Source organism: Nocardia sp. NBC_01499, assembly GCF_045040275.1.
Lineage (GTDB): Bacteria > Actinomycetota > Actinomycetes > Mycobacteriales > Mycobacteriaceae > Nocardia.
This window is the reverse complement of record NZ_CP109426.1, coordinates 4,883,158-4,994,853: the sequence shown is the minus strand read 5'-3', so window position 1 is coordinate 4,994,853 and position 111,696 is coordinate 4,883,158. Positions and strand designations below refer to the sequence as shown.

Sequence of the window (111,696 nt, the reverse complement as noted above, 5' to 3'; positions counted from 1 at the left end):
GCGACGGCGATCGCGGTTTCCAGGACGTATTCGTCCGGTGTGACGTATCGGTGCAGCGCGGCGATGGCCGACTTCGCCTCGCGGTGCGGCGCCATCCGGCGCACGGCGCGGTCGACGTCGGCGCGGGTCGGGCCGGACTTGCCCCAGGTCGGAGCGGGCGGGTTCAGATCGGGGGCGGCCACGTCGATGCGCTGGGTCGCCAGGATCTGGCCGTTGATCCGGTCGACGATCTCGGTCGCCGCGGGCACGTCGTGTTCGGCGATGAGGACGGGCAGGGGAGTGCGGTCAGCGGGCACACCGGTCAGCACGGGCGTTGGGTATCTCAGGTATATCTCGATGACAACGGCGTCGTCGGCGCGGCGATTCAACCGGACCTTCAGTAAGTCCGAGATCGGTACGTCGAGCACCCGTTCGCCATCGGAGCCAGGTCGAAGGACGATCAATCGTCCGCGGCCGTGACGCACTATCGCTGTGGGTGTCCGTAGCTCAACTATGTCCATACCCCCTGCGCTCTGTTGGGTTTACGGTGCTCGCGGTGAACTACTACGTGGTTACGCAAGCTACCGCCTTCGGGCCCGTCGCTCGCACCGCGGTGTTGTGTCGTCGCTCACGATAGGCCGAACATGCCATGATTGTGACCACTTGGAGTAACCCGGACCGGGGTCTTCGGGAACCACCGAGGTCCCTTGGCCGTTTACCCCTTTAACTGCACCTGCAGCCGAACTGCGCGATGTATCGACTAGACCGTACGCGGTAACGTGGCATGTCCGCATCCGAACCCTCCCGGAGCCGGACGCGCCCGACGCATCGCTAGCAAGAACCCGGAGACACCGGAAAGGACTGGCCGGACCGGCCGACGCTCTATGAACCGCAAGACTGTGTTTCGCACCCTGGCCATAGTCTCGGGCATCTTGCTCGTGATCTATGCGTTCAGCTACTTCGGCAACGACACGCGCGGCTGGAAGAACGTCGATACGTCCGTCGCGTTGAGCCAGCTGAACGACAAAGCCAACGTCAAGAATGTTCAGATCGATGATCGTGAACAGCAACTGCGCATCGAGCTGAAGAACGGCAACGACGCGACCGGTGGTCAGAGCAAGATCATCGCGAAGTACCCCGGTGGCAGTGAGACTTCCAGCAAGGTCTTCCAGGCCGTGGAGAATTCCGGCGCCTCCTACAACACCGTGGTCAAACAGGACAGCTGGCTCACCCAGATCCTGCTGTTCGTGCTGCCGATGATCGTCCTGTTGGGCCTGTTCGTCTTCGTCATGGCCCGCATGCAGGGCGGTGGTCGCGGCGGCATGATGGGCTTCGGTAAGTCCAAGGCCAAACAGCTGTCCAAGGACATGCCCAAGACCACGTTCGGTGATGTGGCCGGTGCCGACGAGGCGGTCGAAGAGCTCTACGAGATCAAGGACTTCCTGCAGAACCCGGTCCGCTACCAGGCCCTCGGCGCGAAGATCCCGAAGGGCGTTCTGCTGTACGGCCCGCCGGGAACCGGTAAGACGCTGCTCGCGCGTGCGGTCGCCGGCGAGGCGGGCGTGCCGTTCTTCACGATCTCCGGTTCGGACTTCGTCGAGATGTTCGTCGGTGTCGGCGCGTCCCGCGTGCGTGACCTGTTCGAACAGGCCAAGCAGAACAGCCCGTGCATCATCTTCGTCGACGAGATCGACGCGGTCGGCCGCCAGCGCGGCGCTGGCCTCGGCGGCGGGCACGACGAGCGTGAGCAGACGTTGAACCAGCTGCTCGTCGAGATGGACGGCTTCGGCGATCGCACCGGCGTCATCCTGATCGCGGCGACCAACCGCCCCGACATCCTCGACCCCGCGCTGCTGCGCCCTGGCCGGTTCGACCGGCAGATCCCGGTCGGCAACCCTGACCTGGCCGGCCGCCGCGCCATCCTGCGGGTGCACTCGCAGGGCAAGCCGATCTCGCCCGACGCCGACCTCGACGGTCTGGCCAAGCGCACCGTCGGCATGTCCGGCGCCGACCTGGCCAACGTGATCAACGAGGCCGCGCTGCTCACCGCACGCGAGAACGGCGCCGTCATCACCGGCGACTCGCTCGAGGAGTCGGTGGACCGCGTCGTCGGTGGCCCGCGCCGCAAGAGCCGGATCATCAGCGAGCACGAGAAGAAGATCACCGCGTACCACGAGGGCGGCCACACCCTGGCCGCCTGGGCGATGCCGGATATCGAGCCCGTCTACAAGGTGACCATCCTGGCCCGCGGCCGCACCGGCGGCCACGCCATGACGGTGCCCGAGGACGACAAGGGCCTGATGACCCGCTCGGAGATGATCGCCCGCCTGGTGATGGCGATGGGCGGCCGCGCGGCCGAGGAACTGGTGTTCCACGAGCCGACCACCGGCGCGTCCTCCGATATCGACCAGGCCACCAAGATCGCTCGCGCGATGGTGACCGAATACGGCATGAGCTCGCGCCTCGGCGCGGTGCGCTACGGCCAGGAGGCCGGTGATCCGTTCCTCGGTCGCTCGATGGGCCAGGCCTCCGATTACTCGCACGAGGTCGCCGGTGCCATCGACGAGGAGGTGCGCAACCTGATCGAGGCCGCGCACACCGAGGCGTGGGCCATCCTCAACGAGTACCGCGACGTGCTCGACGTACTGGCGACGGCGCTGCTTGAGAAAGAGACTTTGCACCGCAAGGAACTCGAAACCCTGCTCGCCGCGGTGCAGAAGCGGCCGAGGATCACCGCGTTCAACGACTTCGGCGATCGCGTGCCCTCGAACAAGCCGCCGGTGAAGACCCCGGGCGAGCTGGCGCTCGAGCGCGGCGAGCCGTGGCCGCCGCCGGAGCAGATCCCGGCACCGCTGCCGGCCGGGGTGGCTCAGCCCGCCAACGGTTATCCGGAGGAGGGCGGCTACACCGCGTCGCCGCAATACGGTTACCCGGCACCGCCCGCGACCGGTTACCCGGTGCCGCAGGGACCAGCGCAGGGCAACTACCCGCAGCGCGGTGGCACGCACGGCTCGCGGCCGGACTACGGCGCTCCTGCCGGTTGGTCGGCCCCGGGCTGGCCGCCGCGCGACGAGCAGCAGCAGCCGGGTCAGCCGAGTGGCTGGACCGAGCCGCAGCAGCGCCAGGGCTACCAACCCCCGTGGGGTCCGCAACAGGGTGGCCCGCAGGACGGCGGCTACGAACGCGGCAACTACGGCGACCGCCCCGGCTACGACGAGCAGGGCCGCCCCAACCCGAACGGCGAGGGCGACAACAGCGAGTGGGATGGACCGAACAACGGTCGGCACTGAAGCAGGGCGGCGCTCGCGCGACCTTCCCGGTCGTGCGAGCCGCCGCCTCCGGGCCTATTGCTCGCGCCGCGAGCGGTGACGATTAGGCTCGACCATCGGGGTGCCGAGTAATTGCCGGGACCCGAGATTTTGGAGGTGTCCTCGATTGTCGGCCAACAATCACCTCGGCGGCCACACGCTCGCCGATTCGGACGGTGTTGACGAGAACGGTTCCGGCAACGGCGTGACCAGGCAGGAGCTCATCGCTCTCGAAACTGGTCAACCGTTCGACCAGGCTAGGGCCGAAGCCGCGGTTCGCGAGTTGCTGCTCGCTGTCGGCGAAAATCCCGACCGCCCCGGTTTACTCGATACGCCCGCCCGCGTCGCCCGCGCCTACCGGGAAATGTTCGCCGGGCTCTACGTCGAGCCGGACGCGGTGCTGAACACCACCTTCGACGAGGGGCACCAGGAACTGGTGGTGGTCCGCGATATCCCGATGTACTCCACCTGTGAACACCATCTGGTGTCGTTCCACGGTGTCGCGCACGTCGGCTACATCCCCGGCAAGCATGGCCGGGTCACCGGGCTGTCCAAGCTGGCCCGTGTCGTCGATCTGTACGCCAAGCGCCCGCAGGTGCAGGAGCGACTGACCAGCCAGATCGCCGACGCGGTGATGCGCAAGCTCGACCCGCGCGGCGCCATCGTCGTGATCGAGGCCGAGCACCTGTGCATGGCCATGCGCGGCATCCGCAAGCCGGGCGCGAGCACCACCACCTCGGCGGTGCGCGGCCTGCTCCAGTCAAGTCCGTCCTCGCGCTCCGAGGCTCTCGATCTCATTCTCCGGAAGTGAACGAGGACCAGATGATCGCAGGTGGGCGCAGCTTCGCGCGTGGCGGTCGCTCCTGTGTGGTGATGGGCGTCGTCAACGTCACCAGTGATTCGTTCTCCGACGGCGGCCGCTACCTCGATCCCGACCTCGCCATCGCGCACGGCGTCGAGTTGTACGCGGCAGGCGCCGACCTCATCGACATCGGCGGCGAGTCGACCAGGCCGGGCGCGGCGCGGATCGACCCGGAAACCGAGGCGCGGCGGGTCGTTCCGGTGATCAGCGGATTGGTCGCGGCAGGCGTGCCGACCAGCGTCGACACCATGCGGGCCAGCGTGGCCGAGGCCGCGCTCGCGGCGGGAGTCTCGGTGGTGAACGACGTGTCCGGCGGCCGCGCCGATCCGGACATGGTGAAAGTCGTTGCCGCCGCGGATGTCCCGTGGATCCTCATGCACTGGCGGGCGGGCGCGGACTACCGCCACACCGGCCCGGCCGACCACTATGACGACGTGGTCGCCGAGGTGCTCGCCGAGCTGACCGCCCAGGTTGACCTGGCCGTCGCCGCGGGCGTCGACCCCGCTCGGCTGATTCTCGATCCAGGCCTCGGCTTCGCCAAGAACGCCGAGCACAACTGGGCGTTGCTCGGCGCGCTGCCCGAACTGGTCGACAACGGACTGCCGATCCTGATCGGCGCCTCCCGCAAACGCTTCCTCGGCGCGTTACTCGCCGACGACTCGGGCCCGCGCCCGCCCGACGGCAGGGAGACCGCCACCGCGACCGTCTCGGCGCTGGCCGCCATGCACCGCGCCTGGGGCGTGCGCGTGCACGATGTGCGCGCCTCGCTGGACGCCATCACCGTTACCGACGCCTGGCAGGCCGCCGCCAGGTCCAACCAGCCGAGCTCGCAAGGAGCCCATCGATGAGTGCAATCCCGGCCAACGCCGAGCAGGTTGCGCCGCAGCAGGATTCGTCGATCCAGCGCGGCGCCGACCGGATCGAGCTACGCGGGCTGCGGGCGTTCGGTCATCACGGGGTGTTCGATCACGAACGCCGCGACGGCCAGGAATTCGTCGTCGACCTGACCGTGTGGGTCGACTTCGCCGCCGCCGCTGCCTCCGACGACCTGGTCGCCACCGTGCATTACGGCGAACTCGCCGAGAACGCCGTGCGGATCATCGAGGGCCAACCGCGCGACCTCATCGAGACCGTGGCCTCGGAGATCGCCGACGACGTGATGACCGATCCGCGCATCACCTCGGTCGAGGTGGTCGTGCACAAGCCGTCCGCGCCGATCCCGCACGCCTTCGCCGACGTCCGAGTGGTCACCTCGCGGCACCGCGGGGAGCCCGCGTGAGTAAGCGAGCCATCCGTGCGGCGGCCCGAGGAGCGCGGTCGTGAGCCGCGCCGTGCTGTCCATCGGTTCCAACATGGGCGACCGGCTCGCGCATCTGCGCAGCGTGGTCGCCGGTTTCGGTGATCGGGTCGTCGCCGTGTCACCGGTGTACTCGACCCCGCCGTGGGGCGGCGTCGAACAGGACGACTACCTCAATGCCATTGTCGTGGTCGAGGATCCGGAGCTTGGCGCGCTCGACTGGCTGCGCCACGGCCAGCGGCTCGAGCGGGCCGCCGATCGGGTCCGCGAAGTGCGCTGGGGCGCACGGACACTCGATGTCGACGTGATCTGGTGCGCCGAGCGCGTGCACGGCGAGCTGGTACCCGTCCGCAGCACGGACCCGGAACTGACCTTGCCGCATCCGCAGGCGCATCATCGCGCGTTCGTCCTGGTCCCGTGGCTGGACGTGGCACAGGACGCGATGCTCGAGGTCGACGGCAGCGTGCGGGCGGTCACGGACCTGCTCGACGAGCTGTCCGCCGCCGAACGCGCGGGTGTGCGGCGGACCGAGCTATCGCTGGCACCCGCCGCCGAAGGATCGGCCCCGTGCAGCTGAAACCGACGCGAATCCTGGACCTGGTGGCGAACGTGGTGATCGCCGCCATCGTCGCGTGGGTCGCGACGCGGATGGCCTACAACAGCTTTCCGCCGATCTCGACCTACGCGGGCGCGTCGCTGTATCCGGTCGCGGCCATCGAGGCGGTGCTCGGGTTCGTGATCCGGGCCAGGGTCAACGACAACGAGCTCGGCAACGGCAGGCATCAGTTGCATCCGATCACCGCGGCCCGCGCGGTCGCGCTGGCCAAGGCGTCGCTGCAGGTCGGTTCGATCGCCGCTGGTGTGTGGCTCGGGTTCCTCTGCTGGGTCTTCCCGCAGCGGGGCACCCTCGGCGCGGCCGCCGCGGACAGTCCAGGCGCGATCGTCGGGATGCTGGCGGGGGTGGCTTTGGTTGCTGCGGCCCTGTGGCTCGAGTATTGCTGCCGGGCTCCCGAGGACCCGACCGACGATCCGGCTACTACATAGCAAATATCGGACTCGGAATTGCCGCGCGGAGTTGTGGGCGTGACGAGTCGATCAAGCTACCCTGGCGAGCATGGTTTCACCCTCCCGTACCAGCACTTCCCGTCGACGGCGGGACGACGCGGGAAAACTGTTCATCGGCGTATTGATTCTGCTCGGGCTGGTTGCCAGCGTTTTCCTGGTCTTCAGCAACAGCTTGCAGTTCGTGCGGATCGGCTTGGTCGCCGCGCTCTGGGCGGCGGTCATCGGGGCGTTAGCTGCGACTAGGTATCGCAAGGAAGCGACGATCGACAAGGCCAAGGTTCGCGACCTGCAGACCGTTTACGAGTTGCAGCTAGAGCGCGAGGTCACCGCCCGGCGCGAATTCGAGCTCGGCATCGAGGCCAGAGTACGCGAGGAAGTCGGCGCCGACGCCACCGAATTGGCCGCGCTGCGCGCCGAGCTCACCGTGCTCCGGACCAGTCTGCAGCGGCTTTTCGACGGCGAGCTGCCGATGGATCGACCCGCGCTGCGCGCCGACGCGACCCGGATTCAAGAGCTGCCCAGCGCGGTCGGCGAACCGGCGAACAATAGCTCCGCGAATGCCGGACCCTGGTCCGTACCGTCGAATCAGCAAACGCGCAGCACAGTGACCCCGGTGTTCGTTCCCGAGCATCCCGAGCCGCCGCTGTTCGCCAGTCCCTTCGATGACCCGGTCACCGCCGAGACCGCCGCGGTCTCCCTCGAACACGACGAGGACGAGGCCGAAGCCGCCGAGACCGACGACAGTCGCGACGACGATGCGGAGCAGTCCGCGTCCGGTTGGGCCGACGCCTTCACCGAGGGACCGGTCATCCAGCCCGCGCCCGCACCGAAGTTCGCGCCCAAGCCGACGCCGAAGCCCGCCCCGTCATATCAGGCGGCCCGGCCGACGGCCTGGCCGACGACGGAGAGCCCGACGGTCGGCACCGCGAGTTCGCGCAGGCGCCGTCGCGCCGAGGCCGACCCGGACTCCGATATGCCCGAGCGTCGGCTTTCGGTCGCCGAGATCATGGCCAACCTGCAATCGGAGGAGAAGAGCCGCGACCGGCGGTGATTGGACACTGCGGTGTGAGCGACGGGCCCGGAGGCGGTAGCGGAGCGTGACCACGTAGGGACCCGTGAACGCCGCCAATTGGACACTGCGGTGTAAATCACTGCCCGGGGCAATGGCACTGGCAAACATCGGGCCGATATTCTCGATGACGTACGTCTGGTACCCGCACGGCGGGACTGGAACGAAATCGAGAGGACACTGTTGACCTCGAGCAGCGTGAATCCTGACGACGCGTCTTCGGGCTACCCCGCTTCGAGCGACCCGCAATCGGTCGTCGGCGACCTCGCGCCCGCACGCCTGACGGTAGGCATCGTCTCGGCGGGACGCGTCGGCTCCGCATTGGGCGTCGCACTCGAACGCGCCGGACACGTGGTGTTCGGCGTCGCCGCGATCTCCGAGGCCTCGGTGCGCCGCGCGCAGAACCGGCTGCCCGATTCCCAGATCCTGCCGGTCGAGGACGTCGCCGCGCGCAGCGAGCTGTTGCTGCTCGCCGTGCCCGATACCGAGCTCGCCGGTTTGGCACGCGGCCTGGCCAGCGCGAAGGTGGTCCGGCCAGGCACGATCGTCGCGCACACCTCCGGTGCCAACGGAGTCGGCGTGCTCGCCCCGCTCGCCGACATCGGTGCCATGCCGCTGGCCATTCACCCCGCGATGACCTTCACCGGCCACGACGAGGACATAATCCGCTTGGGCAACGCGTGTTTCGGCATCACCGCCGCCGACGAGATCGGCTATGCCATCGCGCAGGCGCTGGTGATCGAAATGGGCGGCGAGCCGGTCCGGGTGCAGGAGCACAACCGCGCGCTCTACCACGCCGCCCTCGCGCACGGCAGCAATCACCTGGTCACGGTGATCGTGGATGCCCTTGCCGCACTTCGTATCTCGCTGGAGGGGCCGGGATTGCTCGGCCAGCAGATCGTCGACGATCAGCCCAACGGGCTTGCCGAACGGCTGCTCGCGCCGCTCGCCTCCGCCGCGCTGGACAACGCGCTACGGCGCGGGCAGTCCGCGCTCACCGGCCCGGTGGCCCGCGGCGACGCGGACGCCGTCGCCGCGCACCTGACCGCACTGGAATCCGTCGACCCGCGCCTGGCCGAGGGCTATCGCGCGATGTCGCTGCGGACCGCCGAGCGGGCCGGCACCAACCCCGCCGTCATCGAGCTGCTGAAAGGGCGCTGATGTTCGATCCGAAATTGCGTGGCGCCTATAAGCCCGGTGAACTCACCGTGCACCACGACCCCGCCGTGATTACCCAGGTGTCCAACGCTTTGCGCAGCGTCGGCCGCACCGTCGCGCTGGTGCCGACGATGGGCGCGCTGCACGAGGGCCATCTGGAAATCGTGCGGCTGGCCAAGCGGAACAACCAGGTCGTCATCGTCTCGATCTTCGTGAATCCCTTGCAGTTCGGCGCGAACGAGGACCTGGACAGTTACCCGCGCACCCTGGACGCCGATGTCGCGCTGCTGCGCGAGGAGGGCGTCGGGCTGGTCTTCGCGCCGAGTGTCGCCGACATGTATCCGGACGGCCCGCGCACCACCGTGCACCCTGGCCCGATCGGTGCCGAGCTCGAAGGTGCAAGCAGGCCAACGCATTTCGCGGGCATGCTGACCGTGGTCGCCAAGCTGCTGCAGATCGCGCGGCCGACCGAGGCGTACTTCGGCGAGAAGGACTACCAGCAGCTCACGCTGATCAGGCAGCTGGTCCGGGACCTGAACTTCGATGTCGCCATCAAGCCGGTGGCCACCGTGCGCGAGCACGACGGCCTGGCCATGTCCTCGCGTAACCGGTATCTCGATGCGGCACAGCGCGAATCGGCGCTCGGCCTGTCCGCGGCGCTGGCCGCAGGTAAGCACGCGGGCGGCCTCGGCTCCGAAGCGGTGGTCGCCGCGGCCAACCAGGTGCTCGCCGCGGTGCCCGGCGTCGAGGTCGACTACCTCGAATTGCGTTCCACCACTCTCGGCCCCGCTCCCGAGACCGGCAATGCCCGGCTGCTCGTGGCCGCCAGGATTGGCCAGACCCGGCTGATCGACAACGCCGCCGTCACCCTCGGCGCGCCGATCGACGGCCACCCCGACGCCTCCGCCGAGCGGACCTCCCAGCCTGCCTAGGCGACGAACCAACGAAAGGGCGACGCGATGTTGCGCACCATGATGAAGTCGAAGATCCACCGCGCCACGGTGACCCACGCCGATCTGCACTATGTCGGCTCGGTGACGGTGGACCAGGATCTGCTCGATGCCGCCGATCTGCTCGAGGGCGAGCAGGTCTGCATCGTCGACATCGACAACGGCGCCCGCCTGGAGACCTATGTCATCGCGGGCGAACGCGGATCCGGCGTGATCGGCATCAACGGCGCCGCAGCCCATCTGGTCCACCCCGGCGATTTGGTCATCCTTATTGCCTATGGCCAGTTGAACGAGCAGGAAATCGCGGAATACGACCCGAAGGTCGTTTTCGTGGACGAGCGCAATCGCCCGGTCGAACTCGGCTCCGATCCGGCGCACGCGCCCGAAGGTTCCGGGCTGACCTCGCCGCGTTCCCTGTCGTTCGCCTGACCGCCGAGCCGGACATGCTGCTGACAATCGACGTCCGCAATACCAGTATCGTGCTCGGCCTTTTCTCGGGCAGCGGCGAGCATTCGAAACTGGTGCGGCACTGGCGGATCCATACCAATCCGCTGCTTACCGCCGACGAATTCGCCATGCAGGTGCGCGGCCTGATCGGCGCCGAACTCGATCAGGTGATCGGAGTTTCGGCGCTGTCGACGGTGCCGCCGGTGCTGCGTGAACTGCGCACCATGCTGACCCAGTATTGGGGCCACGTGCCGCACGTACTGGTCGAGCCCGGCGTGCGCACCGGCATTCCGCTGCTGGTGGATAACCCGAAAGAGGTTGGCGCGGACCGGATCGTGAACTGCCTCGCCGCCTATCAGCGTTATTCCTCGCCCGCCATCGTCGTGGATTTCGCGACCGCGATCTGTGTCGACCTGGTCTCGGCGAAAGGCGAGTTCCTCGGCGGGGTGATCGCGCCGGGGGTGGAGATTTCGATGGAAGCCGTGGTGGAACGGACCGCGCTGCGCCGGGCCGAGCTGACCAGGCCGCGTTCGGTGCTCGGTAAGAACAGTATGGAATGCATGCAGTCCGGCGCGGTTTTCGGTTTCGCCGGGATGGTGGACGGGCTGATCGATCGGATTCGCGACGAGTTCGAGGCATTTGCCGGTGATGATGTCGCGGTGGTCGCGACCGGCCCGAGCGCGGCGCTGATCGTGCCGGAATCGGAGACCATCGACGAGCACGACCCGTACCTCACGCTGACCGGCTTGCGCCTTGTATACGAGCGAAACCAGCGCCGCAAGGGCGCTGTCTGATTCTCGCGGTGTCGGATTTGTCGCACCGGGCGATGGTTGCCGATACCGCGCGGGATGCTGATACACTCACCACCGTGTATTTCCGCGTGCGCACCCAGGAGTGTTGTCGAGGCTGACCTGGCCTCGACCGATCGAGGCTGACCACCGCCCTCGACCGTTCGCAACCTCCTGGAGATTCGCTCATGCGTTCTTCCGTTCTCTCCCTTTCTTCCGCCCGGGACAGCTATTCGGCTACCCCGCCGCTGGAACGTGCCGTCGCCTCCGCATTGCCGACCCGCCTTCGTCCCGCCGATTTACTGCGGTTGACCGATGAAGGCGCCGAGGACGTTCTGGCCGGGCGCTACGACCACCTGCTTCCGTCCGATGGCATTTGGCCCTCCGACGAACGGTGGGCGGCGCGCCTGCTCACCGATGACGAAGTGGATGTCTGGCTGATCAGCTGGACGCCGGGCAAATCGACCGAACTGCACGACCACGCCGGCTCGCTCGGCGCATTGACCGTGCTCAGCGGCGCGCTCTCGGAATTCCGCTGGAATGGCACCGAGCTACGCCGCCGCATACTCGCCGCGGGCGATCAAGCGTCATTTCCGATCGGCTGGGTGCACGATGTGATGCGTGCCCCTGCGCAGTCCGTGGCAGGCAGCACCCCAGCGTCGTCGATCGACCAAGCACTGCTCGAACCAACGCTCAGCGTGCACGCCTATTCTCCGCCGCTCACCGCCATGTCCTATTACGAGGTCACCGGCCACGGCACCCTGCGGCGCACCCGAACCGTTCTCACCGACCAGCCCGAAGGTGATATGTAATGAGTCGATTGACCATCGATCAGATGCTCGACAACGCGCGGGCCCAGCTGAACCGGATCTATGCCTTCGAATTGCCGCAGGCGCTCGCCAGAGGCGCGATTCTGGTCGACATCAGGCCGCAGGCGCAGCGCGTGCGCGAAGGCGCGTTGCCCGGCGCCCTGGTGATCGAGCGGAATGTGCTGGAATGGCGGCTCGATCCGACCAGTTCGGCCCGCTTGGCACTGGCCACCGATCACGACGTGGAATGGATCGTCGCCTGCTCCGAGGGCTATACCTCCAGCCTTGCCGCGTTCGCGCTGCAGCAACTCGGGCTGCACAGGGCGACCGATCTGGTCGGCGGCTTCCACGCATTGAAGGCGGCGGGGCTACTACACATCGGAATCAGGGCACCGCACTTCGCGCGCGAGGTCGACTCGCTCGCCTCCCTGTAATTACCACATCGCTTCCATCTCGAAACATCCGGGCGCACAAGCGTTTTCGTGCGCCGATCGATGCATGTCCGCTATTTCGCGGCATAACGGACGTGGTAAATCCGGTGTACAACACGGGCCTGGGCCGAGACCGATTCGTTACTCCGTGAAGTAGGCCGGGCGGCCCGCAAAACGTTTTCCGGTGCCCGCTAGGGTTGTTGGATGTGAGCACCAGCAACACTCCCTCGTCCAGCGATCCCGCATCGGATTCGCGGCCTGCCGTGGCGACCGACGCCGACGACGCCCCCGAACAGATACGGATTCGCAAGGAGAAGCGGGAGCGGTTGCTCGCGGACGGCGGTGACGCGTATCCCGTGGTCGTGCCGCGCACGCATACCCTCGCCGAAATTCGCGCCGCATATCCGGATCTGGAGTCCGACACCAAGACGGGGCTGCAGGCCGGTGTCGCCGGACGCGTCATATTCATGCGTAATACCGGCAAGCTGTGTTTCGCGACGCTGCAGGAGGGTGACGGCACCAAGCTGCAGGCGATGATCAGCCTCAACGGTGTCGGCGCCGACGCGCTCGCGGCCTGGAAGACCGATGTCGACCTCGGTGACTTCGTTTTCGTGCACGGCGAGGTGATCTCGTCGCGAACCGGTGAATTGAGCGTCATGGCCGATTCCTGGTTCATGGCAGCCAAGTCGCTTCGTCCGTTGCCGGTGGCGCACAAGGAGATGAACGAGGAGTCGCGGGTCAGGCAGCGCTATGTCGATCTGATCGTGCGTCCTGAGGCCAGGGAAATGGCGCGAACGCGGATCGCGGTGGTGCGCGCGCTGCGCAATGCGCTGGAACGCCGCGGCTTCCTCGAGGTGGAGACGCCGATGCTGCAGACGCTGCACGGCGGCGCGGCGGCCCGGCCGTTCGTCACCCATTCCAATGCCCTCGATATCGATCTCTACCTGCGTATCGCGCCGGAACTGTTCCTGAAGCGCTGCGTGGTCGGCGGGCTGGAGCAGGTCTTCGAGATCAACCGGAACTTCCGCAACGAGGGTTCGGACTCCACCCATTCCCCTGAGTTCGCGATGCTGGAAACGTACGAGGCGTACGGCACCTACGACGACTCGGCCAGGATGACCCGGGAATTGATCCAGGAAGTCGCCCAGCAGGTGTTCGGAACCCAGGTGGTCACCCTCGCCGATGGCACCGAATACGACCTACGCGGCGAGTGGACGACCGTCGAGATGTACCCGTCTCTCTCAGACGCCCTCGGCGTCTCCGTGACACCGGAAACGTCGATCGCCGAATTACGCGAGCTCGCCGATCGGGTCGGTCTGGAAATTCCCGAAGGCAAGGGCTACGGGCACGGCAAACTCGTCGAGGAACTGTGGGAACACCAGTACGGCGACAAGCTGTACGCGCCGACTTTCGTGCGTGACTTCCCGGTGGAGACCTCACCGCTCACCAGGCAACATCGAACCAAGGCCGGGGTCACCGAGAAGTGGGACCTCTATGTCCGTGGCTTCGAGTTGGCAACTGGCTATTCGGAGTTGGTCGATCCGGTGATCCAGCGCGAGCGCTTCGTGGATCAGGCGCGACTTGCCGCGCAGGGTGACGACGAGGCGATGGCGTTGGACGAGGACTTCCTTGCCGCGATGGAGCACGGCATGCCGCCGACCACCGGTACAGGTATGGGAATCGATCGTCTGTTGATGGCGCTGACGGGTCTCGGAATCCGGGAAACAATACTGTTCCCAATTGTGCGACCGGTCACTCGATGACCAGCTGATTGCAAAATCTCCGCCCCGTCTTGGAAAATTTGGAATTCGAGGTATTCTTGCCTCGGGTAATCGGCCTAGTATGCGGGTCGCACGATTTCGAGAGGACGTTCATCTCATGGCAAAGAAGGTCACCGTTAGCCTGATCGACGATGTCGATGGTGAGTCCATCGCGGACGAGACCATCGAGTTTGCGATCGACGGTGTTTCGTACGAGATCGACCTGTCGTCGGCAAATGCCGCGAAGCTGCGCGACGGGCTGGAGGAGTGGGTTTCGAGCGCGCGTCGAGTCAGTGGCCGTCGTCGGGTCAAGGCCGCCGCGACCGCGACGGGTGCCCCGAAGAGCAGGGTCTCGATCGACCGGGAACAAAGTGCAGCAATTCGCGATTGGGCTCGTCGGAATGGACACAAGGTGTCCGCGCGGGGACGTATCTCCGCCGACATCACCGACGCGTACAACAAGGCCGCGAAGGGTTAGTTTCATATTTTTCAGCCGCCGTCCCAGCGAATCGTGCGACGCCGGGGCGGCGGTTTTCTCTTTGTCTGGCGCCTCATAGGCTGCTGGTATAACCGCGCGACGCGATGACACGCTGCATGAGGTGGCGCGCGGATCGATCTTGCTCGTGGTTCCAGGACGCGGCACCATGGAAACGTGCGACGGTCACTGGCGGTATGGAGAGGCGAGGTATCGGCGCAGTGACTGGATTCGTCGGATCATTTTTGCGGTTCCAGGATGACACGGGTCGCCAGCAGGAACTCATGCTCAGCGCCGACCGCGAGCGCGTGACGATCGGGCGCTCACCGCAGGCCGACCTCGCCCTGCCCTGGGACGCCGAGGTGTCGAGGCTGCACGCGGCGATCGAATATCTCGGTGCCCAGTGGACCATCGTCGACGACGGGCTTTCCCGCAACGGCACTTTCGTCAACGGCGACCGACTGGTCGGTCGCCGCAGGCTGATGGCGGGCGACGTCATCCGCGTCGGCACCTCACGGGTGTCCTTCCACGATTTCGGCGGCGTCGCCGACGACATCACCCGCGTCTCCAGCGGGACGGTCCCGCCAAGCTTTCGTCAGCTCACCGAAACTCAGCGTTCGGTGCTGATCGCGCTGTGCCGCCCGTACAAGAACGGCGCCGCCTTCGCCACGCCCGCGTCCAATCAGCAGATCGCCGAGGAATTGTTCCTCAGCGTCGACGCGATCAAGACGCACCTGCGCGCGCTGTTCGCCAAGTTCGGCGTCGAGGACCTGCCGCAGAACGCGAAGCGGGTCCGGCTCGCCTTCCTGGCGATCCAAAGCGGGCTCATCTCCGACCGTGACCTGTGATCCCCGTAGACGATCGCTTAGTCGGCCGAGCGTCTCGGCCATGGAGAGCTGTCTGGAAACCGGCTTGACTTAGCTCCATCAACCGGAGCGATGAGGGCTCCGGCGGGGTTTCCATTCAGGAGGAATTATGACCGCCGCACGTATCGCCGCCTTGGTCGCGGCCACCCTGGCCACCGGCCTGATCGCCGGTCTTTTCTACGGCTACGCGAACTCGGTGATGCCGGCGCTGAATCAGACCGACGACCGCACGATGATCGACGTGATGCAGAAGATCAACGTGGTCATCATCAACCCGGTGTTCATGATCGGTTTCATCGGCACCGTCGGCTTCTCGATTCTTGCGGCGGCGCTGCACCTCGGAAAGGACCAGCGCACCACGCTGATCTGGATCGGAGTGGGCCTTGCCATCAATATCATCGCGTTCGCGGTCACCTCCGGGCTGAATGTGCCGCTGAACGACCAGCTGGCCGCCGCGGGCGATCCGTCGCAGATCGGCGACCTCGCCGCGGTCCGCGCCGACTTCGAATCCACTTGGGTGCGTTGGAATATCGTCCGGGCCGTGCTGCACACGCTGGCCTTCCTTGTGCTGTGCGGCGCGCTGTTCGTCTCGGGTATCCAGCAGGGCAAGGCGACCGCGGCGGCGCCGGGTCCGCAGGTGGCGCATGGGCAATTCCCCGGTCAGTCGGGTGCCCCGGCCAACTGGCAGGGCTAGACACCAACCGCCACAACCAGTTTCGCGACTCGACCCCGCCTGGGCGCACCGCACGGTAGCTTTCTGGAACACGTTCCAGATTTTGGAGGCTACCGTGCGGCGTGTTCCAGGCTTTTCTTTTCTCGTCGTCCTCTTCGCCGCGCTGTGCACCATCGCCGCGAGTCCCGCGCAGGCCGAGCCGTACCCGGTCGACTACAACTTCTTCGGCGGCATCCCCAACGAGCTGCTGCATCCAGGCGGCTCGCTGCCCGGCACCAACGACTGGTCCTGTCGCCCGAGTGCCGCGCATCCGAATCCGGTGGTGCTCGCGCACGGCACCGGCGGTGGGGCACAAACGAATTGGGGGGTATACGCGCCGCTGCTGGCCAACGAGGGCTACTGCGTGTACTCGATGACCTACGGCGCCTACGACCTGCCGTGGCCGATCTCGGCCATCGGCGGCATGCTCCCGATGGAGCAGAGCGCCCCGCAGTTCGCCGCCTTCGTGGACCGGGTGCTCGCCGCGACCGGCGCGCGACGGGTCGACATCGTCGGTCACTCGCAGGGCAATTTCATCGGCAACTACTTCATCAAACGGCTCGGCGGCGCGGCCAAAGTGGACAAAGTGGACAAACTGGTCGCACTCGCGCCGCCATGGCTGGGTTCCGATGTCGCGGGCGCCGGCGAAATCGCGGCCTTCAGCCAGCGTCTCGGCGCGGGTCCCGCCTTCGACGCCATCACCGGATCGCTGTGCCAGGCCTGCCGCCAGGTGCTCGCCGGCTCGGATTTCGTGCGGGCACTGAACGCGGACGGCGTCTACGACCCCGCCGTCACCTACACCAATATCTCGACCAGGCTCGACGAGCTGGTCGTGCCCTACACCTCGGGTCAGGTACCCGGCCCGAACGTCACGAACATCGTGGTCCAGGATGGTTGTGCGCAGGACTTTTCCGAACACGCTGGCATCGCGGGCAGTCCGCGAGCCGCGGCGTACGTGCTCAACGCGCTAGACCCGGCCAACCCGCACGAGGTGCCATGCGGTTTCATCCCGCCGTTCACGGGGTAGCACCCGGGCGAACGGTCATTTCGGACCACGCTCTGTTCGCTGAGGGCAAAACCCGATTCGGAAACGAATCATGCAACGCTCACGTTATGAGTGAATGACCGTGCTGACGCTGGTCGCCAATAGGGTGGACTGGCGGCGGCAGTATCCCCCGCCAACTAGAGTGGAGGCGGGGGCCACGACCCCCGGGCTTCATGGCAGGCTGACGCCCACGGTTGTTACACAGCACACTGCGGCGTCTGTTGCCAGAATGTCGGAAGCAGGAGAGTGAGGGAGCGATGTTCGAGAGGTTCACCGACCGCGCGAGGCGTGTCGTTGTCCTGGCCCAGGAAGAGGCCCGGATGCTCAACCACAACTACATCGGCACCGAGCACATCCTGCTGGGGCTGATTCACGAGGGTGAGGGTGTCGCGGCCAAGTCGCTGGAATCGCTCGGCATTTCGCTGGAGGGCGTGCGCAGCCAGGTCGAGGAGATCATCGGGCAGGGCCAGCAGGCTCCGTCCGGTCACATCCCCTTTACCCCTAGGGCCAAAAAAGTCTTGGAGCTGAGCCTGCGCGAAGCGCTGCAGCTCGGCCACAACTACATCGGTACCGAGCACATCCTGCTCGGTCTCATCCGTGAGGGTGAGGGCGTCGCCGCGCAGGTGCTCGTCAAACTGGGCGCCGATCTCAACCGGGTGCGGCAGCAGGTCATCCAGCTGCTGTCCGGATACCAGGGCAAGGAGCCGGTCGAATCCGGTTCCCGCGGTGAGGCGGGCACGCCGTCCACCTCGCTGGTGCTCGACCAGTTCGGCCGGAACCTGACCCAGGCCGCGCTCGAGGGCAAGCTCGACCCCGTCATCGGCCGCTCGAAGGAAATCGAGCGCGTCATGCAGGTGCTGAGCCGGCGCACCAAGAACAACCCGGTGCTGATCGGTGAGCCAGGTGTCGGTAAGACCGCCGTCGTCGAGGGCCTCGCGCAGGCCATCGTCAATGGCGAGGTTCCCGAGACGCTCAAGGACAAGCAGCTCTACACCCTCGACCTTGGTTCCCTGGTCGCGGGCAGCCGCTACCGCGGTGACTTCGAAGAGCGCCTCAAGAAGGTGCTCAAGGAGATCAACACCCGCGGCGACATCATCCTGTTCATCGACGAGCTGCACACGCTCGTCGGCGCGGGTGCTGCCGAAGGCGCCATCGACGCGGCCTCGATCCTGAAGCCGAAGCTGGCCCGTGGCGAGCTGCAGACCATCGGCGCGACCACCCTCGACGAGTACCGCAAGTACATCGAGAAGGATGCCGCGCTGGAGCGCCGGTTCCAGCCGGTCCAGGTCGGCGAGCCGACGGTCGAGCACACCATCAACATTCTCAAGGGCCTTCGTGACCGCTACGAGGCACACCACCGGGTTTCCATCACCGATGGCGCGCTGGTGGCCGCGGCGACCCTGGCCGACCGCTACATCAACGACCGGTTCCTGCCGGACAAGGCGATCGACCTGATCGACGAGGCCGGTGCGCGCATGCGCATCCGTCGCATGACCGCCCCGCCGGACCTGCGCGAATTCGACGACAAGATCGCCGATGCGCGCCGGGAGAAGGAAAGCGCTATCGACGCGCAGGACTTCGAGAAGGCGGCGCGACTGCGCGACAAGGAAAAGCAGCTGGTCGCCAAGCGCGCCGAGCGGGAAAAGCAGTGGCGCTCCGGTGATCTCGACGTGGTTGCCGAGGTCGACGACGAGCAGATCGCGGAGGTGCTTGCCAACTGGACCGGCATCCCCGTCTTCAAGCTCACCGAGGAGGAGACCACCCGTCTGCTCCGCATGGAGGACGAGCTGCACAAGCGGATCATCGGCCAGGAGGATGCCGTCAAGGCCGTCTCCAAGGCGATCCGCCGCACTCGCGCCGGCCTGAAGGATCCGAAGCGTCCGTCCGGTTCGTTCATCTTCGCCGGTCCGTCCGGTGTCGGTAAGACCGAGCTTGCCAAGTCGCTGGCGAACTTCCTGTTCGGCGACGACGACGCGCTCATCCAGATCGACATGGGCGAGTTCCACGATCGCTTCACCGCATCGCGGCTGTTCGGTGCCCCTCCCGGGTACGTCGGCTACGAAGAGGGCGGCCAGCTCACCGAGAAGGTGCGCCGCAAGCCGTTCTCCGTGGTTTTGTTCGACGAGATCGAAAAGGCACACCAGGAGATCTACAACACCCTGTTGCAGGTCCTCGAGGACGGTCGTCTCACCGACGGCCAGGGACGCACGGTCGACTTCAAGAACACCGTGCTGATCTTCACCTCCAACCTGGGCACCTCGGACATCTCCAAGGCGGTTGGTCTCGGCTTCACCCAGTCCAACATCCAGGGCTCGAACTACGAGCGGATGAAGCTCAAGGTCAACGACGAGCTGAAGAAGCACTTCCGGCCCGAGTTCCTCAACCGCATCGACGATGTCATCGTCTTCCACCAGCTCACGACCGATCAGATCGTGCAGATGGTTGACCTGATGATCGGCCGCGTCGGCGTCCAGTTGAAGAACAAGGACATGTCGATGGAGCTGTCCGAGCAGGGCAAGGCGCTGCTCGCCAAGCGTGGCTTCGACCCCGTGCTCGGTGCCAGGCCGCTGCGCCGGACCATCCAGCGCGAGATCGAGGACCAGCTGTCGGAGAAGATCCTCTTCGGCGAGATCGGCCCCGGCCAGACCGTCTTCGTCGACGTCGAAGGCTGGGACGGCGAAGGCTCCGGCGAGGACGCCAAGTTCACCTTCACCGGCAAGGCGAAGCTGACCAAGGCGGACAAGGGCGAGGAGAAGCCCGAGGTCGTGCTGACCGGTGCCGCTGAAGGCGCCGCGGAAGCCTCCGGCGAGTAAAAGCACTACGAGAAAGGCCCGCTTCCCCTTGGGAGGCGGGCCTTTTCCGTTGTCAGCGCATGGGGAGTTCGCGGGGGAGCGTGCCCAACCCGAAGCGGAAGGCGGGCTTCAGGAGAACGGCTACCCATTGGGTGGGTAGCCAGCCGATATAGCGGGGGCGGACCGCCAACGTCCAGTTCAGGCGTGTGCGGCCACCGTCGAGCGATTCGATCGCATACTCCTCACACCACGAGCCGAAGAACGGCAGCGTGGCATCGGTGGCGGTGTAGACGATGCGGCTGCCCTTGTCCCAGTGCAGGATCCGCTCGTGCTGGGCGTAGACCAGCCAGCGGTCCAGATACATCTGGAAGTCGCGCACGGTGCCTGGTCCCGGCGTCTCGCCGTCCGGATATCGGCAGCCCCACACCGTGGGCAGCCAGGACCACATGCGCGGCCCGGAGATCACCGACCACACGTCCTCGGGCGTTGCGTTGTAGTCGTATCGGAGGCGGCTCACGAAAGGGGCGGTGGCGAAGAAGACCGGGTAGGTATCGCCATCGATCGGGGATGCCTTGAAGCGCATGCTGTTTCGTCCCTCTAGACCGTGGCGGCCGTGGCGTGCTCGGTGCCGAAACTGTTCGCCACCACCGCGGGCAGCCTGTCGTAGGTGTAGTCGTCGAGCGGATAGGTGACGCCCTCGCGCCGGCTCTGCAGCAGACTGCTCGGCCGGACGTACGGCGAATCACCGTGGGAATTCACGAAATAGGTGTTCGAACCGGCGCAGTGCACCGAGAAGTAGTACGCGAGGTTCCGGCCGCGCCGCATCTGCATGGCGTGATAACGCTGCTGTGCTTCCCCGCGGACCTCGGTTTTGGTCGCGCCGCGGATGCGGGCGGTATCGATGGCCCGGTTGATATTGCGCATGGCGTTTTCCAGGATGTAGTGGAAAGCGGTCCCGGTCCACGAGTACGGTCCGACCATCATCCAGCGGTTCGGCAGGCCCGCCACCGCCGTGCTGTGATACGCCTGCAGCCCTTCGGTATTGAAGAATGTGCCGAGGTCGAAGCCGTTCGCGCCGACCACCGTGCCCTCGCGGTAGCTCTCCGGATCGGAGAACACCTCGTACCCGGTCGCCAGCACGAGCGCGTCTATCGGGCGGTGCGTTCCGTCGACCGTCACTATCGCGTCCTCGGTGATCCGCGCGATGGAGTCGGTGACCAACTCGACGTTGCGGCGGTTGAAGATCGGCAGATAGTCACCGCCGAGAGTGCCACGCGTACAACCGGGGCCGTAGCCGGGCACCAGTTTGGCGCGCACCCGCGGATCACGCACCTTGTACCGCAGCCACCCCCGATACAGCGCACGCGCACCGCTGTCCACGGGCCAGGAACCGGCGCGGAACAGCCGATTCGGCGTGTACACCAGGCCGCGCAGGCCCACCTCGATGCCTGCCAGCGCCACACCGTGCAGCAGCGCGGAGAGCCCGGGAACCCGCAGCGCCTGCTGCATCCACCGGGCCATCGGGAAGTCCGGCTTCGGGAAGTACCACTGCGTAGTGCGCTGGTACACATCGAGATTCGCCACCTCAGCGGCGATGGCCGGTGCGATCTGCGCGGTGCTGGAGCCGACGCCGACGATCGCGACCCGCTTGCCGGTGAAGTCGTAGTCGTGATTCCACCGGGACGGAATCATCACCTCGCCGCGGAACTCGTCGAGACCCGGTATCGCGGGCCGATCCTTCGGCCGCAGATACGCGCCGACCGCGCTGATCACGAAGCGGGCGGTGAGCTGGCCGCCAGCCGAGATATGCAGCCGCCACAGGTGATTCGCCTCGTCCCACTCCTCCGTGACGATGTCGGTGTTGAACATCGTCTTTCCCGGCAGGCCCGCACGGTGTGCCAGCCCGACGTGGTAATCCTGAATCTCCTTGCCGTCGGCGAAGAATCGCTTCCAGTCGTGCTTACGCGCGAAGGAGAACTGATAGGCCAGCGTCGGCAGATCGGCCCCGACACCCGGATAGGTGTTGAACAGCCAGGTGCCGCCGAAGTCCGCGGCCCGGTCGACCAGCACGATATCGGTGATGCCGATCTCGGCGAGCTTGATGCCCGCGCAGATCCCGCCCGCCCCCGCGCCGATGATCGCCACCTCGAACTGTGGTTTTTCCTGGCCTGGCGCGAAAGGTTCCGGCATAACGGCTCCTGAAGTGTCTGAGACAGTACTTCATGATTGAAGCCGTTGCCGAGTAGATACGTCAAGGCATAGTGGTAATCGAGGTTTTTCTGTCTGGGCCCCGATGACGAAGCGTTCGGTACCGGGGCGCCGCCTATTGCTCGCCGATCGTCGCCGTGTAGCGCGCGAGCACCGGGGCGAAGGCGTCGGACAACTCACCGGGGATGAGCACCTCGTCGATTCCGTACTTCTCCCTTCGGGTTTCGAGCATGTCAGCGGCGGCGGCCGGGTCGGCATCGAGGACACCCGCCGCGCCGGCCGCCCGTAGCACGTCCGCGCTGAGGCCGAGGCGGGTGCTCGTCCAGTACGGCAGCCGGTCGCCGATCCCGATCAGCTGATGGCTGAACGGAATCGCCCGATCGGTGTGGTCGCGCACGATGCGGACCATATCGGCCAGCTCCGCCTCGGTGACCTGTGGACCGGCGGCGAGCAGGATGCGATCGGCGAATTCCGCTGCCGCGGCTAGCATTCGCGGCCCGCTGGCGGCAACGACGACCAGCGGCGCCGGGTCAACCTGTGCGCGGACCGCCGCGATGGTGTCGGCAAGCTGCGCGCGGCGTTCGGCCGCCGAACCCCATGGCATGCCGAGGCGTTCGGCCTCCGCCCTGGCGTCCGGTCGGCCGGAGCCGATGCCCAGCTCGAACCGACCGTCCGAAAGCAGTTGCAGCGCAGCGGTTTCCCGGATAGTCGCGGCCGCGGTGCGCAGCGGCACCGCGAGCACGTTGGGGCGCAGGCGGATCGTGCTGGTCACCGCCGCCGCCGCGGCCAGCGCCGGGAAGGGTGATGGGGTATTCAACGTGTCCGGCAGCAGGATCGTCCGGTAGCCCTGCCGCTCGGCATCCCTTGTGACGGTGGCCCATTCGGAGCCCGAGCCCGGGACGATGACAATGCCGAATGTCATGCTCATGGTGGTCTCCCGTCAGCTCTTGGCCTGGCGCTTCGGCTCGCGCAATACGGCGAGGCGGCTGCGGTACTGGTCCTCGGTGATCTCGCCGCGCGCGAACGCGGTACGCAGCGCGCCGACCCCGCTTTCGCGGCCGATGAACCGGCGCCGCGCGAAGAACGCCAGCGTGATGAAGGTGATCCAGAACAGCAGCGGGAAGATCCAGAAGAACGGCCATGGGTGCCAGCCGCCGTCATGGTGATCGGCGAGGAAGGTCATGACCTCGGGTTGTGTCGAAATGTTCATGCCAAAAGCCTGCGCCGCAGACCCACCCGGCGGCATCGGTCGCGCGGCGCTGCTCGCCGTACGCCGCGGCGCGTATGCCGGGGTACGTTGGATGGGGTTCGTAGAACCGATCCGGGGGTGCTGAATGACAAATCCAGATCTGACACTGATCGCCGTCCTGCTCGACCGTTCCGGGTCGATGCAGTCGATCAAATCCGACACCGAGGGCGGATTCGCCGCCTTCATCGACGAGCAGCGCACGGTGCCGAAGACGATCGAGGTGACCCTGGCGCGGTTCGACACCGAATACGAATGCGTCTACGCGAACCGTCCGCTCGCGCAGGTACCGCCGCTGGATCTGCAGCCGCGCGGGATGACCGCGCTGTACGACGCGGTGGGCAGGCTGGTCACCGACGTCGGCGCGGAACTCGCGAAACGGTCCGAACAGGACCGGCCTGGCACGGTCATTGTCGTCGTGCTCACCGACGGTCACGAGAATTCGAGCAAGGAGTGGTCGCACACCGCGGTGAAATCGCTGATCACCCAGCAGCAGGACGTCTACGACTGGAATTTCCTGTTCCTCGGCGCGAATATGGACGCGGTCGCGATCGGCGCCCAGATGGGGTTCGACCCGGGCAACTCGATCACCTATGCCGCTGCCCCGCAGGGAGTTTCGGGGGTGTTCCGGGCGGCGTCGGCCAGCTCGGCCCGGCTGCAGACCGCACCGCGCGAGGCGAAGCGCGGCGGGTTCACCGATGCGGAGCGCGAACAGTCGAATCCCGGTAGCGGGTAGTTACTGCCAGCCCGGGCGTACCACGCCCGATTCATAAGCCATGACGACCAATTGGGTGCGGTCGCGGGCACCGAGCTTCATCAGAATTCGGCTGACGTGCGTGCGGGCGGTGGCAGGGCTCATGAACAGTCGCTCGCCGATTTCGGCATTGGTGAGGCCCTCGGCGACCAGCACCATCACCTCGCGCTCGCGTTCGGTGAGTTCGGAAAGCGTTGCGGGCGGCGGTGTCTTGGCGTGCGCGGAGAATTCGGCGATCAGGCGGCGGGTGACGCCGGGGGAGAGCAGCGCGTCACCGGCCGCGACCACCCGGACGGCCCGCACCAGATCGGCCGGTTCGGTGTGCTTGACCAGGAAACCCGTTGCGCCCGAACGCATCGCCTCGAAGACGTATTCGTCGAGCTCGAAGGTGGTCAGCACGACCACCCGCACCTCGGCCAGCGCGGGATCCTCGGCGATCATCCTGGTGGCAGCGAGGCCATCGAGGATGGGCATCCTGATGTCCATCAGCACCACGTCCGGGACGAGGCTGCGGGTCATCCGCACCGCCTGTTCGCCGTTGTCCGCCTCGCCGACCACCTCGATGCCGTCCTGCGCTTCCAGCAGCGCGACGAAGCCGCCGCGCACCAGCGCCTGATCATCGGCGACCAAGACCCGAATGCTCACGATCGCGCCTCGATGACGCCCGGCCTCGTCGTGCGCTGCCGCTCGCTCACGACTGCTGCGCCTTCTCATCCGGCCTGATCGGCCGCACGTTGTCGGGGCGGACCGTGTCGTCGGACGGCGGCGGCACCGGCCTGCGCTCGCTCGGCGCCATCGGACGCAACGGCAGTCGCGCCGCGACCCTGAACCCGCCGCTCGGGCGCGGGCCAGCGGTGAGTGCGCCGCCGAGGGCATGGGTGCGTTCGCGCATGCCGATGATCCCGTTGCCGCCGCCGGTCCCCGACCGCTGCGCCGGTGCGGTCGGGCGGGCGTTGTCGACGGTGATATCGACCGATTGCGCCGCGTAGCGCACCGTCACCGACGCCTCCGCGCCCGGCGCGTGCCGCACCACATTGGTCAGCGACTCCTGGATGATCCGCGCGGCGGCCACGTCGATCACGCTCGGCAGCTGCTGCGGCTCACCGATGATCTTGGTACCCACCGACAATCCGGCCGCGCGGGCGCGCTGCAGCAGGGTGTCCAGCTCGGCGATGCTCGGCGCTGGCGTTCGCGGTGCGGCCGGGCGCGCCTCGGCCTCGGCGGATTCGGCACCGGCCCTGTCCGATTGCTCGTCGTCGGCCGAAACACGGTCGGTATCAACAGAATTGCGGCCGCTCCAGCCGCGTGGGCGGCGTCGGCTCGGCGCACTGCGCTCGACATCGGCGAATTCGGCTTCGTCGCCGTCGGATTCGCCCGCGACGGCGCCACCGGTGCGGATCGAATGCAGCAGTGTGTGCACCTCGGCGAGCGCGTCCCTGCTTGCCGTCTTGATCGCGTCCAGCGCGGTGGCGGCCTGCTCGGGCTTCTTGTCGAACAGTTCGAGTGCCACCGACGACTGCACGTTGATCAGCGAAAGGCTGTGCGCCAGTACGTCGTGCAGTTCGCGGGCGATGGCGAGCCGCTCGTCGCTGGCCCGCCGTTCCCGCTGCGCCTCCTCGTCGCGGCGCGCTGCCTCGGCCCGCTGCCTGCGCGCCACCAGCACCGCATTGCGCTGCCGAATGCCCTCCACCACGCACAACAGCACGACGAGCCACGCCATCAGCGCGAAGATCTGCCACCCATTGGCACCGCGCCCGAGCATCGCGGGCAGCGGCCAGACCAGCACGAGGTAGCCGACCGGCACGAGTGGGTAAGTCCACCAGCGTGATCCGGCGCTCGCGGCGGTCAGGAACGCGATGACCAGCGAGAGGAAGATCGGCCCGTATCCATAGCCGAGCGCCAGGTAGGCGATGCAGGCACCGAGCGCGACCAGCAACACCGGCACCGGCCTGGCCCGTCGCCAGATCAACGCGACCGGACCGGCAAGTAATAGCAGGTAACCGAGGACGTCGAGGGAATTCTCGCCCATCCTCATATTCGCGAATGTGCCCCCGACGATCTGGAGCGCGGCCACCACAAGCGCCACGCCCCAATCCCATCCAAGCGAGCCTCGACTCGTTATGCTCATCCGCCTCTCCGCGTATTCAGGCCAGACATAGGTGCCGAGCCAGTGGCGTCGGCGGCTGGCGGTTACGTGCCTGGCGAGTGAGCCTGTGCCCGGCGAGTTACCCATGTACTTGCGAAATCAGTTGTTGCGTTCACAGACAGTAGCGTCTTGGACGCGCTCGCGGCCGCTGTCGTGCCGCGCCTGTTCCGACCCTACGACTGCTCGAGGTATCGGTCGTCGTCCGCAGTACGTATGTCGACCATCGCCGCGCGACGGATGTGGGGGGCATGGGCGGGGGCGGATTCTCGGTGCATGACAGATTCGATCGTGGTCACCCGAGGGTTGACCAAACGCTATGGCACGCATGCCGTCGTCGACGGTGTGAGCATGAGTGTCGCGGCCGGTGAGATCTATGGGTTCCTCGGGCCGAATGGCGCGGGTAAGACGACAACGCTGCGGATGCTGGTCGGGCTGATCCGGCCAAGTGCTGGTTCCGCGATGGTGGCCGGGCACGCACCGGGTGATCCTGCGGTGGTTCGCCGGATCGGCGTCCTCATCGAGGGGCCTGGTTTCTATCCGTACCTGTCCGGCCGGGACAACCTGCGGGTTCTCGCGAAATACCGCGGTATCGGCAATTCCGAGGTCGAGCAGGCCTTGGACCGGGTGGGCCTGGCGAACCGCGCCGATGACAAGTTTCGCACCTACTCGCTCGGCATGAAGCAGCGTCTCGGCGTCGGCGCCGCCCTGCTCGGCGGGCCCGATCTGCTGATTCTGGACGAGCCGACGAACGGTCTCGACCCGAAGGGCATGGCCGAAATGCGGGAGCTGATCACCACTCTCGCCGCCGACGGGCACACGGTGCTGCTGTCGAGTCACATGCTCAGCGAGGTGCAGGAGATCTGCGATCGGGTGGGCGTGATCTCGCAGGGCAAGCTGCTCGCCGAGTCCACCGTCACCGAATTGCGCGGCGCCTCATCGCTTTTGCTGCGCGCCGAACCGTTGGAGGTGGCGTTCCCTGCCGTGCGCGGGGTGGTCGGTGAGCGTGCCGCGATGCTCACCTCGAGCGGTATCCGGATCGAGGCGGGTAACGGCACCGCACCCGCCGTGGCGCGGGCGGTGGTCGCGGCCGGTGCCGATCTGCTCGAACTGCGGATCGACGAGAAGTCCCTGGAAGAAGTGTTTTTCGAAATGACTCAGCTGGAAGTGGCGAAATGACCGTTCAAGACCTGTTGGCGAGCACGAAGGCGGAGGCGCTGCGGCTGCGGAAGTGGCCGGCGTTCTGGATCATCCTCGGCACCTGGATTCTGCTGAACCTCACCTTCGCGTACCTGTTCAACTATCTGGCCTACACCTCGGGCGAGTCGGGCCGGATGTCGAACGGTCTGCCGAAAGACGCGCTGCTGCACCAGATGCTGCCCGCCGCGGTGCCTGAGGTGTTCACCCAGGGCATGGCGATGTTCGGCGGCGCGCTGATGCTGGTGCTCGGCGCGCTGACCACCGGAAGCGGATATGGCTGGGGCACTTGGAAAACCGTGTTCACCCAGGGGCCGTCGCGGATCAGCGCGGTCGGTGGCGTGCTGGTGAGCCTGGTTGTCGTGGTGGTCGGGCTGGTGCTCACCGCCTTCGTCGTGGACACCGAGGTGGCGGCGCTGATCGGCGCGACCAAGTCGCAGCCGCTCGTGCTGCCGTCGCTGCAGCAGTCGGCGCTCGGAATCCTCACGGGCATCGCGATTTTGGGCATGTGGACGTTGGCGGGCGCACTGATCGGCACGATCGCGCGCGGTCCAGCGCTGGCCGTCGGCCTCGGCCTGGTGTGGGTGCTGGTGGTGGAGAACCTGCTGCGCGGTGTCGCGGGCATCTTCTCGCCGATCGCGTTCATCACCGATCACCTGCCAGGTACCGCGGCCGGTTCCATGGCGGGTGCGATGCGGACGGTCGGCGCCGGGACGCCCGGCGTGCTCGACATCCTTTCGCGCACCGAATCGCTGCTCATGCTCGGGATCTATATCGCGGTCTTCGTTGCCGGGACCATGTGGCTGATGCGCAGGCGCGACCTGGTGTGAGAAATCAGTCGAAAGCCGTTGGCGGACAACCGTCAACGGCTTTCAGCCGTGCGTAAGCACCGAGTGGGCGAGGTGTCGTAGCGCGTCGGCGATCTGTGCCGGGGTCAGGCCTCGGCTGCGTTGCTGTTGGTACACCTCGGCCGCCAGGGGGGCCAGCAACGGATCGATGAGTGCGTCCGGCTCGCGAATCTTGCCCGCCAGCAACAGGGCTCGCACATGGGCGTACCAGAACCCGTACGAGCCCGTCGCGAATCGTGCACCGCCGGTTTCCGCGCCGAGCACCAAATCCGCGTGAGCGTCCAGCAATTCGACCATCGCGGTGTAGAACGCGGCCAGCCGTTCCGCGGGCGGCGCACCAGGGCCGAGCGGTGGCAGGCCGCCGATCAGCTGCTCCTGCAGCGCTCGTTCGTGTTCGTCGAGCAGGGCGACGGCGATCGAATTCGTATCCGGGTAGCGGCGATACAGCGTGCCGCGGCCGACGCCCGCCGCCTTGGCGATGTCGTCCATCGTCACGGTGCGTGGATCGCGGGAGGCGAACAGCTCGGCGGCCGCGGCGAGCACCTTGGCCCGGTTGCGCGCCGCGTCCGCGCGCTCGGGCGGGGTGGCCGCTCGCCCGGTGAGCAGATCCGTCTGGCTGGTCATGTCGCTGACTGTACCCGTTTCCGGAATAAGTGGACGATGCGTCCAGTTGTCGGTATGGCCGGTTTCGGCACCAAGTGGACAAGGTGGTCGCGCTCGCGCTGATCATCGGCGGAATCGTGTTGGCCAGGGTCACCGATCCCGAATAGCGAATGGCGCCAATGTTGCTCGTACAGCGCTCTAGTCCGACCTCGAGACGTGGGGAGGTGGGCTGGCTAAGCTCGGTGCGCATCCACATCATCAGCGAAAGGACCGTGATGCCTACTCGTACCGCGCGTACTGCTTGGACCGGCACTCTGCAGGAGGGGTCGGGACAGGTCGAGCTGGCCAGTTCCGGGGTCGGCAAGTACGACGTGTCGTTCCCGAAGCGTTCCGCCGAGGACGCCGACGGCACCACCAGCCCGGAGGAGCTCATCGCGGCGGCGCACTCGTCCTGCTACGCGATGGCGCTGTCGGCGCAGATCGGCAATGCGGGCGGCACCCCGGAGAGCCTGGATGTCAGCGCCGACGTCACCCTCGGCCCCGACCCGGCCGGTGGCTTCCGGATCAGCGGCATCAAGCTGACCGTGCGCGGCAAGGTCTCCGGCATCGACGCGGAGGCCTTCGCCGCCGCGGCCGAGGCCGCCAAGGCGGGCTGCCCGGTCAGCAAGGCGCTTGCTGGCGTCGACCACATCGTCCTCGACGCAGCCCTGGCGTAACCAAGCACAAACAACTGCCCGGTTCGCGTACCCCTCGTGCGCGAACCGGGCAGTTGCGTTATCCGGCAAGTAATTTCGTGTCTGGCCTTAAAGGCTCGGAGCGGCGGGAGAGAAGTAGCGGCGGGCTGCCGGGTGGTACATCGCGGGAATCGCGATCAGCACCGCGACGATGTGGATCGTGCGGAACAGGGCCACCAGCGCGCCGTCGAGGGTGATGGTGGCGAACAGGTCGCCGAACTTGTCGGCGGACAGCAGCGCCGCGAGCGGTTCGATGATCAGGGAGAGCAGGCCGATCACGCCGATACCGAAGGTCAGCAGCAGGCGGGCCCAGCGGGCGCCGTGCGCCATTCGGACGGCGACCAAGAGCACGACCAGGTAGATCCCGAGCCGCACGGCGAGCCCGGTGGCCAGGCCCGGCACGTCGATGTGGTTGCCCGCCAACGTCACCGCGGTCTGTTCGATGGCCTCGGCCACTCCGGCAAGCAGGGCGACGACGAGGCCGCCGAACGCGACGCGCACGGCGCGCGGTGGTTGTGCGGGTGCGCCCGAACGCGGTGGTGCGGGCCAAACGGAAAGGGCAGTGCCGGTCATGACACCGACACTGCCCGTCGAATTCCGGATCTGGATCAGCCCGCGGTAGCGATCGACTCTCGTACCGGAGTACTACTGCGCGTGGCGAATTCGGTGAGCGCGGCGAAGCCGAGGGCAAGGCAGGCCCACAGCGTCGCGGTCTCGGCCAGCGAGGACGCCCGGAACTGCCACAGCAGCGCGGCCGGGAAGTCCGCCTTCACCTCGTTGATGCCGGGCAGCACGATGTAGCCGACCGCCGTCACGAGGACGAACGTCGCGAGACCGCCGATCAGCCGCACCGTGCTCAGCTGGTCGCGCAGCAGCTTGTAGACGTACCCGCTCGCGCCGACGGCCACCAGGCCGAGCAGCACGGCGGCCACCCAGAGCAGGGTGCGCTCGTTGATCGTCGCCGGATCACCGACCGCGGGCGGGTTCGCCGGGTACTTGAAGAACGGCACCGCGACGATCGCGGCCCAGCCGCCGAGCCCGATCCCCAGCGCGAGTTTCGGCCCGGAGAGCGTGCTGTGGCGGCGCGCGAAGTGGGCGACCGAGGCGAAGATCGCGCCGAGCGCGAGACCGGCAAGGCCGAGCGCGAGGAACTGTCCTGCCTTCTGGCCGGTGCGGCTGACCAGTGGTTCTTCCTCGTCGCCGTGCGAATGCCCTTCGGGCGCCGCCGATTCCGCGTCGTGCGAATGCGCCGCGGTGCCGGCTTCCTCGATGGCGATGGCGGCGTCGACCTTCGGCTCGCCGATGAAGTAGCCCACCGACGCGGCGAGCAGGCCCGCGATGAGCCCGGCGAGCAGGCCGCGCAGCAGCAGGGTCTTCAGCGAACCGATCAGGGGGACGGCAGTGGGTGAGTTCAATGGCACGGGAGCCCCAGCAGGTGGCGTCCGTCGTGCATCAGCTCGTGCAGGTACATCCCGCTGCGCGAGATGACGCCCTGATCGAAGCCGACCAGGTACAGCGTGAGCAGTGCCAGCAGCACGACACCGACCGTGACGAGCACAGTGGCCAGTGAGTCGGTTGCCCGGCTCGGCGAATGCGCGATTGCCATGCGAGTCCTCCTAGGGATACGCGAGGTCGGACCTTCGTCCTCCCCAGCGCTTTCAGCGTCCCGTCGAATGGGTGCGAGGGTGCCGGTGTCTGGCTATCCGGCACCCACGGACTCGGTGCATGGAACACAGTGGCGCGACCGCTCCGGAATTACACCGGATTACCGCATCACCCTCGCGTTTTGTCATGCGCACTGTGGCACCTGAGGGCACCCGACGTCAACACGACCAGCGGAGTCGTGCTCTGACGCCGGGCAGGTCAGCCCGTCAGGGTCAGTCGGCAGGCTTCGCGGCCACGTCGATGACGACCTCGAATTCCAACAGCGACGCACCCGTGGATACCGGCTTCTGCCGCTCGCCAGCGTGCGCCTCGCGCGCTGGCCCGTCCCGCCACGCCGCGAACGCCTCTTCCGAATCCCACTGGGTGACAACGAAGTACCGCTTGTCCCCGGCGATCGGCCGGAGCAACTGGAAGCCGAGGAACCCCGGCGAGCCCTCGACCGCGTGCGCGCGGTGGGCGAACCGCTTCTCCAACTCGGGGCCAGCGCCCTCGGGAACCTCGATCGCGTTGATCTTCACAACAGCCATGGGCTCGACAATACGACCCGCGAGCGTCCGTCCGGTATGGGCCATATCGGGGGTAGCGCGCACGGCGCGCGCGGGCCCGGCAGAATCAGCGGGGTGTTGCACGACGAAGGCGGAGCGGGCGTCCCGATCCTGCTGCTGCACGGACTGATGGGCAGTGCCAGGACCTGGCACGATCAACTGGACTGGCTGCGCGACTACGGCCACGTCTACACCTTCGACGCCGCCGGGCACGGCAGGCCGGCACCGGACGAGCTGACCACCGAGGCCTTCGTCGCCGATCTGGCCGCGGCGACCGCCGGCATCACCGAACCCATGGTGGTGATCGGGCATTCGATGGGCGCGCTGCACGGCTGGGTGTTCGCCGCGACGCACCCCGAGCGGGTGCACGCGCTGGTTGTCGAGGACATCGCCCCGGATTTCACCGGCCGGACGGCGGCGGACTGGGCGGCGATGATCGAGGCGTGGCCGCAGCCGTTTCCGAACGCTGATGCCGTGCTGAAGTTCTTCGGGCCGGTCGCCGGGCGGTATTTCCTGAACTCGTTCGAGCACGGCCCGGATGGTTACCGGCTGCACGGCTCGGTCGCGACGTTCCGCGATATCTCGCAGGAGTGGGGCAGCCGCGACTTCTGGCCGCAGTGGCACGCCATCCGCGTGCCCGCGCTGCTGCTAGAGGGCGAACACACCATCACCCCGCCCGGCCAGATGCGGCAGATGGCCGAGACCCACCCCGACGCCGAACACGTACTCGTCTCCGGCGCAGCCCATCTCGTGCACGACGACCAACCAGACCAGTACCGCACCGCCGTCGAACGCTTCCTCCGCCGCGTGCTGAGCCCCGAGGCGCACACCTCCTGACTTCCCGCACACAAGAGGTGGGTCAGCGCGCGTTGCCGCCTTCGCCGGCGAGCGCGAAGAGGCCGTCGACGGTCTGCTCGATCAGTCCGTCGACCAGTAGCGAGTCCAGGGCGCGGGCGCGTTGACCGGGGTCGCGCGGCCAGGCGAGGTCGAGGCGAACGCGCTCGACCGGGCCGGTCGAGTCGCGCAGGACATCGAGCAGCCTGCCGCGGGCTTGCCGATCGGTGCCCTCGTATTTCTGTGTGCGGCGGACGATTTCGGAGACGGGGCGACCCGCCGCGACCCACGCGCAGCTCGGCAACGGACAGCGCGAACAGTCCGGTGTGCGCGCGGTGCATACCGTCGCGCCCAGTTCCATCAGCGCGGCCGAGAACACCGCGGCGCGGTCGATCTGTCGCGGCAGCAGGGCTTCGGTCTCCGGCAGATCGCGCGAGGACGGATTGCCCGCCTCCGCGCGACCGTGCACGGCGCGGGCGACGACTCGGCGAACATTGGTGTCGACCACCGGAACCCGTTGCCCGTAGGCGAAACACGCGACCGCGCGCGCCGTGTACGCCCCGATGCCAGGCAGGCTCAGCAGCACGTCAACGTCGGTCGGCACCTCGTCACCGTGCTCGGCGGCGAGCACCCGCGCGCATTCGTGCAGCCGCAGCGCGCGGCGCGGGTAACCGAGCTTGCCCCACGCGCGCAGCACCTCGGCCTGCGAGGACGCCGCCATCGCCGACGGCACCGGCCAGCGCGCCACCCATTCCCGCCAGATCGGCTCGACCCGGACCACCGGCGTCTGCTGCAGCATGATCTCGCTCATCAGGATCTGCCACGCGGTGACATCGCCTCGGCGCCACGGCAGGTCACGCGCGGTCTCCTCGTACCAGTCGAGCAATACGTCGGCATCGATGCTGTTCGGAGCTTTCCTCACGGTTCCTGTCCTACTGCCGCGGGCCGGTATTTGCCGACCCGTAACCAAACGAACTGGCTGGTAACACAAGCCTTGTGCACAATGGTCGGTATGCCTGATTCAAATCCGGTCAGTGCCTGGAAATCTTTGCGCGAAGGCAACGACCGTTTCGTCACCGGTGCGCTGGAGCATCCTAGCCAGGGCGCCGTCGACCGAGCCAAACTTGTCAGCGGCCAGCACCCGTCCGCGATCCTCTTCGGCTGCGGTGACTCCAGGGTCGCCGCCGAGTTGATCTTCGACCAGGGGCTCGGCGACATGTTCGTGGTGCGCACCGCTGGCCACGTCGTCGACAGCTCGGTGCTCGGCTCGATCGAGTACGGCGTGCAGGTGCTCAACGTTCCGCTGATCGTGGTGCTCGGGCACGACAGCTGCGGCGCGGTGAAGGCCACCATCGACGCGCTCGACGGCGGCGAGGTGCCTGGCGGATTCATCCGCAGCGTGGTCGAGCGGGTCACGCCGTCCATTCTGATCGGTCGCAGGGAGGGCCTGTCCACCGTCGACGAGATGGAGGCAAGGCACGTGGTCGAGACGAGCAGGCTGCTCATGCAGCGGTCGATGATCATCTCCCAGCGCGTCGCGACCGGCGAATGCGCGATCGCCTGTGTCACATACAAGCTCGCCGACGGACGGGTGAAGCTGCAGCGTGTCGTCGGCAACATCGGCGAGCTCGCCTGAGTCGGAGTCGTCGGCGTTTGCCCAGCGTGCGGGCCAGAATTCCGTCGCCACGATCGCGTAATCCGGACCGACACGCCGTGCGCATGAGTCACTGCGCCCGACCGTGCCCTTACCGTTGAGGCGTGCTGGAACCGAATGGACCGCTGCCACCGGAGATCTATTGGCGTCGTCGCGCATTGGCGATCGGCGCACTGGTCGTCGCGTTGGCGCTGGTCATCTGGCTCGTACTGACGGTATCCCGCGGCGGTGACTCGCCGAGCGATTCGAAGCAGGCCGCGGCCGGTGCGTCGTCCTCGGCGACGACGAGCAAGCCCGCCGATGTCTCGACGACAAAGGCCGCTGGTTCGAGCGAATCCGGCGCGCCCGCAACATCGAGCGGCGCTCCGTCGGCGTCGAACGAGGCCGCCGCGGGAGCGCCGCAGTGCTCCGATCAGTCGCTGGCGATCAAGATCAGCGTGGATCAGCCGACCTATCGGGTCGGCGAGCAGCCGAACTTCCGGATCGTCATCACCAACATCTCCAGCGCGCTGTGCCAGCGGGATATGAATCTGGCGCAGATCCAGGCGTCGGTGTCGTCGCTGGACGGCCAGCGCCGATTCTGGACGAGCTCGGACTGTTCGCCCGTCGACGAGTCGAACGTGCGGAATCTGAAACCCGGTGAGCAGGCGCTGTTCACGGTGCGCTGGTCGGGCACGACCTCGCAGCAGGGCTGCGTCGGCGAGCGGGTGCCGGTGCCGGCGGGCGCCTATCAGGTCACCGCGCAATTCGGCTCGCTGCACAGCTCGCCGGAGCCGTTCAATCTGACCCCCGCCTGAGTAACGCCGGATTCGGTTGCGTCCGTTAGAAATCGGGCGCAACCTCCGTCGCCTCCTTCGGTGCGCGCCGCTTGCGGGTACCGGTGATGCGGATGGCCGAGCGCACGTCGGCGACCTCGTGGATCTTCATGCCGCCACGCTTGAGCGGCGTGAAACCCGGCGGCACCAGCGCGGTGGTGAAGCCGAGCCGTTCGGCCTCGGCCAGCCTGCGTTCCAGTCCGGTCACCTTGCGCACCTCACCGGCAAGGCCGACCTCGCCGAGGATCACCCAGCCCGCCGGAATCGCCACCTCCGAATTGGCGCTGGCGATGGCGAGCGTGATGGCAAGGTCGGCGGCGGGCTCCAGCAGGCGCATACCGCCGACCGTCGCGGCGTACACGTCGGACTTGCCGAGAAACACCTTTCCTCGGCTCTGCAGCACGGCGAGCACCATCGCGACCCGGTTGTAGTCGAGGCCGCTGACCGCGCGGCGCGGATTCGGAATCTCGGTCTCCACCGTCAGCCCCTGCACCTCGGCGACGAGCGGCCGTTTGCCGTCCATCGCGACGGTGACCGCGGTGCCGGGCACCGAATCGGTGCGGTGGTGCAGGAACAGCCCGGACGGGTCGTCGACGCAGGCGATGCCGTCCTCGTGCAGCTCGAAACAGCCGACCTCGTCGGCGCTGCCGAAGCGGTTCTTGATGCCGCGCACCATCCGCAGCGCCGAGTTCTTGTCGCCCTCGAACTGCAGCACCACGTCGACGAGGTGTTCCAGGGTGCGCGGGCCCGCGACATTGCCGTCCTTGGTGACGTGCCCGACCAGCAGCACCGCGATCCCGCTCGCCTTGGCCAGCGAGGTCAGCGCCGAGGTCACCGCGCGCACCTGGGTGACGCCGCCGATCACGCCGTCCACCTCGGGCGCGAGCATGGTCTGCACCGAGTCGACAACCAGCAGCGTCGGCTGCACCTGCTCGACATGCCCGAGCACGATCGAAAGATCGGATTCCGCGGCCAGATAGACCCGTTCGTGCACCGCGCCGGTGCGGTCGGCGCGCAGCCGCACCTGTCCCGCCGACTCCTCCGCGGTGACGTAGAGCGATTTCGCGTCGTGCTGCCGTGCCCAGCGGTGCGCGACCTCGAGCAGCAGCGTCGACTTGCCGACGCCAGGCTCACCGGAGAGCAGCACAACCGAGCCGGGGACAACGCCACCGCCGAGCACCCGGTCCAGTTCGCTGACCCCGGTCGGCTTCGCCCTGGTGATCTGGGAGTCGATGGTGGAGATCGGCGCGGCGGCGGTGCTCGGCAGCATCGCGCGCCGCGCCGGTGCGCCAGCACCCGTCGCCGCGAGGACTACCTCGTCGACGGTGCCCCACGCACCGCAGTCGGGGCACTTGCCCACCCACTTGGCGACCTCGTGCGTGCAGGCGGAGCACTTGAAGATCGACCTGGTCTTTGCCACACGCGCACCTTACGTACCGCGTCCGACAACATGGCCGACCTCGGCCGGATAAACGAACGGCTGCCGCACCAAGGGGGTGCGACAGCCTATTTCGTAAGGGGGCTAGATGGTCAGTGTCCGCCGGTGTGCTCGGCCTCGGCCGCGCCGGACTTGTCCGACTCGTGCCGCTCGGTGGTCGCGCCCGCGTCGACCGGCACCTGGACCTGCACGGTGCCGTTCTGCTTGAAGTTGAACGCGACGTTGTAGGTGAGGCCAGGGGTGATGTCCCTGGTCAGGCCGGTGATCTCGATCAGGATCGGATGCGCCTCCGGGTCTTCGGCGGCCGCGGACTCGGCGCCGCCGGTGGTCTCGGGCTTGGCCGAGGTCGGTGCCGCGGAGGTCGGCGTCGCGCCGTGCATGTCGCCCATGGACGTGGCGGGCTTGTCCGGCTTGGTCGCCGCGACGACGGTCCGCTGCGGGGCAAGCTCCACCGTCGACTTGCCGGTGGCCGGGGTGATCTTCACGGTGCCGAGGTCGGTGGTGAGGCTGGTCAGCTCGTCGGGCACGGACGGGCTGTTGTTGATGATCGACAGCGCGATGACCGCCTTGCCGCCCTTGGTGTTGTTGTAGTCGGTGCCCTGGGCGGGGAAGACGATGTGCACGTTGCGCAGCGCGACCTTGCCGATATCGGCGTGGTTGCCATTGATCGCGGCGACCTGGTCCGCGGTCTGCGAGATCTGGCCCGAGCTACAGCCGGTCAGCACGATCGCCGCACCTGCGGCGAGTGCGGCAACCGGCACCATGCGACGTCGCGCCTTTTTCAGGGCGGTCACAGCTTTCAGGGCAGTCACGGGTTGTCCCTCCATGTCGACCGGGTCACTCCGCAAGGGAGAGTAATAACTAGGCAGCGTAGTAGTTCCCGCTACGGACCGGGAGCCGGGGCTCGCGACTCGCGGGTCGTTGATAACAGATCGGTCGAGCATCGACGGATCGCGGACGCACTGCCAGCTCAGGTCGGGGGGCCGGGACGGGGGCAGTGCGGGGAGGTAACCCGTTCTGGCACAACATAATGCACACCAGGCGGGCGTTGTCAAGCCCCACCGCTGCCTCGTTGTGGCCCTGACCTGCACAGTTGATCGCGCCGTTACCGAGTCGCATGTTAAACTGTGAACATCGAAAGGGGCACGGGACACATGATTTTTAAGGTCGGAGACACCGTCGTTTACCCCCACCACGGAGCGGCGCTGATCGAAGCTATCGAGACTCGCACCATCAAGGGTGAGCAAAAAGAGTATCTGGTCCTGAAGGTCGCCCAAGGCGATCTGACTGTTCGGGTTCCCGCAGAGAATGCTGAATACGTCGGCGTACGTGATGTCGTCGGCCAGGAGGGTCTCGATCGAGTCTTCCAGGTCCTGCGCGCGCCACACACGGAGGAGCCGACCAACTGGTCCCGCCGTTACAAGGCCAACCTGGAGAAGCTCGCCTCCGGCGATGTGAACAAGGTGGCCGAGGTCGTCCGCGACCTGTGGCGTCGTGAGCAGGATCGCGGCCTGTCCGCCGGTGAAAAGCGAATGCTTGCCAAGGCCCGTCAGATTCTCGTCGGTGAGCTCGCGCTCGCCGAGGGTACCGATGACGGCAAGGCCGAGACGCTGCTGGACGAGGTCCTCGCCGCGGCTTCCTGACCGTGAACACACTCGACAACGGTGCTCGTCTCACCGACGGAACCGTCGTTGCTTTGGTGCCTGCCGCCGGTCGCGGCGTCCGCCTGGGTGAAGCCACGCCCAAGGCGTTCGTCCCGATCGGCGGCAGCCCTATGGTCCGGCTCGCCGTCGAAGGCCTGATCGCCTCCGGGGCGGTCGACCGGATCATTGTTATGGTTCCCGCCGAATTCGTCGAGAGCGCCGTTGCCCTGCTGCCGCCCTCGGATTCGGTACACGTGGTCGTCGGCGGCGCCGAACGCATCGACTCGGTGCGGGCAGGCATCGCCGCCGCACCCGAGGCCGCCTACTACCTCGTGCACGACGCCGCGCGCGCCCTTACCCCACCCGAGCTCATCGCCAGGGTCGCCGCCGAGTTGCGCGCCGGACGACTCGCCGTGGTCCCCGCGCTTCCGGTCGCCGACACCATCAAGTCCGTCGACGCCGCGGGCGCGGTCACCGGCACCCCGGACCGCGCGCGACTGCGCGCCATCCAGACCCCGCAGGGTTTCGCGGCCGAACTGCTGCGCTCGGCCTACCTGTCCGAGGGCGTGCAAGCCACCGACGACGCCGGACTGGTCGAGCTGCTCGGCAACCAGGTGCACACCATCCCTGGCGACCCGCTGGCCTTCAAGATCACCACCCCGCTCGACCTGCTGCTCGCCAACGCCGTGCTCGACGGCGCCGACCTGCGCCGGGCGGTGGCGCGGTGAATATGCGAGTCGGCATCGGCAGCGACGTGCACCCCATCGAGCCGGGCCGCCCGTGCTGGATGGCGGGACTGCTCTTCGACGGCGACGACGGCTGCGCAGGACACTCCGACGGCGATGTCGCCGCGCACGCACTCTGCGACGCACTGCTGTCCGCGGCCGGACTCGGCGACGTCGGCGCGGTCTTCGGCACCGGACGCCCGGAATGGGCCGGCGTCTCCGGCGCCGCCATGCTGAAGGAAGTGCGCAGGCTGCTCGATGAGGCAGGCTTCGACATCGTCAACGCGGCGGTCCAGGTGATCGGCAATCGACCCAAGATCGGACCGCGCCGCGACGAGGCCCAGCAGCTGCTCGGCGAACTGCTCGGCGCCCCGGTCTCGGTCTCCGGCACCACCACCGACGGCCTCGGCCTCACCGGCCGCGGCGAGGGCATCGCGGCCATGGCGACCGCCCTGCTACAAGCCTGTCGCTGACCCCGCTCCGGCGGACCTGAGCCGGGTCCGTGAACAGGCTTATCTACCAGCTAGGATCGACTGCCGTGACGCTGCGCCTCTTTGACACCGACACGCGGACCATGCGCGAGTTCGCGCCCCTGGTCCCCGGCCGTGCCTCGGTGTACCTGTGTGGCGCGACCGTGCAGGGCGCGCCACACATCGGCCACGTGCGCAGCGGCGTCGCCTTCGACGTGCTGCGCCGCTGGCTGCTCGCCCACGACTACGACGTGTGGTTCATCCGCAACGTCACCGACATCGAGGACAAGATCCTCAACAAGGCCGCCGAGGCGGGCCGGCCGTGGTGGGAGTGGGCGGCCACCTACGAGCGCGCCTTCGACAACGCCTACGAGACCCTCGGCGTGCTGCCGCCGTCCGTGGAACCACGGGCCACCGGCCACATCACGCAGATGGTCGACATGATGCAACGGCTGATCGAGCGCGGGCACGCCTACGCCTCCGCGGGCAACGTCTACTTCGACGTGGTCAGCTACCCCGACTACGGAAGCCTGTCCGGCCACCGGCTCGACGACGTGCACCAGGGCGAGAGCGCGGGTGAGGGCAAGCGCGACCCGCGCGACTTCACCCTGTGGAAGGCCGCTAAGCCCGGCGAGCCGACCTGGCCGTCGCCGTGGGGCCCCGGCCGCCCCGGCTGGCACCTGGAATGCTCCGCGATGGCCGAGTTCTACCTCGGCCCCGAGTTCGACATCCATTGCGGCGGTATGGATCTGGTGTTCCCGCACCACGAGAACGAGATCGCCCAGTCCAAGGCGGCCGGCGACGGCTTCGCTCAGTACTGGCTGCACAACGGCTGGGTGACCATGGGCGGGGAGAAGATGTCCAAGTCGCTCGGCAATGTGCTGTCCGTGCCGAACGTGCTCAACAACGTTCGCGCCGTTGAACTCCGGTTCTACCTCGGCAGCGCGCACTACCGTTCGATGCTGGAGTACTCGGACAAGGCACTCAACGACGCGGCCCAGTCCTACCAGCGCATCGAGGCCTTCGTGCACCGGACCGCGGACCGCGCGGGCGAGATCCCGGTCGGCAAGTGGACCGATGCGTTCGCCGCGGCCATCGATGACGACCTCGCCGTGCCGAAGGCGCTCGCCGAGATCCACCGCGTCGTACACGAAGGCAATAAGGCGCTCGAGGCCGGTGCGATCGACAGTGCGCGGGACCTGGCCGGACAGCTCCGAGCCATGCTCGGTATCCTCGGTGTCGACCCGCTGGATCCGCACTGGTTCACCCCACGCGACTCATCGGCGGCACTGGGCGCGCTCGACGTGCTGGTGCGCGCCGAGCTCGACCGCCGTCAACAGGCGCGAGCAGACAAGGATTGGGCGAGCGCCGATGCCGCCCGCGATCGATTGCAGGCAGCCGGAATCGAGGTCACCGACACGCAAAATGGTCCCGAATGGGCCCTTGGCGCTGCGCCGCAGACGGTGCCGGACGCGCTACAACCTGGAAAGGCCAAGTAATGGCAGGCAATTCGCAGCGTCGTGGTGCGATCCGCAAGGGCGGGACCAAGAAGGGCGCCGTCGTCGGCTCCGGCGGTAAGCGCAGGCGCGGACTGGAGGGTCGCGGCGCGACCCCGCCCGCCGAGGCACGCACCAAGCATCCCGCCGCCAAGCGGGCCGCCGCGGCGGCGAAGGCCGCGGCCAAGGGCGGCAGCGGCCCCCGCGGCAGCTCGGGCCGTGCGGCCGGGCGCAAGGACGACGACAGCCCGGAAATGGTGCTCGGCCGCAACCCGGTGGTCGAATGCCTGCGCGCTGGCGTGCCGGCCACCGCGCTGTACGTCGCGCTCGGTGCCGAGAACGACGAACGGCTCTCCGAAAGCGTGCAGATGGCCGCCGACGCGGGCATCTCCATTCTCGAGGTGCCGCGCGGCGACCTGGACCGGTTGAGCGCCAACGGTTTGCACCAGGGCGTCGCCCTGCAGGTGCCGCCGTACCGCTACGCCCACCCGGACGACCTGCTCGCCGAGGTCCGCGATTCGCCGGAACCCGCGCTGCTCGTCGCACTGGACAACATCACCGATCCGCGCAACCTCGGCGCCGTGATCCGCTCGGTCGCCGCCTTCGGTGGCCAGGGCGTGCTGATCCCGCAGCGGCGCAGCGCGAGCGTCAGCGCGGTCGCCTGGCGAACCAGCGCGGGTGCCGCCGCTCGGCTGCCCGTCGCCCGCGCCACCAATCTGACTCGCACGCTGAAGGATTGGGCTTCTCAGGGCATCCAGGTGGTCGGCCTCGACGCGGGCGGCGACACCACCCTCGACGACTTCGACGGCCGCGAACCCACCGTCATCGTGGTCGGCTCGGAAGGCAAGGGCCTGTCCCGGCTGGTCAGGGAGAACTGCGACTCGATCCTCGGCATCCCGATGGCGGGCCCGGTCGAATCCCTCAACGCCTCGGTCGCCGCCGGCGTGGTCCTCGCCGAAATCGCCCGCCAACGCCGCTCTTGAGCTAGCCCGCCGCTGGCGCGTATTCCGGCCGGACCGGGTGCCGCACGAAACCAGTCGTCACGAAACGTGATTCAACGAAACGTGATTCGGGTTGTGCTCCCGTAGAATTCGGGCGGTGGTGATACCCAACCAGCCCATCGGGAATCCGGTCGAGCACCCGAACGCGACGGCGGTGCTGTGGCTCGGTGCGGCGAGTGTGCTGTGCTGCGGTGTGCTCGGGCCGGTGGCGTGGGCGATGGGTAAGCGCGCGCTCGATCAGATCGAGGAATCCCACGGCGCCTACGGCGGGCGCGTTCAGGTGGTGGTCGGGTACGTCCTCGGCATCATCGGCACCATCTTGATGATCATCTTCGCGCTGCTGTACCTGATGATCCTGATCGGCGGCAACGCTTAATCGAGGCTCGGTCGCCGCTGGTCGTCCTTGTCGTCCCAGGCCGGCCATTCCGCGCTGACGCTGCCGGTCCAGTTGGGTTGCCTGCGTTCCTTGAACGCCGCCATCGCCTCGCCGCCGTCGATGCTCTTGCTGACGTGCTCGTTGAGGTCGGTCTCCAGCTGCCCGACCATGGTCGGGCTCATCCCGAGCCCCTCCCACAGCAGCCGCTTGGACATCGCCACCGGCAGCGGCGCGGAGCCGTTGGCGATATCGTGCGCGATGGCGAGCGCCATCGGCAGCACCTCGCCGCCGGGCATGCAGCCGTTGGCAAGGCCCATCGCCTTGGCCTCGTCGCCGTCGAAGGTGCGACCGGTCAGCATGATGTCGGCGGCATTGGCCATGCCGACCAGGCGCGGCAGCGTCCAGTGCGCGTAGCCGTCGGCCAGCACGCCGCGCCGAACCTGGTTGAGCCCGTAGACCGCGTCGCGCGCCATGTACCGCAGATCGCACTGCAGCGCGAGGGCGAGGCCGATGCCGACCGCGTGCCCGTTCACCGCGGCGATCACCGGCTTGCGCACCCGCCACGGCGCCGGTTCGATGGTTGCGCTGACATCGCCGACCCGGCTGGATAGATCCGCGCCTGCGCAGAACGCGGGCGGGGTGCCGGTGATCACGACGACCCTGATGTTGTCCTCGTCATCGCAGCGCTGCAACGCGGCGCTCAGTTCGGCGGCCATCGTCGGGGTGAAGGCGTTCTGCTGAGCGGGCCGATTGAGCGTGAGCACGGCGATGCCCGCGGCGACATCGACGTGCAGTTCCGAACTCATGCCAGCGATGTTAGTCCAGGAGCCGCCGCGGTGACTCCGGCCCGAAAAACCTCGCTCAACCACGCAGTACTTTGCGCCCGATCGCGTACTTGTGCACCTCGGTCGGTCCGTCGTAGAGGCGGAACGCGCGGATGTCGCGGAAGATCATCTCGACCACCGTCTCGTCGCTGATGCCGATGCCGCCGAGCACCTGCACGCACCGGTCGGCCACCTTGAACAGCTCCTCGGAGACATACGATTTCGCGATCGAGCTCTCGTGCCGCGCCTTCTCGCCCTGATCCATCAGCCAGCAGGCGTGCCAGATGGTCAGGCGGCACTGGTGCAGCGCGATCTCGTTGTCCGCCAACATGAACGACACGCCCTCGTGCTCGCCGATCGGCTTGCCGAACGCGGTGCGGGTGCGCGCGTGCTCGACCGCGATGCGCTGCGCGCGCTCGGCCGCACCCAGCCAGCGCATGCAGTGCGTGAGCCGGGCCGGGGCCAGGCGCAGCTGGGCGTAGCGCAGCGCCTGGCCCGTGTCGCCGAGCAGCGCGGACTGCGGCAGCGTGAGGTCGTCGAACCGGACAACACCGTGTCCGGCCACGTAGTTGCGGTCCATCGTGTTCATGGTGCGTTCGATGACGATGCCTGGCTGATCGCCGTCGGTGAGGAACAGTGTCGGACCGGCGGGCAGGTGCGGGTTGTCCGCGAGCCGCGCCATGATGATCCACGTCTTGGCGCCGTTGGCCCCGGTGATCAGCCACTTGCGGCCGTTGATGGTGAAGTTCTCGCCGTCGAAGGTGGCGGTGGTGGCCAGCTGGGCCGGATCCGAACCCGCGCCGTCCGGTTCGGTCATCGCGAAGACCGAGCGGTGCTGCCCGGCGACCATCGGCGCGAGGTGGCGCTCGACCTGTTCCTGGTTCGCCACCTTGGACAGCAGGAACATATTGCCCTCGTCGGGCGCCGCGCAGTTCATCGCGATCGGGCCGAGGGTCGACCAGCCCGCCGCCTCATAGATCACCGCCTGCTCGATATGGGACAGTCCGCGCCCGCCGAGCGACTCCGGCGCCTGCACGGTGAGCAGCTTCTCCGCCCGCGCGAGCTCGACCAGTTCCTGGCGAAGTTCGTCGGTCGGCCCGTGCGCGGTGAGCCGCGGATCCCGCTCGAACGGAACGACCTTGTCGATAACGAACTGACGTACTCGATCGCGTTCGGCGGCGAGCTCGGCGGGCATCGAGAAGTCGATCATCGGTGGTCACCAATCGTTCGGGGGTGCGTGCGTCGAGCATACGAAACCGAGGCCGAGCGACTGAAGGCACCCGCCCTCAGCGCTGTCGTCGGCCGTTCCGAACGTTATTCACAGGGTGGCGAAGGTACGTAGAGATCCGCGGCCATGTTTTCGATCGCCCGAATCGGTCGGCTCAGATGTCCGGAACGGAGTAGATCCGATTGTCGGGGTCCACCGACATCCTGATCTCTCGAAGGCGGTTCAGATTGCCCGCGAAGTACCGCTGGCCGGTGCCCGACGGCTCGGCGTAATTGAAGTAAGCGCCTGCCGAATGCCCGGCGACTCGCTCGTGCGCCCGGTCGATCCAATTCCGTGCCGAGACATAGTCGGTCAGTTTGTATTCCGCCCACTGCACGACCGCGGTGTGCCTGCGCCACGGGAAAGCGGTGGCGTCGCTCGAAACGTCCTGTACCGCGCCGTCGAGCGGGCTGACGTGCAGGTTGCCCGGCCTGCCGGACCGGGACCGCTCGACGATGGCGCCAACGATCGCGTCGGCGACTTCGGCCGAGATCTCTTCCAGGATGTCCGATCCTGCGGCGAAGGCGGTGCGCCCCGGGGTCATGCCGCCCTCGCCCGCGAGATCGATCACCCTGTCCAGGAGGCCGACCCGGCGATTGCTCGAGGTGAGCGGTTCGACGCCGAAACTCCGCACTAGCGCGGCCGCCGCTGACTTCCCCGCACCGTCCGCGCCGACCAACCATGTCCGGCAGGTCAGCGCGCCGCCGTCGGTGTTCAATTCGACCCTGCCCCAGGTGTCCCGGTCCGCCGTGCGTAACCACTGTGCCCAACCGGCCAGTACCCGCGCTGCCGATTCTCCCGGAAAGGTCATGCGCACAATATCTTTGGTGACCGCCGGAATCGTCGACATGGTCAGCGAGGTGACTATGCCGACTCGGGCCCCGCCACCGCGCAGCGCCCAGAACAACTCCGGCCGGTCGGTCGCCGATGTCTCGACGACACTGCCGTCGGCGAGCACGACCTGCGCTGAAACGATGCGGTCGCAGGTGAGTCCGTAGGCGCGCGACTCCACGCCGATGCCGCCGCCGAGCGTGAGCCCGGTCAGCCCGACACCCGGGCAGAGCGCGGCTGGCAGCGACTGATCGGAACGCGCCAGCGTTTCGTACACCGTCGACGTCAACGCTCCGGCACCGATTTTCGCCTGACCGGAGTCGTAGCGCACATCGTTGAGTTGCCGCAGATCCAGCACGACGATTCCGTCGGCGGCCGAGGCCCCGACATACGAATGCCCGCCATTGCGTGCGGTGACCCGCAGGCGGTGTTCCCTGGCGAACGTGACCGCCGCCTGCACGTCCTCGACGGAAGCCACCTGGATGACCGCCGCGGGGAGGGCGCTATCGAATCGGGTGTTCGGCAACAGCTTCGCCGAAAGGTACTCGCTTTCCCAGGGCAGCAGCACACGGCCGCGCAGTTGCCGACGCAGCGGTTCCCAATCGACACCCGCCAGCGGCGGCTGCGCGGCGGCATTGCCGGATAGCGTCAAGCCGGAGCCGACCAACGCGGCGGCTCCGGCACCCAGTGCACCCAGCAGGAACGTCGCGCGTGACAGACCTCCGTCGGTGAGCATGAGCCGGGAGTTTAGCCAAGGCCCTGACTCGAATATGACCAGGCACGCAGGGGCTATCGCGCCGCGCGGGCGATTTCGTGCCAATCGGTCACTTGCTCGCCATGGGCCGTCCGGCAGCTGTCGCCGACCGCCTCATTCGCTACCGGAGCGCGTGCATCGTCAGCGAGCGCGGGTGAGTTGGCGACGCCGGGAGCCGACCACCCGGGAGACGAGGTAGATCAGGAACGAGATCGTGGTGACGAACGTCGATACCGGGACGCCGGGCGCCAGTGACAGCAGAATGCCGCCCACTGCGGCGATTTCGGCGAAGACCACGGCAAGTACGGTGGCGCGCACCGGATTCGCGGTCAGCTGCGCGGCAGCGGCGGCGGGGGTGATCAACAGCGCGAGCACCAGCAGCGCGCCGACGATCTGTACCCCGAAGGCCGCCGTGATGCCGAGCAGTACCGCGAACACGATCGAGAGGGCCCGCACCGGAACCCCGCGCGCCACCGCCACTTCCGGGTCGGAGCTGGCGAACAGCAACGGCCGGTAGACGATCGCGAGCACCGCGAGCACGCCGACGGTGCAGGCCGCGAGCAGCGTGATCCCGTTGTTGCCGACGCTGACAACCTGCCCGGTCAGCAGCGAGAACTTCGATCCCGCCCGGTCCGGGCCGAGCCACAGGAACAGCACGGACAATCCGAGCCCGAACGACAGCACCACCGCGATCACCGAATCACGTTCTCTGGCGCGCGTTCCCAGCAGCCCGAACAGCACCGCCGCGACCACCGACCCCGCGATGGCGCCGACGCCGACACCGATACCGGCGAGCAGCGCCGCGGCCGCACCGGTCAGCGACAGCTCGCTGGTGCCGTGCACCGCGAACGACATCTGCCTGCTGATGATCAGTGGACCGATCACCCCGGACAGCAGTCCGAGCAGCGCGGCGGCGAGCACCGCCTGCTGCACGAAGTCGTAGGAGAGCAGGCTGGCGGTGGTGTTGAAGTCGAACATCTTGCCGAGCACGCCGGATAGCTTGTCGATCACGAGCGGACCCCGCTCGAATCGGGTTCGGCCCCAGCGACTTCCGCGCCGCCGGGTGCCCCAGCCGTGCCGAGCGCGTCCATCGTGTCGCCGGTCCCGACGACCACCAGCCGCCCGCGCACCCGCAGCACATCGACCTTGGTCTGATACAGCTCCGACAGCACTTCGGAGGTCATCACCTGATCCGGCGTGCCGATCCGGAACTTCCCGTCGACCAGGTACAGCACCCGATCCACCAGCGGCAGAATCGGATTGATCTCGTGCGTTACGAAAAGCACTGCGGTGTCGCTGGTTCGCCGTCGCTTGTCGATCAGCTCCGCGACCAGTCGCTGGTTCGCCAGGTCGAGGCTGAGCAGCGGTTCGTCGCAGAGCAGCACCTTCGGATCGCCGACAAGCGCCTGTGCCACCCGAAGCCGCTGCTGCTCGCCGCCGGACATGGTCTCCAACGGCGCGTGCGCGAACCGCTGTGCGCCGACGGCGGCGATGGCGGCCGCGACCCTGCGTTTGCGCTCGGCCCGCGCCCGAAGCCCGAGCCCCCAGCGGTGACCGTCATAGCCCAACCCGACCAGGTCGACGCCGCGCAGCTGCACCCCGGCGTCGATCGTCTTCTGTTGCGGCACATAGCCGATATCGGGGTTGCCGGTGCGCGCGGGCGCACCCGCGATCCTGGCCGTACCCGCGCTCAGCCCGAGCTGGCCGAGCAACACCTTCAGCAGCGAGGTCTTGCCGGATCCATTGGGTCCGAGCACCGCGACGAATTCGCCCTGTGCCACCTCGAGATCCAAGTCCTGCCACAGCGTGCGCTCGCCGAACGACAACCGGCCGCCATCGAGCCGAACCGCCGAGGCCGTGCTCGAAAGTGCTTGCGGCGGCTGCTCGGTCAGCGCGATTTCGGAGTTCATCACGGTGTCTGTCAACGTAACGCCGCACTGAGAGCTTGCACGTTCTTGGTCTGCCACTGCACGAAATCGACTCCGGCGGGCAGGGTTTCGGTCACCTCGACGACGGATATCCCGCTCGACTGCGCCACCGAACGCAGGTCCTTGGTGACCTTGTCCTGGGTCTGCACGTTGTAGACCAGCGTGTGAACCTGCTTGCCGGTCAACAACTCCCGGGTCGCGGCGACCGCGGCAGGCGCAGGATCGGTCTCCTGCTCGATCGCCTCCTGGAACTCGTGCGGCGTCCGGTCCTCGACGCCGGCGGCGAGCAGCAGGTAGTGCGCGAGCGGTTCGGTCTGCAGCACCGGCGTTTTCGGGTGCTCGGTGGCGATCTGGCCCGCGATCGCGGTGATCCCGGCCAGTCCGCTCTTGAAGGTGGCGGCACGCTCGGTGAACGCGCCGGCGGCACCGGGGGCCAGCGCGCCGAGGCTGGCCGCGATGCGGTCCGCGACCGCGGCGACGGTGCTCATGTCGTAGAAGACGTGCTCGTTCTGGTCGGCCTTGTTCGGCCGGGATTCGAACGCGTCCACCGTGCGCTTGTTCCGCCCCGCGACGGCCTTCTCGGCGAACTCGTCGTAGCCGCCGCCGTTGTAGACGACCAGGTCCGCGTCGCGCAGCTTGGCGGACTCGACGGCGGAGGTCTCGTGCGAGTGCGGGTCGGCGGACGGATCGCTGATGATCGACTCGACCGTGGCATCCGGTCCCGCGATCGTCGCGGCGATATCGCCCCAGACGTTGGTCGAGGCGATGACGGTCGGCTTACCCGAATCCTTCGAGCCGCTGCCGCAGGCGGTGAGCGAGAGCGCGGCGACAACCCCCACAGCGACACCGGCGAACCGTATGGCAATGCTTGTCTTCACGCGGGGGTACTCCTGTGACGCTGAACAGCTGGTGACGCACTCGAGCGGGTGACACAACACAGCTTAATGGAAATGGTTTCTGTTTTACTTTAGCAACTGTTCGCCGCCGAGACGAGTCCGGGCCCGCCGACCGGGACGCGCGTGTGCGCGGCCGTCGACGGGCCCGGGAGTACTGCGATGGAGCCGGTTAGACGAGCACCTCCACCGACTGGCCGAGCAGCTGCGCGCAGCGAAGCAGGCCGAGGTGGCTGTAGGCCTGCGGATGATTGCCGAGCGAGCGTTCGGCCACCGGGTCGTACTCCTCGCTGAGCAGTCCGGTCGGCCCCGCCACGTCGACCAGCTGGGCGAACAGCGCCTCGGCATCCGAACGCTTGCCGATCAGCAGGTACGCCTCGACCAGCCAGGCCGCGCAGAGGTGGAAGCCACCCTCGCCGCCGGGCAGGCCGTCGTCGTGGTGGTACCGGTACACCGTTGAGCCGCTGCGCAATTCGGCCTCGGTCGCGACGACGGTCGCGGCGAAGCGCGGATCGGACGGATCGATGAGCCCGCTCAACCCGATGTGCAGGGTCGCCGCGTCCAAATCGGTGCCGTCGTAGGCCGCGGTGAACGACTGGACCTCGTCGTTCCAGCCCTTGGACTTCACCTCGTCGGCGATGGTGTCGCGCAGCACCGCCCAGGCCGGGTCGACCTCGCGCGCGAACCGCTGCGCCAGGGTGAGCGCCCGGTCGACGGTGAGCCAGCCCATCACCTTCGAGTAGACGTGGTGGCGCGGGTTGCCGCGAATCTCCCAGATGCCGTGGTCGGGTTCCTGCCAGCGTCGCTGCACCGCGGAAACCATGGCGCGCACCAGTTCCCAGTCCGCGTCCGGCAGTGCCTCGGCCGGATCGGTGATGCCCTGCACCTCCCGCGCGTGCGACAGGCTCGCGATGAGATCGACGATCGGACCGAACACGTCGAGCTGCACCTGCATGTTGGCCGCGTTGCCGACCCGGACCGGGCGCGAACCCGCGTAACCGGGCAGCTGATCGATCACGGCCTCGGGCGGCAGCGTCTCGCCGTACAGCGTGTACAGCGGGTGCAGGCGCTCGGGGCCGGGCAGCGTCTCGAGTACCCGGTGCACCCAGCCGAGGAAGTGTTCGGCCTCGCCGAGCGAACCGAGCGAAACCAGCGCCTGCGCGGTGAGCGACGCGTCGCGCAGCCAGCAGTAGCGGTAGTCCCAGTTGCGCACGCCGCCAATGTCTTCCGGCAGCGACGTGGTCGCCGCGGCCAGGATGGAACCGGACGGCGCGTGCACGAGCCCGCGCAGGGTGAGCGCCGAACGCTTCATCAGATCCGGCTTCAGCGGCGGCAGCTGCAACTTGCCGGCCCACTGCGACCAGTAGCTCTCCGCGGTCCGTCGCCGCTCCAGCTCGTCGGTCTTGGCTGGCTTGAGATCGGAGGTGCCGCAACGCATTTCCAGCACGATCGGACCCTTCGACGGGTCGACGATGGCGCGTGCCGAATCATGCGTGCCGTCGCTGAGGATCTCCCAGGTCAGGCCGGGGGAGCGCAACACCATCGGATCGTTGGTGCCGAGCACTCGAAGGCCGTGCTCCGACGCCTCGATGCTCACCGGCACCTGGCCGAATTCCGGGCGCGGCGCGAAGGTGACGACGGCCTTGGCGTCGCCGGTGATCACCCGGGTCAGGTCGGTGCGCGTCGCGGGCACGTCGTGCGGCAGGTAGTCGACCACTTGCAGCTTGGCCCAACGGGTTTCGACCGTCATGGTGCTGTCGATGTAGCGCTGCGACAGCGGCAGACCCGGCCGCTCCGGCTCGATGGTGAAGTGCCCGGCCTGCGGTCCGCCGAGCAGATGCGCGAACACCGCGGCCGAATCCGGCTCCGGGTGACAGAACCAGGTGACCGTCGCGTCGGGGGTGAGCAGCGCCACCGAGCGCGGGCTGGCCAGCATGGTCAGCCGCTCGATCCGGGGCGCGCTCGCGCCGGCCAGCCAGGTGCGCCGCTCCTCGAGCAGGAAGGCAAGTGCGCAGGACACGGCCTCGGTGCTGTCGACCCGGTGCCTGGCCTGGCTGTCGCCCTCGCCGACCTTGATGCCGAGGTCGGGGCCGGACAGCACGCGGAAGGCCTTCTCGTCGGTCACGTCGTCACCGAAGAACACCGCGGCCGACGCGGCGGCCTGATGCCGGATGGTGTCGAGCGCGGTGCCCTTGTCGGTCTGCACCACGGCGAGCTCGATGACGGCCTTGCCCTCGGTCACCTGCACGCCGAACCACAGCGCCGGACCCTGCCGGACCTGGGTCAAGGCCCGATGCCCGATTTCCGGGCTCGCGTTGCGCACATGCAGTGCGACGCTGGCCGGTTTGATTTCGACGGTGACGCCCGGGTTTTCCGAGGCGACCTGGGTCAGCGCGGTCTGCACCTCTTGGAGCAGTTGTTTCGCGTCATTGTCGATGGCGTGCACGAAACCCACATCGAATTCCGAGCCATGGCTACCGATCAGTTGTACCTCGACCGGAAGTCGCGACAATGCGGCGAGGTCTCGCAGTGCGCGGCCGGAAATGACCGCGGCGGTGGTACCGGTGAGCCCGGCGAGCGCACGTAACGCGCTCACCGATTCCCGGTGTGGAAAGGCCTTCGCCGGGTCGGACACGATGGGCGCGAGCGTCCCGTCATAGTCCGAGGCCACCAACAGTCTCGGCACGCGCGCGACCGTTGACAGTGCACGACGAAGTTCCAGTGGCAGATCCTGTGCGCTCACGCATCCAACCTAGTGATCGGAGGAGTTTTTTCATGGGCGGGCAGAACAATACTGGGTTAGATTTGCCGCACCGACGCCCGCCGCTATGCGTGCGCTGTGTCTGATTTTCCGCCTCTTCGAACCGGAGTGCGCGCCGAGCGCCCGAACTCGGGTCGGAGCGGCCACGACTGGTCACTTCACCGCGTGCGCTGCGATCATGCCGACACGCGGCGGGTCACCAACGCCGCTCGCAAAACTCGCGCTACCCGGCAGCGCCGAGCGGCGGGCCGTCGGCCCGAATTCCGGTGCCGGGCCCGCCGTCGGCGTGAATGTGATTTTCCGCACGAACCCGGCGCTCGGCCCGAATTTGCCGGTTATGCGCTGGCCGTCCGAATGCTAGGCGCGGTCGCCGAGCAGAAGGTCGACGGTCAATTCCAGGCGTTCGGTCACATCGGTCGCGGAGGCGCGCCGGGTCAGCCAGGCGACCAGGTTCGACAGCCACACATCGCTGATCACCCTGGCGATGGCGAGCTGGCGTTCGGTGGGTTCGCCGTCGTTCATGGCGCGGGCGAATACCCGATCCATCACCTTGCCGACCCGATCGACCTCGGCCGCGGCTGAGGCGTCGGCGAACATGAACGCCCGCGTCATGGCCTCGGTGAGCAGCGGGTCGCGCTGCATCATCCGGGTGATCTGAGTGAGCAACAGGTGCATGCGCTCGCGCGGCGACTGTCCGGCAAGCGGCTTGCGCTTGCCTTCGATCTGCTCGAATTCCCGGGACAGCGCGGAGACGAGCAGGTGCACTTTCGAGGGGAAATACCGGTACAACGTCCCGACTGCGACATCGGCGCGTTCGGCCACGGCGCGCATCTGCACCGCGTCGTACCCGCCCTTGGAGGCCAGCGCCAGCGTCGCGTCGAGGATCCGCTTACGCCGTTCCCGCTGCGCGGCCGAACTCAGCTCGTCCTCGCTGAGTGTCGTGACCGTCGCGGTAGCCGGTGCCGCGTTGGAGTCGGCCGGCTGCGATCGGGAGGGACTGGCCATCGGTGAGAGTCCTTTCCGGAGACGTCGTTGGTTGTATCTGGCCCGAGTATCGGCTCGCGGTCGTCTCTTGACTTCCGCACAGCTAGGATATTAGAACATGTTCTAGGTGTGGGAGTCACGCCGGGAAGGCGGTACGGAGTGTGACCATCGCCACCACTGACGAGCATAAAGCCGTCCAGGAGTCGATGCGCGGATGGGCAGCGTCGGTGCGTCCAATTGCAACAATGCGGACCGATCCGAGCGCCTTCTGGCGCGCGTACTGGCCCGGTCTTGCCGATCTCGGCATCTTCCGGGTCGCCGTTGCCGAGGATTCGGGCGGGGCTGGCGGCACGGTGGCCGACCTCGCCGTGCTGGTCGAACAGGCCGCGCACGATCTGGTCGGTGGGCCGGTGCTGGCAACGGCATTGGCCAATCTGATCACCGAGGGACAGATCGACGAGCGGTTGCCGTGCGGCGTCGCGCTCGACTTCGTCGTCGGCGCGGAGGTCAGAGTACCGGCCGCCGAAGGCGACTTGTCGCTCACCGGTTCTTGGGATTCGGTTCTCGGCGCGGCACCGGAAACCGCTGTGCTGCTTCCGGTTTCCGCACCGCGCGGGCAGCGCTGGGTGCTGATTCCGCCGGATGCCGAAGGGCTTCGGGTCGAACCGCTTTCGCCGCTCGATCTGAGCACGCCGCTCGCTCGGGTGCACTGCGCCGACGTGCGAGTGCCTGCCGATCAGATCTTCGTGTCGCCACACGCGGTCGAGGATCTGGTCGTGGTCTTGGCCGCGGCCGAGCTGGCCGGGCTTGCGGGCTGGTGCCTGGAAACCGCGGTCGAATACGCGAAGGTCCGTGAGCAATTCGGCCACAAGATCGGCTCGTTCCAGGCCGTCAAGCACATCTGTGCCTGGATGCTGTGCCGGGCCGAACTGATCCGAGCCGTCGCGGCCGACACCGCGGCCGCCGTGGACGAGGGCGGCGCGGAACTGCCCATCGCGGCCGCCATCGCCGCGGCCATCGCATTGGACGCCGCGGTCGATACCGCGAAGGACTGCGTTCAGGTGCTCGGCGGCATCGGCTTCACCTGGGAGCACGACGCGCACCTGTACCTGCGCCGGGCGGTGGCGTTGCGTCAACTGCTCGGCGGGTCGACGCGCTGGCGGGCCAGGGTGACCGAACTGACCCGTGCGGGTCGGCGGCGCACCACCGGCGCCGATCGGATCATCGCCGCAGACGGCGTCGCGGCCGTTGCTGGCGGCAGCGTCGACGAGTTGGCGGCGGAAGTGGCCCGGATCGCCGCGCTGCCCGCCGACCAGCAGCGGGTGGCGTTGGTCGAGGCGGGTCTGGCCATGCCGCACTGGCCGCGGCCGTACGGTCGCGGCGCGGATCCGATGACGGGCCTGTTGATCTCGGAGGAATTGCGGCGCACCGGACTCGTCGCGCCGGAGCTGGCCATCGGCGGCTGGGCCATCCCCACGCTGCTGCAGCACGGCACCGAGGAGCAGGTCGAGCGCTTCGCCTGGCCGACGCTGCGCGGCGAGGTCGTCTGGTGTCAGCTGTTCAGCGAGCCGGAGGCCGGGTCCGACCTCGCCGCGTTGCGCACCACCGCCAAGAAGGTGGATGGCGGCTGGGTGTTGCGCGGCCAGAAGGTGTGGACCTCGTTGGGCGACAAGGCGAATTGGGCGATCTGCCTGGCCCGCACCGAGCCCGATGTGCCGAAACACCGTGGCATCAGCTACTTCCTCGTCGACATGCACAGCCCGGGGCTCGAAGTGCGTCCGCTGGTGCAGATCACGGGCGAGGCGCGGTTCAGCGAGGTGTTCCTCGATGACGTCTTCGTGCCGGACGACGGAGTGGTCGGCGCACTGAACAACGGCTGGAAGATCGCTCGGTCGACGCTGTCGACCGAGCGAGTAGCCATGGGCGGCAACGGCATCGGGCCGGTGCTCGAAGAGCTGATCGCGAAATCGCCTGCCACCGGACCGGGTTCGGAATTGGTGAACGATCGGCTCGGCGGATTCGTCGCCGAGGCGATCGCCGGTCTCCTGCTCGAGCAGCGCGCTGCCGTCAAAATGCTGGCGGGTGCGGACCCTGGCGCGCAGAGCAGCGTGCGCAAACTCGTCGGCGTCCGGCATCGCCAGGCGGTCGCGGAATTCGCCGTCGAGACGGCAGGTCCCGCCGCCGCGCAGGACCTGGAAGTGGTAAAAGAATTCCTGCTCACACGCTGTTTATCGATTGCAGGCGGCACCGAACAAATCTTGCTGACCGTTGCCGGTGAGCGGATTCTCGGGCTACCCCGCGACGCGGACAGCTAGCGACGAGTCGACTGGGAGTACATATGGATTTCACCAGAGACGAGGGCCAGGACGCGGTGGCCGAGGTCGTCGTGAGTTTATTGGAGCGGGAACCGGCCCGTGATATCGCGTTGTGGCCGAGCCTGGTCGAGACCGGGCTGCTTTCGGTGGCACTGCCGGAACGCTTCGGCGGTGACGGAATGGGCCTGCCCGAGATATCGGTATTGCTGACCGAGCTGGCGATGGACGCCGTCGCGGTGCCCGCGCTGCCGACGCTCGGCTTCGGGCTGCTTCCGCTGTTGTCGCTGCTGCCGGACAGTGTCGCCGAACGGGTGTATCCCGAGGTGGCCAAGGGTGCGGTGCTCACCGCGGCACTCAGCGAACCGGCCGCACCGTTCGCGGTCAAGCCGGAGACGGCGGCCGTCGTCGACGGCGATTCGGTGCGGGTCACCGGCCACAAGATCGCCGTGCCCTACGCGGAGCAGGCCCGTTGGCTGCTTGTCCCGACCAATTCCGGTCTCGCGCTGATTGATTCGGACGCCAAAGGAGTGATCAAGGTACCGTCGCCGGTCTCCGGCGCTGTCCCCGAATGCACCGTCCGGCTCGACCGGGTGCGGATCCCGGCCGAGCAACTACTACCCGGCGGCCTAGCTGACCTGCACCGACTAGCCCTGGCATCGATCGGCGCCGTCGCGGACGGGCTGCTGAAGGGCGCGCTCGTGCTGACCGCCGAGCACCTGCGGACCAGGCGCCAATTCGGCAGACCGCTCGCCGAATTTCAGGCCGTCGCCCAGCAGATCGCCGATCTGTACGTCGTCTCGCGCACCCTGCATGTTGCCGCGGTATCGGCGAATTGGGCACTGGCACAGGATGATTCCAGTCCGGAGCATCAGGCGCGGATCGACGACGACCTCGACGTCCTCGCCTACAGCGTGGCCGCCGACCTACCGGCCGCCATGCAGAAGTGCCATCACCTGCACGGCGGTCTCGGCGTTGACATCACCCACCCGATGCACCGCTACTACGCACAAGCCAAGGACATCGCGCGCTGGCTCGGCGGCGCGTCGTTCCGACTAGATCGTTTGGGGGCCAGATGTTCATCGACCTGACCGCCGAGCAGCGCAAGCTGCGCGGCGAATTGCGTTCGTATTTCGCTGATCTCGTCACACCGGACGAGGAAGCCGCGATGGCGGTGAACCGGCACGGCGACGCCTACCGCGACGTGGTGCGCCGGATGGGGCGCGACGGCTGGCTCGGCGTCGGCTGGCCCAAGCAGTACGGCGGGCAGGGTTTCGGCGCGGTCGAACAGCAGATCTTCTACAACGAGGCGGTGCGCGCCGATGTGCCGCTGCCGCTGGTCACCCTGTTGACGGTCGGCCCGACGCTGCAGCAGTTCGGCACCGACGCGCAGAAGAAGAAGTTCCTGCCCGGAATCCTCACCGGCGACGTCCATTTCGCGATCGGCTACTCCGAACCGGAGGCGGGCACCGACCTGGCGTCACTGCGCACCTCGGCAGTGCGCGACGAATCTGGCGACTGGGTTGTCAACGGGCAGAAGGTCTTCACCACCGGCGGGCACGAGGCCGACTTCGTCTGGCTTGCCTGCCGCACCGGCTCGGTCGAGTCGCGCCACCGCGGCATCACCATCCTGATCGTGGACACCACCGATCCCGGCTACTCCTGGACGCCGATCATCACCTGCGACGGTGCGCATCACACCAACGCGACCTACTACGACGACGTCAGGGTGCCCGCCGACATGCTGGTCGGTGAGGAGAACGCGGGCTGGCGGCTGATCACCACCCAGCTCAACCACGAGCGGGTCGGCCTCGGTCCGTCCGGCAAGATCGAGCAGCTCTACGAACGGGTGCGCGATTGGGCGCAGCCGCGCGGCGTGCTCGGCGAGATCGATGTGCGCCGCTCGCTCGGGCGCATGCACGCCATGGTCCGGTTGAACGAACTGTTGAACTGGCAGGTGGCCGCGACCGTTGACGGCGACCCGTCCAGCGTGATCGCCGACGCGTCGGCCACCAAGGTCTTCTCCACCGAGGCGTTGCAGGAAGCGGGCCGACTCGCCGAGGAGATCGTCGGCCGCTACGGCGATCCCGCCGAGGCGGGCACCGCCGAGCTGCTCACCTGGCTGGACCGGCGGACCAAACAGAACCTGACGGTGACCTTCGGCGGCGGCATCAACGAGGTGATGCGCGAACTGGTCGCCACGGCCGGGCTGAAGCTGCCGCGAGTACCCAGATAGCCATAGCCAGTGCTAGACGAGAAGGAGCCGCGCGTGCCGGAAACCACCAGTCCGGAAGCGATTGTCGCCGAGGCAGAACGAATCAAGGCGGCCGGTGATTGCACGCCGCGTCTCGCGCGTGACCCGGTGAACCAGCCGATGATCAACAACTGGGTCGAGGCGCTCGGCGATACCAATCCCATCTACGTCGACGAGGCGGCCGCCAAGGCGGCGGGGCATCCGGGCATCGTCGCGCCGCCCGCCATGGCCCAGGTCTGGACCATGTTCGGGCTCAACGGCATTCGCCCACTGGATGATCCGATGGGCGAGGCGACCGAGCTGCTCGACGCCGCCGGGTACACCTCGGTCGTCGCCACCGATTGCCAGCAGACCTACCACCGCTATCTCAATGTCGGCGAGCAGGTCTCGGCGACAAGCAGGTTGTCCGATATCCGCGGTCCGAAGCGGACGGCTCTGGGGGATGGCTGGTTCGTCACCTTCCTGACCAGCTGGCACGTCGGTGACGAGTTGGTCGCCGAGATGCTGTTCCGCCTACTGAAGTTCGCGCCGGGCACGGCGCCGAAAGCGCCTGCGGGCGAACGGGTCAAGCCGCTGGTCTCCTTGGACACCGAGTTCTTCTGGGCGGGCACGAAAGCGGGCGAGCTGCGGATCCAAAAGCTGCCCGACGGTTCGCTGCGGCATCCGCCGATCCCGGCCCTGTGGAAGGACAGGTCGGAGCAGACCGACTACGTCGTCGCCTCGGGGCGCGGCACGGTATTCAGCTACGTCGTGCACCACGCGCCGAAAGTGCCTGGGCGGCAACTGCCGTTCGTGGTCGCGCTGGTCGAATTGGAGGAAGGGGTGCGCATGCTCGGGGAATTACGCGGTATCGAACCCGCCGAAGTACAGGTCGGGCTCCCCGTTCGGGTGGAGTTCGAGAAGCTCGACGACGAGGCGACACTGCCGGTATGGCAGGTGATTTCATGACCGCCACCGTCGAGCCGACCTCGGTACAGGTCGGTACCACGCTGCCGGAGCTGGTGATCACCGCCGATCCGACCTTCGTGGTCAGTACGGCCTTGGCCACCAGGGACTTTCAGGATGTGCACCACGACAGGGACAAGGCGGTCGCCCGCGGTTCCAAGGACATCTTCGTCAACATCCTCACCGACACCGGCATAGTGCAGCGCTTCGTCACCGACTGGGCCGGGCCGCGCGCCGTGGTGAAGTCGATCTCGCTGCGCCTCGGCGTGCCGCTGTACGCCGGTGACATGCTCACCCTGACCGGCACCGTGACCGCCATCGACGGCGCGGACATCCACATCGACGTGGTCGGCAAGGACAGTCTCGGCGACCACATCACGGCGAAAGCCGTTATCGCTTACCGGAGTTCGCATGAGTGAGCCGGCCCGCCCGTCGCCCGACCGCCACCCCTCAGCGAATCGCTCCGCGATGCCGAGTATCTCGGGCCGCGCGGCCATCGTCGGCATCGGCGCGACCGATTTCTCCAAGGACTCCGGCCGCAGCGAGTTGCGCTTGGCCGCAGAGGCGGTCACCGCGGCGCTGGCCGACGCGGGCCTGACACCGAATGACGTCGACGGCCTGACCACCTTCACCATGGACACCAACACCCAGGCCGCCGTCGCCCGCGCTGTCGGTATCCCGCAGCTGACGTTCTTCAGCCACATCGGCTATGGCGGCGGCGCGGCCTGCGCCACCATCCAGCAGGCCGCCATGGCGGTGGCCACCGGCGTCGCCGATGTGGTTGTGGCCTACCGCGCCTTCAACGAGCGCTCGGTGTCGCGGTTCGGTCAGTTCTCCACCGCGCTCGCGTCCGCCCCCACCTCGTCGGGGATCGACGCGGGCTGGTCCTACCCGCAGGGTCTCGGCACCCCGGCCGCGCAGGTGGCCATGGTCGCCAGGCGCTATATGCACGTATATGGCGCTACCAGTACGGATTTCGGCCGCGTCGCGGTGGCCGACCGCAAGCACGCCGCGGTCAACCCGGCCGCGTTCTTCTACGGCAAGCCGATCACCCTGGCAGACCACCAGAATTCGCGGTGGATCGCCGAACCGCTGCACCTGCTCGACTGCTGCCAGGAGTCCGACGGCGGTGTCGCCATCGTGGTCACCAGTGCCGAACGCGCCCGCGACCTACCGCAGCGTCCGGCCGTAATCGCCGCCGCCGCACAGGGTTCCGGCGCCGACCAGTACGTCATGACCAGCTACTACCGGGACGCGATGTCCGGTCTGCCGGAGATGGGCTTGGTCGGCGATCAGCTCTGGGCCCAAAGTGGTTTGCGCCCTGACGATATGCAGGCCGCCATCCTCTACGACCACTTCACCCCGTTCGTCCTGATGCAGCTGGAGGAACTCGGTTTCTGTGGCCGCGGCGAGGCGAAGGACTTCATCGCCGACGGTGCCATCGAGGTCGGCGGCAGGCTCCCGCTGAACACGCACGGCGGACAGCTCGGTGAGGCCTACATCCACGGCATGAACGGAATCGCCGAGGCGGTACGCCAGATTCGCGGCACCTCGGTGAACCCGGTGGACAACGTGGCGAACATCGTGGTCACCGCGGGCACCGGCGTACCGACCTCGGGACTGGTACTCAGCGCCGACTAACGCGGCGGCGCGCCCGGCTGATCGTGGGTCGAGCAGTGGATGCCACCGCCGCCCGCCGCGATCTCGTCGATCGGCACCGCGACGATATCGCGGCCGGGCAGGTGGTCGCGCAGGATGCCCTGCGCCCGATCGTCGGCCTGCCGGTCGCCGAATTCGGGCAGGAACACCGCGCCGTTGGCGATGTAGAAGTTCGCGTAGCTGGACACGAATTCATCGCCGTGGCCGGTGATCAGGTCCGGATCGGGCTGCGGCAGGTCGATCACCGCCAGCTTGCGACCGCGCGCGTCGGTGGCCTGCGTGAGCACCTGCCGTGCCTGCTCGCTCGATCGTGACCAGGAGTCGGCGGGCGAGCCGGGAAACGCGTTGTCCAGCAGGACAACTCCGGGTGCCACGTAGCGCACCAGGCAGTCGATATGCGCGTCGGTGATGTCCTCGCCGCGCACGCCCGCGCACCAGATCACCTTCTCGATGCCGAGCGTCTGCTTCAACTCGGCGTCGAGCTGGTCGCGGTTCTTACCCGGATTGCGGTTGTCGTTGACGATCGAGCTCTCGGTGACGAGCAGGGTGCCCTCGCCGTCGGTCTCCAGCGCGCCACCCTCGGCGATGAACGGGGCCTGGTATCGGGGAATCCGGTAGCGCGACAGCAGCTTCCGGCCGAGCGGGCCGTCGTTGTCGTGTCGCTGCTTGTTGCCCCAGCCGTTGAAGTTGAGGTCGACACCGACGACCTTGCCGGACTGTTCGACGAAGACAGGGATGGTGTCGCGCGCCCAAAGGTCGTCCACCGCAAGCGAAATCACCTCGACGCCGCTGCCGCACGCCCGCTGCGCCTCGTCGCGCTGGTCGTCCCTTGCCAGCATCACCACCTGCTCGTACTCCGCGATCTCACGGGCCAGGCCCGCGATATCTTCACGGACGTCGCCGAGGTATGACCCCCAGATCGCGGCCTGGGCGGGCCACGACATGTAGGTGCGCGCATGGCTCTCCCACTCCGCGCCGAACCGGCCGCCGGGCCCCGCCGGTTCGGGCGTGCCGGAGCCGCTGGGTTCGGCCGGATTGGCCGGCTCGGATGAGCCGCATGCCGAGACGCCTGCGGCGAGCAGGCCGGTGAGGACGCTGAAGGCAGATCGGCGGGACATGTGGTTCTCCATCACGGGCTCCGATAGTCGATGATCCTGGCTAAAGATCCTGACTGAAATTTCAGTCAGGAATGCACGGTACCATTGACCGCATGTCTCGTCGCGATTCGATCCTGGAGTCCGCCGCCCGCGTGGTCGCGCAGCGCGGTATCCGTGGCCTACGGGTGGAGGAGCTGGCCGAAGCGGCTGGCGTGTCCACCTCGCTGATCTACTACCACTTCAAGGATCGCGCGGGCCTGCTCGCACAGACCCTGGACTTCATCAGCACCAGGGCCGAGCGCTACACCGAATCCGGCATCGACGCCGCCGCCGACCCGATCGGTCACCTCGAACAACTGCTGCTGCTCGAGCTGCAGGACGCGCCGCTGGTCGTGGAGAACAGCACCGCGTGGGGCGAGTCCCGCGCCACCGCCGTCTTCCAGCCGGAGCTACGCGCGCAACTCCGCAGTGCCACCGTCCGCTGGAGCGACTGCCTGAGCGCGCTGATTCGTAGCGCCCAGGATCGGGGCACTGTCCCCGCCGATGTCGTGGCGGCCGATGTCGCCGAACGGCTCACCGCGCTGGTCGAGGGCGTGAGTATGCGCTGGCTCAGCGGCACCCTCGAACTTGCCAGGGCCCGCGAATTGGTGCGCGGCGCAATCGCTCTCGAACTGGGGTCGCGGTCCTGAGCCCACGCGCGGAGCTGCCCGGTCGTGTCCGCCGGTAAGTTTGAAACGCCCGCGATCGCCGCACGTGAGGAGCCCCATGACCGCTCGGCACCTTGTCGATGTCCACGTCCTGCTCATCCGCGACGGCCGCCTGCTGCTCAGCAAGCGCCGCAGCGACGACGAATTCGACGGCCTCTGGCACCTGCCCGCAGGCAAGCTCGAGGCAGGCGAATCCGCCACCGCCGGTGCGGCCCGCGAGGCGAACGAGGAGACCGGCGTCCGCATCGACCCGGCCGAACTCCGCCACATCCACACCTCCCACGTGGTCGGCTCCGGCCACGAACCCCGCCTCGGCCTCTTCTTCGAAGCCCGCCACTGGACCGGCAACCCAACCAACCGCGAACCCGACCGGTCCTACGAACTCCGCTGGTTCCCGCTCGACGCCCTCCCCGACGCCATCATCGCCTACCCAGCCGCGGGCATTCGCGCCCACTTCACCGGCGCAACCTACAGCGAACGCGGCTGGTACGCGGCCACGGCGGCCGATCCGCTCGCCTTGCCCGAGGGCGAGGACATCGAGCTGGACCTGCCTGATCGGAGCGAGCACGCTCAGGGCGCGGACCTCGACTGAGGCTGCCGACCTAAGTTCCGATCCCGCGGAAGTAGATCGTCAGCAGTGTGGTGAGTTGCCGGAGGCTGTCCGGGGTGCCCGGCGCGAGTTTCGCACGGCTACCCGCGAATCGGTCGAAGACCACGCCCTCGAGCAGGGCGATGAAGTCGGCGGCGGCCGTCGTGGAATCGGGAATACCCATGGCGCGGAACAGTTCTCGGGCGCGTTCGGCGGAGAACAGGCTGCGCGCCAAGCTGGTGTGCAGTTCGGTGTCCGACAGCAGGTCGAGGATGAGGGCATGCCTGGCGATCAGGTGATTGCGGCGTTCGGCGAGTAGGCGATCGAGCCAGGTGGCGATTCCGCGCGCGGTGGCATCGGGATCGACGGGCCCGGCCGTGGTGAGTTGAGCGGCTATGAAGTCCGCGCGGGAGCGCGTCGTGATCCGGTCGACGATCGCCTCGATGAGTGCGCGTTTCGTGCGGAAGTAGTACGACGCCGAGCCGGCGGGGAGGTCGAGCGCGGTGTCGAGGGCTCGGTGGGTGAGTGCTCGAATGCCCTGGGTGGCAATCAGATCGATCGCGGCGTCAACGATCAGCGCGCGCCGGTCGGTTGTGGACATCATCACCTTTCCTGGCCCCGCTGCCACGGGGACTCTACAAATGTAGAGGACGAGGAGGTGTCATGGAAATCGACGGTGAAACTTCGGGGATCGTCCTGGACGCGGATCAGGTGCGGGCGGCGGCGCGGCTGGGGGACCTGGTAGATCGGCGGGGTAGGCCGATCAAGCGGCGCCGGGGGATCTATCTGCATGGCAGGCCGGGGCGGGGTAAGACGATGGTGATGGATCGGTTCTTTGCCGGGGTTGCCTCGGATCGTAAGCGGCGCTTTCATTTTCATCAGTTCTTTGTCCGGCTGCATGCCGCTGTTCATGCCTCGGGCTCGATCGACGCGGGCGTTGCCGCGCTGCTCGGCGATGCGCGTTTGGTCTGCTTCGACGAGTTCCATGTGCATGACATCGGGGACGCGATGCTGATCGCTCGGATGCTCGACGTTTTGTTCGTGCGCCGGGTGACGCTGGTGGTGACGTCGAATTACCCACCCGAGCGGTTGCTGCCGAATCCGCTGTTCCATGAGCGGTTTCTGCCGACGATCGCGCGTATCACCGCGAATCTGGACGTGGTCTCGGTCGACGGACCGTCGGACTATCGCACCCGATCACTCACCTGCCGAACAGGTTTCGCCGCGGGTGAGTATCGGATCGAGCCCGCCGACGCAGCGGCCCTCGGCGCCGACAACGCGCGAGCGGACGCGGTCTCCGTGCCGGTCGGCACCCGCCAACTGCGCGCAAGGTCCGTCGCCGATGCCACGCTCACCATCGAATTCGCCGCGCTGTGCGGCACTCCCACCGCCACCGCCGACTATGTCGAACTGGCCCAACGCTTTCAGCGCTGGATCATCTGCGATGTGCCGCCGCTGCGCGACGCGCCAGCGGACTGGGTGATGCGTTTCGTCAATGTGGTCGACGTGCTTTACGACGCGGATCGAGAACTTACCGTGCGTGCTCGGGTTCCCTTGGTGGACTTGGTCGACGACATACGCGGCGTCCCGGATATCGGGCGAATCGCCAGTCGTTTTTGTGAACTATCCCAAGTGGCACCTTCGCGTATCGGATAGTTGTGCAAGAGGCGGACGACCTGGGCCGGAGCAGCGCAGTGCACGGTTAAAGAGGAGGGATTCCGAAGTATTCGATTCCATCCCGAGCGGACCGCCCGGCATGTAACTATGTGGCTGTTTTGTGCAGTACTCAGATTTGGTGGTAATCAGTGGCCGGGGCGCGAGCGCCGATAATGCGCGTGATCGTGCTGATCACGCTGCTCGCCCTTGCCGCAATAACCTTGCACGGATTCATCCCAGGAGTGACCGAATCCCGCGATAACCGTTCCGCGCCTTCGGCATTGTCGGTGGCGCTGATGCCGGTGCTGCTCACCGTGTCCATGGTGATCCTGCTCGCCGGGGTGATCGCCAGCCAGCACCGCCTGCCGCTCGCCATGCCCGAGCCCGACCGCGACACCGGCCGCCAGCAGTGGCGACTCGGCCGCATCGGCCTGCTCGTGTTGGCGGGGCTCGCGGTTCTGGCCCTCATGCTCGCCGCCGCGTCCGCGGTGATCTTCGTCGGCGGCGGACGTGCAAGCACGCCCCCACCAACGGCGGCGGCCCCGACCACCGGCCAGCAGCCCGACGAGTTCGCCACCGCCACGCCGGACCCCGGCACCACCCCCACCGAACTGACCGGCACCGCGCTGCTGCTCACCGCCATCGCTGCCATCGCACTGCTCGGCGTTGCCATCGCCGGGCTGGTCGTGGTCACCGTTGCAGCCAGGCGCCACCCTGCCCCCGCGCCGCTGCCGCTGGTCCCGGTCGCGCCCACCGCGGTGGACTCGCTGGCCAGAGCCGCCGAAATGGGCTTGGCCGCAATGAATGTGCCGGGTCAGGAGCCGCGCGCCGCGATCATCGCCTGCTACGTCGCCATGGAACGCGGGCTCGCCTTCGACCGGGCCGCCGCGCCGCTGGCCTCGGACACCCCGATGGAGGTGCTCGCCCGCGCCTTCGAGCGCGGCGCGCTGCACGACGCGTCCGCGCGGGAGCTGGTCGCGCTGTTCGAGGAGGCCAGGTTCAGCCCGCACGCGATGCTCGAGTGGCAGCGGATGCGGGCCGAGCAGCTGTTGCGAATCGTCTTGGCGGACTTGCAAGGAGAGGCGGCAGCTTGAATCGAACGGCCATCGTCGTCAGTGCCGCGATCGTCGTCGTGCTGATCGAGCTCATCACCCTCGACCGAGCGCGCGAGGTGATGCTGCTCGTCGCCGCGGTCCCGGTGACGGTGGCACTGGCCTGGCTCGTCTGGTCGCTGCTGGAACGCGCGGAGCCGCGCGGCTACGCGGACATCGACGAGATCGAGAACGGTCCCGCCGAGATGCTGCACCGCTGGCACGCCAGGGCGCAGATGCTCGCCGACCGCGCCGAGGGCACCCGCGCCGACTGGGATCGGCACCTGCGTCCGTTGCTGGCCAAGGAGTTCGAGCTGTCCAGCGGGCAGCGGGTCACCAAGAACCGCAGGGCGACCGAGGCCGCCGGTATTCATCTGTTCGGACCGGAACTGTGGCGCTGGGTGGATCCGGCCAACTCGGCATTGCGTGATCAGACCACTAGGGCACCGGGACGGGCGGCGCTGGACGAGATCCTGAGCCGCCTGCAAAGAATGTGAAATGGGTTGAGGCAAGTGCGGGTACACACATGACGATGCCGATGGATGCCACCGTCCAGCGCAACGATGCCGTGCTCAGGGAGCTATCCCGGGTCATTGTCGGCAAGCAGGAAGAGATGCGGCTGATCATGATCGCGGTGCTGGCTGGTGGCCACGTCCTGATCGAGGATCTGCCCGGTCTCGGCAAGACCTTGATCGCCAGATCATTCGCCGCGGCGCTCGGCCTGCAATTCACCCGCGTGCAGTTCACCCCCGACCTGCTACCCGCCGATCTGCTCGGCTCGACCATCTACGACATGTCTTCGGGCCGCTTCACCTTTCGGCGCGGGCCGGTGTTCACCAATGTGCTGCTCGCGGACGAGATCAACCGGACGCCGCCGAAAACCCAAGCCGCGCTGCTCGAGTCGATGGCCGAGGGGCAGGTCAGCATCGACGGCGAAACCTTCCAGCTGCCACAGCCTTTCATCGTGCTCGCGACGGACAACCCGATCGAGTACGAGGGCACCTATCCGCTGCCGGAGGCCCAGCTCGACCGGTTCGCCATCCAGCTCAGGCTCGGCTACCTGTCCGAACAGGACGAGAAGCAGATGATCCGGCGCAGGCTGGAGCGAGGTTCGACGACGCCGCAGGTCACCCAGGTGGTGGACGCGAACGGGCTGATGGAGATGCGCCAATCGGTCGAATACGTCACGGTGCATCCTGATGTGGTGAGCTACGTGGTCGCGCTCGCCACGGCCACCAGGGCGCACCCGCAGGTGGAGGTCGGCGCGAGTCCGCGCGCGGAGCTGGACCTGGTGCAGATGTCGCGGGCCCGCGCGCTGCTGCTCGGTCGCGACTACGTGATTCCGGAAGACGTCAAGGCGCTGGCGATTCCGGCGATGGCGCACCGGATCACGCTGCGCCCGGAGATGTGGGTGCGCCGGATCCGCGGCGAGGACGTGATCAGCGAACTGCTGCGCCGCCTGCCTGTTCCGCGCGCCACCGTGACATGAGCGGTGAGCGAACCATGTGCCAGCGCGCTATGCCCATGACGGAGACACAGTCATGAGGCATCGCGACGCGAGCACCGCGGTCGAGGCCGAATTGCGGTGGCGCCCGGCACCGTTGGTCTTCATGCTGGCGATCTGTGCCGCGGCGGCGCTGGTGCTCGCGGTCGTGCTCGGGCGCTGGCAGCTCGTCGTGTTCGCCGCGCCGCTGCTCGGTGTGCTCGCCACCGCGCCGTGGCAGCAGTCCTCGACGAGGATCCAGGTGGACGGCGGTGGGACGCTGCGCTGCTTCGAATCCGAAGAGGTGGTGCTGACCGTCGCCGCCTTCGTCGAGCGGGGGCACGCGCTGCTGCGGCTGCGGCCGGAAAAGGTTGCCGCACTTGGTGTCGAGGTCGAGCAGGCCAGCGATTCCGGCGTCGCGCCCGCCGGTCTTCGCCTCGCGCTGTCGGCGGATCGTTGGGGCCGTTATCCGGTGTCGGTGCGGGTGTCCGCGCTCAGCCCGGCGGGCCTCGCGGTCGCGAACGTCGTGCTGCCCGCTGGACAACTGTTCGTCTATCCGATCACCGACCCGCAGCGAATGCGCTTGCCGCGCACCGAACTTCCCGAACGTCTCGGCACCCACCTGACCCGTCGGCACGGACCGGGCGTCGAGTACGCCGACATCCGCGCCTACGCGCCCGGCGACCAGCTGCGCATCGTGAACTGGCCGGTGAGTGCGCGGCGCGGCAGGTTGTACGTCACCGAGCGGCTGACCAACCGTTCGGCGGATGTCGTTGTGCTGGTGGATACCTCGCAGCAGGCGCCGGGCCCGGCCACCGATTCCCTCGAACTGTCCGTGCGCGGTGCGGCACAGGTGGTGCAGTCCACCTTGCAGGCCGGTGACCGTACCGCCGTCGTTTGCCTCGGGCAGCGGCCGCGCTGGTTGCGGCCGGATATCGGGCGTCGTCAGTTCTATCGGATCGTCGACACCGTGCTGGACGTCGGCGACGAGTACATCCCGACCACCGGCACCCTGGCGCCGCACTCGGCCGTGCCGCTCGGGGCCATCGTGGTCGCCTTCTCCACGCTGCTCGACACCCAGTTCGCGCTGGCGCTGATCGATCTGCGCAAGCGCGGGCATGTCGTTGTGGTGGTGGATGTTCTGCGCGGCACCCCATTTCGTGGACTTCTCGATCCGACGCTTGCCAAGATGTGGCAGCTGGAGCGGGCCTCGATGTACCGCGATATGGGCACCGTCGGCGTCGATATCGTGGCCTGGCCCGCGGACACCCGGCTCGATCAGATCATGCGCGTGCTGCCGGAACACCGCCGCACCGTCCGGGTGCGCCGATGACCCGATTCCTCGCCGTCCTGTCGGGCGTACTGCTGGTGACGTCGGTGGCGCTGCTCGAGCCGTGGGCGGCCGTGCCTGCCCTCGTCGTGGTCGCCCTCGGCTGGTGGTTCCGCCCCGCTGCCGTCGCCGCTGTCCTATTGGCGGTTGGCGTGCTCGCCGTCGCGAACTCCGGCGTACTCGCTGCCGCCGCAATGGGATTGGTCGCCACCACGTACCTGCTCAACGCCGCCACCGTCACCGCCCCGCGCGGCGTGGTGCCGACCACGGTCCCCTCGGTGACCGGCGCGGTCGGCTTCGCCGCAGTCGGCGTCGGTGCCGCCCTGCTTCCGCTGCGCCTGGCCTGGGCCCCGCTCGCCGCCCCGGTTCTGGTGATCCTGTTGTACGCCTTGGTAGTCCACGGAGCCGCCGTCCGCCGCGCCCGCAACGCCGACCCCCGCCCGCCGGGCTCCGCTCAAACGCAGCCGCACCATATCTGATTTCCCGCACTTGGAATCGCATGCGGGCTGTTGCGAAATGAGGGGTGGGTGTTGTCTGGCCGCGTAGTGGCCGGACAACATGTTTGGTGGGTTGGTGGGTGTGTCGGGGGTTGGTGATCGATGATGTGTTGGTGGCCAAGGGTTATCGACCGGTGGAACGTGATCAACAGTTTTTGATGCCGCCGGATATGCGGGAGTGGTTGGCTGATTCGGATCCGGTGTGGCTGGTGATCGAGGCGGTGGCGGGGTTGGATACTTCCCGGTTGCATGCCAAACGCCGCACTGGTGGTGTGGGTCGTGCCGGGTATGACCCGGAGATGTTGCTGACACTGTTGATCTGGGCGTGGGCTCAGGGGCAGCGGTCCTCGCGCAAGATCGAGTGGTTGTGCTCGCGTGATGTGGCGTTTCGGGTGATCTGTGCCGGGGATGTGCCTGATCATGTGACGATCGCCCGGTTCCGTGCCGAGTTGGCTGATGTGGTGGAGGAGTTGTTCTCCCAGGTGCTGGTGTTGTGCGCACGGCTGGGTTTGGGCCGGTTGGGGGTGGTGGCGATCGATTCGGTGAAGATCGCCTCGAACGCGTCGTTGAGCGCGAACCGCACCGGGAAGGGATTGCGGGCCGCGGCCGCTGAGCAGGCCGGCACTGATGCCGCGCGGGCCGCCGCGCGGGCCGCGGCGCGGGCCGCGGCCGCTGAACACGCCGCGACAGACGCCGCCGAGGATGAACAGTTCGGGCCCGGTGAACGCGGTGGCGGGATGCCCGCGGAATTGGTCGAGCCCTCGGCGCGGGCGGCGCGGATCGCTCGGGCGTTGGCCGAGCTCGAGGCCGAGACCACCGAGCGGGCCGCGGGTCGTGCGGCGCGGATCAGCGACTATCAGCGTCGTCGTGACGAGCAAGGTCAGCGGGTCGGGACCCCGCCAGCCGAGATCCGGGTGCAGATATTGACCCGGAACTGGGAACAAGCCCGCGCCGCACAGCAGCAGAAAGTCCAGGACTACCACGCCGGTGGGTCCCGGCGTGGTCGCCGGCCCGTACCGGTGGACGAAGCGTTCGCGGTGCGACGGGTCCGCAAGGCCCTGGACCGGGCCATCGCCGCCGCCACCCGCGAGCAGGCCCGGCCCGAGCGAAAGACTCAGCGCAACATCACCGATCCCGAATCCCGGCCGATGCCGCTGCGGGGTGGGGGCTGGTTGCAAGGGTTCAACTGTCACACCGTCACCAGCAGCGACGGACTGATCATCACCACCCACCTCACCAGCAACCCCAGCGACACCGCCGGTTTCACCGACATCATGGCCAAAACCCACACCGCCGCCGACCTCATTACTAGCCATCAACCCGCAGGAACCGTCGAAAATCCTTCCATGGCAATGCTTCTCGATGAATACCTCACCGCAACAACCCAGACCGAAGCTACCGCGGCATCGCTGGGCGAACCGTCGGCGACCGGAATCGGGATACTGCTCGCCGATACCGGCTACCTGTCCACCGACAACCTCACCACCGCCGGACCCGAGCGGCTCATCGCCGTCGGTAAACGCCGTGACCTGGCCACCATCGCAGCCACCACCGGGCCCCCGCCCGCCGATGCCACCGCGATCCAGAAGATGACTCACCTGCTGGCCACCTCCCAAGGCGCGGCTCTCTACCGCCACCGCGGCCACATCGCCGAAACCCCCTTCGCTCACGCCAAACACAACCTCGGGTTCCGCCGCTTCACCAGCCGCGGCCACTACCGCGCCACCACCGAATTCAGCTTCCACGCCCTGGTCCACAACCTGTTCAAAGCCATCAGCACCGGGCATCTCACCCCCACTCCCTGCTGACAAGCACCCGGTGGTGGCCGGCCGCGAAGCGGCCGGCCACCACCGAAGCCCATTTCTCATTCCGCAACAGCCCGCATGCGATCCCCGGTGCGGGAAATCAAGAGTCGTGCGGGAACGTCAGCGGAACCGCAGGGTTACATCGGCGAGGACGGGGGCGTCCTCGCGGTCGACCACCGTTGCGGCGATGGTCAATTCGTTGTCCTGCCGCCAGATGCGAGTGCGGATCGTCTCACCCGGATACAGCACCCCCGCGAACCGGGCGCGGAACCCGGTGATGCGGCTCGTATCCGAGCCGAGCACGGTGTCGGTGGCCGTCTTGCAGACGATGCCGTAGGTGCACAGTCCGTGCAGAATGGGCGCGGGAAACCCAGCGGCACGGGCGAATTCAGGATCCGAGTGCAGTGGGTTACGGTCGCCGCACATGCGATAGAGCAGCGCCTGCTGCGGCAGCGTCGGCGTGGTCACGTCGAAATCCGGTGCCCGATCGGGCAGTTCGGACTTGGTGCTCGGCCCACGCTCGCCGCCGAAACCGCCCTCACCACGCGCGAAGATCGAGGAACGCGCGGTCCACAGCGGCTCACCGTCGGAACCGGTGACGGTCTGCTCCTGCACGACCACCGCCGCGGAACCCTTATCCCACAGCTCGGCGATCCGTCCCGTGCTGGTCGCCTTGCCCGCAGCGGGGATCGGGCGATGCACCTCCACCTCCTGATGGCCGTGCACCACCTTCGCCAGGTCGATGTCGATGCCGGGGAACTTGACTCGCGGCGGCTCGGTCTCGTGCAGGGTCGGCGCGACGGTCGCGAACGTCGGCAGCACCTGGGGCGCACGGTCATCGAGATAGCGCAGCTCGGCCAAATCGGTCAACCGCGTGCCCGCGCCGAGGCCGAGCTGATACAGCTGCACGTCGGACGGTGTCCACGCGAACTCGCGGCTCGGCAGTTCCGCCCCGAGCGCGACTTTCGGATCGATGGGCATCAAGACTCCTTGCTGGACGGCAGCGGTCGGGTCGGCTGGTTCGCCCGCTTCTCGACAATGTCGAGCACAGCCAGGTAGCCGAAGGTGAGCGCGGGCCCGATGGTGGCGCCGGGGCCCGCGTAGGTGTGGCCCATCACCGGCGTCGAGCTGTTGCCCGCGGCGTAGAGGCCTTCGATCGGGCTCCCGTCCTCGCGCAGCACCCGGCCCGAGGTGTCGGCGACCAGGCCGCCCTTGGTGCCGAGATCGCCGGGCACGATCTTGGCGGCATAGAACGGGCCTTGGACCAGCGCGGCCAGGCACGGGTTCGGTTTCACCGTCGGGTCGCCGTAGTACCGGTCGTAGTGGCTGTCGCCGCGGCCGAAGTCCGCGTCCTTCCCGGTCTCGGCGAAGGTGTTGAAGCGGGCGACGGTGGCGGCGAGATCGGCCGAGGGGACACCGATCTTGCCGGCCAGCTCCTCCAGGGTGTCCGCCTTGACGATGTTGTCGTTCTCCAGCCAGCGCGACGGGAAACGCTGGCCAGGCTGCAGGCCGGCGAAGATGTAGCGGTTGCGGTAGCGCTGGTCGAAGACGAGCCAGGCCGGGATGTTCTCGCCGGGCCCCTCGCCCTGCCCGTACTCGCCGCCGTACATGGTGTGCACGGCCTCGACGTAGGGCGCCGACTCGTTGCCGAAGCGCTTGCCCTCGGCGTTGACCATGATGGTGCCCGGCAGATTGCGCTCGGCCAGCGCGAACCACGGCCGTCCGCCCTTGAAGATGGTCGGGCCCCACCAGGAGTCCTCCATGAAGCCGACGTCGCCGCCCGCCGCCATGCCGGCGACGATGCCGTCGCCGGTATTGGCGGCCGCGCCGGTGGTCCACTCGGTGGTGATGGGCTGGCGCTGGTATTTGGTGCGCAGTTCGGCGTTGTGCTCGAAGCCGCCGCTGCCGAGCACGACGCCGTAGCGCGCGGTGAAGGTGACGGGTTCGCCCTCGTGCTCGGCCTCGACCCCGGTGACCACGCCGTCCTTCAGCACGAGCCCGGTGAGCGGAGTGTTCAGCAGCACCGGCACATTCGCGTCGAGCAGCCCCTTGCGCATGGCGGCGATGATCGCCTGGCCCATGCCGAGGATGTGTTTGCCGGTGGCCTTGGCCAAGTAGGTGCGCGCGCCGACGCGCAGTGCGCGCGCGATGCCCTTCGGATGTCTGCGGATGAGGTTGAGCCGGACGAAATCGGCCTGCATGACGACGACGTTCAGCGGCGCCTTCGCGTACGGCGGTTCCAGGTTGGCCAGTTCCGCGCCGAGCACCTTGCCGTTGAACGGGGCCGGTTCGCAGGAGCGTCCCTCGCCGAGCCCGCCGGGTGCCTCCGGGTAGTAGTCGGAGTAGCCGGGCACCCACTTCATCTTCAGCGGGGTGTGGTCGAGCACGAAGTCGAAGGCCTCCGCGCCACGGTCGATGTAGGTGTCTATCCGGTCCTTGGGCACCACGTCGCCGATGATGCTGTGCAGGTAGGTGCGTGCCGCCTCGCGGTCGTCAGGTCGGCCGGACGCGCGAAGCGCCTTGTTGCCGGGGATCCAGACGCCACCGCCGGAGCGTGCGGTGGACCCGCCGTAGTGCGCGGCCTTCTCGATGAGCACCACGCTTAGCCCGTGGTGGGCGGCGGTGAGGGCGGCGGTCATGCCCGCAGCGCCGCTGCCGACGACCACCACATCGTATTCCCGATCAATCATGTAGAACACGTTATAGAATGATGCCGCCATTGGTCTATGTTGTGTGGCAGAAGACTTACCCGGCTTTTCATCTGTTGAGAAACTCGTTTCAGTTTCAGACCGGAGTGACGTACATGGGGTTCGATTGGGACCTGGTAGCCGACGTGGTCGTCGTCGGATACGGCGCGGCGGGCGCCAGCGCGGCGCTGGCGGCGGCGGCCGACGGCGCCCAGGTGCTCGTGCTGGAGCGGTTCGCCGGTGGCGGGGCGTCGGCGTTGTCCGGCGGCATCATCTACGCGGGCGGCGGGACATCGGTGCAGCAGGAGGCCGGTGTCGCGGATACGCCAGCGGCGATGCTCGCGTATCTGGAGCGCGAGGTCGGCGGCGCGGTGTCGCCCGAGACATTGCGTCGTTTCGTGGACGGCAGCCCGGCGATGATCGAGTGGCTGAAGGGCCATGGCGTTCCGTTCGAGGCGTCGCTGTGCCCGTACAAGACGTCGTACCCGAACGACAGCTACTACCTGTACTACTCGGGCAGTGAGATCTCCGGCGCGTTCCGGGACATCCCGGCGGCGCAGCGTGGGCATCGGGTCAAGGGCAAGGGTACCTCCGGCAAGCAGCTGACGGGTCCGCTCGCGGCCGCCGCCTCCCGGCTCGGCGTTCGAGTCGAAACCCTCACGCAGGCAACCCAACTGATCGTCGATGACGCGGGAACGGTGATCGGGGTCGAGTGCCGGACGCTGCGTGACGCGCCGGGCCGGATCCGCGACCGGTACACGCGGATGGCGCAGGTCGCGGCCAAGCCCGGCATCTACTATCCGCCGCTGCGTGCCGCGTTGGAGAAGCGGCTGGCTCGGTTGGATCGCCAGTACGGCACCACGATTCGCGTGCTCGCGCGTCGCGGGGTGGTGCTCAGTGCCGGTGGTTTCATCGCCAATCGGACGATGCTGCGCGAACACGCGCCGGACTATCGCGGCGGGCTCGCGCTCGGCACCACCGGTGACGATGGCAGCGGCATCCTGCTCGCGCAACGGGTCGGCGCGGCCACCGATCGGATGGGCAATGTTTCCGCGTGGCGATTCCTGTTGCCGCCAAGCGCTTTTACCGGCGCGGTGCTGGTCGATGCCGCGGGCCGCCGGGTCATCGACGAGACCAGATACGGCGCGGCGGTCGGCCACAAGCTCATCACCGAACACGGCGGCAAGGGCTGGCTGCTCGCCGACGATGAGTTGATGCGGACCGCGATCGGCCAGATCGGTAAGCAGGGCGCCTGGTTCCAGCGCGGGCAGTTCGAGGCGATGCGGCGCACCGCGATTCGCGGCGCCACCTTGGCAGTCGTTGCGGCGAAGGCAGGCATCGACGTGGTCGGGCTGCGGGCGACGGTGGACGCGCACAATGCCGCGATCGAGCACGGCACCCCTGATCCGGTGGGTAAGCCCGCCGAGTTCACCACACCGCTGAGTACCGGGCCGTTCTGGTTGTTGGACGTCGGCATCAAACCGAGCCTGGCCAATCCGTGTCCGATGCTCACCCTCGGCGGTGTCGTTGTCGACGAGCACACGGGCGCGGTGAAATCGACTGCCGGAACGGATATTCCGGGGCTCTTCGCGGCGGGTAGGACGGCCGTCGGCATCTGCTCGGAGTCCTACGTCAGCGGATTGTCGCTGTCGGACTGCGTCTTCTCCGGCCGCCGGGCCGGTCGGTCCGCGGCCGGGCTTTCCGAACAACCCGACGCACTCGATCAAGCAATAGTGGAAGGAAAATAGCGTGCTGTCCGATGCGGTACGAACCGAATTGGCCGATGAGCTCGAGCTTGCCGAACGGGATCGGGTGGCGATCGATCCACTGATCGCCCGGCATCCGGACATCGATGTGGTCGATGCCTACGAGATCCAGCTGATCAATATCCGGCGCAGGCTCGATACCGGCGCCAAGGTGGTCGGGCACAAGGTCGGCCTGTCGTCCAAGGCCATGCAGCAGATGATGGGTGTCGACGAGCCCGACTACGGTCATCTGCTCGCGGAAATGGAAGTCTACGAGGATGTTCCGGTCGAAGCGGGACGCTATCTGTTCCCGCGCGTCGAGGTGGAGGTCGGCTTCGTACTCGGCGCCGACCTGCCAGGCGCGGACTGCACCGAGGCCGACGTGCTCGCCGCGACAGTCGCTTTCGCGCCTGCCATCGAGCTGATCGACTCGCGGATCAAGGACTGGAAGATCGGTTTGACCGACACCATCTCCGACAACGCGTCCTCCGCCGGTTACGTGCTCGGCCCGGAACGGGTGGCGCCCAAGGACATCGACATCAAGGCGATCGACGCGGTGCTCACCCGCAACGGCGAGGTGGTGGCCGAGGGCCGCAGCGACGCCGTGCTCGGTGACCCGGTGATCGCGGTGGCCTGGCTGGCTCGCAAGGTCGCGAGCTTCGGGGTGCGGTTGAAGGCGGGCGACATCGTGCTGCCCGGCTCGTGCACCCGCGCCATCGACGCTAGGCCGGGCGACAAGTTTCATGCCGAGTTCGCTGGGCTCGGTTCTGTCCGTTTGCAATTCATCTAGGAGGCTTGTGGTGTCCGACAACGGGACCGTCACCGCCGCGATCGTCGGGTCCGGCAATATCAGTACCGATCTGCTCTACAAACTGCTGCGCTCCGCAGCGATCGAGCCGCGGTGGATGATCGGGATCGATCCCGACAGTGAGGGTTTGAAGCGGGCCAGGGGGCTGGGGCTGGAGACCTCGGCCGAGGGGGTGGATTGGCTGTTGGGCCAATCCGAGCTGCCCGACCTGATTTTCGAGGCGACCTCGGCGTATGTGCATCGCGCGGCCGCGCCGAAGTACGCCGAAGCCGGTATCCGCGCGGTGGATCTCACCCCGGCCGCCGTCGGGCCCGCCGTGGTGCCGCCGGTGAATCTCGGTGCCAATCTGGATGCGCCGAACGTCAACATGATCACCTGCGGTGGTCAGGCAACCATCCCGATCGTCGCCGCCGTATCTCGCGTGGTTCCGGTGGTTTACGCGGAGATCGTCGCCTCGGTGTCCTCGGTATCGGCGGGTCCTGGTACTCGCGCCAATATCGACGAGTTCACCAAGACCACCAGCCGTGGTGTCGAAACCATCGGCGGCGCACAGCGTGGCAAGGCGATCATCATTCTGAACCCGGCCGAGCCGCCGATGATCATGCGCGACACCATCTTCTGTGCCATCCCCGAGGATGCCGACACCGATGCCATCACCGACTCCATCCACCGGATGGTCGCCGACATCCAGAAGTATGTACCCGGTTACCGCCTGTTGAACGATCCGCAGTACGACCTGCCGTCGGTGATATCCGGTGGTATGGCGAAGGTTTCGGTGTTCGTCGAGGTCGAAGGCGCTGGCGATTTCCTGCCGCCTTATGCGGGCAACCTCGACATCATGACCGCCGCCGCGACGCAGGTCGGCGAGGTCATCGCGGGTCAGATCGTCTCGGCACGGGTGTAAGGGAGCGAAAATATGGCTTACTCAACAGAACTCGACATCCGCGTCACCGACACCTCGCTGCGCGACGGATCGCATCACAAGCGTCACCAGTTCACCGCCACCGAGGTCCGCGATATCGTCGCCGCGCTCGACGGCGCGCGGGTGCCCGTCATCGAGGTGACCCACGGCGACGGGCTCGGCGGATCCTCGTTCAACTACGGCTTCTCCAAAACCCCTGAGCAGGAACTGATCAAGATCGCCGCCGAGACGGCGATCCAGGCCAAGATCGCGGTCCTGATGCTGCCCGGTGTCGGGGTCAAAGAGGACATCAAGATCTCCCAGGACAACGGCGCCTCGATCTGCCGCATCGCCACCCACTGCACCGAGGCCGACGTCTCCATCCAGCACTTCGGCCTGGCCCGCGAGCTCGGCCTGGAAACCGTTGGCTTCCTGATGATGTCGCACAGCCAGCCCCCGGAGGTGCTGGCCAAACAGGCTCGCATCATGGCCGACGCCGGCTGCCAGTGCGTCTACGTCGTCGACTCCGCCGGAGCCCTCGTGCTCGACCAGGTCACCGACCGCGTCGCCGCCCTCGTCGCCGAACTCGGTACCGACGCCCAAGTCGGCTTCCACGGCCACGAGAACCTCGACCTCGCCGTCGCCAACTCCATCTACGCCATCCGCGCGGGCGCAACCCAAATCGACGGTAGCGCAAGACGTTTCGGTGCCGGAGCAGGCAACACCCCCGTCGAGGCCCTGGTCGGCGTCTGCGACAAACTCGACATCAAAACCGGCATCGATTTCTACGCCATCGCCGACGCCGCCGAAGACGTAGTCCGCCCCGCCATGCCCCAGGAATGCCTCCTCGACCGATCCTCCCTCATGATGGGCTACGCGGGCGTCTACTCCAGCTTCCTCAAGCACGCCGAACGCCAAGCCGACCGCTACGGCGTCTCCGCCGCCGAAATGCTCGTCCGCGCAGGCAAACGCAAACTAGTCGGCGGCCAGGAAGACCAACTCATCGACATCGCCCTAGAACTCCAGCGCGAAAAAGAAACCGTCCCCACCCCCTGACGCGCGAATGGCTGATGTCGCGGTACCCCACCGCGACATCAGGGGCTGGTCTCCTTGCCGTCAGAGGGGGGATCGTCATGGGCGGTCAACCGATCTCTGCCCAGCTCTACGACCGCGCTTTTCTCCAGCAGGCAGATGATTTGATCCAGATGCTCGTTGAAGAGCCGTAGCAGCGCGACATTGGTGATGTTGCCAGTTGCGACGATCAGCAGCGATCGTGGGCAACGGTCGAGCACATGCCCAATCCAGAAGTCGCGGTCTTTAGATACGACTACACGGTTTTCGCGGTCCGCACGCTTGGCAATATCCGCATCCGTAGTGCGGTTCCCTTGCAGTAGCTCGGAGGTATGCACCGCGTCGTGCCCCTTGGTGCACAGGAACTCCGCGACCTTGCGGGGGAGCTGTGCGTCGACGAGGAATTTCACGCAGCGTTGAACGGGATCGTGGTCCGCTGGGCAGTCACGATCGCAGCGTACTCGAGCGCTGCCAGAATGTCGTCGACTTCCAGGTCTGGATAGTCGGCAAGGATCTCGTCCATGCTCATCCCTGCCGCAAGGAGCTCGAGCAGCATCTCTACCGGGTAGCGCATACCCCGCACGACAGGTTTGCCGTGACAGATTGTCGGGTCCGCGGTGATGCGATCGAGTCGGGACATAGTCACTACTCTACGGTTTAACGCTCAGAAGTAAGCGTTAAACCAGGTCGTCGGAGTGACCTGCGGCCGCTCGGCGGGCAGTGAGTGAGTCACAACCAGGTGTCGAGGGTGGTTGTGGTGAGGAAGTGTTCGAGGTCGGCGCGCCAGGGGGCGGGGGTGGTTTTGTCGGGTTCTATGGCGGTGTATTGGCCGCGGTAGAAGAGGAGGGGGCGGCCGGTGGTGGTGGATTCGGTGAGGGCTTGGACTCGGCCGATGACTATGTGGTGGTCGCCGCCGTCTACCACGCTGTCCACCGTGCATTCGATGGTGGCGAGGGCGTCGTCGAGGACGGGAAGGGTAAGGGGGGAGGTGTGCCAGGAGGCGTCGGCGAACTTGTCGGGTTCGCGGGAGCCGAAGCGGGCGCAGAGCTCGCGTTGTTCTTCGGCGAGGACGTTGACGCAGAAGCGGCCGGATTGTTCGATGGCCGCCCAGGAGCGCGAGGTCTTGGTGGGGCAGAACAGGATCAGGGGTGGGTCGAGGGAGAGGGCGGCGAAGGACTGGCAGGCGAACCCGATCGGCGCGTCGGCATCGTCGAAGGTGGTGATGACGGTGATGCCGGTGCAGAACTGGCCGAGCACATTGCGGAAGGCCCGTGCGTCGATCTCGGGTTCGGTCATCGTTTCGCTCGCCCTCTCAGTCACTGCGTGCGCTGCCCGACCGTGAAGTCGTGACCCCACAGGCTCACGGCGGTGGATTCGCGGGCAATCCAATCATTGTCGTCGACTTCGAGTCCCTCGCAGCCGAATTCGACATCGAATCCGCCCGGCGTCTTCATATAGAAGGAGAGCATCTTGTCGTTGACGTGACGGCCGAGGGTGGCCGACATGCGAACCTTTTTGCGCAGCGCGCGATCAAGGCACAGCCCGACATCGTCGGCGTCCTCCACCTCGAGCATCAGGTGCACGATGCCGCTCTGCGTCGGCATGGGCAGGAACGCGAGCGAGTGGTGCCGCGGGTTGCAGCCGAAGAAGCGCAGCCAGGCGGGTTCGCCGTCGGCCGGGCGCCCGACCATCTGCGGCGGCAGCCGCATCGAGTCGCGCAGCCGGAAGCCGAGCACGTCCCGGTAGAACTCCAGCGCGGCCTTGTCGTCCTTGGTGCTGAGCACCACGTGCCCGAGCCCCTGCTCCTCGGTGACGAACCGGTGCCCGTAGGGGCTCACCAGCCGCCGATGTTCCAGTGCCGCACCGTGAAACGCCTCGAGGGTGTTTCCGGAGGGGTCATCGAAGCGGATCAGCTCGTGCACGCGCCGATCGGCGAGTTCGGCAGCCGTGCCCTCCTTGTAGGGCACTCCGGCGCCGTCGAGTCGAGTCCGAATATCCTGCAGCTCTTCGGCATTGGCGGTTTCCCAGCCCGAGATCTGCAGTTCGTCCTTCTCGCCGGGCACGATCACCAGCCGAGCAGGGAACTCATCCATCCGCAGATACAGCGCGTCCGGATTCCCGCCCTTGCCTTCGACCATGCCGAGCACCTTGAGGCCGTACTCGCGCCAGGCGGCCATATCGGTCGCCTCGATGCGCAGGTACGCCAGTGATCGAATCCCCATCACTTCTCCTTGGAACCGGCGAGGAAATCGATGGTCAGCCGGTTGAATTCGTGGAACTTCTCCAACTGTGCCCAGTGCCCGCACCCGCCGAACACGTGCAGCTGCACCCGCGGGATCACCTTGGTCGCGATGAGCGCCCCGTCGAGCGGGTTGACCCGGTCCTCACGTCCCCAGATCAGCAGCACCGGCTGACGCAACTTGTAGGCGTCACGCCAGAGCATGCCCTTCTCGAAATCCGCACCGGCGAACGACTTTCCCATCGCCCTGGCCGCGGCGAGCGACTCGGGCGTGCTCGCCATGGCGAACCGTTCGTCGATCAGCTCGTCGGTGATCAGCGACTGATCGAAGACCATGATCCGCAGGAACGCCTCCAGATTGTCCCTGGTCGGCTCGTAGCTGAACTTGCCGAGCAGCTTCACACCCTCGGTCGGGTCCGGCGCGAACAGGTTGGTGCTCAACCCGCCAGGACCCATCAGCACCAGCTTTCCGGCCTGGTCCGGGTAGTCCAGCGCGAACCGAACGGCCGTGCCGCCGCCGAGCGAATTGCCGAGCAGATGCACCCGCGAGGTGATCTGCAGATGATCGAGCAGATCCTTCAGCGCCGACGCGCTGTGCACGAAGTACTGCGGGTGCTCGGTCGGCTTGTCCGAGCGGCCGTACCCGGGCTGATCCACGGCGAGCACATGAAAGCTCTGCGCGAGCACCGCGATATTGCGGGAGAAGTTCGACCACGAGGAGGCGCCGGGCCCGCCGCCGTGCAGCAGCACGATCGTCGGCCCGTTGCCGATGCCCGCCTCGTGATAGTGCAGCCGCAGATCCGGGCGCACCTGCGCGTAGCGGGAGGTCGATTCGGCGGTGAGTTCCACGGTAGAGGTCATGGCAGCTCCTACACCATCGCGTCGGTGACGGGCAGCCCGAACTCGTGCTGGCCGTACATCTGGTATGCCCGTTCGGGATCGTTGGCCGCGTGCACCCGGCCCGCGTGCGCGTCGCGCCAGAAGCGTTGCAGCGGAGTGCCATTGGCTAACGCGGTGGCACCGGAGCTCTCGAAGAGCTTATCGATCGCGGCGATCGAACGCCCGGTGGCCCTGACCTGGTCGCGACGTGCCCGCACCCGCAGGTCGAACGGAATCTCCTTGCCCGCCAACAGTAGTGCGTATTCGTCGGCGACATTGCCGGACAACTGCCGCCAGGCCGCGTCGATATCGCTGGACGCCTCCGCGACGCGCACCTTGGCGAACGGATCGTCCTTGGCCTTCTCGCCCGCGTAGGCCGCGCGGATCCGCTTGCCCTGGTGCTCGACGTGCGCGTCGTACGCGCCGTAGGCCATGCCGACGATCGGTGTCGCGATGGTCGTGGGATGGATTGTGCCCCAGGGCATCTTGTACACCGGGTCGGTGTTCTGCGCCAGGCCGGGCGATTTCTGTTCGCTCATCTTGCGGAAGCTGAGGAATCGGTGTGTCGGGACGAAAACGTCTTTCACCACAACGGTATTGGATCCGGTACCGCGCAGCCCGACGACGTTCCAGACGTCATCGATCTGATAGTCGTCGCGCGGGATGAGGAAGCTGCCGAAGTCGACCGGCTTGCCGTCCTTGATCACCGGGCCGCCGAGCACCGCCCAGGTGGCGTGGTCCGAACCCGACGACCAGGCCCACGAGCCGTTGACGAGGTAGCCGCCCTCGGTCACCACGCCGGCGCCCATCGGCGCGTACGACGAGGAGATCCGCACCTCGGTGTCCTCGCCCCAGACGTCTTGCTGTGCCTGCTGGTCGAACAGCGCCAGATGCCAATTGTGTACGCCGACAATGCCTGCCACCCAGCCGGTGGATCCGCACGCACTCGCCAGCTTGCGCACCGTGTCGTAGAAGACCACCGGGTCGGCCGCGTGACCGCCCCACTGCTTGGGCTGCAGCAGCCGGAAGAACCCGGTCTCCTGCAACGCCTTGATGGATTCGTCGGGGATGCGCCGCAGGTCCTCGGCCTCCTGCGCGCGCTCGCGCAGGGTCGGCAACAGCGCGTCGACCCGTTCGGTCACTTCTTGCGTCATCTCGGGACCTGCTCCTGCCTGGTCAATTGGATAACCGGTACTCATTTGCCTCTGAGACTAGAACAGGTTCTTATTTCTGTCGAGAACCGGTGTCGATTGTGCGTCATGGATGGACATGTGCAGGAAGTGACCGGAATCGCTGGCGTGGAACGCCACATTTTTGTAACGTGTTCTAGTACAGAAGGAGGAGGATTCGCGATGGCAGTTAGCCCACAGGGGAGCGGTGCGAAGGTCCGGGAGCTCGATGTCGGTACCGTGCCCACCCGCTATGCGAGGGGATGGCATTGCCTCGGTCTGGCCAAGTCGTTCCGCGACGGCAAGCCGCACGCGGTGAATGTGTTCGGTACCAAGCTCGTGATCTGGGCCGACAGCGGCGACGAGCTGCGCGTGCTCGATGCCTACTGCAGGCATATGGGCGGCGATCTGAGCATGGGCGAGGTCAAGGGTGACGACATCGCCTGCCCGTTCCACGACTGGCGCTGGTCCGGCACGAACGGCAAATGCACCGCGATTCCCTATGGCAAGCGCGTGCCGCCATTGGCGCGCACCCGCAAATGGACCACGCTGGAGCGCAACGGCCAGCTGTTCGTCTGGCACGACGTCGAGGGCAGCCAGCCACCGCCGGAGGTGACAATCCCCCATATCAAGGGCCCTTACACCGATGCGGACGGCAACCCGGTCGAGCAGCTCGACAGCGGCTGGACCGACTGGACCTGGAATTCCATGCTGATCGAGGGCGCCAACTGCCGCGAGATCATCGACAACGTGGTCGACATGGCGCACTTCTTCTACATCCACTTCGCCTTCCCGACCTTCTTCAAGAACATCTTCGAGGGGCATATCGCCACTCAGTACTTGAATACCAAGGGCAGGCCGGACATCGGGATGGCGTCGAAATACGGCGGCGACACCACGCTGACCTCGGAGGCCTCGTACTTCGGGCCGTCCTACATGATCAATCCGCTTGTCAATCTCTACACCGGCTACGAGGTCAAGAGCGTCCTGATCAACTGCCACTACCCGGTGACCCAGGACTCCTTCGTGCTGCAATGGGGCATCACGCTGGAAAAGCCGAAGGGCGTCGAGGGCGAGATGGCGGACAAGCTGGCGGCCAAGATGACCGAGGGCATCAGCGTCGGCTTCCTACAGGATGTCGAGATCTGGAAGCACAAGTCCAAGGTCGAGAATCCGCTGCTCTGTGAGGAAGACGGCCCGGTCTACCAGTTGCGTCGCTGGTACGACCAGTTCTATGTCGACCTCGCCGACGTCACCGACAAGATGACCCAGCGCTTCGAGTTCGAGGTGGACACCACCAAGGCCAACGAGGTGTGGGAGGCCGAGGTCGCGGAGAATCTGCGCCGCAAGCGGGAGGTCGACGCGGCCGCCGCCGACCAGGCGGAGGCCGGGGTCTGATGGCCACCTGGGCGAAAGCACCCGACTTCGCCGACCAACCGGCGCGGCAGGCCGAAGTGCGCGCCCAGACCGTGGTCGACAAGCAGCACTATCTGGAGCAGGGCCTGACACCGCTGCGGTGTCAGGCATGCCAGAGTCAGGTCATGGTGCGCAAGAGCAGTTCGCACCAGACCTCGGTGCAGTGGACCGAGCCGCCGCAGACGCACTGCCCTGTCTTCGCGGAGCTCAGCAGGAACGGGGCCGGTCTCGGCCGCCCCGACTCCTGCCCGCAGCTGGAGAAGACGATCAAGTGGGCCGTGGACGAGGGCGTGGTCGAAGTTCCGGAGTAGTCGCCGGATTCGGCCGCGTGACAACGTCGGCGGCGATCGTATGGGCAGTTCGCCAAGGCGCACCTGAGCGTTTTCCCCTGCCGCGTCGGCTGCTCTATTGTCCGGACGGAACTGTTCCGGAGATAGGGGGCGCGCGATGGGCGTGACTGGGTTCGCCGCACTCGCGGCACGGTTGACGATTCCGTTGATCGCCGCGCCGATGTTCCAGGTCTCCGGGCCGGAGCTGGTGATCGCGGCCTGCCGGGCCGGCGTGATCGGCGCCTTTCCGACGGTGAATGCCCGTACAACGGAACAACTCTCGCAGTGGTTGTCGGAGATCGATGCCGCCCTGGCAGCCGGTGATGGACCGCGGCCCGCCCCGGTCGCGGCGAATCTGATTGTGCACCCGGGGAATGCGCGGCTGCTGCCGGATCTGCGGGTGCTGTGTGCGCAGCCGACGGAGATCGTGATCACCTCGGTCGGGACGCCGCGCGATGTGGTCGGCCCGCTGCACGAGGTCGGCTCGCTTGTCCTCGCGGACGTGGCCTCGGTGCATCACGCGCGACGTGCGATCGAGTGCGGGGTCGATGGGTTGATCCTGCTCACCGCCGGTGCGGGCGGCCAAACGGGGTGGGCCAATCCCTTCGCGTTCGTCCGTGCCGTGCGCGAATTCTTCGATGGGCCAGTCGTTTTGGCCGGTGGTGTGTCCGATGGTGTCGCCCTGCGCGCGGCGATCACCCTGGGTGCGGACCTGGCCTACATGGGCACCAAGTTCCTCGCCACGGCCGAGAGTATGGCCGCGCCCGCGCACAAGGATCTGGTGGCCGCCTCGACCCTCGATGACGTGGTGCTGACCTCCGCGTTCACCGGTCTACCGACCAACATGCTGGCAGGTTCGATGCAGTCGGTCGGCATCGATGTCGCCGCCCTTCGAGCTGGAACCTTCGACACCGCAGCACATTTCACAGGCTCCGCCGCACCGAAGAACTGGTCGGACATCTGGAGTGCCGGCCACGCCGCGTCCGGTGTCACCGAGGTGCTCGGCGTCGCCGAACTCGTCGACCGGACGCGCCGCGAATACGCCGGAGCGTGAAGTCAGTCCATCTGGAAGTCGGCGAAGTCGAAGCCGGGGGAGACGAAGCAGCTCACCAGTACGTATTCGTCGCCTGCCGGTCGGGCGGCTTGGCTGGTCCCGCCCGGTATCACGGCCTGTAGCACCTGACCGTGCTCGACATCGGGTCCGAGGGTGATCTCCTCGCCGCCGATATTCAGGGTCAGCGGGCCGCCGCGATGCCAAAGCCACAGCTCATCGGAGCGGACGGTGTGCGGTGCGGACTGTTCGCCGGGCAGCAGCAGGAAGTAGATCGCGGTTGCGCTTGACCGCGCGCCGTCATAGCCTTCCGGCTTGAATTCCACGGCGCTGCGCCAGGTTTCGCGGAACCAGCCCCCCTCGGGGTGTGGTGCCAGGTCGAGGGCGGCGGCGAGTTCGGGTCGGTTGTCGGTCATCATTCGACTATGCCTGATTCGTGCACGGTGGTGCCGGACACCCAGGTGAAAAACCAGGTGACCGGAGCTGAACTGTCGCGCTACCTTGGCTGAACACTATGGTGGGTGTAGCTCAGCTGGTCAGAGCGCCTGGTTGTGATCCAGGAGGTCGCGGGTTCGAACCCCGTCACTCACCCCGAAGAGGCGGCATGGTGCAGGGGTGGACATTCTCAGCGAGACCATCGCCACCATCCGCACCGGCAGCCCGACCTCCGGCATGTTCATCCGGCACGCACCGTGGGGTCGCGGCTATCCTGTGGTCCCCGGCGCCGGTTTCCATGTCGTGTTGCAGGGCTCCTGCTGGCTGGTGCCGCCGAACGGGGCACCGATGGCGCTCGGCGTCGGCGACGTGGTTTTCATGCCGCGCGGCACCGTCGACCTGCTCGCCGCCGACCTCGCCGAACCGCGTCAGGGTAGCGACGCCGCAGTTCCGGCATTGCTCGAGACGATGCTGCTGTTCATCCTGCGCGCCTGGCTCGACGAACAGTCCACCGCGCAAACTACCGGCTGGGCAGGCGCTTTCGCCGATCCGGCGGTCGCCGCCGCGCTGCGTGCCGTACACGAGGAACCCGCCCGATCCTGGACCGTCCCTGACCTCAGCCACATCGCGGGCGTCTCCCGAGCCACCCTCGCGCGCCGCTTCACCGCCACCGTCGGCGAACCACCCCTCACCTACGTCACCCGCTGGCGTATGCTCACCGCCGCCCGCCTACTCCGCGACACCGACGCCCCGCTCGCCGCAGTGGCCAGAAAAGTCGGCTACACCTCCGAATTCGCCTTCGCGAAGGCATTCAAGCGCGAATACGGTCTTCCCCCAGGCCAATACCGCCGCGCCGAAGACAAGCCCCCGCTCATCGCCGTCTAACGCAGCCGCGCACCTTCTGATTTCCCGCACCGGGAATCGCATGAGACGGCCCGGACGCAGACTGCCTGGTGACGACCAAGGTCGCAGGTGCTCCACTGGATGAGGAGTTGCTAGCGTGTACGCAGTCATGTGTACACTGTGAATATGAGTGAGATCAGCACCCGCGAACTACGCACCAACCTGGCGAAATACATCGATGCCGCCGAGTCTGGTGAGCAGGTGATCATTCTCCGCGACGGCACCCCGGCCGCTGCGCTGGTTCCCCTGTCCGTGGTGGAAGCGGTCGATGACGCCGAAGACGAAATGTTGGCACGGGAGGCCGCCGCCCGCCTCGCCGCCGGTGAGAAGACCTCTAGCATGGCCGAAGTGCTCGCCGACATTTTCGAGGCGCGTAGGTGAAATATGCGTTTCAGTTCCTCGAGTCGGCCCGGCGTGAACTGCGAGACCTGGAACAACGAGACGCGATGCGCATTCTCACCGCGCTCACTGTCCTTGGCGACGATCCGTACGCCGAGGGGTTGGCCATCCGAAAGTTGGTGAACGTGGATGCCTACCGCCTGCGGGTCGGCCGCTTCCGAGTCGTCTATCAAGTGCAAGACGATGTGCTGGTGATCCTGGTTGTGAAGGTCGGGTGGCGTCGGGACGCGTACCGCGATCTCTGACCGGCTACCGCTAGCTCAGCTGAACGGCGACTTCGGACGCTCCTGCAACTCCCCGTCGACGTAGGTGTCGACCTTCTCGTTGTAGAAGCAGACCAGGCCAGCGACCTTCTGGCTTTCCGGTAGCGGCGTGCGGTAGCCCCACACGTAGTCCTGGTATTCGTTGTCGCCGACCCGCACGGTCCAGTAGTCGGCGGTGCCCTTGTACGGGCAGCTGGTGTGGGTGTCGGACGGGTGCAGCAGGTCCATTCGGACGTCGGTCATCGGGAGGTAATACCTTGCGGGAAGGCCGGTTTCGAACAGGATGCGCGGGGAGTGCGAGTCCGCGACGGTGACGCCGTCGATCTCGACGCGCACGTGCCGGGAACTGCCGAGGATGTCGACCCGGGAGTAGGGGTCGCGGGGATGGACGTAGATCGGCTCGTCCTCCTCGAACCACTCGTCCATCTTGTTCCACTCGAGCCGCACCAGGTCGTTCAGCTCGGTCAGCGGTGAATCGTGGTAGCGCAGTGCGGCTGCGGCGGCGGTCGTGCCGTCGACGACCACGTCGTACTCCGTCGCGTCGCCCCGACTGGGGGAATGGTGCGACTTACCGGTCGCCTCGAGTTTCGCCTGCAGATCGGCGGCGGGGATGTAGTAGGTCGGATAGTGCGGACCCTCCCACACCAGCACGGGCCGGGCCGTATCGGCCACCACCCGTCCACCGAGATATACCCGCACTCGCTTCTGGCTGGTCTCGATCTTTACCCGGCCTCGTTGCGCATCGCCCATACCACCCGACGGTACTCCCGCCGCATGATCGAGCAAGGGCGCTCGCACACCAAACACAGCTGCCCGGACCGATGTGGTCCAGGCAGCTGTGCGGGGTGGTTCAGTCGCCGACGGTGATCGCTTCCGCCTCGGCGACACTGTGCGGCGCCGGGTCGTGGTCGTCGATGTGCGCGAGTGCCGAGCGACCGGCAAGCAGCACGAGCACCGCGCCAGCGGTGCAGACCGCGCCGACCCAGAACGGCAGCGCGACGCTGTGCTCGCCGAGCTTGCCGGCGAGGTACGGCGCGGCCGCGCCACCGGCGAAGCGGACGAAGCTGTAGGCCGCCGAGGCGGTCGACCGCTCGACCGGCGCTGAGATCATCACGGCCTCGGTGATCAGGGTGTTGTTCACCCCGAGGAACAGTCCGGCCAGCACGGTCCCGATGATCAGCACCGGCTTGTGCTCGGCGAACGCCGCCATCACCGCGAGGTCCGCGGCGAACAGCGCGATCGACAGGCCCATCATCGGCAGCGAACCGAACCGCCGCTGCAACCGCGGTGCGAGGAACACCGACGAGAGCGCGAGCAGGATGCCCCAGCCGCAGAAGATGAAACCGATCGCGTAGGTGCCCATGTCCAGCGGGAACGGTGTGTAGGCGAGCAGCGTGAAGAAGCCGAAGTTGTAGAGCAGCGCGGTGAGGCTGACGGTCAGCAGGCCGCGGTGCCGCAGCGCGAGGAACGGGGCGGCGATCGAGGTGTGATGCGTCGGCTTCGGGCCCTCCGGCAGCAGCACGACGATGCTGACCAAGGCAACGGCCATCAAGACCGATACGCCGAAAAACGGTCCACGCCAACTGATTCCGCCGAGCACGCCGCCGAGCAGCGGTCCGGTGGCGATGCCGATGCCGAGCGCGGCCTCGTAGAGGATGATCGCGCGGGCGACGCCGCCGCTGGCCGCGCCGACAATGGTGGCGAGTGCGGTGGCGATGAACAGCGCGTTGCCAAGGCCCCAGCCCGCACGGAAGCCGACGATCTGGGTGACGGTGTCGGACAACCCCGCCAGCGCCGCGAACACGATGATGATGGCAAGACCGGCCACCAGGGTCTTCTTCGCGCCGAACCGGCTTGACACCACGCCCGTGATCAACATGGCGACGCCGGTCACGAGCATATAGCTGGTGAACAGCAGTGACACCTGCGATGGCGAGGCGTGCAGTTGTTCGCCGATGGGTTTCAGAATGGGGTCTACCAGCCCGATCCCCATGAAGGCGATCACACTCGCGAACGCGACGGCCCACACGGCTTTCGGTTGACGGTTGCTCGCACTGGTGTCCGCGCCGACGGCGCGCTGAGGAGCCAAGGTGCTCATCGATGTATCCCTCTATATCGGATGGTGCTGCGGCGTAGCCGTTTTCAGGGCCTCCAGCAGTTCGTTCAAATCGGTGTCCATGCGGGCGAGGCGTTCGATGTCGAAGCCGTCGAGGCGCGTGGTGAGCGCGGCGGCGAAGGCCTGCCGCGCCTGGGTGAGCCGGTTGCGTCCGGCTGGGGTGAGTTCGACGACAACGGCCCTGGAATCGGCCGTGTCCTTGCGCCTGGTCGCGAAGCCATCCGCGACCAGCCTGCCGATCAGCGTCGTTGCCGCCGGCTGAGAACAACGGTCGATCCTGGCGAACTCGCTGACCCGCACGGCGCCGTGCTCATCGAGCACCGCCAGTGCCCGCATCACGGCCCGCGGCAGCTCGTCGCCGCTGATCACCCCGGCCAGCCGAGTGAGCCTGCCCGCGGTTACGAGTAGATCGACGACAATGTCATCCGCTGTGTTCACCTGAGCATGCTGCACTCAAATATTATTACATAAGCTAACTATGTATGTCGCGTGAACTCGATCACGAATACGACAAAACCCCGGCACACGACGGTACCGGGGGTTTGACCTGGACTTTCAGGAGCTACGGCAGCAAAGCGAACGCCCGCACATGGGCAGGGCGAACCACGCCGAAGTGTTTGCGGTCGAGAGTGGCGACCCTGTCGGTGTCGAACCGCTCGGCGACGGCGATGACGGATGCGTCGACCGAACCCAGGGGGAAGTCGGCATATTGACGCACCAACTCGGCGATCCGACCGACGTCCGGTTTCGTGAACGAGACCAGTTCGAAGACATCCTCTTCGACTCTGTCGAGAAAGGCGGCCTCAATATCGGGTCGTTCCTCCAGTAGCCAGCAGGCCTCGATCATTACCGATGCGGGCAACAAGAGTCTGCCTCGCAGGGTTGCGAAGAACTGGGCGCATTCGGCGTGCCGGTTGTCACTGCGGTCCATCAGAGCTACCAGCGGACCGGTGTCCAGCACGGTGGTAGTTACTGCCATTCGTCGCGCCGCTGACGCAGGCGTTCACGGATGTAGTCATCGTGGCGCTCGGCGATGTCGGTCTTGCCGGAATCCCAGATGCCGGTGAGGGATCGTAAGCCCTCGGACACGCCCCGATCTTCTTCGTCGTCCTGCGCCGGAGCGGTTGTGGACAACTCGGGGTCCTCCGACACGAGCAGGCGGAGATGCCGTGCCTGGGCCGGAGTCAGCCGGTCTACCAGGTGGTGTAGCTCCTCGTAGTCGTGTGCGGAGGTCATAGCCGTCAGTTTAGGGACTGTCGGGTCCGACTTGCTAGGCCAGGTCATCCTCCATATCGATGCCCGCGACCCGGAGAACTACAAGGGGTGTTTATGACGGTATGGCGACCGGGCGGCGGGGTGCGCCGAACAGTTGGGCATTGCCGTGGGCGCGTTTGAAGAAGAGGTGGGCGTCGTGTTCCCAGGTGATGGCTATGCCGCCGTGTAGTTGGACGGTTTCGGCGACGATGGTGCTGAGGGCTTGGGTGCAGTGGGTGCGGGCTACCCAGATGTCTTCGGTGGCGGTTGCGGTTTGTTCCGCTACCGCGAGGGTGGCGGCGATGGAGGCGGACTTGGCTGATTCGAGCAGGACGTACATGTCGGCCATGCGGTGTTTGAGGGCTTGGAAGCTGCCGATGGGGCGGCCGAATTGGACTCGGGATTTGGTGTAGTCGACCGTCATGTGCAGGCAGTGTTCGGCGGCGCCGACCTGTTCGGCGGCGAGTGCGGCCCAGGCGATTTCGCGTAGGCGGGTGATCGCTGGTGCGGGGTCGCCGGTGCCGAGGGGGCGGGCTTCGGCTGCGGTGAAGGTGATTTCGGCTAGTTTGCGGGTGGGGTCCATGGTCGGTGTGGTGTGGCGTATGACGCCGGTCGCGGTGGGATCTACCTCGAAGAAGCCGGTCGAGGTGACCACGATCAGGGTGTCGGCGGTGGTGCCGTCGAGCACGTAATGGGCTGTGCCGGTGAGTGTTCCGTCCGATTCACGGACTCCTGTTTCGTCCCAACCACTTTCGGCCGCCCAGCACACCGCGAGTGTCCGCGTGCCCTCCGCGACCGCCGGGAGCAGCCGGGCGCACGCCTCCTCGTCGGCCGACAGCAATACGGCCTGTGCGCCGAGGACGGCGGAGCCGAGCATCGGCACACCGGCGAGGGTGCGGCCGAGTTCGCCGACCACGAGCAGGGATTCGACCAGGCTCGCGCCGAAACCACCGTATTCCTCGGGGATGGCCAGCGCCGCCACCCCGATCTGCTCGCACAGCAGCCGCCACAGCGCCGGGTCGTAGCCGAGCTCGGTGTCCATCGCGGCACGCACCGCGGCGGACCCGGCATGCTTGGTGAGTAGAGCGCGCACCGATGCGGTGAGCTCCTGATGTTCGGTGCTCGTCATGCCGTCCCTCGAAGTTCGCGATCCCGTGCCGCCTCGTCGCGGAGCGCACGGGCGATCCGGGCCCGGTGCAGATCCGGTGTGCCCCAAGCGGAACGAAGCGCGGTGACCTTGGTCAACCACAGTGACAGGTCGTATTCGGCGGTGTAGCCGATTGCCCCGTGCACCTGCAGCGCCGCTCTGGCCGCCCGGTAAGCCGCGTCGCCGCAGGCGATCACGGCGGCCGACACATCGCGGCCGCGCGTCGCGTCACCCATGGTGAGGGCGGCGCGATAGAGCAGCGGTTCGGCCAGATCCAGGCCGATCAGTACATCGGCGAGCTTCTGTTTGACGGCCTGGAATTCGCCGATCGGCCTGCCGAACTGCTTGCGCTGCTTGGCATATCCGGTGGTGGAGTCGAGCAGCGCGCGCCCGGCGCCGAGCAGCTGTGCCGCGCAGGCCAGCGCGCCGGTGTCGAACGCCGTGGCAATGGCGTCGGCAACGCCCTCGGCAACCGACTCGTCGGCGGCCACGGCGAACAGGCGACGAGCGGGATCGATCGACCGCACCAGCCCGGTCCGATGCGCGGTGGACAACTGCCCGTCGTCCGCGATCAACACCACGTCGGCGCTATCGGCGTCGAGCGCCACACCGCTATGGTCCGGTGACGCGAAGGCAATGGTGCCTGTCTCGGTACCGTCGGCGAAACCGGGCAGCCAGCGTCCGGCCAGGCTCTTGTCCGGAAGCGCTTGCAGCAGTGCGGGTATCGCGGCCGCCGTTTCCACCAGCGGCCCCGGCGCGGCGGCGCGACCGAGCTCGATGAACGCCACCACCAGATCGATCGGCTCGGCACCGACACCACCGTGCTCGTCATCGATGGCAAGACCGAGCACGCCCGCACCGGCCAGCTGCCGAATCAGCCCGCGTCCGGGCCGCGGATCCCCGGTCGCCCAGGCGCGCACCGCGGCGGGCGTACGGCCCGCGTCGAGCAGCTTGCGCACGCTGGTGCCGAAGTCGAGTTGTTCGGGACTGAGCGCGAATCTCATCGGCTGCTCCCTCTGCGCTTACCCACCCCGCCGGCTTCGCCGGCTGCCGATCCCCTAGGTAGTCCGAGCAGCCGCTCGGCGATGATATTGCGCTGAATCTCGTTGGTGCCCGCGTAGATCGGGCCGGACAGCGAGAACAGATAACCGTCGGTCCACGGCCCGGACCGTTCGGCGCTCGCGCCGAGCACCGCCAGGGCGGTCTCGTGCATGGCGATATCGAGCTCGGACCAGAACACCTTGGTGATCGAGGATTCCGCGCCGAGCTTGCCGCCCTCGTTCAGCCTGGTCACCGTGCCGAATGTGTGCAGCCGGTACGCCTCGCTACCGATCCAGGCGTCCACCACGGCATCTCGCTGCCCGGTGTTGGCCTGGTCGCCGGTGTCGAGCCACAGATCGATCAACCGCTGGGCCGTCGCGCTGAATCGTCCAGGGCTGCGCAGCGACAGGCCGCGCTCGTTGCTCGACGTGCTCATCGCCACCCGCCAGCCCTCGCCTGGCGCGCCGATCACATCGCGATCGGGCACGAAAACCTCGTCGAGGAAGATCTCGGCGAAACCGGGCTCGCCGTCCAACTGCGGAATCGGGCGCACCGCAACACCATCCGCGGACAGCGGGAACATCACGTAGGTCAGTCCCTTGTGCCGCTCCGCCTCCGGATCGCTGCGGAACAGGCCGAATGCCCAGTCCGCGAATGCCGCTCGCGAACTCCACGTCTTCTGGCCGCTCAACAGCCAGCCGCCATTGGTACGTCGCGCGGTCGAGCGGATACCAGCGAGGTCACTACCCGCCTCCGGCTCCGACCAGGCCTGCGCCCAGATGTCTTCGCCGCGCGCCATCCTCGGCATGATCCGGTCGAGCTGCTCGGGCGTACCGTGCTCGAAAAGTGTTGGCGCCAACAGGAAGATGCCGTTCTGGCTCACCCGTCCCGGCGCGCCGGCGGCGTAGTACTCCTGCTCGAACAGCACCCACTCCAGCAGCGACACATCACGCCCGCCGTACTCCGCTGGCCAGGCGACGACGGAGAGCCGAGCATCGGCGAGCGTGCGCTCCCAGGCTCGATGTGCCTCGAACCCGGTCTTGGTGTCCATCGATGGCAGCGGCTGCGCGGGCTTGTTGGTGGCCAGGAACTCGCGGACCTCGGTCTGGAATTCCTCTGTCGTCTGGTCGATATCGAGATCCACTTAGCTCGCCCCGTTCTCGCCGGACGAACTCGCCTGCGCCTTCATCGTTTTGGCGTTCATGCCGCCCAGCGAGTCGGCGCCGACCTCGGCATTGTGCGCGTGCGCGAAGTGATGCAGCCCGAACACCGAATCCATCCCGTTACGCATGCCCATCTGATCCTCGGCCTGATTCACCGCCTTCTTGGTCAGCGCGAGGCCGAATTGCGGCATGGTGGCGATCTTTTCGGCCAGCGCGAGCGTCTCGGCCTCCAGCTCGGCGCGCGGCACCACGCGGTTGACCATGCCCCACTCCTTGGCCTGCGCCGCACCGAACCGGTCGCCGGTGAACAGGAACTCCTTCGCCGCGCGCGGCCCCATCACCCACGGGTGCGCGAAGTACTCGACCCCCGGAATGCCCATCCGCACAACGGGATCGGAGAAGAACGCGTCGTCGGCGGCGACGATCAGATCGCACACCCAGGCCAACATGAGCCCGCCCGCGATGCAGGCTCCCTGCACCATGGCGATGGTCGGCTTGGGAATCTCCCGCCAGCGACGGCACATGCCGAGGTAGACCTCGAGCTCGCGCGCGAAACGCTGATCGCCGCCGACCTTGTCGACGTGGTCCCACCACAGCGCGGCCTTGTTCGGGTAGCGAATGTGATGATCTCGCCCCGGTGTGCCGATGTCGTGCCCGGCGCTGAAGTGTTTGCCGTTGCCCGCCAACACGATCACGCCGACCTCGGGGTCCTCGACGGCGCGCTCGAAGGCGGCGTCGAGCGCGTAGGTCATCACCGAGTTCTGCGCGTTGCGGTAGTCCGGCCGGTTCAGCGTGACGATCGCCGTGCGACCACGCACCTCATACGTGACGACGTCACCCTCGTCCGGGATCGGTTCCGACATTACGAAATCTCCTCACGTAGTTGACGCTTGAGCACTTTCCCGGCGGCGCTGTAGGGCAGCTGGTCGCGGAATTCGATGAACCGAGGCACCTTGAAATTGGCAAGCACGGTGGTGGCGTGGGCAAGCACCTGGTCCTCGGTGAGCTGCGCGCCCGCCCTGCGGACCACGAAAGCCTTGCCCACCTCACCCATTCGGGTATCCGGCACCCCGATCACCGCGGATTCGGCGATACCGTCCAGCCGCGCGAGCGCCTGCTCGATCTCGGCCGGATACACGTTGAACCCGCCGGAGATGTACATGTCCTTGAGTCGGTCGGTGATCTTCAGATAGCCGCGCTCGTCGACCGTGCCGACGTCACCGGTGTGCAGCCAGCCGTCGGAATCGACGGTCTCCGAAGTACTTTCGGGATCGTCGAGATACCCGAGCATCACGTTCGGCCCGCGCAGCAGCACCTCGCCGTTCGGCGCGAGCCGCAATTCGAAGTCGGCGATCGGGCGCCCGCAGGTGCCAGCGATGGTCTCGGCGTCGTCGTCGGCGCGGCACATGGTGCCGAATCCCGACGCCTCGGAGAGCCCGTAACCGGTGATGACGACATCGAAGTCGAGTTCCGAGCGCATCCGCTCGACCAGCACCACCGGCACGGTCGCCGCCCCGGTCACCGCGACCCGCAGAGTGCTGAGGTCGAAATCGGCGCGGTCCGGGTAGTCGAGAATCGTCTGATAGATCGTCGGCGGCCCGGGCAGCACCGTGATCTTCTCCTCGCTCACCAGCCGCATGGTGGCCGGCACGTCGAATACCGCCTGCGGGATGATCGCGGCCCCGGTGACCAGGCAGGCGAGGATGCCTGCCTTGTAGCCGAAGTTGTGGAAGAACGGGCTCACCACCAGATACCGGTCGTCGCCGTTGAGCGTCGTGCACTCGGCCCAGGCCCGCACCACCGACAGCGCCTGCCGATGCGCGACCACGGTGCCCTTGCTGCGGCCGGTGGTGCCGGAGGTGAACAGGATGTCGGCGGTGTCCTCGGGGCTTACCGCCGCCGCGCGTTCCTCCGCTTCGGCGAGCGTGGCCTTCTCAGCGACCCCCGCGAGTTCGGACCAGTCGAACGCGGTCTCATCGCTGGTCCCGGTGCCGGGCTCGACCGGGATGACGACCACCGTCTCGATATCGAGTTCCGGTGCGGTCGCGCGTAACTCGGCGAGCCGGTCGCGGCCGAGGAACGTTCCGGCGATGAACAGCGCACGCGCGTCGACCCGGACGAGCACGTCGGCCGCCTCGTCGGCGACATAGCGGGTGTTCAACGGCACCAGCGACGCGCCGACGTAGTGCGCGGCGAGCGCGGCGACCACCCAGTGGTGGGTGTTGGGCGCCCACATCGCCACCCGGTCGCCCGATTGCACGCCGCGCGCGATGAGCGCCCGCGCCACCTGCTGAACCGCGTCGAGCAGCTGCGTCCAGTCCAGCCGGACTGCGCCGTCGGCGAGGGCGGGGGCGGCGCCGAACGTGCGCGCGGCATGGTGCAGCGCCAGCGGTGTGGTGAGTGCAGGGGTTGTCACGGTTGTCCTTACCGTCCGTGTCGGGGCACTTATGCAAGCGCCCTACAAAGCAAGTGCTTGGTAGGTTATCCTACCGGCGTGGGTGCGATCCAGACCTCAGAATCCGACACCGCCGCGCAGGGCGGGCGGTTTTCCGCGACGCAAGACGCGCGATTCGCCGCCGACGTGCGCGAGTGGCTGGCGGAAAACCTCAACGGCGAATTCCGCGACCTGCGCGGGCTCGGCGGTCCCGGCCGGGAACACGAGGCATTCGACGAGCGCCTCGCTTGGGATCGGCACCTGGCCGCCGCCGGGTGGACCTGCCTCGGCTGGCCCAAGGAGTACGGCGGCCGCGAGGCGACCGTGCGCCAGCAGGTGATCTTCCACGAGGAGTATGCGAAAGCGAACGCGCCATCGCGGGTTTCGCACGTCGGCGAGGAACTGCTCGGGCCGACCGTGCTCGCCTTCGGTACCCCGGCGCAGAAGCAACGCTTCCTGCCGGGCATCCGCACGGTGACCGAGCTGTGGTGCCAGGGCTACTCCGAGCCGGGCGCCGGTTCGGACCTGGCCGCGATCACCACCGCGGCGCGGCTCGACGGCGACGAATGGTCGATCAACGGCCAGAAGATCTGGACCTCGCTGGCCCACCTCGCCGACTGGTGCTTCGTGATCGCGCGCACCGAGCGCGGCTCGGTCCGTCACAAGGGCCTGTCCTACCTGCTTGTTCCGATGAATCAGCCCGGCATAGACGTGCGCCCGATCAAACAGTTGACCGGCACCTCGGAGTTCAACGAGGTGTTCTTCGACAACGCGCGCACCGCCGCGGATCTGGTGGTCGGCGAGCCCGGCGAGGGCTGGCACATCGCCATGGGCACACTGACCGTCGAGCGCGGCATCTCCACCCTCGGCCAGCAGATCAGGTTCGCCAGGGAACTCGCCAATGTCGAGGCGCTGGCCCGCCGCACCGGAGCGGCCGATGACCCGCTCATTGCCGATCGGATCGACCAGGCCTGGGTCGGGCTGCGGGTGCTGCGCGCCCACGCCATCCGCACGATGGAAGGCGCGGGCGTCGACGATGGGGGACAGGCCTCGGTCGCGAAACTGTTGTGGGCCAACTGGCATCGCGGCCTCGGCGAACTCGCGATGGCCGTGCTCGGCCCCTCGGGCATGGTGGCCGACGAGGACGATCTGAACGAATGGCAGCGGCTGTATCTGTTCACCCGCGCCGACACGATCTACGGAGGTTCGAACGAAGTGCAGCGCAACATCATTGCCGAGCGCGTGCTCGGCCTGCCGCGGGAGGCACGCCCGTGACTGATCTTTCCGTTGCGCCACAGTCGATTCCAGGCCACGGCCTGCTGACCGGACGTGCCGCAGTTATCACCGCAGCGGCGGGCACCGGCATCGGCTCGGCCACCGCGCGCAGGCTGCTGGCCGAGGGCGCCGATGTGGTCGTCTCCGATTGGCACGAGCGACGTTTGGCCGAGACGGCGAGCGAACTCGCGGCCGAGTTTCCCGACCGCAAGGTCGCCTCGATCGCCTGCGATGTGCAGAGCACCGAACAGGTCAACGCGCTGGTGCGCGGCGCGGCCGAGGCGCTCGGGCGGATCGACATCATGGTCAACAATGCCGGACTCGGCGGCGAGACCCCGGTGGTCGACATGACCGACGAGCAGTGGGACCGCGTCCTCGACATCACCCTCAACGGCACCTTCCGCTGCACCCGCGCCGCGCTCGGCTACTTCCGCGACGCGGGCCACGGCGGCGTGATCGTCAACAACGCCAGCGTGCTCGGCTGGCGCGCGCAGCACGGCCAGGCGCACTACGCCGCGGCCAAGGCGGGCGTGATGGCGCTGACCAGATGTAGCGCCGTCGAGGCCGCCGAACTCGGCGTGCGGATCAACGCGGTCGCCCCGAGCATCGCCAGGCACGCCTTCCTTGACAAGGTCAGCTCGACCGAGCTGCTCGACCGGCTGTCCGAGCGGGAAGCCTTCGGCCGGGCCGCCGAGCCGTGGGAGGTCGCGGCCACCATCGCCATGCTTGCCAGCGACTACACCTCGTATCTGACCGGCGAGGTCGTCTCGGTCAGCAGTCAACGCGCCTGAGCCGCTTCGGTTTACAGATCCGGCATGATCCACCGGCCGTGCGCGGTCGCGGGGACCGACGCGGCGTCCATCGTGAACGTCACCTCGACGTGGCCGGGCCCCGGGTACAACGGGGGCTCGGCACCGTAGTGGTGATAGCCCGGCCCGGTGATCTCCTGGGTGACCGATCCGCCGCGCCCGTTGTCGGTGTTGTTCCAGTTGGCGGTGATCGTCACCCGGCAGTCGCCGACGCCCCACAGCGTGGCCTGGACGTTGATCAGGGCGCCGCCGTTCGCCAGGCCGCCGTAGCCGACGCTCGGGTCGATCCGTCCGACGCAGAGTCCCGATCGGGCCACGGTGTAAATCGTGTCCCAGGATTCCCCAGCCGGTGCGGCCGCGGCCGGAACCGCGGTGCCGAGCAGCGGCGCCGCGGCCAATGCGGCGACCGCGAGCAGCCGTGGTGTGGTGGCAATACGCATGAATATCCCTTCGTGACGAACTCGTCCGCGGGGGTGTTTCGACGGCGTCGAACACGCACCGCGATGGTTGGGTGATTCTCCGCGATTTTCGCGCGAAACCGGTCCCGCGCACGCGAAATTCCGGCGATCTGTCGTAGCTCGCAACATCTTTCGCTATCGGTAGAGTCAATCACGATCGCGTTGCCCGTCGTTGGCTGCGCCGGGCGGGTCGCCGGGCGCGACAGACTGGACGGACGCCGTGCTGCGCCAGAGTGCGATCGCCTTCCAGCATCCGGCGCACATCGGGCAAATGGGCGGCTGATCAGGTAGAAAAGGTCGCGCCAGATGTCCCCGGGGTGTGCGATGCTGGTTGAGATCGGATCCCGCACTCTCCAAAGGGGCGATGGCTATGGGCCTGGATAGCCCAGCTGCCCGCGAACAACTGGAACTCGAATTGGTGCGCGAAGTGGTGCTCGCCCGGCGCAGGCTGGACAGCATGGTGCTCGCCGCGCTAACACTCGGCGCCGAACTGATGGAGCACACCTCCGAATGTGCGACCGCTATGCGCGCCGCACAGATTCTCGAGCGGTACGCCATCGACGAGCGCGAGGTCACCCGCGACCCGAGGGCCGCGCTGCGCGCCGATATGGCCCGAGATCGGGAGCGGGCCAAGCAGATCGGGCTCGGTACCGACCCGGCGGAGTCCGAGCGGGACCGGCGCAGGCACCGGCAGTCCGCGCTGCTGTGCGAGGTACGCGCGGACCTACTCGACGTGGTGGCGAAGTGCCGCAAGTTCCGGTTCGATCGCGTCGCCTTCGACGAGGAGATCTCACAGGGGTTGTGCGCCGCCACCGACAAGCTGGTTGTCGGCGCGGACATGGACACCTATCAGGCCTGGCAGCGCGGCATGGTGCTCAAGCTGATCGAAGAGCCGATGGCCTACGGTCCGCCGCGCGTGATGGCGACCGTGGACGCCGGGCCCGGTCGCGGACAGCTCACCGTCGAATGGGACAGCTGCGAACGCAGACTCGCGTTAGTCGCCAGGATGGCCAGGGCGGGCATCGCGCCCGTGGTGATCTGCGACCGACTACTTGCCGATCTATCGGTGTCCTCACCGCTGCGATATTCGGTGCGCTGAGCAGGCGGCTCGCGTATTCGCGCGCCACCCTGTACCAAGCAAATGCTTGGTTGTATTATGGCCGATGTGACCGCACCCGACGCTACGAAATCAGCACGGCGCAATGAACTGCTCACGCTGGCGGCCGAACTGTTCGCCGAGCGCGGCCTGCGCGCCACCACCGTGCGCGATATCGCCGACGCGGCCGGAATTCTATCGGGGAGCCTCTACCACCACTTCGATTCCAAGGAGTCGATGGTCGACGAGATCCTGCGCGGGTTCCTCGACGACCTGTTCGGGCACTACCGCGAGATCGTCGGCGCCGGACTCAGCCCGCGAGACACCTTGGAAGCCTTGGTGATCGCGTCCTACCAGTCATTCGATCGGCATCACGCCGCGGTCGCGATCTACCAGGCCGAGGCCAAGCGGCTGCGCACCGCCGAGCGGTTCACCTACATCGCCGACTACAACCGCGAATTCCGCGAGCTCTGGCACCGGGTACTGACCAACGGCGTGACGGACGGCAGCTTCCGGCCCGAAATCGACGTCGAACTGGCCTACCGATTCCTGCGCGACACCGTGTGGGTCGCGGTGCGCTGGTACCAGCCGGGCGGACCCATCACCGTCGACAACCTCGCCAAGCAGTACCTGACCATCGTGCTCGACGGGCTCACCCTGGCCGAGCACAACACGTAGGAGTTCTTCAGATGTCAGCATCATCCGCACCCCGCCGCCCCTACGCCCCGCTGCGCGACGCCTACGTGATCGACGCGGTGCGCACCCCGGTCGGCAAGCGCGGCGGCGCGCTTGCCGCCGTGCACCCCGCCGATCTCGGCGCGGCCGCGTTGCGAGGTCTGTTGGACCGCAACACGATCGACCCAGGCAATGTCGACGACGTGATCGTCGGCTGTGTCGACAATGTCGGCCCGCAGGCCGGAAACGTCGGCCGCACCGCATGGTTGGCCGCTGGCTACCCGGAGGAGGTGCCAGGCGTCACCGTCGACCGCCAGTGCGGGTCGAGCCAGCAGGCCATCAATTTCGGCGCGCAGGCCATCATGAGCGGCACCGCCGAGGTGATCGTCGCGGGCGGGCTGCAGAACATGAGCGCCATCCCGATCTCGGCCGCCATGTACGCGGGCAAGGAGTACGGGTTCGACTCGCCGTTCGTCGGCTCCGCGGGGTGGGACCACCGCTACGGCACCGCCGAGGTCACCCAGTTCCGCGCGGCCCAGCTGATCGCCGAGAAGTGGAACATCAGCCGAGAAGACATGGAGCGCTGGGCTTTACGCAGCCATGAGCGGGCGCGCGATGCCATCAAGAACGGCCGCTTCGATCGGGAGATCGTGCCGGTCGGCGACTTCTGGATCGATCAGGGCCCGCGCGAGACCAGCCTCGAGAAGATGGCCTCGCTGCCGCCGCTCGCCGAAGGCAGCCCGCTGACGGCGGCCGTCGCCAGCCAGATCTCCGACGGCGCGAGCGCCACCCTGCTCGCCTCCGAATGGGCCGTCGAGGCATACGGTTTGACGCCGAGGGCGCGCATCCATCACGTCAGCGCACGCGGCGCCGACCCGATCTTCATGCTCACCGCGCCGATCCCGGCGACCAAGTTGGCACTGGAAAAGACCGGCCTCACCATCGATGACATGGACGTCGTCGAAATCAACGAGGCCTTCGCCCCGGTCGTGCTCGCCTGGCTGCAGGAAACCGGTGCCGACCCGGAACGAGTCAACGTCAACGGCGGCGCCATCGCCCTCGGCCACCCCCTCGGTGCTACCGGCGCAAAGCTTTTCGCGTCCCTGCTCAACGAACTCGAGCGCGTCAACGGCCGCTACGGCCTGCTCACCATTTGCGAGGGCGGCGGCACCGCCAACGTCACCATCATCGAGCGTCTCGGCAGCTAACCCGGTAGGCGGGCGGTGAGTTCGGCGGCGAGCCGGGCGAACCGCTCGTCGCCGGTGCGCCAGAGTAGGACGGTGGTTACGTCGAGGTTCAGGTCTTCGACGGGGAGGAAGCGGAATTCGGTTCGGTCGACGGCGTGCAGGCCTTCGGAATCGAAGGGCGCGATGATGAAACCGGGGGTTTGGCGGAGCATCATGAGCATGCCGTCGAGGGTTTTGAAGCGGCCGCGGCCCGCGCTGATGCCTGCGCCGGAGAGCGCGGTTTTGGTCCGGTCGCCGAGGGTGAGTTCCCAGTGTTTGGGGCCTTGGATGTGAGTGAAGCCGCGTAAGTCGGCTACTCGCACCGAGGTTCGGCCCTCGAACCGGGTGGATTCGACCAGGACGCCGATCGGTTCGGTAGCGATGACCACGGATTCGAGGCCCGAGCCGGGCGACGGGATGTGCGACAAGGCGAGGTCGATGTGGTGACTGCGCAGGCTGGCCCCGATATCGGCGGAGCGCATCTGCTCCAGCGCGAAGGTGTATTCGGGTGCGAGCTCGGTCATCGCGGTGGTGAGCCGGTGGCTGATGTCGGCGCCGAGCAGTTCGGGGATGGCGAGGCGTACGTCGGTCGGCCGATCGTCCGGGGTGGATAGTCGCTCGCGTAGCGCGTCGAAGTCGGTGACGATGGCGAAGGCCAGTGGCACCAGCCGTTCGCCGGTCGGGGTCAGCCGGACGTGCCGGGTCGTCCGTTCGAACAGTGCCGCGCCGAGTTCGGTTTCGAGTGCTTTGATGCGCTGGCTGAGCGGTGGGACCGACATCTGCAACGCCTGCGCCGCCTTGGTGAAATTGAGTTCTCTGGCGACGGTCAGGAAGTAGCGCAGATGGTAGATCTCCATTTGCGACATGGTAACTATCTGACCTGGTCGTGGTTCGGTTGGCTGCCTCGGGCATTTCCGGCAATTCGATCACTGCGATAAAGTCGCAGCTAGACGTTGGTTTTGATTGTTATCAGCGTGGACATAATCACACTGTGGAACATGGTAATTCCATTAGCTGATCTATCGAATTAGCGTGGAAGTCGACCCGCTCGAGCAGGCGGCCACACCATGGAGGTGCCCCGTGTTCCAGGCGTTATTGGTGCTCAACACCGCGCACAGCAGCATCGACCGTATTGATCTGAGCGACGGATCCGTCACGACGCTTGTCCGCGAGGCAGGCCCGGTTCCCGACGGCATCGTCTACGACCGAGACGCTGGACGCATCTACTGGACCACCATGGGCACACCCGATTTCGATCCGGCCCGTCCGCTCGACGACGACAACGTCGACTTCTCGGCGAAGAACGGTTCGATCGAGTCCGTCGCACTCGACGGCACCGATCGCAGGCAGGTGCTTCCGGTCGGCGCGCTGACCACCGGCAAACAACTCGCCGCTGATTTCGTTGCCGGACAACTCTATTGGAGTGACCGCGAAGGTCGCCGAGTAAGCCGGGTAGGCGTCGACGGCACCGGACTCACCGATCTGGTGATCAACCCCGCGACCGGAGACAAGGCCGAGGAGTGCGTCGGCAGCACCGTCGACCCGGCCGCGAACGCGCTGTACTGGACCCAGAAAGGTCCCGCCAAGGGTGGCCGCGGACGCATCTTCCGCGCGAATCTCGTTATGCCAGAAGGACAGACGGCGGCATCCCGCACCGATATCGAGGTGCTGTGGGACCACCTCCCCGAGCCGATCGACCTCTGGCTCGACACCACCGATCACTACCTCTACTGGACCGACCGCGGTGCGGAGCCCGCGGGCAACACACTCAATCGCGCACCGATCCCAGCGCCCGGTGAGCCCGGCGGGAAGCCAGAAATCCTGGCCCGAGGTTTCGCCGAAGCCATCGGCCTCGCCGTCGATCTCGAGGCCGGTCTCGCCTATGTCACCGACCTCGGCGGCAGCGTTCGCGCCGTCGCGCTGGACGGCTCCTCCGACAGCGTCATCGCGAAATTCGAGGGTCAGTCACTGACCGGAATCGTAGGTGTCCAATGAACACTCAGCAGTCGCGCACCATGGCCGTGGTCGGCGCGGGCGTCATCGGGCTGTCCTGGGCCCGGCTGGCCCACCGGCACGGCTGGCGGGTGACGATCACCGACCCGCGTCCCGACCTCGGCGAGCTCATCGAGTCCGAGTTCGGCACGGACGATCGCGTGTCCTGGACGGCAGACCTGGCCGAGGCTGTGCGAGACGCCGATCTGGTCCAGGAGAACGGCCCCGAGCGGCTGCCGGTCAAGCAACAGATCTTCGCCGAGATCCTGCGTGCCGCACCCGCCGACGCGGTGCTTGCCACCTCCAGCTCGTCGATCACCGCGTCCTTGATCGCGGCCGACCTGGACAACGCTGGGCGCATCGTGGTCGGACACCCCTTCAACCCGCCGGAGCTCATGCCCCTCGTAGAGGTGTTGCCCGGCAAGAAGACCGACGAATCGACGGTCACCCGCGCCGTCGCGCTCTACACCGAGCTCGACCGCGTGCCGGTCGTGATCCGCAAGGAACTCCCCGGATTCGTGGCGAACCGACTGCAGAAGGTGCTGAGCAGCGAGGCGACCTATCTGGTGCAGTCCGGCGTGGTCAGCGTCGAGGATCTCGACACCATCCTGCAGAACTCCATCGGCCTGCGCTGGGCCACCATCGGCCTCTTCGAGGGCAACGTCCTCGGTGGCGGGCCCGGTGGGGCGAGGCATCTGTTCGCCGGAGTCGGCGCGGAGGTCGGCAAGATCGAGGCGGGCAAGCCGTCTTCGGAACCAGAGGCGATGGCGGAGCTCATCGAAAACATCGAGGCCACATACGGTTCCGGCGAACAGAACTACGAGCGCCTGGTAGCCAAGCGCGATCGCCGCACGAACGCGGTACTCGAAGCACTGGCGAAGGTCGACGATCGACCGGCCGTCTACCCGAGCCCGAGCGTCTGAGAGGACAGCCATGCTCACTCAACGTCTGAAGAACGCGCTGCACAACAAGAACCAGCCGGTCGACCCGCACGCCGAATTGCAGGAGGTACTCGGCGGTGTCGGCCTCGCCGCCGAGGATTCGGGCGGCGAGATCAGTTTCGTCGGTGCCGACCCGATCGTGTCGAGCACGCTGAGCCTGGCCGCCGCGCCTGGTATTGCGCTGGTCGGCAAATCGGTCGCCATGGCCAAGCTGTGGCAGCTGCGCGGCGGCCCAGGCCAGGACATCAGCATGGACCTGCGGAAGGCGCCGCACCGGCTGTGCCCCTTCTACGACGGCAAATGGGAAAAGCTCAACGGCATGTTGCCGCCGACCGCGGACCGGGCGGCGGTGGCCATGCCGCGGTTCTACCGCACCGCCGACGACCGTCACCTGATGGCGGTGCCGATCTATCCGAAGCTGAAGTCCGACCTGCTTGATCTGCTCGGCGCCACCGACAGCGTCGAATCCGTTGCCCGCCAGGTAGGTACTTGGAATTCCACCGAACTGGAGGAGGCTGCCGCCGCCGCGGGCGTAGTGCTGACCAAAGCGCTCGGCCTGGAAGAGCTGATGGCCGAACGGCAGTTCACCGAGGTGCTGGCGGAAATGCCGCTGGTCGTGGTGGAGAAGATCGGTGACAGCGAGCCAGAGCCGCTGCCGCCCGGTGGCACCGCGCCGCTGGATGGTCTGCGAGCGCTCGGCCACGCGCACATCATCGCCGGCGCGGGGATCGGTCGCACGCTCGCGCTGCACGGAGCCGATGTGCTCAATATCTGGCGGGCCAGGGAAACGGAACTCGACCTGCTCTATCAGACCGCCAATGTCGGTGTGCGCTCCTCGTTCCTCGACTTCGATACCGCCGACGACGCGGGCAGGATGCGAGAACTGTTGCGGGGAGCCGATATTTTCTACGCCAACCGCCGGGTGGGATACCTCGACCGGCACGGGCTCTCGCCCGCCGACGCCGCCGAGATACGGCCAGGCATCATCCACGTCAGCAATTCGCTCTTCGGCCAGACCGGGCCGTGGGCCGATCGCGTCGGGTTCGACCAGAACGCCGGAGTCGCGACCGGGATGACCATCCTGGAGGGCAGTTTCGACGCACCACAGCTGCCGATCCTCGGGGTGGTGAACGACTGGATCATGCCCTGGCTGTCGACCATCGGCATCGCCGCCGCGTTGCGCCGTCGCGCCGAGGAGGGCGGCAGCTATCGGGTGCACGTGTCCCTGTCCCGCGTCGCGCTGTGGACGTTGAGCCTGGGCATCTTCGACAAGGAGTACGTGGCGGCCACGCTCGACTCCGACGAGAACCACCGCTACCTCGACCCGGACATCTTCACCATGGACGGACCCGCTGGGATGTACCAGGGCGTCACCGAGCAGGTGCGGATGTCACGAACCCCAGGCCGCTACCCCTTCGGTCTCATGCCACGCGGCTCCGACCGCCCGGAATGGTGCTACTCGAAGTAACGCCGCAATACCCCGAGACGTACTTGCGATCCATCGATCGCGAGTACGTCTCTCACTTGTCGGCAGGCCTGAGCAGCACCGCCGTGCCGTAGGCGGCGACCTCGCTCATGGTGTTGGCGATCTCGTTGCAGTCGAAGCGCATGGCGAGGACACCGTTGGCGCCGAAAGACATGGCGTGCTGGCACATTCGCATGATCGCCTCGTGCCGGGACTGGTAGAGCAGCTGGGTGTATTCGGTGATCTCACCGCCGCCGAGCGAGCGGAAACCCGCGGCGAGGTTGGAGCCGAGGCCGCGGCTGCGCACCGTCAGGCCCGCGACCTCGCCGAAGACCTGGACTACTTGGTGTCCCGGTACGTCGTTCATCGTGGACACGAGGATCGGGAACTGCGGGCCTGGCTGCTGTGGTGGCTGTTGCTTGTACCCCTGTTGCGGTGGCTGCTGGTATCCGGGTTGCTGCTGCGGATAGTGCGGCTGCTGCGGGGGCATCGGCTGGTTCATGAGCGGATCGTACGGGTACGGCGACCTGCGTGGCGACCGCAGTTCGCTGAGTGAAATGCCCCGCTCCCGCCGCAGGTGCGGGGCATTTCGCGGTGCAGAATCAGCGGGATTTCTGCAGCGCTTCGATCCGTGCGATCGCGTCCGCGACGATGCGATCGATGAGTTCCCGGCAGGTCGGCAGGTCCTCGATGATCCCGGTGACCTGACCGGCGGCCAGCACGCCAGCCTGGGTATTGCCCTCGACCAGACCGGCGCGCAACAACATCGGCGTATTGGCGGCCATGACGACCTGAGACCAGGTGAGGTCCTTGGTTTTTCGCATGCTCAGCCCGTCGCGGACCAGGGTGGACCACTTCATGCCGGTCATGTTCTTGAACTTGGCGGCATTGGTCACCGCGGCGGCGAGTCCGCGGGTGCGGCCCGAATGTTCCAGGCGCTGCACCAGTTCGGTGTTCAGCACCCGGTGCGGCATGCCGTCGACTTTGGTGGAGACCACGGTGTCCTGCAGCTGCCTGCGCAGGTACTCCTGTTTGACGGCCTCTGGCACGGTGCTCTCTTGGGTGAGCAGGAAGCGGGTGCCCATCGCGACGCCCGCCGCGCCGTAGGCCAGCGCAGCGGCCAGGCCGCGGCCGTCGAAGAAGCCGCCGGCGGCGACCACCGGGATGTCGACCGCGTCGAGCACCGACGGCAGCAGCAGGGTGGTGGCCACCGGGCCGGTGTGCCCGCCGCCCTCGCCGCCCTGCACGATCACCGCGTCGGCACCCCAGGACGCGACCTTCACCGCGTGCTTGGCCGCGCCGATCGACGGAATCACCACCACGCCAGCGTCTTTCAACTTGGCGATGAGATCCTGCTTCGGCGCGAGCGCGAACGACGCGACGGCTACCCGCTCGCGGATCAGCAGATCGATGCGTTCCGGCGCGTCCGAGGCGTCGGCGCGGATGTTCACGCCGAACGGTTTCGCGGTGTGCGCCTTGGTTTTCGCGATCGCCGCCGTGAGCTCCTGGTAGGTCATGGTGGCCGAGGCGAGGATGCCGAGCCCGCCCGCCTCGGCGGTGGCCGCGACCAGGCTCGGTCCCGCCACCCAGCCCATGCCGGTCTGCACGATGGGATGTTCGACGCCGACCAGATCGGTCAGCGCGGTCCGCAGTCGACCGGTCACGACGGCACCTCGGTGTCCCGAATCTTCTTGGGATCGAGCACGTCCCGGATCAGTCGCAGTTCCTCGGCCGTCGGCAGCCGGGTTTCCCCGGCATCGGCCAGTCCGTGCATCTCGAACGAGGTGTTCTCGGCGACCTCGGCGGCGGTGACGCCGGGGTGCAGGCTGCGGGCCCGCATGGTGTGGTCGGGTCCCTCGAAATCGAAGACGCCCAGGTTGGTGACCACCCGGTGCAGGTGATGGAACCGGAAGGCCGGGTTGGCCGGGTCGATCTTGTCGTAACCGACGCCGGACACGATGTCGACCTGATCGGTGAACACCCGGTTGGTGTGCCGCGAAACCCAGTAACTGGTCGCGTGATTGATCGTGTTGCCCGGCGCGCCGCGGACGCCGAACATCTGCCGGGTCGGTTGCTGCAGCGCACCGAACGCGGACAGGTTCTGATTGCCGTACCGGTCGATCTGGTTGGCGCCCATCACCACGTGCCGCCGACCGGAGGCCACCACATCGAACACGCGCCGGAACGGAATCCAGCCCTCGATCGGTGCCTTGCCGCCCAGCGGGGGAGTGTCGGCGAACAGCAGGGCCTCGCCGTCGGAGAGCAGCAGGTCGGGTTCGGTGGTCAGCTTGGCGAGGCGGGCACCGATGATCGACATCGGCGACATCGGGCTGGCCATGATTTCGCCTGCGCCGCTGAAGATTTCCGCGCAGGCGACCGCGCACACCTCGGCGCGGGTAATGGTTTCAATACTTGTCATCGCGAACCCTCCTCTGCGAACTCGCGAACGGCGGCCTGGTATTCGTCCTCGGAGACGGCCAGATACTTGTCGACGAACTGCTGCCACGCCTCGGGTGTCTTCGCCGATTGCACGTAGTGCTTCTGGAACTTCTCGTCCCGGCCATAGCTGTCACCGGCCAGGGTGAAGTGCGCGCCGTTGGGCGCCTCGACGACGCCGTCGACCATCATCCGATTGAGCAGCAGCGATTGCAGCGGAACGGTTTTCACCAGTTCCTCGGTCTCGACGATCCGCTCGACCGAGACATACCGGCGCTCGGCGGCCAGGCAGTACAGGTCATCGAAGTACGGGTCGACACCGGTGTAGGCGGCATTGCCGAGCCAGTCGCCCAGGTTCAGATGCACAAGTGCCGCATCGAGATTCAGCGCTGGCATCGCGGTCAAGGTCTCGGTCCGCCCGCCGGTATCGGGATAGGGCGAAGCGACCGTGCGCAATTCGCCGTCCCAGAAGTTCGGCACATCCGAGCCGAGTCCCGCCCGGATCGGCAGGAACGGCAACCGCGCCGCGGCCGCCTCCAGCCCGCACTTGAGCATGCCCTCGTCCATCTCGCGCGCCACCAGCGCGCCCGAGGTCCTGGCGTGCGCGAACCACGGGTCATAGAACGGCGCCGAATCCAGTGAGACGAAGCCGTAGTACGCCTTGCGCACCTTGCCCGCCGAACACAACAGCCCCAGATCCGGTCCGCCGTAACTGACCACCGTCAGATCGGTGACATCCGACCGCAGGATGGCCCGCACCAGCGCCATCGGCTTGCGCCGCGACCCCCAGCCGCCGATCCCGATGGTCATTCCGCTGCGCAACTCGCCGACGACCTCGTCGAGCGACATTCGCTTGTCTCGCATGACTTTCCGATCCCTTACTGCTCGGCCTTGCGCGCGGCCAGATCGTCGTCGAACCGGGCGCGGATCTCGTCGGCGACACCGGCGAGATTGAGTTCGAAGGTGAATCCCTGCTCGTACCGGTAGCTGCGGTGCACGTCCTGCGGGTCGATGCCGTTGAGCGCCCGCTTCGCCGCGCGGATCACCCGGCCGTCCTTGGCCGCGATGTTCTTGGCGACTTCCATTGCCGCGGCGTCGAGTTCGGCGCGCGGTACCACCTGGTACACCGACCCGAAGTGCTGCAACTGCTGCGCGGTGATGGTGCTCGCGGTGTAGAACAGCGCCCGCATCAGATGTTGCGGCACCAGCCGGGACAGGTGGGTGGCCGCGCCGAGCGCGCCGCGATCGACCTCGGGCAGGCCGAAAGTGGCGTCGTCCGAGGCGATCACCACGTCCGCGTTGCCGACCAGGCCGATCCCGCCGCCGAGGCAGAAGCCCTGCACCACCGCGATCACCGGCACCGGGCAGTCGTAGACCGCCGCAAACGCCTCGAAGCAGCCATGATTCGCGTCGATCAGCGCCTGATGGCCCGGCTTGCTCTGGATCTCCTTGATATCGACACCGGCGTTGAAACCGCGATTCTCGGCGCGCAGCACCACGACTCGCGTCTCTTTGTCGCGCCCCGCCTCGCGCAGCGCGTCGGCGATGTCGAACCAGCCGTCCGTCGGTATCGCGTTGACCGGCGGATAGTCGACCGTGACCACGGTGATGCCGGTTGATTCGGAGTGACGGTTGATCCCCATCGCCTATCCCTTTCGTGAAGGCCGCGGCCCGTCGCGATCGACCTGGCTCGGCCTGAGCCCACCATTGGCAAAGCAAGCAGTTGCTTGGTAGGTTAGCACGGTGGCACTCGAAATCGATCTGGCCGATCGCGTCGTTCTGGTGACCGGCGGCGTCCGCGGCGTCGGTGCCGGTGTGAGCAGGGCGTTTCTCGCCGCGGGCGCGACCGTGATCGCCTGCGCCCGGCGGCCCGCCGACGTGCCGATCGAGGCCGACGGCCGCGCCATCGAATTCCTGTCCTGTGATATTCGCGACGCGGACGCGGTGCGTGCGCTGATCGATACCGTCATCGAGCGGCACGGCCGCCTCGATCACCTGGTCAATAACGCGGGCGGCGCACCGTTCGCGCTAGCCGCCACCGCGAGCAAGAACTTCCACGCCAAGATCGTCGAGCTGAATCTGCTTGCACCGCTGCTTGTTTCGCAGGCCGCGAACTCGGTGATGCAGCGGCAGCCGGACGGCGGCTCGATCGTCAACATCTCCAGTGTCAGCGGCCACCGTCCCTCGCCGGGCACCGCCGCCTACGGCGCGGCCAAGGCGGGTATAGACAGCCTGACCTCGTCGCTCGCCGTCGAATGGGCGCCGAAGGTGCGGGTCAACTCCCTGGTCGTCGGCCCGGTCGTCACCGAGCTGAGCGAACTGCACTACGGCGACCAGGACGGCATCGACGCCGTGGGCGAGACCATTCCGCTCGGCCGGCTGGCCGGGCCGGACGACGTCGGCCGCTGCGCCGCCTTCCTCGCCTCCCCGCTGGCCTCTTACGTCAGCGGCGCATCCCTGCTGGTGCACGGCGGTGGCGAGCGCCCGGCCTTCTTGGCCGCGTCCACCGCGGCCGCCGGTCAGCAGTCCTGATTACACCCACGAAGAGGACATAGGTATGGACACCGAGCAGATCTGCGCAGGCCGCACCGTCATCGTCACCGGCGCGGGCCGCGGCATCGGCCGCGCGCACGCGCTCGCCTTCGCCGCCGCCGGGGCGCGCGTGGTGGTCAACGATCTCGGCTCCGCGCTCGACGGCGCAGCGACCGGCGAGACCCCCGCCGAACAGGTCGTCGCGGAGATCGCGGCGCTCGGCGGCAACGCCGTGGCCAACGGCGACGACATCGCGGATTGGCAAGGCGGCCAACGGCTTATCCGGCAGGCGATCGACACCTTCGGCGGGCTGGACGTGCTGGTCAACAACGCCGGTTTCGTGCGCGACCGGATGCTGGTCAACCTCGGCGAGGACGAATGGGACGCGGTGATCCGTGTCCACCTCAAGGGCCACTTCGTCACCATGCGCCATGCCATCGAGTACTGGCGCGGTGAGTCCAAGGCGGGTCGCCCGGTCGACGGCCGGATCATCAACACCAGCTCCGGCGCCGGACTGCAGGGCAGCGTCGGTCAGGGCAACTACGGCGCGGCCAAGGCGGGCATCGCCGGCCTCACGCTGACCGCGTCCGCCGAGTTCGCGCGCTACGGCGTCACTGTGAATTCCATCGCACCCGCGGCGCGGACGCGGATGACCGAAACCGTATTTGCCGACACCATGGCGCGACCGGAGGACGGCTTCGACGCGATGGCTCCGGAGAACATTTCCCCGCTGGTCGTCTGGCTCGGCAGCACGGAATCCGCAGCGGTCACCGGACGCATGTTCGAGGTAGAGGGCGGGAAAGTGGCGCTGGCCGACGGCTGGCGGCACGGCGTCGCGGTCGATCGCGGTGCCCGCTGGACGCCCGCCGAATTGGGCCAGGTGGTAGCTGACCTGATTGCCAAGGGGATGCCGCCCGAACCGGTGTACGGGGCGTAACCAGCATCTGACCTTCTTCCTGCGCACGTAACGATAGGGGTTTACTATGGCCCCCATCCGTTAAAAGTCCCGTGTGAGAGTCGCGACCGGGTGAGATCTGCGCTTTACGAATGAGGGGAAGGCTCGGCGCATGGCCGTTGGTCGCACGTTCCGTGTGGTTGCAGTAGCTGGGATCGTGGCCGGCTTTGCGCTACTCGGCCCGGTGGCGGCCGAAGCACAGCCCACTGAGCGTTGTCCAGGCTGCGCTGCCGACCCCCCGCCGCCGCCCTATGACACCGGAGATGCCTGGCACCCACTGTCGGTGCCCGGTGAGCCGTCAGATGTCAGTGCCGTGCCAACGAATCCGGCGATCGGTTCGGGTTCGGCCGCCGGTTCCGCCGCCGCCGGTTCGGCCGCCGCCGGTTCGGCCGCTGCCGGTGGATCCGCCGCGGGGGGTTCGGCCGCTGCCGGTGGATCGGCCGCGGCAGGCGCCGCTGGCTCCGCCGGGCTCGGCGCGGTACTCGGCACCGGTTCCGCCGGACTCGGCTTG

119 protein-coding genes, 1 tRNA gene and 1 riboswitch (2 of these 121 cut by a window edge) are annotated in these 111,696 nt (G+C 67.3%); of the genes, 69 read left to right on the top strand and 51 right to left on the bottom strand.

Translation table 11 applies throughout. The features are described from left to right. Positions 1-407, bottom strand: the beginning of a protein-coding gene (locus OG203_RS22845) for a hypothetical protein (RefSeq protein WP_405167630.1). Its footprint begins 448 nt before the window's first position; only the first 407 of its 855 coding nucleotides appear in the window; its start codon is at positions 405-407; the stop codon falls past the left edge of the window. Between the two features lie 456 nt (positions 408-863). On the opposite strand from OG203_RS22845, the gene ftsH reads away from it, so the two are divergent. The 19 genes from ftsH (at position 864) to OG203_RS22750 (ending at position 19,834) form a co-directional block, all read left to right on the top strand. Then, positions 864-3,269, top strand: coding sequence for an ATP-dependent zinc metalloprotease FtsH (gene ftsH / locus OG203_RS22840; protein ID WP_405167629.1), 2,406 nt, complete (start codon positions 864-866; stop codon positions 3,267-3,269). 223 nt (positions 3,270-3,492) lie between these two features. Next, positions 3,493-4,098 carry a GTP cyclohydrolase I FolE gene (gene folE, locus OG203_RS22835; protein ID WP_405167963.1) on the top strand — a complete coding sequence of 202 codons (606 nt, stop codon included), beginning with the start codon at positions 3,493-3,495 and terminating at the stop codon, positions 4,096-4,098. An 11-nt stretch (positions 4,099-4,109) separates the two neighbouring features. Next, positions 4,110-4,997 carry a dihydropteroate synthase gene (gene folP / locus OG203_RS22830; RefSeq protein WP_405167962.1) on the top strand — a complete coding sequence of 296 codons (888 nt, stop codon included), beginning with the start codon at positions 4,110-4,112 and terminating at the stop codon, positions 4,995-4,997. Then, positions 4,994-5,428 carry a dihydroneopterin aldolase gene (gene folB, locus OG203_RS22825; protein WP_405167628.1) on the top strand — a complete coding sequence of 145 codons (435 nt, stop codon included), beginning with the start codon at positions 4,994-4,996 and terminating at the stop codon, positions 5,426-5,428. The genes folP and folB overlap by 4 nt, the downstream gene beginning before the upstream one ends. 40 nt (positions 5,429-5,468) lie before the next feature. Then, positions 5,469-6,023, top strand: a complete 555-nt coding sequence (folK, locus tag OG203_RS22820; RefSeq protein ID WP_405167627.1) for a 2-amino-4-hydroxy-6-hydroxymethyldihydropteridine diphosphokinase — start codon at positions 5,469-5,471, stop codon at positions 6,021-6,023. Next, positions 6,020-6,490 carry a DUF3180 domain-containing protein gene (locus OG203_RS22815; RefSeq protein WP_405167961.1) on the top strand — a complete coding sequence of 157 codons (471 nt, stop codon included), beginning with the start codon at positions 6,020-6,022 and terminating at the stop codon, positions 6,488-6,490. Before folK ends, OG203_RS22815 begins: the two co-directional genes overlap by 4 nt. A gap of 70 nt (positions 6,491-6,560) precedes the next feature. Further along, positions 6,561-7,562 carry a DUF6779 domain-containing protein gene (locus OG203_RS22810; RefSeq protein ID WP_405167626.1) on the top strand — a complete coding sequence of 334 codons (1,002 nt, stop codon included), beginning with the start codon at positions 6,561-6,563 and terminating at the stop codon, positions 7,560-7,562. A gap of 216 nt (positions 7,563-7,778) precedes the next feature. Next, complete coding sequence (locus tag OG203_RS22805) at positions 7,779-8,741, top strand: Rossmann-like and DUF2520 domain-containing protein (RefSeq protein WP_405167960.1); 963 nt, start codon at positions 7,779-7,781, stop codon at positions 8,739-8,741. Beyond that, entirely contained in the window at positions 8,741-9,670 is a 930-nt protein-coding gene (panC, locus tag OG203_RS22800; protein ID WP_405167625.1) for a pantoate--beta-alanine ligase, read from the top strand. Before OG203_RS22805 ends, panC begins: the two co-directional genes overlap by 1 nt. A 27-nt stretch (positions 9,671-9,697) precedes the next feature. Beyond that, a complete protein-coding gene (panD, locus tag OG203_RS22795) occupies positions 9,698-10,117 on the top strand; it encodes an aspartate 1-decarboxylase (RefSeq protein WP_218473015.1) in 420 nt (139 codons plus the stop codon). 14 nt (positions 10,118-10,131) lie between these two features. Beyond that, positions 10,132-10,929 (top strand): type III pantothenate kinase, encoded by a 798-nt coding sequence (locus OG203_RS22790; RefSeq protein WP_405167624.1) that lies wholly within the window; start codon positions 10,132-10,134, stop codon positions 10,927-10,929. A 182-nt stretch (positions 10,930-11,111) separates the two neighbouring features. Continuing rightward, the gene (locus tag OG203_RS22785) at positions 11,112-11,735 is read left to right on the top strand and encodes a cysteine dioxygenase (RefSeq protein WP_405167623.1); all 624 of its coding nucleotides are present in this window, start codon (positions 11,112-11,114) and stop codon (positions 11,733-11,735) included. An 8-nt stretch (positions 11,736-11,743) separates the two neighbouring features. After that, complete coding sequence (locus tag OG203_RS22780) at positions 11,744-12,166, top strand: rhodanese-like domain-containing protein (RefSeq protein ID WP_405167959.1); 423 nt, start codon at positions 11,744-11,746, stop codon at positions 12,164-12,166. A gap of 260 nt (positions 12,167-12,426) precedes the next feature. Continuing rightward, a complete protein-coding gene (lysS, locus tag OG203_RS22775) occupies positions 12,427-13,926 on the top strand; it encodes a lysine--tRNA ligase (RefSeq protein ID WP_405167958.1) in 1,500 nt (499 codons plus the stop codon). A 115-nt stretch (positions 13,927-14,041) separates the two neighbouring features. Next, positions 14,042-14,401, top strand: a complete 360-nt coding sequence (locus OG203_RS22770; RefSeq protein ID WP_405167622.1) for an Lsr2 family protein — start codon at positions 14,042-14,044, stop codon at positions 14,399-14,401. A gap of 194 nt (positions 14,402-14,595) precedes the next feature. Then, entirely contained in the window at positions 14,596-15,246 is a 651-nt protein-coding gene (locus OG203_RS22765; RefSeq protein WP_405167621.1) for an FHA domain-containing protein, read from the top strand. A gap of 127 nt (positions 15,247-15,373) precedes the next feature. Further along, positions 15,374-15,958, top strand: coding sequence for a DUF1772 domain-containing protein (locus OG203_RS22760; RefSeq protein ID WP_405167620.1), 585 nt, complete (start codon positions 15,374-15,376; stop codon positions 15,956-15,958). Between the two features lie 94 nt (positions 15,959-16,052). Beyond that, entirely contained in the window at positions 16,053-17,003 is a 951-nt protein-coding gene (locus OG203_RS22755; RefSeq protein ID WP_405167619.1) for an esterase/lipase family protein, read from the top strand. 275 nt (positions 17,004-17,278) lie between these two features. Next, a complete protein-coding gene (locus OG203_RS22750) occupies positions 17,279-19,834 on the top strand; it encodes an ATP-dependent Clp protease ATP-binding subunit (RefSeq protein WP_405167618.1) in 2,556 nt (851 codons plus the stop codon). A 52-nt stretch (positions 19,835-19,886) separates the two neighbouring features. Here OG203_RS22750 and OG203_RS22745 read toward each other — a convergent pair whose 3' ends face one another. From OG203_RS22745 to OG203_RS22730, 4 genes are all read right to left on the bottom strand, one after another. Beyond that, positions 19,887-20,396, bottom strand: coding sequence for an SRPBCC family protein (locus OG203_RS22745; protein WP_405167617.1), 510 nt, complete (start codon positions 20,394-20,396; stop codon positions 19,887-19,889). Between the two features lie 14 nt (positions 20,397-20,410). Beyond that, a complete protein-coding gene (locus tag OG203_RS22740) occupies positions 20,411-22,003 on the bottom strand; it encodes a flavin-containing monooxygenase (RefSeq protein ID WP_405167616.1) in 1,593 nt (530 codons plus the stop codon). Between the two features lie 133 nt (positions 22,004-22,136). Then, complete coding sequence (locus OG203_RS22735; protein ID WP_405167615.1) at positions 22,137-22,949, bottom strand: LLM class flavin-dependent oxidoreductase; 813 nt, start codon at positions 22,947-22,949, stop codon at positions 22,137-22,139. 12 nt (positions 22,950-22,961) lie between these two features. Beyond that, on the bottom strand, positions 22,962-23,231 hold the full coding sequence (locus OG203_RS22730) for a hypothetical protein (protein ID WP_405167614.1): 270 nt from the start codon (positions 23,229-23,231) through the stop codon (positions 22,962-22,964). A 124-nt stretch (positions 23,232-23,355) separates the two neighbouring features. On the opposite strand from OG203_RS22730, the gene OG203_RS22725 reads away from it, so the two are divergent. Next, positions 23,356-24,003: a vWA domain-containing protein gene (locus tag OG203_RS22725; protein ID WP_405167613.1), complete on the top strand. Its 648-nt coding sequence runs from the start codon at positions 23,356-23,358 to the stop codon at positions 24,001-24,003. On the opposite strand, the gene OG203_RS22720 is transcribed toward OG203_RS22725, so the two are convergent. Together OG203_RS22720 and OG203_RS22715 are read right to left on the bottom strand one after the other, a co-directional pair. Then, entirely contained in the window at positions 24,004-24,666 is a 663-nt protein-coding gene (locus OG203_RS22720; RefSeq protein WP_405167612.1) for a response regulator, read from the bottom strand. It lies immediately after the preceding gene. A 46-nt stretch (positions 24,667-24,712) separates the two neighbouring features. Then, positions 24,713-26,149, bottom strand: a complete 1,437-nt coding sequence (locus OG203_RS22715) for a sensor histidine kinase (RefSeq protein ID WP_405167611.1) — start codon at positions 26,147-26,149, stop codon at positions 24,713-24,715. Positions 26,150-26,440: 291 nt separating this feature from the next. On the opposite strand from OG203_RS22715, the gene OG203_RS22710 reads away from it, so the two are divergent. Together OG203_RS22710 and OG203_RS22705 are read left to right on the top strand one after the other, a co-directional pair. Beyond that, positions 26,441-27,343 (top strand): ABC transporter ATP-binding protein, encoded by a 903-nt coding sequence (locus OG203_RS22710; protein ID WP_405167610.1) that lies wholly within the window; start codon positions 26,441-26,443, stop codon positions 27,341-27,343. Next, positions 27,340-28,191 carry an ABC transporter permease gene (locus OG203_RS22705; protein WP_405167609.1) on the top strand — a complete coding sequence of 284 codons (852 nt, stop codon included), beginning with the start codon at positions 27,340-27,342 and terminating at the stop codon, positions 28,189-28,191. Before OG203_RS22710 ends, OG203_RS22705 begins: the two co-directional genes overlap by 4 nt. 42 nt (positions 28,192-28,233) lie before the next feature. Here the strand turns inward: OG203_RS22705 and OG203_RS22700 are convergent, their stop codons facing one another. After that, complete coding sequence (locus tag OG203_RS22700; RefSeq protein ID WP_405167608.1) at positions 28,234-28,833, bottom strand: TetR/AcrR family transcriptional regulator; 600 nt, start codon at positions 28,831-28,833, stop codon at positions 28,234-28,236. A gap of 254 nt (positions 28,834-29,087) precedes the next feature. Between OG203_RS22700 and OG203_RS22695 the strand changes: the two genes are divergently transcribed. Beyond that, the gene (locus OG203_RS22695) at positions 29,088-29,528 is read left to right on the top strand and encodes an OsmC family peroxiredoxin (protein WP_405167607.1); all 441 of its coding nucleotides are present in this window, start codon (positions 29,088-29,090) and stop codon (positions 29,526-29,528) included. Between the two features lie 87 nt (positions 29,529-29,615). Here OG203_RS22695 and OG203_RS22690 read toward each other — a convergent pair whose 3' ends face one another. The 4 genes from OG203_RS22690 to OG203_RS22675 all read right to left on the bottom strand — a co-directional run bounded on the left by OG203_RS22690 (position 29,616) and on the right by OG203_RS22675 (position 31,738). Further along, a complete protein-coding gene (locus OG203_RS22690; RefSeq protein WP_405167606.1) occupies positions 29,616-30,119 on the bottom strand; it encodes a hypothetical protein in 504 nt (167 codons plus the stop codon). 35 nt (positions 30,120-30,154) lie between these two features. Continuing rightward, positions 30,155-30,967 (bottom strand): CbtA family protein, encoded by an 813-nt coding sequence (locus OG203_RS22685; RefSeq protein WP_405167605.1) that lies wholly within the window; start codon positions 30,965-30,967, stop codon positions 30,155-30,157. After that, complete coding sequence (locus OG203_RS22680) at positions 30,958-31,152, bottom strand: CbtB-domain containing protein (RefSeq protein WP_039794710.1); 195 nt, start codon at positions 31,150-31,152, stop codon at positions 30,958-30,960. The genes OG203_RS22685 and OG203_RS22680 overlap by 10 nt, the downstream gene beginning before the upstream one ends. A 62-nt stretch (positions 31,153-31,214) precedes the next feature. Then, positions 31,215-31,380, bottom strand: a riboswitch (cobalamin riboswitch). Between the two features lie 43 nt (positions 31,381-31,423). Then, the gene (locus OG203_RS22675; RefSeq protein WP_405167604.1) at positions 31,424-31,738 is read right to left on the bottom strand and encodes an antibiotic biosynthesis monooxygenase family protein; all 315 of its coding nucleotides are present in this window, start codon (positions 31,736-31,738) and stop codon (positions 31,424-31,426) included. A gap of 93 nt (positions 31,739-31,831) precedes the next feature. On the opposite strand from OG203_RS22675, the gene OG203_RS22670 reads away from it, so the two are divergent. Then, positions 31,832-32,593: an alpha/beta fold hydrolase gene (locus tag OG203_RS22670; RefSeq protein WP_405167603.1), complete on the top strand. Its 762-nt coding sequence runs from the start codon at positions 31,832-31,834 to the stop codon at positions 32,591-32,593. A gap of 22 nt (positions 32,594-32,615) precedes the next feature. Here the strand turns inward: OG203_RS22670 and OG203_RS22665 are convergent, their stop codons facing one another. Continuing rightward, a complete protein-coding gene (locus OG203_RS22665; protein ID WP_405167602.1) occupies positions 32,616-33,512 on the bottom strand; it encodes an A/G-specific adenine glycosylase in 897 nt (298 codons plus the stop codon). Between the two features lie 90 nt (positions 33,513-33,602). Between OG203_RS22665 and OG203_RS22660 the strand changes: the two genes are divergently transcribed. Both OG203_RS22660 and OG203_RS22655 read left to right on the top strand, forming a co-directional pair. Then, positions 33,603-34,226, top strand: a complete 624-nt coding sequence (locus OG203_RS22660) for a carbonic anhydrase (RefSeq protein ID WP_405167601.1) — start codon at positions 33,603-33,605, stop codon at positions 34,224-34,226. A gap of 122 nt (positions 34,227-34,348) precedes the next feature. Beyond that, positions 34,349-35,041 carry a hypothetical protein gene (locus tag OG203_RS22655; protein WP_405167600.1) on the top strand — a complete coding sequence of 231 codons (693 nt, stop codon included), beginning with the start codon at positions 34,349-34,351 and terminating at the stop codon, positions 35,039-35,041. A 25-nt stretch (positions 35,042-35,066) separates the two neighbouring features. Here OG203_RS22655 and radA read toward each other — a convergent pair whose 3' ends face one another. Together radA and OG203_RS22645 are read right to left on the bottom strand one after the other, a co-directional pair. Then, complete coding sequence (gene radA / locus OG203_RS22650; protein WP_405167599.1) at positions 35,067-36,479, bottom strand: DNA repair protein RadA; 1,413 nt, start codon at positions 36,477-36,479, stop codon at positions 35,067-35,069. Between the two features lie 110 nt (positions 36,480-36,589). Then, a complete protein-coding gene (locus tag OG203_RS22645; RefSeq protein WP_405167598.1) occupies positions 36,590-37,291 on the bottom strand; it encodes a hypothetical protein in 702 nt (233 codons plus the stop codon). 360 nt (positions 37,292-37,651) lie between these two features. Here OG203_RS22645 and carD point away from each other — a divergent pair, with 360 nt between their 5' ends. The 6 genes from carD to OG203_RS22615 all read left to right on the top strand — a co-directional run bounded on the left by carD (position 37,652) and on the right by OG203_RS22615 (position 42,208). After that, positions 37,652-38,140, top strand: a complete 489-nt coding sequence (gene carD, locus OG203_RS22640; RefSeq protein ID WP_011206964.1) for an RNA polymerase-binding transcription factor CarD — start codon at positions 37,652-37,654, stop codon at positions 38,138-38,140. Between the two features lie 2 nt (positions 38,141-38,142). After that, the gene (gene ispD / locus OG203_RS22635; RefSeq protein ID WP_405167597.1) at positions 38,143-38,868 is read left to right on the top strand and encodes a 2-C-methyl-D-erythritol 4-phosphate cytidylyltransferase; all 726 of its coding nucleotides are present in this window, start codon (positions 38,143-38,145) and stop codon (positions 38,866-38,868) included. A gap of 2 nt (positions 38,869-38,870) precedes the next feature. Beyond that, positions 38,871-39,338 carry a 2-C-methyl-D-erythritol 2,4-cyclodiphosphate synthase gene (ispF, locus tag OG203_RS22630; RefSeq protein ID WP_405167957.1) on the top strand — a complete coding sequence of 156 codons (468 nt, stop codon included), beginning with the start codon at positions 38,871-38,873 and terminating at the stop codon, positions 39,336-39,338. 65 nt (positions 39,339-39,403) lie between these two features. Next, positions 39,404-40,834: a cysteine--tRNA ligase gene (gene cysS, locus OG203_RS22625; RefSeq protein ID WP_405167596.1), complete on the top strand. Its 1,431-nt coding sequence runs from the start codon at positions 39,404-39,406 to the stop codon at positions 40,832-40,834. Next, on the top strand, positions 40,834-41,814 hold the full coding sequence (rlmB, locus tag OG203_RS22620) for a 23S rRNA (guanosine(2251)-2'-O)-methyltransferase RlmB (protein ID WP_405167595.1): 981 nt from the start codon (positions 40,834-40,836) through the stop codon (positions 41,812-41,814). The genes cysS and rlmB overlap by 1 nt, the downstream gene beginning before the upstream one ends. Before the next feature lie 115 nt (positions 41,815-41,929). Further along, complete coding sequence (locus OG203_RS22615; protein WP_405167594.1) at positions 41,930-42,208, top strand: DUF4190 domain-containing protein; 279 nt, start codon at positions 41,930-41,932, stop codon at positions 42,206-42,208. Here OG203_RS22615 and OG203_RS22610 read toward each other — a convergent pair. The 8 genes from OG203_RS22610 to kstR all read right to left on the bottom strand — a co-directional run bounded on the left by OG203_RS22610 (position 42,205) and on the right by kstR (position 52,471). Continuing rightward, positions 42,205-43,014 carry an enoyl-CoA hydratase/isomerase family protein gene (locus OG203_RS22610; protein ID WP_405167593.1) on the bottom strand — a complete coding sequence of 270 codons (810 nt, stop codon included), beginning with the start codon at positions 43,012-43,014 and terminating at the stop codon, positions 42,205-42,207. The genes OG203_RS22615 and OG203_RS22610 overlap by 4 nt on opposite strands. A 55-nt stretch (positions 43,015-43,069) precedes the next feature. Then, on the bottom strand, positions 43,070-44,242 hold the full coding sequence (locus tag OG203_RS22605) for an acyl-CoA dehydrogenase family protein (protein WP_405167592.1): 1,173 nt from the start codon (positions 44,240-44,242) through the stop codon (positions 43,070-43,072). Between the two features lie 172 nt (positions 44,243-44,414). Then, positions 44,415-45,866 (bottom strand): FAD-binding oxidoreductase, encoded by a 1,452-nt coding sequence (locus tag OG203_RS22600; RefSeq protein ID WP_405167591.1) that lies wholly within the window; start codon positions 45,864-45,866, stop codon positions 44,415-44,417. Between the two features lie 159 nt (positions 45,867-46,025). After that, the gene (locus OG203_RS22595; protein ID WP_405167956.1) at positions 46,026-46,862 is read right to left on the bottom strand and encodes a metal ABC transporter permease; all 837 of its coding nucleotides are present in this window, start codon (positions 46,860-46,862) and stop codon (positions 46,026-46,028) included. A 29-nt stretch (positions 46,863-46,891) separates the two neighbouring features. After that, complete coding sequence (locus tag OG203_RS22590; RefSeq protein WP_405167590.1) at positions 46,892-47,794, bottom strand: metal ABC transporter ATP-binding protein; 903 nt, start codon at positions 47,792-47,794, stop codon at positions 46,892-46,894. An 11-nt stretch (positions 47,795-47,805) separates the two neighbouring features. Then, positions 47,806-48,690, bottom strand: a complete 885-nt coding sequence (locus OG203_RS22585) for a metal ABC transporter solute-binding protein, Zn/Mn family (RefSeq protein WP_405167589.1) — start codon at positions 48,688-48,690, stop codon at positions 47,806-47,808. A 187-nt stretch (positions 48,691-48,877) separates the two neighbouring features. After that, a complete protein-coding gene (gene otsB, locus OG203_RS22580; protein WP_405167588.1) occupies positions 48,878-51,448 on the bottom strand; it encodes a trehalose-phosphatase in 2,571 nt (856 codons plus the stop codon). A gap of 375 nt (positions 51,449-51,823) precedes the next feature. Then, the gene (kstR, locus tag OG203_RS22575) at positions 51,824-52,471 is read right to left on the bottom strand and encodes a cholesterol catabolism transcriptional regulator KstR (protein ID WP_405167587.1); all 648 of its coding nucleotides are present in this window, start codon (positions 52,469-52,471) and stop codon (positions 51,824-51,826) included. 140 nt (positions 52,472-52,611) lie between these two features. Between kstR and OG203_RS22570 the strand changes: the two genes are divergently transcribed. Genes OG203_RS22570 through OG203_RS22545 form a run of 6 tightly spaced genes read left to right on the top strand, consistent with a single transcriptional unit; the run spans position 52,612 to position 59,602 of the window. Next, positions 52,612-54,765 carry an acyl-CoA dehydrogenase family protein gene (locus tag OG203_RS22570; RefSeq protein WP_405167586.1) on the top strand — a complete coding sequence of 718 codons (2,154 nt, stop codon included), beginning with the start codon at positions 52,612-52,614 and terminating at the stop codon, positions 54,763-54,765. A gap of 23 nt (positions 54,766-54,788) precedes the next feature. Next, positions 54,789-55,853, top strand: a complete 1,065-nt coding sequence (locus tag OG203_RS22565) for an acyl-CoA dehydrogenase family protein (protein ID WP_405167585.1) — start codon at positions 54,789-54,791, stop codon at positions 55,851-55,853. Beyond that, complete coding sequence (locus OG203_RS22560; protein WP_405167584.1) at positions 55,838-56,998, top strand: acyl-CoA dehydrogenase family protein; 1,161 nt, start codon at positions 55,838-55,840, stop codon at positions 56,996-56,998. The genes OG203_RS22565 and OG203_RS22560 overlap by 16 nt, the downstream gene beginning before the upstream one ends. Before the next feature lie 33 nt (positions 56,999-57,031). Next, positions 57,032-57,964: a bifunctional MaoC family dehydratase N-terminal/OB-fold nucleic acid binding domain-containing protein gene (locus OG203_RS22555; RefSeq protein ID WP_405167583.1), complete on the top strand. Its 933-nt coding sequence runs from the start codon at positions 57,032-57,034 to the stop codon at positions 57,962-57,964. Then, positions 57,961-58,380, top strand: a complete 420-nt coding sequence (locus OG203_RS22550) for a MaoC family dehydratase (protein WP_405167955.1) — start codon at positions 57,961-57,963, stop codon at positions 58,378-58,380. The genes OG203_RS22555 and OG203_RS22550 overlap by 4 nt, the downstream gene beginning before the upstream one ends. A 49-nt stretch (positions 58,381-58,429) precedes the next feature. Continuing rightward, entirely contained in the window at positions 58,430-59,602 is a 1,173-nt protein-coding gene (locus OG203_RS22545) for a lipid-transfer protein (protein WP_405167954.1), read from the top strand. Here OG203_RS22545 and OG203_RS22540 read toward each other — a convergent pair. Beyond that, positions 59,599-60,738 (bottom strand): agmatine/peptidylarginine deiminase, encoded by a 1,140-nt coding sequence (locus OG203_RS22540; protein ID WP_405167582.1) that lies wholly within the window; start codon positions 60,736-60,738, stop codon positions 59,599-59,601. The genes OG203_RS22545 and OG203_RS22540 overlap by 4 nt on opposite strands. A 92-nt stretch (positions 60,739-60,830) precedes the next feature. On the opposite strand from OG203_RS22540, the gene OG203_RS22535 reads away from it, so the two are divergent. Together OG203_RS22535 and OG203_RS22530 are read left to right on the top strand one after the other, a co-directional pair. Then, positions 60,831-61,406 carry a TetR/AcrR family transcriptional regulator gene (locus OG203_RS22535; RefSeq protein WP_405167581.1) on the top strand — a complete coding sequence of 192 codons (576 nt, stop codon included), beginning with the start codon at positions 60,831-60,833 and terminating at the stop codon, positions 61,404-61,406. A 76-nt stretch (positions 61,407-61,482) separates the two neighbouring features. Beyond that, positions 61,483-62,016, top strand: coding sequence for an NUDIX domain-containing protein (locus OG203_RS22530; RefSeq protein WP_405167580.1), 534 nt, complete (start codon positions 61,483-61,485; stop codon positions 62,014-62,016). Positions 62,017-62,026: 10 nt separating this feature from the next. On the opposite strand, the gene OG203_RS22525 is transcribed toward OG203_RS22530, so the two are convergent. Next, positions 62,027-62,614 (bottom strand): TetR/AcrR family transcriptional regulator, encoded by a 588-nt coding sequence (locus tag OG203_RS22525; RefSeq protein ID WP_405167579.1) that lies wholly within the window; start codon positions 62,612-62,614, stop codon positions 62,027-62,029. Between the two features lie 62 nt (positions 62,615-62,676). Here OG203_RS22525 and zapE point away from each other — a divergent pair, with 62 nt between their 5' ends. From zapE to OG203_RS22490, 7 genes are all read left to right on the top strand, one after another. Next, positions 62,677-63,669, top strand: a complete 993-nt coding sequence (zapE, locus tag OG203_RS22520; RefSeq protein ID WP_405167578.1) for a cell division protein ZapE — start codon at positions 62,677-62,679, stop codon at positions 63,667-63,669. Positions 63,670-63,842: 173 nt separating this feature from the next. Beyond that, entirely contained in the window at positions 63,843-64,763 is a 921-nt protein-coding gene (locus OG203_RS22515; RefSeq protein ID WP_405167953.1) for a DUF4129 domain-containing protein, read from the top strand. Continuing rightward, positions 64,760-65,257, top strand: coding sequence for a hypothetical protein (locus tag OG203_RS22510; RefSeq protein WP_405167577.1), 498 nt, complete (start codon positions 64,760-64,762; stop codon positions 65,255-65,257). The genes OG203_RS22515 and OG203_RS22510 overlap by 4 nt, the downstream gene beginning before the upstream one ends. A 29-nt stretch (positions 65,258-65,286) precedes the next feature. After that, positions 65,287-66,249, top strand: coding sequence for an AAA family ATPase (locus tag OG203_RS22505; RefSeq protein ID WP_405167576.1), 963 nt, complete (start codon positions 65,287-65,289; stop codon positions 66,247-66,249). Positions 66,250-66,301: 52 nt separating this feature from the next. After that, complete coding sequence (locus tag OG203_RS22500; protein WP_405167575.1) at positions 66,302-67,576, top strand: DUF58 domain-containing protein; 1,275 nt, start codon at positions 66,302-66,304, stop codon at positions 67,574-67,576. Further along, positions 67,573-68,052 (top strand): hypothetical protein, encoded by a 480-nt coding sequence (locus OG203_RS22495; protein WP_405167574.1) that lies wholly within the window; start codon positions 67,573-67,575, stop codon positions 68,050-68,052. The genes OG203_RS22500 and OG203_RS22495 overlap by 4 nt, the downstream gene beginning before the upstream one ends. Before the next feature lie 113 nt (positions 68,053-68,165). After that, positions 68,166-69,878, top strand: coding sequence for a transposase (locus OG203_RS22490; protein WP_405163570.1), 1,713 nt, complete (start codon positions 68,166-68,168; stop codon positions 69,876-69,878). Positions 69,879-69,995: 117 nt separating this feature from the next. On the opposite strand, the gene OG203_RS22485 is transcribed toward OG203_RS22490, so the two are convergent. Both OG203_RS22485 and kstD read right to left on the bottom strand, forming a co-directional pair. Continuing rightward, a complete protein-coding gene (locus tag OG203_RS22485; RefSeq protein ID WP_405167573.1) occupies positions 69,996-70,856 on the bottom strand; it encodes a MaoC/PaaZ C-terminal domain-containing protein in 861 nt (286 codons plus the stop codon). Beyond that, positions 70,856-72,574: a 3-oxosteroid 1-dehydrogenase gene (kstD, locus tag OG203_RS22480; protein ID WP_405167952.1), complete on the bottom strand. Its 1,719-nt coding sequence runs from the start codon at positions 72,572-72,574 to the stop codon at positions 70,856-70,858. Before kstD ends, OG203_RS22485 begins: the two co-directional genes overlap by 1 nt. A 104-nt stretch (positions 72,575-72,678) precedes the next feature. Here kstD and OG203_RS22475 point away from each other — a divergent pair, with 104 nt between their 5' ends. Genes OG203_RS22475 through dmpG form a run of 4 tightly spaced genes read left to right on the top strand, consistent with a single transcriptional unit; the run spans position 72,679 to position 77,072 of the window. Next, positions 72,679-74,310, top strand: coding sequence for an FAD-binding protein (locus OG203_RS22475; protein WP_405167572.1), 1,632 nt, complete (start codon positions 72,679-72,681; stop codon positions 74,308-74,310). A 1-nt stretch (position 74,311) separates the two neighbouring features. Further along, a complete protein-coding gene (locus OG203_RS22470; protein WP_405167571.1) occupies positions 74,312-75,097 on the top strand; it encodes a 2-keto-4-pentenoate hydratase in 786 nt (261 codons plus the stop codon). Between the two features lie 10 nt (positions 75,098-75,107). Continuing rightward, a complete protein-coding gene (locus tag OG203_RS22465; RefSeq protein ID WP_405167570.1) occupies positions 75,108-76,019 on the top strand; it encodes an acetaldehyde dehydrogenase (acetylating) in 912 nt (303 codons plus the stop codon). Positions 76,020-76,031: 12 nt separating this feature from the next. Beyond that, positions 76,032-77,072, top strand: a complete 1,041-nt coding sequence (dmpG, locus tag OG203_RS22460) for a 4-hydroxy-2-oxovalerate aldolase (RefSeq protein WP_405167569.1) — start codon at positions 76,032-76,034, stop codon at positions 77,070-77,072. 38 nt (positions 77,073-77,110) lie between these two features. Here dmpG and OG203_RS22455 read toward each other — a convergent pair whose 3' ends face one another. The 6 genes from OG203_RS22455 to hsaA form a co-directional block, all read right to left on the bottom strand. Beyond that, the gene (locus tag OG203_RS22455; RefSeq protein ID WP_405167568.1) at positions 77,111-77,497 is read right to left on the bottom strand and encodes a DUF5615 family PIN-like protein; all 387 of its coding nucleotides are present in this window, start codon (positions 77,495-77,497) and stop codon (positions 77,111-77,113) included. Continuing rightward, positions 77,494-77,727 carry a DUF433 domain-containing protein gene (locus OG203_RS22450; protein WP_405167567.1) on the bottom strand — a complete coding sequence of 78 codons (234 nt, stop codon included), beginning with the start codon at positions 77,725-77,727 and terminating at the stop codon, positions 77,494-77,496. Before OG203_RS22450 ends, OG203_RS22455 begins: the two co-directional genes overlap by 4 nt. Before the next feature lie 89 nt (positions 77,728-77,816). Next, positions 77,817-78,383 (bottom strand): 3-hydroxy-9,10-secoandrosta-1,3,5(10)-triene-9,17-dione monooxygenase reductase subunit, encoded by a 567-nt coding sequence (gene hsaB / locus OG203_RS22445; RefSeq protein ID WP_405167566.1) that lies wholly within the window; start codon positions 78,381-78,383, stop codon positions 77,817-77,819. A gap of 20 nt (positions 78,384-78,403) precedes the next feature. Next, the gene (gene hsaC, locus OG203_RS22440; protein ID WP_405167565.1) at positions 78,404-79,309 is read right to left on the bottom strand and encodes an iron-dependent extradiol dioxygenase HsaC; all 906 of its coding nucleotides are present in this window, start codon (positions 79,307-79,309) and stop codon (positions 78,404-78,406) included. Continuing rightward, complete coding sequence (gene hsaD / locus OG203_RS22435; RefSeq protein ID WP_405167564.1) at positions 79,309-80,187, bottom strand: 4,5:9,10-diseco-3-hydroxy-5,9,17-trioxoandrosta-1(10),2-diene-4-oate hydrolase; 879 nt, start codon at positions 80,185-80,187, stop codon at positions 79,309-79,311. The genes hsaC and hsaD overlap by 1 nt, the downstream gene beginning before the upstream one ends. A gap of 8 nt (positions 80,188-80,195) precedes the next feature. Further along, entirely contained in the window at positions 80,196-81,359 is a 1,164-nt protein-coding gene (gene hsaA / locus OG203_RS22430; protein WP_405167563.1) for a 3-hydroxy-9,10-secoandrosta-1,3,5(10)-triene-9,17-dione monooxygenase oxygenase subunit, read from the bottom strand. Positions 81,360-81,557: 198 nt separating this feature from the next. Between hsaA and OG203_RS22425 the strand changes: the two genes are divergently transcribed. The 3 genes from OG203_RS22425 (at position 81,558) to OG203_RS22415 (ending at position 84,173) form a co-directional block, all read left to right on the top strand. After that, positions 81,558-82,772: a Rieske 2Fe-2S domain-containing protein gene (locus tag OG203_RS22425; protein WP_405167562.1), complete on the top strand. Its 1,215-nt coding sequence runs from the start codon at positions 81,558-81,560 to the stop codon at positions 82,770-82,772. Continuing rightward, entirely contained in the window at positions 82,772-83,101 is a 330-nt protein-coding gene (locus tag OG203_RS22420) for a hypothetical protein (protein ID WP_405167561.1), read from the top strand. Before OG203_RS22425 ends, OG203_RS22420 begins: the two co-directional genes overlap by 1 nt. A 136-nt stretch (positions 83,102-83,237) precedes the next feature. Then, positions 83,238-84,173, top strand: a complete 936-nt coding sequence (locus OG203_RS22415; protein ID WP_405167560.1) for an NAD(P)H-dependent flavin oxidoreductase — start codon at positions 83,238-83,240, stop codon at positions 84,171-84,173. A 2-nt stretch (positions 84,174-84,175) separates the two neighbouring features. Here OG203_RS22415 and OG203_RS22410 read toward each other — a convergent pair whose 3' ends face one another. Continuing rightward, a complete protein-coding gene (locus OG203_RS22410; RefSeq protein WP_405167559.1) occupies positions 84,176-84,586 on the bottom strand; it encodes a cupin domain-containing protein in 411 nt (136 codons plus the stop codon). A gap of 101 nt (positions 84,587-84,687) precedes the next feature. On the opposite strand from OG203_RS22410, the gene OG203_RS22405 reads away from it, so the two are divergent. The 4 genes from OG203_RS22405 to OG203_RS22390 all read left to right on the top strand — a co-directional run bounded on the left by OG203_RS22405 (position 84,688) and on the right by OG203_RS22390 (position 86,152). After that, positions 84,688-84,761 (top strand) — tRNA-His (locus tag OG203_RS22405). Positions 84,762-84,785: 24 nt separating this feature from the next. Then, on the top strand, positions 84,786-85,490 hold the full coding sequence (locus tag OG203_RS22400; RefSeq protein WP_405167558.1) for an AraC family transcriptional regulator: 705 nt from the start codon (positions 84,786-84,788) through the stop codon (positions 85,488-85,490). 144 nt (positions 85,491-85,634) lie between these two features. After that, the gene (locus OG203_RS22395; RefSeq protein ID WP_405167557.1) at positions 85,635-85,889 is read left to right on the top strand and encodes a type II toxin-antitoxin system Phd/YefM family antitoxin; all 255 of its coding nucleotides are present in this window, start codon (positions 85,635-85,637) and stop codon (positions 85,887-85,889) included. Continuing rightward, the gene (locus OG203_RS22390) at positions 85,886-86,152 is read left to right on the top strand and encodes a type II toxin-antitoxin system RelE/ParE family toxin (RefSeq protein ID WP_405167556.1); all 267 of its coding nucleotides are present in this window, start codon (positions 85,886-85,888) and stop codon (positions 86,150-86,152) included. Before OG203_RS22395 ends, OG203_RS22390 begins: the two co-directional genes overlap by 4 nt. Before the next feature lie 15 nt (positions 86,153-86,167). On the opposite strand, the gene OG203_RS22385 is transcribed toward OG203_RS22390, so the two are convergent. The 10 genes from OG203_RS22385 to OG203_RS22340 all read right to left on the bottom strand — a co-directional run bounded on the left by OG203_RS22385 (position 86,168) and on the right by OG203_RS22340 (position 95,307). After that, entirely contained in the window at positions 86,168-86,920 is a 753-nt protein-coding gene (locus OG203_RS22385) for a DUF427 domain-containing protein (RefSeq protein WP_405167555.1), read from the bottom strand. Positions 86,921-87,020: 100 nt separating this feature from the next. Beyond that, complete coding sequence (locus OG203_RS22380; RefSeq protein WP_405167554.1) at positions 87,021-88,268, bottom strand: MFS transporter; 1,248 nt, start codon at positions 88,266-88,268, stop codon at positions 87,021-87,023. 12 nt (positions 88,269-88,280) lie between these two features. Then, positions 88,281-88,724: a MarR family winged helix-turn-helix transcriptional regulator gene (locus OG203_RS22375; protein ID WP_405167553.1), complete on the bottom strand. Its 444-nt coding sequence runs from the start codon at positions 88,722-88,724 to the stop codon at positions 88,281-88,283. A gap of 124 nt (positions 88,725-88,848) precedes the next feature. Then, on the bottom strand, positions 88,849-89,265 hold the full coding sequence (locus OG203_RS22370) for a type II toxin-antitoxin system VapC family toxin (RefSeq protein WP_405167552.1): 417 nt from the start codon (positions 89,263-89,265) through the stop codon (positions 88,849-88,851). Next, positions 89,256-89,522, bottom strand: a complete 267-nt coding sequence (locus tag OG203_RS22365) for a hypothetical protein (protein ID WP_405167551.1) — start codon at positions 89,520-89,522, stop codon at positions 89,256-89,258. Before OG203_RS22365 ends, OG203_RS22370 begins: the two co-directional genes overlap by 10 nt. Positions 89,523-89,613: 91 nt before the next feature. Next, positions 89,614-90,669, bottom strand: coding sequence for an acyl-CoA dehydrogenase family protein (locus tag OG203_RS22360; RefSeq protein ID WP_405167550.1), 1,056 nt, complete (start codon positions 90,667-90,669; stop codon positions 89,614-89,616). Next, complete coding sequence (locus OG203_RS22355; RefSeq protein ID WP_405167549.1) at positions 90,666-91,691, bottom strand: acyl-CoA dehydrogenase family protein; 1,026 nt, start codon at positions 91,689-91,691, stop codon at positions 90,666-90,668. Before OG203_RS22355 ends, OG203_RS22360 begins: the two co-directional genes overlap by 4 nt. Further along, positions 91,688-92,872: an acyl-CoA dehydrogenase family protein gene (locus OG203_RS22350; protein ID WP_405167548.1), complete on the bottom strand. Its 1,185-nt coding sequence runs from the start codon at positions 92,870-92,872 to the stop codon at positions 91,688-91,690. The genes OG203_RS22355 and OG203_RS22350 overlap by 4 nt, the downstream gene beginning before the upstream one ends. Then, complete coding sequence (locus OG203_RS22345) at positions 92,873-93,754, bottom strand: enoyl-CoA hydratase (RefSeq protein ID WP_405167547.1); 882 nt, start codon at positions 93,752-93,754, stop codon at positions 92,873-92,875. It abuts the gene before it with no gap. Beyond that, entirely contained in the window at positions 93,754-95,307 is a 1,554-nt protein-coding gene (locus OG203_RS22340) for a FadD3 family acyl-CoA ligase (protein ID WP_405167546.1), read from the bottom strand. The genes OG203_RS22345 and OG203_RS22340 overlap by 1 nt, the downstream gene beginning before the upstream one ends. A gap of 165 nt (positions 95,308-95,472) precedes the next feature. Between OG203_RS22340 and OG203_RS22335 the strand changes: the two genes are divergently transcribed. Next, positions 95,473-96,600 carry an acyl-CoA dehydrogenase family protein gene (locus OG203_RS22335; protein ID WP_405167951.1) on the top strand — a complete coding sequence of 376 codons (1,128 nt, stop codon included), beginning with the start codon at positions 95,473-95,475 and terminating at the stop codon, positions 96,598-96,600. After that, entirely contained in the window at positions 96,597-97,391 is a 795-nt protein-coding gene (locus tag OG203_RS22330; RefSeq protein ID WP_405167545.1) for an SDR family oxidoreductase, read from the top strand. Before OG203_RS22335 ends, OG203_RS22330 begins: the two co-directional genes overlap by 4 nt. Before the next feature lie 11 nt (positions 97,392-97,402). Here the strand turns inward: OG203_RS22330 and OG203_RS22325 are convergent, their stop codons facing one another. Then, positions 97,403-97,849 (bottom strand): hypothetical protein, encoded by a 447-nt coding sequence (locus OG203_RS22325; protein WP_405167544.1) that lies wholly within the window; start codon positions 97,847-97,849, stop codon positions 97,403-97,405. Between the two features lie 388 nt (positions 97,850-98,237). Between OG203_RS22325 and OG203_RS22320 the strand changes: the two genes are divergently transcribed. Genes OG203_RS22320 through OG203_RS22310 form a run of 3 tightly spaced genes read left to right on the top strand, consistent with a single transcriptional unit; the run spans position 98,238 to position 100,846 of the window. Continuing rightward, on the top strand, positions 98,238-98,966 hold the full coding sequence (locus tag OG203_RS22320) for a hypothetical protein (protein WP_405167543.1): 729 nt from the start codon (positions 98,238-98,240) through the stop codon (positions 98,964-98,966). Positions 98,967-99,023: 57 nt separating this feature from the next. Then, positions 99,024-99,641 (top strand): TetR/AcrR family transcriptional regulator, encoded by a 618-nt coding sequence (locus tag OG203_RS22315; protein ID WP_405167542.1) that lies wholly within the window; start codon positions 99,024-99,026, stop codon positions 99,639-99,641. An 11-nt stretch (positions 99,642-99,652) separates the two neighbouring features. Continuing rightward, positions 99,653-100,846 (top strand): acetyl-CoA C-acetyltransferase, encoded by a 1,194-nt coding sequence (locus tag OG203_RS22310; protein WP_405167541.1) that lies wholly within the window; start codon positions 99,653-99,655, stop codon positions 100,844-100,846. Here OG203_RS22310 and OG203_RS22305 read toward each other — a convergent pair. Further along, positions 100,843-101,721 carry a LysR family transcriptional regulator gene (locus OG203_RS22305; protein ID WP_405167540.1) on the bottom strand — a complete coding sequence of 293 codons (879 nt, stop codon included), beginning with the start codon at positions 101,719-101,721 and terminating at the stop codon, positions 100,843-100,845. The genes OG203_RS22310 and OG203_RS22305 overlap by 4 nt on opposite strands. A 223-nt stretch (positions 101,722-101,944) precedes the next feature. On the opposite strand from OG203_RS22305, the gene OG203_RS22300 reads away from it, so the two are divergent. From OG203_RS22300 to OG203_RS22290, 3 genes are read left to right on the top strand one after another with little or no spacing between them, the layout of a single operon-like run. Then, entirely contained in the window at positions 101,945-102,859 is a 915-nt protein-coding gene (locus tag OG203_RS22300) for a hypothetical protein (RefSeq protein ID WP_405167539.1), read from the top strand. Then, positions 102,817-103,779 carry a 3-hydroxyacyl-CoA dehydrogenase NAD-binding domain-containing protein gene (locus OG203_RS22295; protein ID WP_405167950.1) on the top strand — a complete coding sequence of 321 codons (963 nt, stop codon included), beginning with the start codon at positions 102,817-102,819 and terminating at the stop codon, positions 103,777-103,779. Before OG203_RS22300 ends, OG203_RS22295 begins: the two co-directional genes overlap by 43 nt. 10 nt (positions 103,780-103,789) lie before the next feature. Then, complete coding sequence (locus OG203_RS22290) at positions 103,790-105,265, top strand: CoA transferase (RefSeq protein ID WP_405167538.1); 1,476 nt, start codon at positions 103,790-103,792, stop codon at positions 105,263-105,265. A gap of 52 nt (positions 105,266-105,317) precedes the next feature. Here OG203_RS22290 and OG203_RS22285 read toward each other — a convergent pair whose 3' ends face one another. The 5 genes from OG203_RS22285 to OG203_RS22265 form a co-directional block, all read right to left on the bottom strand. Further along, positions 105,318-105,644, bottom strand: a complete 327-nt coding sequence (locus OG203_RS22285; protein WP_405167949.1) for a YbjQ family protein — start codon at positions 105,642-105,644, stop codon at positions 105,318-105,320. Between the two features lie 220 nt (positions 105,645-105,864). Beyond that, complete coding sequence (locus tag OG203_RS22280) at positions 105,865-106,926, bottom strand: NAD(P)H-dependent flavin oxidoreductase (RefSeq protein WP_405167537.1); 1,062 nt, start codon at positions 106,924-106,926, stop codon at positions 105,865-105,867. Then, entirely contained in the window at positions 106,923-107,681 is a 759-nt protein-coding gene (locus OG203_RS22275) for a CoA-transferase subunit beta (RefSeq protein WP_405167536.1), read from the bottom strand. The genes OG203_RS22280 and OG203_RS22275 overlap by 4 nt, the downstream gene beginning before the upstream one ends. Further along, complete coding sequence (gene ipdA, locus OG203_RS22270; protein WP_405167535.1) at positions 107,678-108,562, bottom strand: cholesterol ring-cleaving hydrolase subunit IpdA; 885 nt, start codon at positions 108,560-108,562, stop codon at positions 107,678-107,680. Before ipdA ends, OG203_RS22275 begins: the two co-directional genes overlap by 4 nt. Before the next feature lie 14 nt (positions 108,563-108,576). Continuing rightward, entirely contained in the window at positions 108,577-109,341 is a 765-nt protein-coding gene (locus tag OG203_RS22265) for an enoyl-CoA hydratase family protein (protein WP_405167534.1), read from the bottom strand. Positions 109,342-109,441: 100 nt separating this feature from the next. Between OG203_RS22265 and OG203_RS22260 the strand changes: the two genes are divergently transcribed. The 3 genes from OG203_RS22260 to OG203_RS22250 form a co-directional block, all read left to right on the top strand. After that, positions 109,442-110,230: an SDR family oxidoreductase gene (locus tag OG203_RS22260; protein ID WP_405167533.1), complete on the top strand. Its 789-nt coding sequence runs from the start codon at positions 109,442-109,444 to the stop codon at positions 110,228-110,230. A 25-nt stretch (positions 110,231-110,255) separates the two neighbouring features. Continuing rightward, complete coding sequence (locus OG203_RS22255) at positions 110,256-111,167, top strand: SDR family oxidoreductase (protein ID WP_405167532.1); 912 nt, start codon at positions 110,256-110,258, stop codon at positions 111,165-111,167. 331 nt (positions 111,168-111,498) lie between these two features. Then, positions 111,499-111,696, top strand: partial view of a hypothetical protein gene (locus OG203_RS22250; protein WP_405167531.1) — the start only. The gene runs 702 nt beyond the window's last position; 198 of the gene's 900 nt are visible here — the first part of the coding sequence; its start codon is at positions 111,499-111,501; the stop codon falls past the right edge of the window.

Coding starts and splice junctions, on each gene's coding strand:
- ftsH (WP_405167629.1), top strand. CDS start 864: ATGAACCGCAAGACTGTGTTTCGCACCCTGGCCATAGTCTCGGGCATC.
- folP (WP_405167962.1), top strand. CDS start 4,110: ATGATCGCAGGTGGGCGCAGCTTCGCGCGTGGCGGTCGCTCCTGTGTG.
- folB (WP_405167628.1), top strand. CDS start 4,994: ATGAGTGCAATCCCGGCCAACGCCGAGCAGGTTGCGCCGCAGCAGGAT.
- OG203_RS22810 (WP_405167626.1), top strand. CDS start 6,561: ATGGTTTCACCCTCCCGTACCAGCACTTCCCGTCGACGGCGGGACGAC.
- panC (WP_405167625.1), top strand. CDS start 8,741: ATGTTCGATCCGAAATTGCGTGGCGCCTATAAGCCCGGTGAACTCACC.
- panD (WP_218473015.1), top strand. CDS start 9,698: ATGTTGCGCACCATGATGAAGTCGAAGATCCACCGCGCCACGGTGACC.
- OG203_RS22790 (WP_405167624.1), top strand. CDS start 10,132: ATGCTGCTGACAATCGACGTCCGCAATACCAGTATCGTGCTCGGCCTT.
- OG203_RS22785 (WP_405167623.1), top strand. CDS start 11,112: ATGCGTTCTTCCGTTCTCTCCCTTTCTTCCGCCCGGGACAGCTATTCG.
- OG203_RS22770 (WP_405167622.1), top strand. CDS start 14,042: ATGGCAAAGAAGGTCACCGTTAGCCTGATCGACGATGTCGATGGTGAG.
- OG203_RS22765 (WP_405167621.1), top strand. CDS start 14,596: ATGGAGAGGCGAGGTATCGGCGCAGTGACTGGATTCGTCGGATCATTT.
- OG203_RS22760 (WP_405167620.1), top strand. CDS start 15,374: ATGACCGCCGCACGTATCGCCGCCTTGGTCGCGGCCACCCTGGCCACC.
- OG203_RS22750 (WP_405167618.1), top strand. CDS start 17,279: ATGTTCGAGAGGTTCACCGACCGCGCGAGGCGTGTCGTTGTCCTGGCC.
- OG203_RS22745 (WP_405167617.1), bottom strand. CDS start 20,396: ATGCGCTTCAAGGCATCCCCGATCGATGGCGATACCTACCCGGTCTTC.
- OG203_RS22740 (WP_405167616.1), bottom strand. CDS start 22,003: ATGCCGGAACCTTTCGCGCCAGGCCAGGAAAAACCACAGTTCGAGGTG.
- OG203_RS22735 (WP_405167615.1), bottom strand. CDS start 22,949: ATGAGCATGACATTCGGCATTGTCATCGTCCCGGGCTCGGGCTCCGAA.
- OG203_RS22730 (WP_405167614.1), bottom strand. CDS start 23,231: ATGAACATTTCGACACAACCCGAGGTCATGACCTTCCTCGCCGATCAC.
- OG203_RS22725 (WP_405167613.1), top strand. CDS start 23,356: ATGACAAATCCAGATCTGACACTGATCGCCGTCCTGCTCGACCGTTCC.
- OG203_RS22715 (WP_405167611.1), bottom strand. CDS start 26,149: ATGAGCATAACGAGTCGAGGCTCGCTTGGATGGGATTGGGGCGTGGCG.
- OG203_RS22710 (WP_405167610.1), top strand. CDS start 26,441: ATGACAGATTCGATCGTGGTCACCCGAGGGTTGACCAAACGCTATGGC.
- OG203_RS22705 (WP_405167609.1), top strand. CDS start 27,340: ATGACCGTTCAAGACCTGTTGGCGAGCACGAAGGCGGAGGCGCTGCGG.
- OG203_RS22700 (WP_405167608.1), bottom strand. CDS start 28,833: ATGACCAGCCAGACGGATCTGCTCACCGGGCGAGCGGCCACCCCGCCC.
- OG203_RS22695 (WP_405167607.1), top strand. CDS start 29,088: ATGCCTACTCGTACCGCGCGTACTGCTTGGACCGGCACTCTGCAGGAG.
- OG203_RS22690 (WP_405167606.1), bottom strand. CDS start 30,119: ATGACCGGCACTGCCCTTTCCGTTTGGCCCGCACCACCGCGTTCGGGC.
- OG203_RS22680 (WP_039794710.1), bottom strand. CDS start 31,152: ATGGCAATCGCGCATTCGCCGAGCCGGGCAACCGACTCACTGGCCACT.
- OG203_RS22675 (WP_405167604.1), bottom strand. CDS start 31,738: ATGGCTGTTGTGAAGATCAACGCGATCGAGGTTCCCGAGGGCGCTGGC.
- OG203_RS22660 (WP_405167601.1), top strand. CDS start 33,603: ATGCCTGATTCAAATCCGGTCAGTGCCTGGAAATCTTTGCGCGAAGGC.
- carD (WP_011206964.1), top strand. CDS start 37,652: ATGATTTTTAAGGTCGGAGACACCGTCGTTTACCCCCACCACGGAGCG.
- ispF (WP_405167957.1), top strand. CDS start 38,871: ATGCGAGTCGGCATCGGCAGCGACGTGCACCCCATCGAGCCGGGCCGC.
- rlmB (WP_405167595.1), top strand. CDS start 40,834: ATGGCAGGCAATTCGCAGCGTCGTGGTGCGATCCGCAAGGGCGGGACC.
- OG203_RS22610 (WP_405167593.1), bottom strand. CDS start 43,014: ATGAGTTCGGAACTGCACGTCGATGTCGCCGCGGGCATCGCCGTGCTC.
- OG203_RS22605 (WP_405167592.1), bottom strand. CDS start 44,242: ATGATCGACTTCTCGATGCCCGCCGAGCTCGCCGCCGAACGCGATCGA.
- OG203_RS22600 (WP_405167591.1), bottom strand. CDS start 45,866: ATGCTCACCGACGGAGGTCTGTCACGCGCGACGTTCCTGCTGGGTGCA.
- OG203_RS22595 (WP_405167956.1), bottom strand. CDS start 46,862: ATGTTCGACTTCAACACCACCGCCAGCCTGCTCTCCTACGACTTCGTG.
- OG203_RS22590 (WP_405167590.1), bottom strand. CDS start 47,794: ATGAACTCCGAAATCGCGCTGACCGAGCAGCCGCCGCAAGCACTTTCG.
- kstR (WP_405167587.1), bottom strand. CDS start 52,471: ATGGCCAGTCCCTCCCGATCGCAGCCGGCCGACTCCAACGCGGCACCG.
- OG203_RS22565 (WP_405167585.1), top strand. CDS start 54,789: ATGGATTTCACCAGAGACGAGGGCCAGGACGCGGTGGCCGAGGTCGTC.
- OG203_RS22560 (WP_405167584.1), top strand. CDS start 55,838: ATGTTCATCGACCTGACCGCCGAGCAGCGCAAGCTGCGCGGCGAATTG.
- OG203_RS22550 (WP_405167955.1), top strand. CDS start 57,961: ATGACCGCCACCGTCGAGCCGACCTCGGTACAGGTCGGTACCACGCTG.
- OG203_RS22545 (WP_405167954.1), top strand. CDS start 58,430: ATGCCGAGTATCTCGGGCCGCGCGGCCATCGTCGGCATCGGCGCGACC.
- OG203_RS22540 (WP_405167582.1), bottom strand. CDS start 60,738: ATGTCCCGCCGATCTGCCTTCAGCGTCCTCACCGGCCTGCTCGCCGCA.
- OG203_RS22535 (WP_405167581.1), top strand. CDS start 60,831: ATGTCTCGTCGCGATTCGATCCTGGAGTCCGCCGCCCGCGTGGTCGCG.
- OG203_RS22530 (WP_405167580.1), top strand. CDS start 61,483: ATGACCGCTCGGCACCTTGTCGATGTCCACGTCCTGCTCATCCGCGAC.
- OG203_RS22525 (WP_405167579.1), bottom strand. CDS start 62,614: ATGTCCACAACCGACCGGCGCGCGCTGATCGTTGACGCCGCGATCGAT.
- zapE (WP_405167578.1), top strand. CDS start 62,677: ATGGAAATCGACGGTGAAACTTCGGGGATCGTCCTGGACGCGGATCAG.
- OG203_RS22515 (WP_405167953.1), top strand. CDS start 63,843: ATGCGCGTGATCGTGCTGATCACGCTGCTCGCCCTTGCCGCAATAACC.
- OG203_RS22505 (WP_405167576.1), top strand. CDS start 65,287: ATGACGATGCCGATGGATGCCACCGTCCAGCGCAACGATGCCGTGCTC.
- OG203_RS22500 (WP_405167575.1), top strand. CDS start 66,302: ATGAGGCATCGCGACGCGAGCACCGCGGTCGAGGCCGAATTGCGGTGG.
- OG203_RS22495 (WP_405167574.1), top strand. CDS start 67,573: ATGACCCGATTCCTCGCCGTCCTGTCGGGCGTACTGCTGGTGACGTCG.
- OG203_RS22485 (WP_405167573.1), bottom strand. CDS start 70,856: ATGCCCATCGATCCGAAAGTCGCGCTCGGGGCGGAACTGCCGAGCCGC.
- OG203_RS22475 (WP_405167572.1), top strand. CDS start 72,679: ATGGGGTTCGATTGGGACCTGGTAGCCGACGTGGTCGTCGTCGGATAC.
- dmpG (WP_405167569.1), top strand. CDS start 76,032: ATGGCTTACTCAACAGAACTCGACATCCGCGTCACCGACACCTCGCTG.
- OG203_RS22450 (WP_405167567.1), bottom strand. CDS start 77,727: ATGTCCCGACTCGATCGCATCACCGCGGACCCGACAATCTGTCACGGC.
- hsaB (WP_405167566.1), bottom strand. CDS start 78,383: ATGACCGAACCCGAGATCGACGCACGGGCCTTCCGCAATGTGCTCGGC.
- hsaC (WP_405167565.1), bottom strand. CDS start 79,309: ATGGGGATTCGATCACTGGCGTACCTGCGCATCGAGGCGACCGATATG.
- hsaD (WP_405167564.1), bottom strand. CDS start 80,187: ATGACCTCTACCGTGGAACTCACCGCCGAATCGACCTCCCGCTACGCG.
- hsaA (WP_405167563.1), bottom strand. CDS start 81,359: ATGACGCAAGAAGTGACCGAACGGGTCGACGCGCTGTTGCCGACCCTG.
- OG203_RS22425 (WP_405167562.1), top strand. CDS start 81,558: ATGGCAGTTAGCCCACAGGGGAGCGGTGCGAAGGTCCGGGAGCTCGAT.
- OG203_RS22420 (WP_405167561.1), top strand. CDS start 82,772: ATGGCCACCTGGGCGAAAGCACCCGACTTCGCCGACCAACCGGCGCGG.
- OG203_RS22415 (WP_405167560.1), top strand. CDS start 83,238: ATGGGCGTGACTGGGTTCGCCGCACTCGCGGCACGGTTGACGATTCCG.
- OG203_RS22410 (WP_405167559.1), bottom strand. CDS start 84,586: ATGACCGACAACCGACCCGAACTCGCCGCCGCCCTCGACCTGGCACCA.
- OG203_RS22395 (WP_405167557.1), top strand. CDS start 85,635: ATGAGTGAGATCAGCACCCGCGAACTACGCACCAACCTGGCGAAATAC.
- OG203_RS22385 (WP_405167555.1), bottom strand. CDS start 86,920: ATGGGCGATGCGCAACGAGGCCGGGTAAAGATCGAGACCAGCCAGAAG.
- OG203_RS22380 (WP_405167554.1), bottom strand. CDS start 88,268: ATGAGCACCTTGGCTCCTCAGCGCGCCGTCGGCGCGGACACCAGTGCG.
- OG203_RS22370 (WP_405167552.1), bottom strand. CDS start 89,265: ATGGCAGTAACTACCACCGTGCTGGACACCGGTCCGCTGGTAGCTCTG.
- OG203_RS22365 (WP_405167551.1), bottom strand. CDS start 89,522: ATGACCTCCGCACACGACTACGAGGAGCTACACCACCTGGTAGACCGG.
- OG203_RS22360 (WP_405167550.1), bottom strand. CDS start 90,669: ATGACGAGCACCGAACATCAGGAGCTCACCGCATCGGTGCGCGCTCTA.
- OG203_RS22355 (WP_405167549.1), bottom strand. CDS start 91,691: ATGAGATTCGCGCTCAGTCCCGAACAACTCGACTTCGGCACCAGCGTG.
- OG203_RS22345 (WP_405167547.1), bottom strand. CDS start 93,754: ATGTCGGAACCGATCCCGGACGAGGGTGACGTCGTCACGTATGAGGTG.
- OG203_RS22325 (WP_405167544.1), bottom strand. CDS start 97,849: ATGCGTATTGCCACCACACCACGGCTGCTCGCGGTCGCCGCATTGGCC.
- OG203_RS22320 (WP_405167543.1), top strand. CDS start 98,238: ATGGGCCTGGATAGCCCAGCTGCCCGCGAACAACTGGAACTCGAATTG.
- OG203_RS22315 (WP_405167542.1), top strand. CDS start 99,024: ATGGCCGATGTGACCGCACCCGACGCTACGAAATCAGCACGGCGCAAT.
- OG203_RS22310 (WP_405167541.1), top strand. CDS start 99,653: ATGTCAGCATCATCCGCACCCCGCCGCCCCTACGCCCCGCTGCGCGAC.
- OG203_RS22305 (WP_405167540.1), bottom strand. CDS start 101,721: ATGGAGATCTACCATCTGCGCTACTTCCTGACCGTCGCCAGAGAACTC.
- OG203_RS22290 (WP_405167538.1), top strand. CDS start 103,790: ATGCTCACTCAACGTCTGAAGAACGCGCTGCACAACAAGAACCAGCCG.
- OG203_RS22275 (WP_405167536.1), bottom strand. CDS start 107,681: ATGACAAGTATTGAAACCATTACCCGCGCCGAGGTGTGCGCGGTCGCC.
- ipdA (WP_405167535.1), bottom strand. CDS start 108,562: ATGCGAGACAAGCGAATGTCGCTCGACGAGGTCGTCGGCGAGTTGCGC.
- OG203_RS22265 (WP_405167534.1), bottom strand. CDS start 109,341: ATGGGGATCAACCGTCACTCCGAATCAACCGGCATCACCGTGGTCACG.
- OG203_RS22255 (WP_405167532.1), top strand. CDS start 110,256: ATGGACACCGAGCAGATCTGCGCAGGCCGCACCGTCATCGTCACCGGC.